The 113,285-nt window shown below is 60.4% G+C and carries 109 protein-coding genes and 1 tRNA gene (2 of these 110 only partly in view); 25 read left to right on the top strand and 85 right to left on the bottom strand.

Annotated features, from left to right (window positions below; all coding sequences use genetic code 11):
• Both J3350_RS03945 and J3350_RS03940 read left to right on the top strand, forming a co-directional pair.
• Positions 1-192, top strand: partial view of a YabP/YqfC family sporulation protein gene (locus J3350_RS03945; RefSeq protein WP_242960672.1) — the 3' portion only. It extends 105 nt beyond the left edge of the window; only the last 192 of its 297 coding nucleotides appear in the window; its start codon lies beyond the left edge, outside the window; its stop codon occupies positions 190-192.
• Positions 193-204: 12 nt separating this feature from the next.
• Complete coding sequence (locus J3350_RS03940; RefSeq protein WP_207685766.1) at positions 205-1,353, top strand: sporulation protein YqfD; 1,149 nt, start codon at positions 205-207, stop codon at positions 1,351-1,353.
• A gap of 41 nt (positions 1,354-1,394) precedes the next feature.
• Here J3350_RS03940 and J3350_RS03935 read toward each other — a convergent pair whose 3' ends face one another.
• From J3350_RS03935 to J3350_RS03875, 13 genes are all read right to left on the bottom strand, one after another.
• A complete protein-coding gene (locus tag J3350_RS03935) occupies positions 1,395-1,763 on the bottom strand; it encodes a tetratricopeptide repeat protein (RefSeq protein ID WP_158577530.1) in 369 nt (122 codons plus the stop codon).
• Positions 1,756-2,673: an Hsp33 family molecular chaperone HslO gene (gene hslO / locus J3350_RS03930; RefSeq protein ID WP_207685765.1), complete on the bottom strand. Its 918-nt coding sequence runs from the start codon at positions 2,671-2,673 to the stop codon at positions 1,756-1,758. Before hslO ends, J3350_RS03935 begins: the two co-directional genes overlap by 8 nt.
• A 1-nt stretch (position 2,674) precedes the next feature.
• Positions 2,675-3,427 carry a class I SAM-dependent methyltransferase gene (locus J3350_RS03925; RefSeq protein WP_207685764.1) on the bottom strand — a complete coding sequence of 251 codons (753 nt, stop codon included), beginning with the start codon at positions 3,425-3,427 and terminating at the stop codon, positions 2,675-2,677.
• A gap of 4 nt (positions 3,428-3,431) precedes the next feature.
• Complete coding sequence (gene yihA, locus J3350_RS03920; RefSeq protein WP_207685763.1) at positions 3,432-4,028, bottom strand: ribosome biogenesis GTP-binding protein YihA/YsxC; 597 nt, start codon at positions 4,026-4,028, stop codon at positions 3,432-3,434.
• A 15-nt stretch (positions 4,029-4,043) separates the two neighbouring features.
• Positions 4,044-6,500, bottom strand: a complete 2,457-nt coding sequence (gene lon / locus J3350_RS03915; RefSeq protein ID WP_207685762.1) for an endopeptidase La — start codon at positions 6,498-6,500, stop codon at positions 4,044-4,046.
• Between the two features lie 12 nt (positions 6,501-6,512).
• Positions 6,513-7,049, bottom strand: a complete 537-nt coding sequence (locus J3350_RS03910) for a Gx transporter family protein (protein ID WP_207685761.1) — start codon at positions 7,047-7,049, stop codon at positions 6,513-6,515.
• Between the two features lie 21 nt (positions 7,050-7,070).
• Positions 7,071-8,966, bottom strand: coding sequence for an ABC-F family ATP-binding cassette domain-containing protein (locus J3350_RS03905; protein WP_207685760.1), 1,896 nt, complete (start codon positions 8,964-8,966; stop codon positions 7,071-7,073).
• Between the two features lie 49 nt (positions 8,967-9,015).
• The gene (locus J3350_RS03900; protein ID WP_207685759.1) at positions 9,016-9,756 is read right to left on the bottom strand and encodes a YjjG family noncanonical pyrimidine nucleotidase; all 741 of its coding nucleotides are present in this window, start codon (positions 9,754-9,756) and stop codon (positions 9,016-9,018) included.
• Positions 9,757-9,896: 140 nt separating this feature from the next.
• A complete protein-coding gene (locus J3350_RS03895) occupies positions 9,897-10,118 on the bottom strand; it encodes a hypothetical protein (RefSeq protein WP_207685758.1) in 222 nt (73 codons plus the stop codon).
• Between the two features lie 48 nt (positions 10,119-10,166).
• Entirely contained in the window at positions 10,167-12,029 is a 1,863-nt protein-coding gene (locus J3350_RS03890; RefSeq protein WP_207685757.1) for an SGNH/GDSL hydrolase family protein, read from the bottom strand.
• Between the two features lie 70 nt (positions 12,030-12,099).
• Complete coding sequence (locus tag J3350_RS03885) at positions 12,100-12,747, bottom strand: HAD-IA family hydrolase (RefSeq protein WP_207685756.1); 648 nt, start codon at positions 12,745-12,747, stop codon at positions 12,100-12,102.
• Positions 12,748-12,918: 171 nt separating this feature from the next.
• Complete coding sequence (locus J3350_RS03880; RefSeq protein WP_097792278.1) at positions 12,919-13,245, bottom strand: hypothetical protein; 327 nt, start codon at positions 13,243-13,245, stop codon at positions 12,919-12,921.
• A 62-nt stretch (positions 13,246-13,307) separates the two neighbouring features.
• The gene (locus J3350_RS03875; RefSeq protein WP_097792279.1) at positions 13,308-13,625 is read right to left on the bottom strand and encodes a YerC/YecD family TrpR-related protein; all 318 of its coding nucleotides are present in this window, start codon (positions 13,623-13,625) and stop codon (positions 13,308-13,310) included.
• 689 nt (positions 13,626-14,314) lie between these two features.
• On the opposite strand from J3350_RS03875, the gene J3350_RS03870 reads away from it, so the two are divergent.
• On the top strand, positions 14,315-16,042 hold the full coding sequence (locus J3350_RS03870; RefSeq protein WP_207685755.1) for a carbon starvation protein A: 1,728 nt from the start codon (positions 14,315-14,317) through the stop codon (positions 16,040-16,042).
• Between the two features lie 97 nt (positions 16,043-16,139).
• Here J3350_RS03870 and J3350_RS03865 read toward each other — a convergent pair whose 3' ends face one another.
• From J3350_RS03865 to J3350_RS03840, 6 genes are all read right to left on the bottom strand, one after another.
• Entirely contained in the window at positions 16,140-16,832 is a 693-nt protein-coding gene (locus tag J3350_RS03865; protein WP_207685754.1) for a carboxylesterase, read from the bottom strand.
• Positions 16,829-17,374 (bottom strand): GNAT family N-acetyltransferase, encoded by a 546-nt coding sequence (locus tag J3350_RS03860; RefSeq protein WP_207685753.1) that lies wholly within the window; start codon positions 17,372-17,374, stop codon positions 16,829-16,831. The genes J3350_RS03865 and J3350_RS03860 overlap by 4 nt, the downstream gene beginning before the upstream one ends.
• Before the next feature lie 137 nt (positions 17,375-17,511).
• Complete coding sequence (tsf, locus tag J3350_RS03855) at positions 17,512-18,435, bottom strand: translation elongation factor Ts (RefSeq protein WP_207685752.1); 924 nt, start codon at positions 18,433-18,435, stop codon at positions 17,512-17,514.
• 52 nt (positions 18,436-18,487) lie between these two features.
• Positions 18,488-19,204 carry a 30S ribosomal protein S2 gene (gene rpsB, locus J3350_RS03850; protein WP_097792282.1) on the bottom strand — a complete coding sequence of 239 codons (717 nt, stop codon included), beginning with the start codon at positions 19,202-19,204 and terminating at the stop codon, positions 18,488-18,490.
• A gap of 201 nt (positions 19,205-19,405) precedes the next feature.
• A complete protein-coding gene (locus tag J3350_RS03845; RefSeq protein WP_207685751.1) occupies positions 19,406-21,358 on the bottom strand; it encodes an LTA synthase family protein in 1,953 nt (650 codons plus the stop codon).
• A 148-nt stretch (positions 21,359-21,506) separates the two neighbouring features.
• Positions 21,507-21,800 carry a PRC-barrel domain-containing protein gene (locus J3350_RS03840; protein WP_097792284.1) on the bottom strand — a complete coding sequence of 98 codons (294 nt, stop codon included), beginning with the start codon at positions 21,798-21,800 and terminating at the stop codon, positions 21,507-21,509.
• A gap of 135 nt (positions 21,801-21,935) precedes the next feature.
• Here J3350_RS03840 and J3350_RS03835 point away from each other — a divergent pair, with 135 nt between their 5' ends.
• Positions 21,936-22,550: an HAD family phosphatase gene (locus tag J3350_RS03835; protein WP_097792285.1), complete on the top strand. Its 615-nt coding sequence runs from the start codon at positions 21,936-21,938 to the stop codon at positions 22,548-22,550.
• A gap of 83 nt (positions 22,551-22,633) precedes the next feature.
• On the opposite strand, the gene J3350_RS03830 is transcribed toward J3350_RS03835, so the two are convergent.
• The 6 genes from J3350_RS03830 to J3350_RS03805 all read right to left on the bottom strand — a co-directional run bounded on the left by J3350_RS03830 (position 22,634) and on the right by J3350_RS03805 (position 26,836).
• On the bottom strand, positions 22,634-22,792 hold the full coding sequence (locus J3350_RS03830; protein ID WP_097792286.1) for a DUF1540 domain-containing protein: 159 nt from the start codon (positions 22,790-22,792) through the stop codon (positions 22,634-22,636).
• 67 nt (positions 22,793-22,859) lie between these two features.
• A complete protein-coding gene (locus J3350_RS03825; protein ID WP_207685750.1) occupies positions 22,860-23,219 on the bottom strand; it encodes a nitrous oxide-stimulated promoter family protein in 360 nt (119 codons plus the stop codon).
• A 102-nt stretch (positions 23,220-23,321) separates the two neighbouring features.
• Entirely contained in the window at positions 23,322-23,744 is a 423-nt protein-coding gene (locus J3350_RS03820; RefSeq protein WP_097792288.1) for a flavodoxin, read from the bottom strand.
• A 174-nt stretch (positions 23,745-23,918) separates the two neighbouring features.
• Positions 23,919-24,671, bottom strand: coding sequence for a heparan-alpha-glucosaminide N-acetyltransferase (locus tag J3350_RS03815; protein ID WP_207685749.1), 753 nt, complete (start codon positions 24,669-24,671; stop codon positions 23,919-23,921).
• Between the two features lie 112 nt (positions 24,672-24,783).
• A complete protein-coding gene (locus J3350_RS03810) occupies positions 24,784-25,335 on the bottom strand; it encodes a ferritin family protein (protein WP_097792290.1) in 552 nt (183 codons plus the stop codon).
• A gap of 139 nt (positions 25,336-25,474) precedes the next feature.
• Positions 25,475-26,836, bottom strand: a complete 1,362-nt coding sequence (locus J3350_RS03805; protein ID WP_207685748.1) for a uracil-xanthine permease family protein — start codon at positions 26,834-26,836, stop codon at positions 25,475-25,477.
• A gap of 351 nt (positions 26,837-27,187) precedes the next feature.
• On the opposite strand from J3350_RS03805, the gene J3350_RS03800 reads away from it, so the two are divergent.
• Together J3350_RS03800 and J3350_RS03795 are read left to right on the top strand one after the other, a co-directional pair.
• Positions 27,188-28,324, top strand: a complete 1,137-nt coding sequence (locus J3350_RS03800) for a cysteine desulfurase family protein (protein WP_207685747.1) — start codon at positions 27,188-27,190, stop codon at positions 28,322-28,324.
• Positions 28,325-28,333: 9 nt separating this feature from the next.
• Positions 28,334-29,203: an ATP-binding protein gene (locus tag J3350_RS03795; protein WP_207685746.1), complete on the top strand. Its 870-nt coding sequence runs from the start codon at positions 28,334-28,336 to the stop codon at positions 29,201-29,203.
• Positions 29,204-29,377: 174 nt separating this feature from the next.
• Here J3350_RS03795 and pfkA read toward each other — a convergent pair whose 3' ends face one another.
• The 6 genes from pfkA to hprK all read right to left on the bottom strand — a co-directional run bounded on the left by pfkA (position 29,378) and on the right by hprK (position 37,844).
• The gene (pfkA, locus tag J3350_RS03790; RefSeq protein WP_118552891.1) at positions 29,378-30,352 is read right to left on the bottom strand and encodes a 6-phosphofructokinase; all 975 of its coding nucleotides are present in this window, start codon (positions 30,350-30,352) and stop codon (positions 29,378-29,380) included.
• A 239-nt stretch (positions 30,353-30,591) separates the two neighbouring features.
• Positions 30,592-34,107 carry a DNA polymerase III subunit alpha gene (locus tag J3350_RS03785; protein ID WP_207685745.1) on the bottom strand — a complete coding sequence of 1,172 codons (3,516 nt, stop codon included), beginning with the start codon at positions 34,105-34,107 and terminating at the stop codon, positions 30,592-30,594.
• Positions 34,104-35,036: a DNA-binding protein WhiA gene (gene whiA, locus J3350_RS03780; protein ID WP_207685744.1), complete on the bottom strand. Its 933-nt coding sequence runs from the start codon at positions 35,034-35,036 to the stop codon at positions 34,104-34,106. The genes J3350_RS03785 and whiA overlap by 4 nt, the downstream gene beginning before the upstream one ends.
• Positions 35,037-35,063: 27 nt before the next feature.
• Positions 35,064-35,927 (bottom strand): RNase adapter RapZ, encoded by an 864-nt coding sequence (gene rapZ / locus J3350_RS03775; RefSeq protein WP_097792296.1) that lies wholly within the window; start codon positions 35,925-35,927, stop codon positions 35,064-35,066.
• Positions 35,928-35,939: 12 nt separating this feature from the next.
• Positions 35,940-36,878 carry a UDP-N-acetylmuramate dehydrogenase gene (murB, locus tag J3350_RS03770; protein ID WP_097792297.1) on the bottom strand — a complete coding sequence of 313 codons (939 nt, stop codon included), beginning with the start codon at positions 36,876-36,878 and terminating at the stop codon, positions 35,940-35,942.
• A 30-nt stretch (positions 36,879-36,908) separates the two neighbouring features.
• The gene (hprK, locus tag J3350_RS03765) at positions 36,909-37,844 is read right to left on the bottom strand and encodes an HPr(Ser) kinase/phosphatase (protein WP_207685743.1); all 936 of its coding nucleotides are present in this window, start codon (positions 37,842-37,844) and stop codon (positions 36,909-36,911) included.
• Between the two features lie 293 nt (positions 37,845-38,137).
• On the opposite strand from hprK, the gene J3350_RS03760 reads away from it, so the two are divergent.
• The 3 genes from J3350_RS03760 to J3350_RS03750 are packed head-to-tail and all read left to right on the top strand — an operon-like array spanning position 38,138 to position 41,972.
• Positions 38,138-39,940 (top strand): Na/Pi cotransporter family protein, encoded by a 1,803-nt coding sequence (locus tag J3350_RS03760; protein WP_097792299.1) that lies wholly within the window; start codon positions 38,138-38,140, stop codon positions 39,938-39,940.
• Entirely contained in the window at positions 39,937-40,626 is a 690-nt protein-coding gene (locus J3350_RS03755) for a response regulator (RefSeq protein ID WP_097792300.1), read from the top strand. The genes J3350_RS03760 and J3350_RS03755 overlap by 4 nt, the downstream gene beginning before the upstream one ends.
• Entirely contained in the window at positions 40,623-41,972 is a 1,350-nt protein-coding gene (locus tag J3350_RS03750) for a cell wall metabolism sensor histidine kinase WalK (RefSeq protein ID WP_207685742.1), read from the top strand. Before J3350_RS03755 ends, J3350_RS03750 begins: the two co-directional genes overlap by 4 nt.
• Here J3350_RS03750 and J3350_RS03745 read toward each other — a convergent pair.
• Genes J3350_RS03745 through J3350_RS03735 form a run of 3 tightly spaced genes read right to left on the bottom strand, consistent with a single transcriptional unit; the run spans position 41,969 to position 45,262 of the window.
• Positions 41,969-42,985 (bottom strand): hypothetical protein, encoded by a 1,017-nt coding sequence (locus J3350_RS03745; RefSeq protein ID WP_207685741.1) that lies wholly within the window; start codon positions 42,983-42,985, stop codon positions 41,969-41,971. The two genes, J3350_RS03750 and J3350_RS03745, sit on opposite strands and share 4 nt — an antisense overlap.
• On the bottom strand, positions 42,982-43,806 hold the full coding sequence (locus tag J3350_RS03740; RefSeq protein WP_207685740.1) for a hypothetical protein: 825 nt from the start codon (positions 43,804-43,806) through the stop codon (positions 42,982-42,984). The genes J3350_RS03745 and J3350_RS03740 overlap by 4 nt, the downstream gene beginning before the upstream one ends.
• A gap of 4 nt (positions 43,807-43,810) precedes the next feature.
• Positions 43,811-45,262, bottom strand: a complete 1,452-nt coding sequence (locus J3350_RS03735; protein ID WP_207685739.1) for a spore germination protein — start codon at positions 45,260-45,262, stop codon at positions 43,811-43,813.
• 69 nt (positions 45,263-45,331) lie between these two features.
• On the opposite strand from J3350_RS03735, the gene J3350_RS03730 reads away from it, so the two are divergent.
• Positions 45,332-46,039, top strand: coding sequence for a DUF421 domain-containing protein (locus J3350_RS03730; RefSeq protein ID WP_207685738.1), 708 nt, complete (start codon positions 45,332-45,334; stop codon positions 46,037-46,039).
• The gene (locus J3350_RS03725) at positions 46,036-46,404 is read left to right on the top strand and encodes a DUF4363 family protein (protein ID WP_097792306.1); all 369 of its coding nucleotides are present in this window, start codon (positions 46,036-46,038) and stop codon (positions 46,402-46,404) included. The genes J3350_RS03730 and J3350_RS03725 overlap by 4 nt, the downstream gene beginning before the upstream one ends.
• 116 nt (positions 46,405-46,520) lie before the next feature.
• Here the strand turns inward: J3350_RS03725 and nrdR are convergent, their stop codons facing one another.
• The 34 genes from nrdR to J3350_RS03555 all read right to left on the bottom strand — a co-directional run bounded on the left by nrdR (position 46,521) and on the right by J3350_RS03555 (position 84,821).
• Positions 46,521-46,982 (bottom strand): transcriptional regulator NrdR, encoded by a 462-nt coding sequence (gene nrdR / locus J3350_RS03720; RefSeq protein WP_097792307.1) that lies wholly within the window; start codon positions 46,980-46,982, stop codon positions 46,521-46,523.
• Between the two features lie 44 nt (positions 46,983-47,026).
• The gene (secF, locus tag J3350_RS03715) at positions 47,027-49,363 is read right to left on the bottom strand and encodes a protein translocase subunit SecF (RefSeq protein WP_207685737.1); all 2,337 of its coding nucleotides are present in this window, start codon (positions 49,361-49,363) and stop codon (positions 47,027-47,029) included.
• 87 nt (positions 49,364-49,450) lie between these two features.
• On the bottom strand, positions 49,451-50,734 hold the full coding sequence (locus tag J3350_RS03710) for a PLP-dependent aminotransferase family protein (protein ID WP_207685736.1): 1,284 nt from the start codon (positions 50,732-50,734) through the stop codon (positions 49,451-49,453).
• A gap of 218 nt (positions 50,735-50,952) precedes the next feature.
• Complete coding sequence (gene clpX / locus J3350_RS03705; protein ID WP_207685735.1) at positions 50,953-52,278, bottom strand: ATP-dependent Clp protease ATP-binding subunit ClpX; 1,326 nt, start codon at positions 52,276-52,278, stop codon at positions 50,953-50,955.
• A 76-nt stretch (positions 52,279-52,354) separates the two neighbouring features.
• Positions 52,355-52,954 (bottom strand): ATP-dependent Clp protease proteolytic subunit, encoded by a 600-nt coding sequence (locus J3350_RS03700; protein WP_097792311.1) that lies wholly within the window; start codon positions 52,952-52,954, stop codon positions 52,355-52,357.
• Between the two features lie 150 nt (positions 52,955-53,104).
• Positions 53,105-54,421, bottom strand: a complete 1,317-nt coding sequence (tig, locus tag J3350_RS03695; RefSeq protein ID WP_207685734.1) for a trigger factor — start codon at positions 54,419-54,421, stop codon at positions 53,105-53,107.
• Between the two features lie 215 nt (positions 54,422-54,636).
• A complete protein-coding gene (locus tag J3350_RS03690) occupies positions 54,637-55,320 on the bottom strand; it encodes a metallophosphoesterase (RefSeq protein WP_097792313.1) in 684 nt (227 codons plus the stop codon).
• 25 nt (positions 55,321-55,345) lie between these two features.
• Complete coding sequence (thrC, locus tag J3350_RS03685) at positions 55,346-56,806, bottom strand: threonine synthase (protein ID WP_207685733.1); 1,461 nt, start codon at positions 56,804-56,806, stop codon at positions 55,346-55,348.
• A gap of 98 nt (positions 56,807-56,904) precedes the next feature.
• The gene (locus J3350_RS03680; protein WP_207685732.1) at positions 56,905-57,267 is read right to left on the bottom strand and encodes a YraN family protein; all 363 of its coding nucleotides are present in this window, start codon (positions 57,265-57,267) and stop codon (positions 56,905-56,907) included.
• Positions 57,267-57,911: a ribonuclease HII gene (locus tag J3350_RS03675; RefSeq protein WP_118552873.1), complete on the bottom strand. Its 645-nt coding sequence runs from the start codon at positions 57,909-57,911 to the stop codon at positions 57,267-57,269. The genes J3350_RS03680 and J3350_RS03675 overlap by 1 nt, the downstream gene beginning before the upstream one ends.
• Positions 57,908-58,831: a ribosome biogenesis GTPase YlqF gene (gene ylqF / locus J3350_RS03670; RefSeq protein ID WP_207685731.1), complete on the bottom strand. Its 924-nt coding sequence runs from the start codon at positions 58,829-58,831 to the stop codon at positions 57,908-57,910. Before ylqF ends, J3350_RS03675 begins: the two co-directional genes overlap by 4 nt.
• Positions 58,828-59,382 (bottom strand): signal peptidase I, encoded by a 555-nt coding sequence (lepB, locus tag J3350_RS03665; RefSeq protein ID WP_207685730.1) that lies wholly within the window; start codon positions 59,380-59,382, stop codon positions 58,828-58,830. The genes ylqF and lepB overlap by 4 nt, the downstream gene beginning before the upstream one ends.
• Positions 59,383-59,484: 102 nt before the next feature.
• Entirely contained in the window at positions 59,485-59,826 is a 342-nt protein-coding gene (gene rplS / locus J3350_RS03660; protein ID WP_055188169.1) for a 50S ribosomal protein L19, read from the bottom strand.
• A 207-nt stretch (positions 59,827-60,033) separates the two neighbouring features.
• On the bottom strand, positions 60,034-60,678 hold the full coding sequence (locus J3350_RS03655; protein WP_207685729.1) for a TIGR03936 family radical SAM-associated protein: 645 nt from the start codon (positions 60,676-60,678) through the stop codon (positions 60,034-60,036).
• Positions 60,653-62,518: a TIGR03960 family B12-binding radical SAM protein gene (locus tag J3350_RS03650; RefSeq protein ID WP_097792320.1), complete on the bottom strand. Its 1,866-nt coding sequence runs from the start codon at positions 62,516-62,518 to the stop codon at positions 60,653-60,655. Before J3350_RS03650 ends, J3350_RS03655 begins: the two co-directional genes overlap by 26 nt.
• On the bottom strand, positions 62,518-63,045 hold the full coding sequence (locus tag J3350_RS03645; RefSeq protein ID WP_242700116.1) for a metalloprotease: 528 nt from the start codon (positions 63,043-63,045) through the stop codon (positions 62,518-62,520). Before J3350_RS03645 ends, J3350_RS03650 begins: the two co-directional genes overlap by 1 nt.
• On the bottom strand, positions 63,042-63,617 hold the full coding sequence (locus J3350_RS03640; RefSeq protein WP_207685728.1) for a M23 family metallopeptidase: 576 nt from the start codon (positions 63,615-63,617) through the stop codon (positions 63,042-63,044). The genes J3350_RS03645 and J3350_RS03640 overlap by 4 nt, the downstream gene beginning before the upstream one ends.
• A 94-nt stretch (positions 63,618-63,711) precedes the next feature.
• The gene (gene ppk1 / locus J3350_RS03635) at positions 63,712-66,075 is read right to left on the bottom strand and encodes a polyphosphate kinase 1 (RefSeq protein WP_207685727.1); all 2,364 of its coding nucleotides are present in this window, start codon (positions 66,073-66,075) and stop codon (positions 63,712-63,714) included.
• 25 nt (positions 66,076-66,100) lie between these two features.
• On the bottom strand, positions 66,101-66,454 hold the full coding sequence (locus J3350_RS03630) for a helix-hairpin-helix domain-containing protein (protein WP_207685726.1): 354 nt from the start codon (positions 66,452-66,454) through the stop codon (positions 66,101-66,103).
• A 66-nt stretch (positions 66,455-66,520) separates the two neighbouring features.
• Positions 66,521-67,354, bottom strand: a complete 834-nt coding sequence (locus J3350_RS03625) for an HAD hydrolase family protein (RefSeq protein WP_097792323.1) — start codon at positions 67,352-67,354, stop codon at positions 66,521-66,523.
• Positions 67,351-68,295: an RluA family pseudouridine synthase gene (locus tag J3350_RS03620; RefSeq protein ID WP_207685725.1), complete on the bottom strand. Its 945-nt coding sequence runs from the start codon at positions 68,293-68,295 to the stop codon at positions 67,351-67,353. Before J3350_RS03620 ends, J3350_RS03625 begins: the two co-directional genes overlap by 4 nt.
• Before the next feature lie 3 nt (positions 68,296-68,298).
• On the bottom strand, positions 68,299-68,775 hold the full coding sequence (gene lspA, locus J3350_RS03615) for a signal peptidase II (protein WP_207685724.1): 477 nt from the start codon (positions 68,773-68,775) through the stop codon (positions 68,299-68,301).
• A 105-nt stretch (positions 68,776-68,880) separates the two neighbouring features.
• Positions 68,881-71,676 carry an isoleucine--tRNA ligase gene (ileS, locus tag J3350_RS03610; protein ID WP_207685723.1) on the bottom strand — a complete coding sequence of 932 codons (2,796 nt, stop codon included), beginning with the start codon at positions 71,674-71,676 and terminating at the stop codon, positions 68,881-68,883.
• A gap of 37 nt (positions 71,677-71,713) precedes the next feature.
• Positions 71,714-72,520: a DivIVA domain-containing protein gene (locus tag J3350_RS03605; RefSeq protein WP_207685722.1), complete on the bottom strand. Its 807-nt coding sequence runs from the start codon at positions 72,518-72,520 to the stop codon at positions 71,714-71,716.
• A gap of 22 nt (positions 72,521-72,542) precedes the next feature.
• The gene (locus tag J3350_RS03600; protein ID WP_207685721.1) at positions 72,543-73,364 is read right to left on the bottom strand and encodes an RNA-binding protein; all 822 of its coding nucleotides are present in this window, start codon (positions 73,362-73,364) and stop codon (positions 72,543-72,545) included.
• The gene (locus tag J3350_RS03595; RefSeq protein ID WP_097792329.1) at positions 73,348-73,812 is read right to left on the bottom strand and encodes a cell division protein SepF; all 465 of its coding nucleotides are present in this window, start codon (positions 73,810-73,812) and stop codon (positions 73,348-73,350) included. Before J3350_RS03595 ends, J3350_RS03600 begins: the two co-directional genes overlap by 17 nt.
• 106 nt (positions 73,813-73,918) lie before the next feature.
• On the bottom strand, positions 73,919-75,229 hold the full coding sequence (locus J3350_RS03590) for an HlyD family efflux transporter periplasmic adaptor subunit (protein ID WP_242700115.1): 1,311 nt from the start codon (positions 75,227-75,229) through the stop codon (positions 73,919-73,921).
• Positions 75,230-75,234: 5 nt separating this feature from the next.
• Positions 75,235-76,185 (bottom strand): tRNA (adenosine(37)-N6)-dimethylallyltransferase MiaA, encoded by a 951-nt coding sequence (miaA, locus tag J3350_RS03585; RefSeq protein WP_207685719.1) that lies wholly within the window; start codon positions 76,183-76,185, stop codon positions 75,235-75,237.
• Positions 76,169-78,358 (bottom strand): DNA mismatch repair endonuclease MutL, encoded by a 2,190-nt coding sequence (gene mutL, locus J3350_RS03580; RefSeq protein ID WP_207685718.1) that lies wholly within the window; start codon positions 78,356-78,358, stop codon positions 76,169-76,171. Before mutL ends, miaA begins: the two co-directional genes overlap by 17 nt.
• A gap of 36 nt (positions 78,359-78,394) precedes the next feature.
• Complete coding sequence (gene mutS, locus J3350_RS03575) at positions 78,395-81,010, bottom strand: DNA mismatch repair protein MutS (RefSeq protein WP_207685717.1); 2,616 nt, start codon at positions 81,008-81,010, stop codon at positions 78,395-78,397.
• Positions 81,011-81,183: 173 nt separating this feature from the next.
• Positions 81,184-81,591: a YlbF family regulator gene (locus J3350_RS03570; protein ID WP_097792333.1), complete on the bottom strand. Its 408-nt coding sequence runs from the start codon at positions 81,589-81,591 to the stop codon at positions 81,184-81,186.
• 63 nt (positions 81,592-81,654) lie between these two features.
• The gene (gene miaB / locus J3350_RS03565) at positions 81,655-83,037 is read right to left on the bottom strand and encodes a tRNA (N6-isopentenyl adenosine(37)-C2)-methylthiotransferase MiaB (protein WP_207685716.1); all 1,383 of its coding nucleotides are present in this window, start codon (positions 83,035-83,037) and stop codon (positions 81,655-81,657) included.
• A gap of 97 nt (positions 83,038-83,134) precedes the next feature.
• Positions 83,135-83,524, bottom strand: a complete 390-nt coding sequence (locus J3350_RS03560) for a transcriptional repressor (RefSeq protein WP_097792335.1) — start codon at positions 83,522-83,524, stop codon at positions 83,135-83,137.
• A gap of 22 nt (positions 83,525-83,546) precedes the next feature.
• Positions 83,547-84,821 (bottom strand): replication-associated recombination protein A, encoded by a 1,275-nt coding sequence (locus J3350_RS03555; protein ID WP_207685715.1) that lies wholly within the window; start codon positions 84,819-84,821, stop codon positions 83,547-83,549.
• Between the two features lie 180 nt (positions 84,822-85,001).
• Here J3350_RS03555 and nth point away from each other — a divergent pair, with 180 nt between their 5' ends.
• From nth to J3350_RS03505, 10 genes are all read left to right on the top strand, one after another.
• Entirely contained in the window at positions 85,002-85,685 is a 684-nt protein-coding gene (gene nth, locus J3350_RS03550) for an endonuclease III (RefSeq protein ID WP_097792337.1), read from the top strand.
• 11 nt (positions 85,686-85,696) lie between these two features.
• On the top strand, positions 85,697-86,026 hold the full coding sequence (locus tag J3350_RS03545; RefSeq protein WP_207685714.1) for a GlsB/YeaQ/YmgE family stress response membrane protein: 330 nt from the start codon (positions 85,697-85,699) through the stop codon (positions 86,024-86,026).
• 457 nt (positions 86,027-86,483) lie between these two features.
• Entirely contained in the window at positions 86,484-86,801 is a 318-nt protein-coding gene (locus J3350_RS03540) for a PadR family transcriptional regulator (protein WP_097792339.1), read from the top strand.
• Complete coding sequence (locus tag J3350_RS03535; RefSeq protein ID WP_207685713.1) at positions 86,798-87,310, top strand: DUF2812 domain-containing protein; 513 nt, start codon at positions 86,798-86,800, stop codon at positions 87,308-87,310. Before J3350_RS03540 ends, J3350_RS03535 begins: the two co-directional genes overlap by 4 nt.
• Before the next feature lie 153 nt (positions 87,311-87,463).
• A complete protein-coding gene (locus tag J3350_RS03530; protein ID WP_242700114.1) occupies positions 87,464-87,964 on the top strand; it encodes a MarR family winged helix-turn-helix transcriptional regulator in 501 nt (166 codons plus the stop codon).
• Positions 87,957-90,290 carry an ABC transporter ATP-binding protein gene (locus J3350_RS03525; RefSeq protein WP_207685712.1) on the top strand — a complete coding sequence of 778 codons (2,334 nt, stop codon included), beginning with the start codon at positions 87,957-87,959 and terminating at the stop codon, positions 90,288-90,290. The genes J3350_RS03530 and J3350_RS03525 overlap by 8 nt, the downstream gene beginning before the upstream one ends.
• A gap of 1 nt (position 90,291) precedes the next feature.
• Positions 90,292-92,103: an ABC transporter ATP-binding protein gene (locus tag J3350_RS03520; protein ID WP_207685711.1), complete on the top strand. Its 1,812-nt coding sequence runs from the start codon at positions 90,292-90,294 to the stop codon at positions 92,101-92,103.
• A 132-nt stretch (positions 92,104-92,235) separates the two neighbouring features.
• A complete protein-coding gene (locus J3350_RS03515) occupies positions 92,236-92,979 on the top strand; it encodes an AzlC family ABC transporter permease (RefSeq protein ID WP_207685710.1) in 744 nt (247 codons plus the stop codon).
• On the top strand, positions 92,976-93,287 hold the full coding sequence (locus J3350_RS03510; protein WP_207685709.1) for an AzlD domain-containing protein: 312 nt from the start codon (positions 92,976-92,978) through the stop codon (positions 93,285-93,287). Before J3350_RS03515 ends, J3350_RS03510 begins: the two co-directional genes overlap by 4 nt.
• A gap of 5 nt (positions 93,288-93,292) precedes the next feature.
• The gene (locus J3350_RS03505) at positions 93,293-94,141 is read left to right on the top strand and encodes a sugar nucleotide-binding protein (protein WP_207685708.1); all 849 of its coding nucleotides are present in this window, start codon (positions 93,293-93,295) and stop codon (positions 94,139-94,141) included.
• 101 nt (positions 94,142-94,242) lie between these two features.
• Here J3350_RS03505 and J3350_RS03500 read toward each other — a convergent pair whose 3' ends face one another.
• The gene (locus J3350_RS03500) at positions 94,243-94,527 is read right to left on the bottom strand and encodes a DUF2508 family protein (protein WP_118552849.1); all 285 of its coding nucleotides are present in this window, start codon (positions 94,525-94,527) and stop codon (positions 94,243-94,245) included.
• A gap of 276 nt (positions 94,528-94,803) precedes the next feature.
• Between J3350_RS03500 and J3350_RS03495 the strand changes: the two genes are divergently transcribed.
• A tRNA-Gln gene (locus J3350_RS03495) sits at positions 94,804-94,877 on the top strand.
• Between the two features lie 310 nt (positions 94,878-95,187).
• On the opposite strand, the gene J3350_RS03490 is transcribed toward J3350_RS03495, so the two are convergent.
• Positions 95,188-95,775, bottom strand: coding sequence for a pentapeptide repeat-containing protein (locus J3350_RS03490; RefSeq protein WP_207685707.1), 588 nt, complete (start codon positions 95,773-95,775; stop codon positions 95,188-95,190).
• A gap of 263 nt (positions 95,776-96,038) precedes the next feature.
• On the opposite strand from J3350_RS03490, the gene J3350_RS03485 reads away from it, so the two are divergent.
• Both J3350_RS03485 and J3350_RS03480 read left to right on the top strand, forming a co-directional pair.
• Positions 96,039-97,028 carry a nucleoid-associated protein gene (locus tag J3350_RS03485; protein WP_207685706.1) on the top strand — a complete coding sequence of 330 codons (990 nt, stop codon included), beginning with the start codon at positions 96,039-96,041 and terminating at the stop codon, positions 97,026-97,028.
• A gap of 170 nt (positions 97,029-97,198) precedes the next feature.
• Positions 97,199-98,131, top strand: coding sequence for an AEC family transporter (locus J3350_RS03480; RefSeq protein ID WP_207685705.1), 933 nt, complete (start codon positions 97,199-97,201; stop codon positions 98,129-98,131).
• 62 nt (positions 98,132-98,193) lie between these two features.
• On the opposite strand, the gene J3350_RS03475 is transcribed toward J3350_RS03480, so the two are convergent.
• From J3350_RS03475 to J3350_RS03405, 15 genes are all read right to left on the bottom strand, one after another.
• The gene (locus J3350_RS03475) at positions 98,194-99,240 is read right to left on the bottom strand and encodes a sulfate/molybdate ABC transporter ATP-binding protein (RefSeq protein ID WP_207685704.1); all 1,047 of its coding nucleotides are present in this window, start codon (positions 99,238-99,240) and stop codon (positions 98,194-98,196) included.
• The gene (modB, locus tag J3350_RS03470) at positions 99,237-99,911 is read right to left on the bottom strand and encodes a molybdate ABC transporter permease subunit (protein ID WP_207685703.1); all 675 of its coding nucleotides are present in this window, start codon (positions 99,909-99,911) and stop codon (positions 99,237-99,239) included. The genes J3350_RS03475 and modB overlap by 4 nt, the downstream gene beginning before the upstream one ends.
• Before the next feature lie 144 nt (positions 99,912-100,055).
• The gene (gene modA / locus J3350_RS03465) at positions 100,056-100,940 is read right to left on the bottom strand and encodes a molybdate ABC transporter substrate-binding protein (protein WP_207685702.1); all 885 of its coding nucleotides are present in this window, start codon (positions 100,938-100,940) and stop codon (positions 100,056-100,058) included.
• Positions 100,941-101,018: 78 nt separating this feature from the next.
• Positions 101,019-101,951, bottom strand: coding sequence for an MOSC domain-containing protein (locus J3350_RS03460; protein WP_097792352.1), 933 nt, complete (start codon positions 101,949-101,951; stop codon positions 101,019-101,021).
• A gap of 1 nt (position 101,952) precedes the next feature.
• Entirely contained in the window at positions 101,953-102,933 is a 981-nt protein-coding gene (gene moaA, locus J3350_RS03455) for a GTP 3',8-cyclase MoaA (protein ID WP_207685701.1), read from the bottom strand.
• Entirely contained in the window at positions 102,926-103,429 is a 504-nt protein-coding gene (moaC, locus tag J3350_RS03450) for a cyclic pyranopterin monophosphate synthase MoaC (RefSeq protein ID WP_097792354.1), read from the bottom strand. The genes moaA and moaC overlap by 8 nt, the downstream gene beginning before the upstream one ends.
• 45 nt (positions 103,430-103,474) lie before the next feature.
• Positions 103,475-104,494 (bottom strand): molybdopterin-binding protein, encoded by a 1,020-nt coding sequence (locus tag J3350_RS03445; protein ID WP_207685700.1) that lies wholly within the window; start codon positions 104,492-104,494, stop codon positions 103,475-103,477.
• Positions 104,495-104,513: 19 nt separating this feature from the next.
• On the bottom strand, positions 104,514-105,032 hold the full coding sequence (gene mobB / locus J3350_RS03440; protein WP_207685699.1) for a molybdopterin-guanine dinucleotide biosynthesis protein B: 519 nt from the start codon (positions 105,030-105,032) through the stop codon (positions 104,514-104,516).
• Positions 105,022-106,260: a gephyrin-like molybdotransferase Glp gene (gene glp, locus J3350_RS03435; protein ID WP_207685698.1), complete on the bottom strand. Its 1,239-nt coding sequence runs from the start codon at positions 106,258-106,260 to the stop codon at positions 105,022-105,024. The genes mobB and glp overlap by 11 nt, the downstream gene beginning before the upstream one ends.
• 447 nt (positions 106,261-106,707) lie before the next feature.
• Positions 106,708-107,646 carry a hypothetical protein gene (locus J3350_RS03430; RefSeq protein WP_207685697.1) on the bottom strand — a complete coding sequence of 313 codons (939 nt, stop codon included), beginning with the start codon at positions 107,644-107,646 and terminating at the stop codon, positions 106,708-106,710.
• 27 nt (positions 107,647-107,673) lie between these two features.
• Positions 107,674-109,830: an aldehyde ferredoxin oxidoreductase N-terminal domain-containing protein gene (locus J3350_RS03425; RefSeq protein WP_207685696.1), complete on the bottom strand. Its 2,157-nt coding sequence runs from the start codon at positions 109,828-109,830 to the stop codon at positions 107,674-107,676.
• A gap of 12 nt (positions 109,831-109,842) precedes the next feature.
• Positions 109,843-110,487: a ferredoxin-like protein gene (locus J3350_RS03420; RefSeq protein ID WP_207685695.1), complete on the bottom strand. Its 645-nt coding sequence runs from the start codon at positions 110,485-110,487 to the stop codon at positions 109,843-109,845.
• A gap of 21 nt (positions 110,488-110,508) precedes the next feature.
• Complete coding sequence (locus J3350_RS03415; protein ID WP_207685694.1) at positions 110,509-111,417, bottom strand: FMN-binding protein; 909 nt, start codon at positions 111,415-111,417, stop codon at positions 110,509-110,511.
• 170 nt (positions 111,418-111,587) lie between these two features.
• Positions 111,588-112,346 (bottom strand): formate dehydrogenase accessory sulfurtransferase FdhD, encoded by a 759-nt coding sequence (locus tag J3350_RS03410; protein WP_207685693.1) that lies wholly within the window; start codon positions 112,344-112,346, stop codon positions 111,588-111,590.
• 4 nt (positions 112,347-112,350) lie between these two features.
• On the bottom strand, positions 112,351-112,575 hold the full coding sequence (locus tag J3350_RS03405; protein WP_207685692.1) for a DUF1653 domain-containing protein: 225 nt from the start codon (positions 112,573-112,575) through the stop codon (positions 112,351-112,353).
• A gap of 196 nt (positions 112,576-112,771) precedes the next feature.
• Here J3350_RS03405 and J3350_RS03400 point away from each other — a divergent pair, with 196 nt between their 5' ends.
• A protein-coding gene (locus J3350_RS03400; protein ID WP_242700113.1) for a glycerophosphoryl diester phosphodiesterase membrane domain-containing protein crosses the window boundary here: on the top strand, positions 112,772-113,285 show its 5' portion. It continues 1,439 nt past the right edge of the window; 514 of the gene's 1,953 nt are visible here — the first part of the coding sequence; the start codon lies at positions 112,772-112,774; its stop codon lies off the right edge, out of view.

The raw sequence follows: 113,285 nt of genomic DNA, 5'->3' as shown, positions 1-113,285 counted from the left end.
GGCGACCGGATGGAGATCGAGCAGTTCCGGCGCATCCTGACCTACGACGAAGAAAAGCTCTGTCTGGAATTCCGGCGGGGGCGGTTCACGGTCTATGGAGACGAACTGCACATCGAAACGCTGGCCGCGCACCGCATCACTTTGCGGGGGCGCGTTCTGCGCACCGAATTTGACGGCGACGGCGGGCATTAGGAGGAAGAGACGATGGATGTACGGCTGCTCTGGGCGGGGGTGTGGTTCACAGCGCAAAACGGCGATGCCGAAAGCCTGCTCTCCGAAGCGGCGCGGGCGGGCCTGCATCTCTCAGCGGTCTCCCCTGCACCCGGCGGCTTTTCGGGCCGGTGCGCGGCCTGGCAGTACCGAAACCTTGCGGCACTGGCCCGAAAGCGGCGGGTACGGCTGCGCATTCAGACCCGCACCGGGTTGTACTTCCGGCTGCGGCCCTTTCTGCGGCGGCGCGGGCTGTGGGTGGGTGTTTTACTGTTCGTTCCCCTGCTGGTCTGGTCACAGGATCTTGTCTGGGCCGTGGATGCAGGCAGCCTGACCACCGGGCAGCGAGCGCGGGCCGAGGCAATCCTGCGGGAGCAGGTGCAGCTGATGCCCGGAAGCGCTGTCACGCAGGAAAAACTGACCGCAGGCGAATACGCTCTTTTGCAGAGCAGCGAGTTTTCCTGGGCAAGCCTGAACTTTCTGGACGGGCGGCTCGTGGTAGAAGCAGCCGCCGCAAAACCGGTGCCCGACATCGCCGTCGGGAAGGCCGACGGCGTCTTTGCCAAAGCGGCCGGAACGGTGATCCGCACCAATCTTATCAGCGGGACGATGCTTGCTGCACCAGGACAGGCTGTGGAGGTCGGGCAATTGCTCATTGGTACCTCCCGCACCGAGCGGGACGGAACGTTGATCTATGAGCCTGCTTCCGGTGCGGTCTTTGCGCAATTCGACTGGGAAAGCACACAGGAAGAACCGCTGAAAATTACTGCAAAGCGGCTGACAGGAAAGCGCTTTTCAAAACGGGTGATCTCAACAAATGGGCAGCGCATTTCACTTCCATCATGGAAGCCTTTTTCAGAAGAAACTGCACTTGTGACGACACGGCATATCCAACCGGATATTCTTGGGTTTGGCCTTCCCTTTTCGGTGGAAGAGACGACGTATTCCGAACAAACAGAGCAGGAAATTCCATACACCGAAGAGCAGGCGCTCGCACTTGCGAAACTGCACAGTTTGCAGGCACTTTTCAACGTCTATCCGGACGCCGCGTTTGTGGCACAGAAAGAGGACATCTCCATCGAAAACAACATTCTCTATTACCGGGTCGTTTATACCATCGTTGCCAATATCTGCGCAGAGTAAACAGCGGCAGAGAGCAAGAAACTCTCTGCCGCCGTTTCATACTATTTTAATTTTTCCAACGCATCCGTCTGTTGTTGCGCTGCCGCTTTATGATACCACACATTTGCAATTTCCAAATCTTTTGGAACAATGATTCCATTTTCATAGAACCACCCCAGATTGAATTGTGCATCGCGGTCACCATGCTGCGCGGCACGTTCCGTCCAATAAAATGCCTGTGTGAGATTTTTTTGAACCCCATAACCTTCCAGATAGAAATATCCCACTTGACATTCCGCCAGAGGATATCCCTTTTCTGCAAGTTTCAAATGTCCTGCAAAACACAATTCATATCGCTTTGTGTTCCAATACTGTTCAATCAACGCATTACATTCGTCAAGTTCTTTACAAGGAGCATAGTAATCAGACACTTTCATTTTCCTCAGTCGGCACGGGCGTTTTGTGCTTATCTACAGCCTTTTGGACCAGCTCGTTCAGGTCGAACTGATACTTGGTGTGGCAGAAGTGACAGACGACCTCGCAGTTGGGGTCCTCGTCACGGAGTTTTTCCAGCTCCTTTTTGCCGAGGCTGAGCAGCATCTCTTCGGTGCGCTCGTGGCTGCAATCGCACTGGTATGCGACATCCCGCTCGTCGAGGACGTTGGGCTCAAAGCCCTTCAGAGCCAGCTGCATCATATCCTCCGGCGTCTTGCCCGCGCGGAGCATTTCAGTGACGGAGGGCATGGCGGCAATGTTCTGTTCCAGCTGGGTGATCTCGGCATCGGTGGCACCGGGCAGCAGCTGGATGAGATAGCCACCTGCGCAGGCGATGGTCAGGTCTTTATCGACCAGAACGCCCAGTGCACAGACGGTGGGCACCTGCTCGCTGTAGGCATAGTAGCTGGTCAGGTCTTCAGCGATTTCACCGGAGACAAGGGGCACCTGGCCGACGGTCGGTTCTTTTTGCAGGCGGTTATCCCGGATGACGGTCAGCACACCGTCCCTGCCGACGGCACCGCCGACATCCAGATGGCCGTTTTCTTTGAGCGGAAGCTCCACCAGCGGGTTGTCGATGCAGCCCTTCACGTTGCCGGTGCCGTCGGTGCAGGCGATGAGGACACCCGCCGGGCCGCTGCCCGAAACGCGCAGGGTGATGGTGTCCCGGTCATCCTTGAGCATGGAGCCCATCAGGGCGGCTCCCGTCAGCAGACGGCCAAGGGCGGCGCTGCAGGTCGCACTGGTTTTGTGGAGCTGCTCGGCCTTGCGGACGATCGCGGTAGAGTCCACACCGCAGAAGACGACACCGCCGTTTTCCGACAGGCCGCGGATCAGATTCGACATATTATTGTTCCTCCAATTGGGTATACTGCTTGACAGCGCAGAAGAAATAGCGCTCGCTTTCCTCGGTCAGCGGGCCGAACGTCTCGCCGTCGCAGACGCTTTCCAGCACAAAGCCGTGCCGTTCCAGCGCCGCACGGATGGCAGCGAGGTCGTAGGTGTATTCGTAGAACTGCTCATGGAAATGCTCCCCGGTCTCCCGGTAGTCGATGTCCACGGTGATCTCCACCCGGCGGTCCTCGGCGCTGTAATGGTTGCGCCAGACACAGCTTGCGTCCTCTTCCTCAAAGGTGAAGGCGTTCTCCCCCAGCACCTGCTGGTGCTTGTACGGGGTGTTCATATCAAACAGGAAGACGCCGCCCTCTTCCATAAAAAACCCGGCGTTGGCAATGGCTGTGTCGAGGTCCGGGATATGGTTGAAGGTATCGAAGGTGGACACAGCACCCCGGATGGTGCCGTAGAGGTCGAGCTTGAGCAGGTCCTGCTGCAACAGCAGCAGCCTGCCCGAAAGGCCCAGCTGTTCGGCTTTGTCCCGCACGACGCAGAGCATCTCCTCCGACTGGTCAATGCCGATCATATCATAGCCCGCCTGGGTCAGCATCAGGGTCAGCTCGCCCGTGCCGCAGCCCAGGTCTGCCAGGATGCCGTCTGCAATGCCGTGGGCGGTCAGCTCCTTGTGGATGTGGGCATAGAGGGCATCGTAGTCGGCTTCCCCGTTGAATTCATCGTAGAAGTAGGCAAATTCATTGTAAGCCATGGCGTTACTCCGCATCCTCTTCGGCGACGGCCTCGTTCAGAACGGCCTGCAGCTCCGGGATGCCGTAGCCATTTTCGCCGCTGGTCAGCACGACCTTCCGGCAGCCGTATGGCAGGCAGAGCGTTTCGAACTCCGCCTGCGTCTTGGCCAGCTGGCTCTTTTTGAGCTTGTCCGCCTTGGTCAGCGCCACGATGAACGGGATCTCATGGTAGTGCAGATACTTCAGCATCTGCAGATCGTCTGCACTGGGGGCGTGGCGGCAGTCGATGAGCTGCACCAGCAGGGTGTGGTGGCGGGGCGCCTCGAAGTAGCTGTTGATGAGGTCGTCCCAGCGCTCGCGGTCGGCGTTGCTGACCTTGGCGTAGCCATAGCCGGGCAGATCCACAAAATAGCAGTCGTCCACCGAATAGAAATTGATGGTGGCCGTTTTGCCCGGTGTGCTGGACACACGGGCCAAGTTTTTGCGGTTGCACAGCTTGTTGATGAGGCTGGACTTGCCCACGTTGGAGCGGCCGGAGAAGCTCAGCTCCGGGCGGTCACTGTCCGGCAGCTGGCTGGAAATGCCATAGCTGGCGATAAAATCCGCATTGTTGTAGTTCATAGCTGCACTCCTTTTTCAGCAGACGGCACCCGGCTTGGGCTGCTCGGTCGTCTGCGGGATGGCCGCAGCGTCCGCAGGCTTCTTGGCTTTTTTGCCGGGGTGCGAGTGGCGGGCGGAAACAGTCTTGGGTTTGAGCAACGCGGCGTTGAGCACCTGCGCCAGGTTGGACATGGGCAGGAACTGGATGTTCTTCTTGACCTCGTCGTCCACCTCGTACAGGTCGGAGACATTGTCCTTCGGGATGAGGACGGTCTTCATCCCCTCGCGGTATGCGGCCATGCTCTTCTCGCGCAGGCCGCCGATGGGCAGCACATTGCCGTGCAGGGTGATCTCGCCGGTCATGGCGACATCGCCGCGCACCGGAATGCCGGACAGGCAGGACACCAGCGCCGTGGTCAGGGTGACACCGGCAGAGGGGCCGTCCTTGGGCACGGCCCCTTCGGGGGCGTGGATGTGCAGGTCACACTTCTTCAGCCGCTCCGGGTCGATGCCGTATTCATTGGCGTGGACGCGGACGTAGGTCACAGCCAGCTGCGCGCTCTCCTTCATCACGTCACCGAGCGAACCGGTGACTGTGATCTTGCCGCTGCCGTTGTCCATGACCTGCACCTCGATGGGCAGGGTCTCGCCGCCGATGCTGGTCCAGGCCAGACCGTTGGCGATGCCGATGGCGTTGGTGCGGTTGAGGAAATCGGGCTTGACCATTTTGGGGCCCAGCAGCTCTTCCAGATTGGAGCCGGTCACGGAGAAGCTCTCCACCTCACCGGATGCGATCTTGCGGGCGCATTTGCGCAGCACACTGGTGATGGTGCGCTCCAGATTGCGGACGCCGGCCTCGCGGACATAGCCGTCGATGATGCCGTACAGGGCGCTCTGGGAGAAGGTGACTTTGCCGGCCAGCCCGCAGGCCTTGAGCTGCTTGGGCACCAGATGCTTGCGGGCGATGTTGTACTTTTCCACGCGGGTATAGCTGGGCAGCTCGATGACGTCCATCCGGTCGCGCAGCGGGCCGGGGATGGCGCTCAGGTCGTTGGCTGTGGTGATAAAGAGCACATGGCTCAGATCGAACGGCATATCGATGAAGTGATCGTTGAAGGTGGCGTTCTGCTCCGGGTCCAGAGCTTCGAGCAGAGCGGCCGCCGGGTCGCCCCGGAAATCGCCCGCCAGCTTGTCGATCTCGTCGAGGAGCATCAGGGGGTTGGAGCTTTTTGCGGTGATCATCGCGCTGATGATCTTGCCGGGCATGGCTCCGATATAGGTGCGGCGGTGGCCGCGGATCTCGGCCTCATCCCGCACACCGCCCAGGCTCAGGCGGACATACTTGCGGCCCAGGCTCTCGGCGATGGAACGCGCGATGCTGGTCTTGCCGACACCCGGAGGGCCGACCAGGCAGATGATCTGGCCCTTGACGTCCGGGGCCAGCTTGCGGACCGCCAGCACTTCGAGGATGCGGTCTTTGACCTTTTTCAGGCCGTAGTGGTCGCGGTCCAGGATGTGCTGTGCCTTGGCGATGTCGAGATCGTCCTCGGTGAAGGTGTTCCATGGCAGTTCCAGGCAGGTATCCAGATAGGTGCGGATGACCGTCCCCTCCTGGTTGCTGCTCTGCATTTTGGCCAGACGGTCCACTTCCTTGAGGAGCTTCTTCTCCCGCTCGGCGTCGAGGTGCAGGGCCGTGATCTTGCGGCGGTATTCCTCGGCCTCGGCGGTGGTGTCATCGTCCTCGCCCAGTTCCTCGCTGATCATGTGCATCTGCTCGTGCAGGTAGTAGTCGCGCTGGTTCTTGTCCATGGCTTCATCGACCTTCTGCGCGATCTCCTTGTCGATCTCCAGCATCCGGCGCTCGCGGTGCATCCGCTCCACGAGCAGGCGCAGACGGCCCAGAAGCGTTCCCTCTTCCAGCACAGCCTGCTTATCCTCAAAGCGGAACAGGAGGTTGGCCGGGATATACTCGCAGAGAAACGCCGGGTCGTTGTTGGAGTTGACCGCGAACACCACATCCTTGCCGATGCGGGGGTTCAGGCTCAACAGCTCATCAAAGCTCTTCTTCACGTTGCGGAGCAGCGCGTCGGCCTCGGCCTCTTCATCAGGGTTGACGGGGCGCACCGGCGTGGGCCGGACCGAAGCCAGCAGGAAGCTGCCGTCGGTGTCCATCTCGGTGAGCCGGGCGCGGTATTTGCCCTCCACCAAGATGCGGACGAGGTCGTCCGACACCCGCATGACCTGCTTGATCTCGGCCACGACGCCGTAATTGTACAGGCCGTCGGCACCGGGGTCGTCGGCCTTCATATCCTTTTGTGCGATCAGGAAAACGTTGGAGTGATTGCTGACCGCCCACTCCACAGCGGCAATGCTCTTTTCGCGGCCTACCTCAAAATGAAGCAGGTTGTTGGGAAAGACGACAAGCCCCCGCAGAGCGATGGCGGGCAGATGGAGGATGTTCCGCTCCACCCGGACCGTGACTTTTTCAGACATATGCAAAACCTCTTATTTTTCTTTTATATTGTAGCCCAAGCGGCCCAGAGCCGGCAGCAGCGCCCGGAGTGTGATGGACGTCAGTGCGCCCATCACGAGGCCGAGCACCAGCATCACCGGCGTATAATAGAGGGAGACCGCCGAGGATAAGATCACACTGGCACCCAGAAGCTGACCGATGTTGTGGAACAGCGCACCGCATACCGAGAGGATGTACCAGGTGGGGCGCACCGGTGCGTGATAATACAGCAGCCACATCACCAGCAGCGAGAGCAGACCGCCGCACAGCGAGAGGAATCCCGCCGTCCAGCCGGAGACCAGAAAGACGAACAGCGCTTTCAGGAGATCCAGCACGAGCGCCTGCTTCGGCCCCATAAAGAACAATGCGTACATCACCACAATATTCGCCAGCCCCAGCTTCATGCCCGGCAAAAGGCCGGGAAGCACCAGTGTGCCCTCAACGAATGAGAGCGCCATGGCCAGCGCAAACAGCAGCCCCGAAAGGGCGATGCTGTGGGTCTTGGAATCGTTGCGGCGGTGGTTCGGCATGAAAGGGCCTCCTTCGGATGGTCATTCTTCGGTGCTGCTCTGCTCGTACTGCTCCTGTTCCTCCATGGCCTTTTCCCAGGCGGCGAACAGTTCTTCCTGATGGAAGCGCAGATCGGCAAGCTCATCGCTTTTTTCCCGCAGCAGCTGCGGGTCGTTGTAGACTTCCGGCGAGTTGATCTCGTTGTCAAGCTCGACTTCGCGGGCACCGCAGGCTTCCATCTCGTCCTCGCAGGCCTTGATCTTAGCCCGCAGCTCGGCGCGGCGGCGGCGCTGCTCCTTGCCGTAACCGGCCCTGGCAGGCTCGGCGGCTTTGGCCGGCTGCGCGGCGGCGGGCGCACTACGGCCCATCAGGGCATCGTAGCTGGGGTAGAGCGTCGCCTTGCCGTCCTCCAGATAGAGGATGGGGCATCCGAGGCTGTTCATCAGGTGCCGGTCGTGGGTGACCATGAGCAGGGTCCCGGTGTAGGCCATCAGCGCCTCGGTCAGGTTCTCGCGGGTGTAGATATCCAGATGGTTCGTCGGCTCGTCCAGGAAGAGCAGGTTCGGGCGTTCCAGCACGATCTCGGCAAAGCGCAGGCGGGCCAGCTCGCCGCCGGACAGCGCCTCGCAGGGTTTGAAGACCGTCTCGCCCCGGAAGCCCAGCTTGGCCAGATGGCTGCGGACTTCCAGCTCCGTCATCCGGGGGTATTTGTTCCAGATGACGTCGATGACCCTGCCCTGCCCCAGGCGGTTCTGCTGCTGGGCAAAGATGCTGGGCCGGGCACCGGTGCCCAGCCGGACCATGCCGCCGGAGGGGCGGCGCTTGCCGTCCAGCACCTGCATCAGGGTCGATTTGCCGGCACCGTTGGGGCCTGCGATGACGAGCCGCTGCCCGCGGCAGACTGTGTAGGTGAACGGCTCCAGCAGGGTGCGCTCCCCGATGCGGATGGTCAGATTCTTCATCAGCACCAGCTCATTCCACGGTTCTACGTCGTATTCGAAGCGGAATTTAAGCTGGTTCGTCTCATCTTTTGGGGCCTCGGTGATCTCCAGCTTTTCCAGCTGCCTGCGGCGGCTCTGGGCCATTTTGGTCGTGGAAGCGCGGACCAGATTGCGGTCCACGTAGTCCTGCAATTTTTCGGCCAGTGCCACATCGGCGTCGTGCTGCTTCTGGCGCAGGGCATCGGCGGCTTCCTTCTGGGGCAGATAGGCCGAGAAATTGCCCTTGTAGGTCGTCATGGTCTGGAACGAAACTTCCCAGATCTTCGTACAGACGTTATCGAGGAAGTAGCGGTCATGGCTGACGACGAGGACCGCGCCGGAATAGCCCTTGAGGTAGGTTTCCAGCCATTCCATCGTCGCAAAATCGAGGTGGTTGGTGGGCTCGTCCAGAATGAGGACGTCCGGCTTTTGCAGCAGCAGCTTTGCCAGACGCAGACGGGTCAGCTCGCCGCCGGACAGGACTGCGATGTTCTTGGTCCAGGTATCCTGTGCAAAGCCCATGCCGGACAACACCTTTTTGATGTTGACGTCCATATTGTATCCATCGGCTGCGTCGATGATGTTCTGCAGTGCATCGTGCTGCTCCAGCAGAGAGGCATTCTCCGGCGAAGCCGCCATCCGGCGCTCCAGGATCTGCATCTGTGCCATGGCATCCAGCACATGGGCGAAGCAGGAGCGCATCTCGCCGTAGATGTCCAGCGTGGGGTCCAGCTTCGCGTTCTGTTCCAGATACCCAAGGGTGACGCCATGGGTCACACTGAACTCGCCCTCATAGTCGGTATATTCCCCGGTCAGGATCTTCAGAAGGGTGGTCTTGCCTGCACCGTTCTGGCCCACGATGCCGATGCGGTCCTCCCGCTCGACGCTGGCCGTGACATCATGCAGGACGATCTTCTCGCCGAAGGTCTTGCCCAGTTTTTCCAAATGTATCAGCATTGTTGTTCATCCAATCTTTTTGTTCCCACTTGCCGCACAGCACAGGAGCTTAGAGCTGATGGCGGCGGTTCTTCAGCCCGACATTGGCCAGCTCTTCCGGCTCCATGACCAGCTGATACAGCTCTTCGAGATTCGAGATCTCGTAGGTCGGGCAGACCTTGCCCGGATTTTCGGCGTGGTTCGGGTTGTACCAGCAGGTATCCAGCCCGGCGTTGATGCCGCCCTGGATGTCGCTGGTGAGGCTGTCGCCCACCATCAGGACACGCTCGCGGTTCTCCACCCCCAGCGAACGGAGCGCCGTGTCAAAGATCTTGCGGTTCGGCTTTTCGCTGTCGAGTTTCTCGGAGACGAAGACCTCCTCGACGAACTCCTTCAGGCCGGACTCGGCCACACGGCGGGACTGCACCCGGTCGAAGCCGTTTGTCACAACGGCCAGCGTTGCCACCTCGGCCAGCTCCTTCATCACGTCCAGCACATTGGGCGCGGCGAGGTCCGGGTGGGTGGAGAGCTGGTCGAGATAATATTGATTCATCTCGGCACCGCTGCCTGCGGCATTCACGGCCTTCAGGAAGCGGGTGAAGCGCTCCGCCATCAGCTTGTCGCGGCGGATCTGGCCTTTTTCCAGCTGACGCCACAGCTCCCCATTGATGGTGCGGTAAGTCTGCAACGTCTCGGCGTCCGGCTCGATGCCGTAGTTGCGGAGCGTATCGGCCAGCGCCTTACTTTCGGCTGCATCAAAATCCAGCAGCGTATTGTCTGCATCGAACAGGATGCAATAGTATTTTGCCATGGTTCAGTTTCCCCTCTCTTGTTGCATGTTCCGGGGAGCTTGTCCTCCCCAGCCGGAGCCGGTCTATTCCGGATCGCCGGATTTGCCGGATCGTAAGAACAGCGAGAAGCCAGCCCCGCCCCGGCAGAGCTGGCTTCGCCTTATTCCTCGACTACTTCATACGTTTCATCGTCGGTTTGTTCCGGGGTGTTGTCCTCGCAGCGGGAAGCGGCGGAACAGGGTGTTTCCGGGCATTTGGGCATCTCGGATTCCAAAACGCCATTGTCCACATTCTCCCAGTCCATCTCGTACCAGTCCACACTGCCGTCGGTCACATCTTCCTCACCGGGAAGCCCCGGAACACGGATCTTCTCGAAGAACATCCACTCACGCTCCCTTCGGAACAGCCTATGCAGCGGAGTGGAAAAGTGTCAGCGGCTTGCTGCGGCCTCGGTGTTCTCTGCGCTCGTCTCGCTGGAAGCGTGCAGATCGTTCTCTGCCTTGCTTTCCGAAGCTTCGGTCTTCGATTCGGTTTTTGATTCTGCCTTCGACTCGCTGTGGGAAGAAGCGCTTTCCTCTTTGGATTCACTCTTTGATTCGCTCTTCGACTCACTCTGAGAAGCGCTGGCCGACTCTGCCTTGGACTCGGCTTTCGACTCGCTCGTGGACGCCGATGCACTGGAAGCAGAGCTGGAGGAGTGCTCCGAGCTGCTGCCGGAGGTGCTGTGGGACGAGCTGGAACTGCCGGAAGAAGCGGCTTCTTCTTTGGACGAAGCGGAGGAACCGGATGTACTGCCGGAGGAAGCTCCGGACGAAGACGAGCTGCTGCTCGACGTGCTCGAACTGGACGATTCGCTGTTGACAGTCAAGGTCAGCGTGTTGCTCTTCACGGTGCAGTCGTTGTAGGTGACGACGGCGTAGATCTTATAGCTGCCGACGGTCACGGAGGAGACCGGAACGGTCACGGTCGTCTGGCCTGCAGCGGCCTTGACCTCTTCCCCGTTGGCGTACCAGCGGAGATTGTCGCTGTTGGCATACTTGCCGCCGAGCTTTGCCTTGAAGATATAGGAGCTGCCGAACAGGCCCTTGCCCTCGTTGGAGATCTCGACGGACACTGCGGCAAACACGGCCGTGACGTCAATGTTCTGCTGGAACTTGTCATCGGTGCGGGTGCGGGTGGTGACACCGTCGCTCCACTTGACGAAGACATAGCCCTCGGCAGGAACTGCCGTCACGCTGATGGTTTGAGACGCATCGGTCACGGTGTAGCTCAGGGAGGTCTTGTCGGACTCACCGCCGGAGGTCAGCGTACCGCCGCCCTTCTTTTCGACCCGATAGTGCGCTTCATAGTGAACAGGCTCAGCGGTGGAACTGCTGGCGCTCTCGCTGGCAGACTCCGAGCTGGGAGCCTGGACCGCAGAACTGGGGTTGGAAATATACTCCAGTGTGCGGGTCGGGATGTTGGCGGTATCCGGGCGGCGGTCATCGGTGGTGTAGGCGTGGGTGCGCAGATAGCTCAGCGCTGCCTTGAGGCCCGCACTTTTCAGGTGGATGTCGCCGTTTGTGTAGTAGTCCGGCTTGCCGTAGCCATCCTCCCCCTTGAGGATCTCGGCGGTGTTCAGAAACTTGAGGCCCAGCTGCTCGCACAGGTTGAGCAGTGCCATGTTCATATCGTCGATCCTGGCCTGATCCATGTGAGGGTAGGTCGAGTGATCCGCCGGGATGGGCGGGATGGTGTTGACGATGATATCGGTATAGGGATAGCTGGCCTGGATGGCCTGGACCAGAGCGGTATAATTCGCGATAAAGTCGGCCACTTCCATGCCGTTGTCGTTGGTGCCGAGGGTGATGACCACGCGGCGGGGCTTCATCATGGCGACAGCCTGGGCAATGGGATAGGCATTGCTGTCCTTCTTAAAGGTGACGATGCCCTCATTCAGGGCCACCTGTGTGCCGATGCCCTCCTTGGCGCAGAACTGCTGCAGGGAGATCAGGCCGTTGTTGTACAGGCGCACCGTGTTGGAGTCGCCGATGAAGAGGATCTCGTCCTGGTAGGACTGCCCCGCATCGGCCGTTTCTGCCAGCAGAGAAGCCGATGAATTGTCGATCTGATAGTGCTCTGCCAGATCTTCGCCACCCGCGGGTGTTTCCGAGGAGACGGAGTCTGCATCGGGTACATTCGGGGCGTCCACTTTGCCCCGCCTGAGCAGGGTCAGGGTGATGCCGATGGTCAGCAGCGCCGCCAGCGCACACACAACGCAGACCAGAACAGCCTGCCGCTGCAAAGGAGTCATAGATTGCTTGTCCGATTGTGTCCTACGATTCATAATGATTCACCATTTTTATTCTCAATCAGCGGTCCGGTCAGGCGTTCACAAGGGCGTCCGCAAGGGCGGCACAGCTCTCGGCCAGAAAGACCGGGTGGAACGGTTCCAGCTCATCCCGGCTGCCATAGCCGTACAGCGCACCGGCAGCATCCAGACCGCAGTCTGCCGCACCGCGCATATCGTCGTTGCGGTCCCCGACCATCAGGACCCGTTTGCCCTTGACGCAGGGCTGCTCCAGCACGTAGCGGACGACCTCGGTCTTGGTGTCGCGGCTCTCATCCATGGAGGCCCCGCCGATGAAATCGAAGTATGGGGCAAGGCCCTGCTCTTTGAGAATGGGCGTCACCACCTGGGTGGGCTTGGAGGTCGCCGTGCAGAGCACAAAGCCCGCTTCCTTCAGGCGGTGGAGCATCTCAGCCGCACCGGGGAACACGCGGCACTCGTGGCTGCCCTTGACGGCATAGCTGGCACGGTAGAGCCCGGCGGCTTCCTCGACCCTGGCCGAGTCGGTAAAGTGCTCTGCGAACGTCTTGCGCAGCGGCGGGCCAAGATAGCGGCGCAGGTCCACACCGGTGATATCTACGTTCATCTTGCGGAAGACCTCTTCCAGTGTATTCAGGATGCCGGGTGCGGAATCAATGAGCGTTCCGTCCACGTCGAATAAGATCACGTCATAGTGCTGCAAGGTTCATTTCCTCTCTTTCACACATATACAGTGTATAGTATAGCACAGTTTTCTGTATTCAGCAATTCCGCACAAAACGTTTTTTCATCTTTTGGCTAGATTGTTCATAGAATAGCCACAAACACAAAAAGCCTGCCCGGCAAAGTGCGGGCAGGCAGGGGCAACCGCCGGTTATTGCGCGGTGGTGGTGTTTTCCGTCGAGGGGTAATAGAGGTTGTTGGAGATAAATTCCAGCTTATCCTTGAGCGCCAGCTCCAGATTGGCCACGGCATGGACCATGTTGGTGGCCGAGTCGTTGATCTCCAGCAGCTTGCACAGGTCGACTTCCTTCATGGCCATCGCGGTCTTCATCTTCTGGCTCTCCGCGCAGAGGATGTGGCTGAGGGCAGACTCCTGCAGCGCAATGCTCTCCAGCAGGTCGATGACGGCCTGGTCGAGGGTGACACGGGGCAGTGCGGGGCATTCCAGCGTAGGCGTGCAGTTGGTTTCCGTGATCATAAATCGGGTCATCCTTTCTTATATAAGGTATGCCCCATTGTATGTCCGGGCCGCTGCCTGTGTCACTCGGCGGAATCGGCCGCTTCCTTCGCAGAGACTTTTTCGATGACGTCGCGGTAGCCGCCGGAGCCGTACTGGATGCAGCGGTTGATCCGGCTGATGGTGGCCGTGCTGATCTCCACAGCTTTGACGATCTGGTCATAGGTGCTGCCACCCAAAAGCAGCTTGGCCGCTTCCAGGCGCTGCGCCATATCGGAGATCTCCTTTACGGTGCACAGATCCTCAAAGAAATTGTAGCACTCTTCCCGTGTTTCAAGGCTCAGGATCGCATCGAACAGTGCGTCCGTGGTCGGGTTCTTTCTGGGGTTTTTCTCAGCCATAGCGGCCTCCTTTGCGGCAAGCGCCGGGTATTTGGAAGATTTTATGATTTTGTATTATCACTTTAGCACACGAAAGCGCGAAAGTCAAGTCTTTTTACAACATGAGTGATTTTCACATCTCAATGTGCATAGTTTTCTTCTCTTCACACATGAACAAAAATCACCTAAAAATTTTTACCAGCATTTTTCCCGAATTGGCACATCCTCCTAACTTGCCCAAAATATATTGACAAATTATGAAATCGGGACTAAAGTATACACAATCATTCGGCAAATGCAGTGAACAGGACACGACCTTTTCCCACACCTGCTCCCAGAGAGCTGTTGGTTTTGGTGTAAGACGGCAGCAAAGAGAGAGAGGTTATCCCCTGCGAGCAGCCGGTGCGAACCGAACAGTAGCACCTGGCCGATCCGCCCCCGTTACAGGGCGTCCCGCTCCGGTGAGGTTCTCCCGGAGCGGGCAGAAAGTGGCTGCCCTCAAAAGCAGCAAGCGAAGTGGTACCGCGGAGAATTGCAGCCGGGAGACCGGTTGTCAGGCCTTCGTCTTCGGGTGGATGCGGTCTGCATCCAGAACGAAGATGGGGGCTTTTTTCATCCCCTGCCGCCCGGCGCTTGTGGTTTTTGAGTGCAGCCGCCAGATGGACCCTGGCCGCTTTGCCGTTTGGAAAGAAAGGAAAGAGGTAAAAGAAATGAACACGCTGGTCATCGTTTTGATCGCAGCCGTGTGTCTGTTAGGAGCTTACACCTTCTACGGACGCTGGCTGGCAAACAAGTGGGGCATCGACCCCAAGGCCAAGACCCCCGCAGTCGTCCACGAGGACGGCCGCGACTACGTCCCCACCAACGGCTGGACCGTTTTTGCCCATCAGTTCAGCTCCATCGCAGGTGCCGGCCCTGTCACCGGTGCCATCCAGGCTGCCGCATTCGGCTGGCTGCCCGTTCTGCTGTGGGTCCTGATCGGCGGCATCTTCTTTGGTGCTGTGACCGACTTCGGCGCGCTGTATGCTTCCGTCAAGAACGACGGCAAGTCCATGGGTATGCTGATCGAGAAGTACATCGGCAAGACCGGCCGCAAGCTGTTCCTGCTGTTCTGCTGGCTGTTCTGCGGCATCGTCATCGCAGCGTTTGCTGACATGGTCGCCGGCACCTTCAATGCCTTTGGCACCGACGGTGCTCTGGTCGAGGCCGCACAGACCAACGGTGCTGCCGGCATGGTCTCCATCATGTTCATGGTGTTCGCCGTCGTCTTCGGCCTGATCCAGAAGAAGTTCAACTTCTCCGGCTGGAAGGAGAGCGTCATCAGCATCGTCTTCATCGTTCTGTCTTTCGTGATCGGTGCAAACTTCCCCATCATCCTGGGCAAGGCTGCATGGAGCTACATCACCTTCATCTACATCTTCTTTGCAGCCGTCCTGCCCATGTGGCTGCTGAAGCAGCCCCGTGACCACATGACCACCTTCATGTTCGTGGCCATGATCGCAGGTGCTGTGGTCGGCCTGCTGGTCGCACACCCCACCATGAATCTGCCCGTTTTCACCGGTTTCACCAATGAGAAGCTGGGCACCATGTTCCCCATCCTGTTCGTTACCGTGGCCTGCGGTGCCGTTTCCGGTTTCCACAGCCTGGTCTCTTCCGGCACTTCTTCCAAGACCGTGGAGAACGAAAAGGATATGCTGAAAGTCGGCTATGGTGCCATGATCCTCGAAAGCCTGCTGGCTGTTCTGGCCCTGTGCGTTGCAGGCGCTGCTGCCGCTGCGGACGGCACCCCCGCTGCAGGCACCCCGTTCCAGATCTTCAGCCGCGGCGTTGCCGGTTTCTTTGAGATGTTCGGCATCCCCGCCTACGCTGCTACCGTCTTCATGACCATGTGCGTTTCTGCTCTGGCTCTGACCAGCCTGGATGCCGTTGCACGTATCGGCCGCATGAGCTTCCAGGAGCTGTTCAGCGTCGATGACATGGAGCATGCAGAGGGCTGGCGCAAGCTGTTCTGCAACGTCTACTTCTCTACTTTCATCACACTGGTGTTCGGCTTCATCCTGACCAAGATCGGCTACGCCAACATTTGGCCGCTGTTCGGTTCCGCCAACCAGCTGCTGAGCGCTCTGGTTCTGGCCACCCTGTGCGTCTTCCTGAAGGTCACCGGCCGCAACAACAAGATGCTCTTCCCCCCGCTGGTCATCATGCTGTGCGTCACCTTCACCGCGCTGGTTCAGCGTCTGATCGCGATGGTCAAGGCCATCAGCGCTGCCGCTTCGGTGGGCATCCCTGCGGGTGAGACCACCTGGGGCGCTGTGTTCATCGCCAACGGCCTGCAGCTGATTTTGGCTGTCCTGCTGATTGTTCTGGGCCTGAACATCGTCTTCCACTCCTTCAAGGCTTACTCCAACGCCGAGCACAACAGCGAAGCAAAGGTCTAAAAACAACTACGGTTTTCACGATTCGTTCGTAAAAACAGAAAGAGATCCCCGCTGACGTCATCGAACCCGTCAGCGGGGATCTCTGTTTTTCTGCGCTTCAGAGATGCGCACCTTCCCAGGCCTGCAGCACGGCCAGCTGCGTCTCGGTGTGGAACCAGTGCTCCCCATCGGCCAGAAGGGTCAGCTGTGCCCCGGTCACGCGCTTGAAGCGGTCAAGCACAGCATAGGAAGTCAGCGCGTCAGCTTCGCCATAGAGCACCTGCGTGGGGATGCGCCAGCGAAACGGATGCTCCCGCACCCAGCAGAGATACGGCCATGAAAGCGTCTCTCCGAAAGTTGTGGGGATTTCCCCTGCCGCCTTCAGCTGCTCTTCGGTCACGTTGGCCTGCTGCATCATCCTGCCGATGAGGTCTGCCATATCCACGATGGGCGAAACGAAGAGCGCACGGCGCAGTGCCTTCTCCTGTAACGCCAGCATGGAAAACCACGCGCCGATGCTCGTGGCCCGCAGCGAGACCTGCCGCCAGTGCACTCTTGCATACTGATCCATAAATTGCAGCTCCGGAACGACCACCCATGGCAGGAGCCGTTCCGGGCCGTTCTTTCGCTCGCCATGTTCGGGCAGGTCAATGGCCAGCACCTGGTAACCTGCCGGGCAGGCCTGCTCTGCAAATGCAAGGGCTTCCTCTTTGCTGCCCATTTTTCCGTGGACGTAGAGATACACCTTGTGGGAAGGCTCGCCGATGAGGAGTGCGGGGATGCCCTTCAGGGTAATGCGTTCTGTTTTCATAGCATCTTCACCATCATGATCTCGTCGCGGTAGGTTCCATCCTTGAGTTTGAAGGCACGGGGCTGGATGCCGCAGCGCGCAAAGCCAAATTTCTCATAGAGATGGATAGCACGGGTGTTATCGCTGTACACCCCCAGTTCCAGCTGTTCGAAACCGTTGGTGCGGGTCTGGTCAATGGCCAGATGCATCAGATAACTGCCCAGACCGCAGCCCCAATACTCTTTCCGGACAGAGATGCCCATTATGGCACGATGGCGATACTTGATGTGCGGCCGCACCTGTGCAACGCCAAACTCCCCCACCAGCTTTTCTCCGGAAAAAGCACCGACCTCAAAATTCAGCGCGCTGGCTTCAGAGCCTGCCAGCCCCTTTTGCAGCGTTTCCAGATTCGCGCCTTCTTCCGGGTAGCGGGCCATAAAGTGTGTTTCGCGGTAGGTTGCAAGGCGGAATGCGTTGAGCGCTTCGGCGTCGTCTGCGCACAGACTGCGCACCGTCAGCATTTCCCCGTTGGGCAGTTGGAACGCACACGGGACGATCTTCATGGTCAGCACTTCTTTCTGTTTGGAATGGGTCTATCATAACATCTTCGGTCAGGTTTTACAACCCCGGAACGCAAAAAAGGAGCCGCAGCACCCTATGACAGGCACTGCGGCTCCCATTTTCAGCCTGGAAGCTTGAATTACTTCACCATGCTTGCGACTTCAGCAGCGAAGTCGTCAGCGCGCTTCTCCAGGCCCTCGCCCTTCTGGAAGCGGGTAAACTTGACGATCTTGATGTCGCCGCCCAGGTCCTTAGCGACCTTAGCGGTGTACTGAGCAACAGACAGGTCGCCGTCCTTGACGAACTCCTGATCGACCAGGCAGTTCTCCTTGAAGAACTTCTTGATCTTGCCCTCGATCATCTTCTGCTTGACTGCATCCGGCTTGTTGGCGGTCTTCGGATCGCCAGCCATCTGAGCGAGCATGATCTCCTTCTCCTTGGCCACGACCTCAGCAGGGACAGAAGCCTCGTCCACATAGCTGGGGTTTGCAGCAGCGACCTGCATAGCGATGTCCTTGCCGTAAGCAACGAACTCGTCCTTTGCGTCGATGTCGTTGGTGGTCTCGAAGTTGACCAGGATGCCGTGGGTGCCGCCGCCGTGGACGTAAGCAGAGCAGACGCCCTCGTAACGGACGAAACGACGAACCTTGATGTTCTCCTTGATGACCAAGATCAGGTTCTTCAGAGCCTCGTCCACGGTCTCGCCGGACTCGGTCTTGCAAGCCATCAGAGCCTCAACGTCAGCAGGGTTCTGCTTCATGATGACCTGAGTTGCCTCCTTGACGAAAGCAACAAACTTGTCGTTCTTGGCAACGAAGTCGGTCTCAGCATTGACTTCGATGACAACGCCGACCTTGCACTGCGGGCAGTAATCCGCGTAGACCATGCCCTCAGCAGCGGTACGGCTTGCCTTCTTTGCAGCGGTAGCCAGACCACGCTCACGCAGGATCTCGATTGCCTTCTCGAAGTTGCCGTCAGCCTCAGTCAGAGCCTTCTTGCACTCCATCATGCCGCAGTCGGTCTGCTTGCGCAGCTCCATAACGTCTTTTGCAGTAATAGCCATTTTTATTCTCCCTTACACGTTACTAAACGGGTTTGTTCGGAATACGGAAAAATCAGGCGTTTGCTTCCTCAGCGGGAGCTTCCTGGTTGCCCTGCTTGCCTTCCAGAACAGCGTCGGCCATTGCACCGGCGATCAGCTTGACAGCGCGGATCGCGTCGTCGTTGCCGGGGATCACGTAATCGATCTCATCGGGGTTGCAGTTGGTATCGACGATTGCAACGATGGGGATGTTCAGCTTGCGGGCCTCAGCAACAGCGATGCGCTCCTTGTGAGGATCGACGATGAACATGGCCTTCGGCAGGGTCTTCATGTTCTTGACGCCGCCCAGGTACTTGTCCAGCTTCTCCATCTCCAGCTCCAGCTTTGCCACTTCCTTCTTGGGCAGCAGCTCGAAGGTGCCGTTCTCCTGCATCTTAGCCAGCTGATCCATGCGGTCGATACGCTTGCGGATGGTGCGGAAGTTGGTCAGCATACCGCCCAGCCAGCGAGCGTTGACATAGTGCATGCCGCAGCGCAGAGCCTCGTCACGGATGGACTCCTGAGCCTGCTTCTTGGTGCCGACGAACAGGATGTCGCCGCCCTCAGCTGCAACTTCCTTCACGTAGTTGTAAGCCTCATCCAGCTTCTTCACGGTCTTCTGCAGATCGATGATATAAATGCCGTTGCGCTCGGTGAAGATATACTTCGCCATCTTGGGGTTCCAGCGACGGGTCTGGTGACCGAAGTGCACACCTGCTTCGAGAAGCTGCTTCATAGAAACGACTGCCATAGTAAAAATACCTCCAGATATTGTTTTGCCTCCGCACACCGTGATCAGGGCACCGTATCGGACGGGCCTGACTGCCCTCCACCCGGATGGGCACAAAAGGGCATAGTGATGCGTGTGTAATGCTGAATTATAATAGCACAAAAAGGACGCGGATTCAAGAGCTTTTCGCTGTTTTTTACAAAAAGATTTTGCGATCTTCTCTTATTTGCCGGTCGGTGCCGCTTCCAGGCCCTCCATCCCCATCCGGCTGAGAGCATAGCCCTTGCCGAACATCAGGTCGTATTGGAGTAGCCAGTGGTTGGCGCTCCACTGCTGCTGCAATGCAGTAGGCTCCTGGGTGGTGGTGCCGTCCCGGTTCATGACGGTGCCGCGGGTGTTCGTGCGGTACGCCACCTGCAGCTGGCGGTTCAGATACTGGAAATAGAGCGGCTGCTTCAGGCCGTAGATGTTCATCATGACCGGCGAAATGTCGTAGGCGGCGATGGTGCCAAGGTCCACAGGCTGCTGCGAATAGTTCGACCACATGAGCAGGGTCGTCTGGTGGAGACGGGGGTCAGCGCTGGAATCGCTGGCATAGCCGCTCTTGGTGAAGACGTCGTAGTTGGAATCAATGGGGTTGTAATGGTCGCCCCAGAACACGAGGATGACCGGCTCGTCCACCTGAGAGAAGTAGTCGGTCAGGCGGCCCAGCATGGCGTCGGCATCCCGGATGCCGGTGGCAAAGTCTTCGAGCGCCCCCAGTGTGCTCCGGCTGATGCCAGACGGAGCGCTCAGCACCTTGACGCGCTGGTCGTCGGGGTAGTTGTCCTTATTATAATTGGTGTGGTTCTGCATCGTGACGGCATGGAGGAAGACCGGCGCATCGGACGAGGCCTTCATGCTCTCGTACTGCTGGATGATCTGGTCGGCCATGGAGTCGTCCGTGACAAGGCCGGAAGTCCAGTAGTGCCTGCGCACCTTGTTGACGTGGGTCATCTTTTCCAGACTGAGGAAGGTGTCCAGACCCAGATTCGGATAGGCCGTGTCGCGGCTCCAGTATTTGGCCCAGAAGCAGTGGACGGCGGCGGTCTGATAGCCCTGCGTCTTGAGGTAATTCGGCAGAGAGAACATGGGCCGGGTCACATGCTGCTGATAGGGCTTGCTGCCGTTGGGCAGATAGGAGACGGAATAGCCGGTCAGCGCCTCAAACTCCACGTCGCAGGTGCCGCCGCCGAAGCTGGGGCTGTAGGCCCGGCCGGAAGCGCTGGTCTCCTGCAGCCGATGGAGGTTGGCGGAGACATCCGTGTCGAATGCAAAGCCATACTGCTCCAGCTCCGAGACATCCCAGTAGGACTCGTCCATCACATAGATGATGGTGGGGCTCTGTTCGGTCTCCCCGGCAGGCGTGACCGCCCCATAGGACGCCGGGTAGAGCGGTGCCGTCTGGTAGTTCCCGGCTGCGGCGGTGTCGTCCAAAATCTCGTTCACGGCATCTTCCGAGTAGTCGTCCGGTTTCGAGATTTCCAAATTGGTGAGGTTGGTCAGAAAACTGGTAGTGACACCGTAGTAGCGATAATAGCGGTCCTGCATCCAGGCGTCGGGCAGAATGCCGATGGCCTTGGTGACTGCGGGCTGCAGGAAAACGCCGAAGAGCAGGCCGCAGACGGCCGCAGCGCTGGCCACAACGCCCAGCACACGAGGCTTCCAGTTCAGCTTTTTCCTCCCGCGGTAGAGGAAGAAGCTGGCCACAAGCAGCAGCAGAATGATAACGATGGAGACCACCATGCTGGTCTGGATATGGATCCCGGCAGCGGAAGCAACGCCCGCCGCTTCCGAGACCTGCGCCAGATCCCACGGGAGAAACGGCTCACCGCGCAGCTGCAGCGTGTAGAAATCCACCGCCGCCGGGACACAGCCGAGAATGGCCGCGATCAGGGTCGCCAGCGGCGCGAACCGGGTCAGCCAGTCCACCGTCAGCCAGATGAGGAAAAGCAACGCCCATGCCAGAAGATACGCTTCAGCGTGGGGAAAAATGTATTGGGTCAGAGTGTCCACGGTCAGACTGCCGCGGGCGATCCACTCCGTGAGCACCACAAGCACCAGCGTGACGACCGGCGGGAAAGCCAGCCGCAGCGCATGGAGCCAGGCCGGAGTGCGGGATGCGCGTTTATTCATACAAGAACCGTTCCTTTCACTTCCTGAGCGCCCCAATGGGGCGATGATCTTTGAGTTTGCGAGCACAAATCATGGCCCACGGTTCCCTATTATAATCCTGTTTTCTGTAAAATCAAACCCTAATTCCGGAAAAACAGATGAAAAACTTTCATCCATCCAACCAGCGGCGCAGCTTTTGCCAGAACGAAGCACTTTTTTGCTCCGGCAAAGGCAGTTCTGTGCGCACCAGAACGGCATCCAGCCCGATCTTGTCGATCTCCTCCCAGGGGATGGTCAGCGTCTCGTCCCGCCCCAGCAGCCCGAACAGATGCGGCCTGCCCAGCAAAAGCAGGCTCCGGACCTGCGCGGTCTGCGGGTCAAGTTCCAGATCATCGGCCCTGCCCAGGCAGGCCCCATTGGACAGCTGCACGACCTCTTTGGCGCAAAGCTCCCGGAATGTCATCGGCTCCCCTCCCCGCTGTGTGTTCTCTTTTACTGTATGCGGCAGGGCGGCGCTTGATGCAGACCGGTCCCTTGTGTTATACTGAGTGCAGCGACCAATTGGAAAACTCACCCATTCAGATCGAGGTATGTGTCGATGTATAAAAATATCGTGTTTGATTTCGGCGGCGTCATGGTCGATTTTGACCCCAAGGAGTATCTGGTGGACCGTTTCTGCAACGCCGATGTGGAGGAGCAGGTCAGCGCCCTGACCTTTGACAGCGAAGAGTGGAAGCTACTGGACGCCGGGCTCATCACCCGGTTCGAGGCCAACCAGCGGATGCTGGCCAAGGCCAGAGAACAGGGCTGCGCCTTTGAGGTGCAGGGCGTTCTGGATGACTGGATGCACATCCTGCGCCCCCGCCGCCGGATGCAGGAGCTGGTGCAGAAACTGAAAGCCCACGGCTACTGCGTTTATTACCTGAGCAATATTCCGGAAGATGTGCTCGACCTGCTGATGAACCGGGACATGAAGGGCCTGTTCGACGGCGGCGTGGCCTCCTGCGAGGTCCACATCAACAAGCCGGACCCCCGCATCTACAAGGCGCTGCTGGAAAAATACCACCTCAAGGCACAGGAGAGCGTCTTCATCGACGACCGGCTGGACAATGTGCAGGCGGCCTTCCGGCTGGGCTTTGCCGGCATCCAGATGAAGGAGAGCGTCGGCACACTGGTGCGCAGCCTTGCCACCTGCGGCGTGGCCCTGCGCTGAGCCGCACCAAAACACAAACCGCCCGGTTCCATGCTGTTTTCGGCACGGAACCGGGCGGTTTTCTGCGCGTAGGAGTTACGAAGTTACTTGGCTTCGTAATTCTGGCAGAAGTGCGGGGTCTCGATCTGCTGAGTGGTGCAGGAGCAGTGCTCCGTCACCTTGATCTGCGGCAGGTCACACTTGCAGCTCTCCACATTGTGGCGGCACTTGCAGACGTCGCAGACAACACCGGTATTTTCCATTCGTTCTCACCTCTTTGAATCTGGGATGCTTCTAGGATGCCCCCATTCCGTGAGATTTATACACCGGTCACTTTTCTGCCCCGGCCTCGCGTTTGGCCCGGATGGTCACGACCACATGCCGGATGGAAAGGATGGGGTGCACCGGCAGCATCCGCGGCCCGGCCCAGCGCATGACCGTGCGGATCTTCTCCTGCATGGCAGGCTTGTAGCAGTGGACTTTGCAGGCCGAACAGAAGGTCTTCGTCTCCATGAACGGGCAATGGTCGATGCGGGCCAGCGCATAATCGCGAAGCTCCTGACATTCCGGGCAGAGCGAGCCTTTGGGGGTGTGGTGCTGCCTGCGGCAGTAGAGCGCGATCATCTCACTCACCAGAAGTTGTTCATCCGCGCGCTTTTTCACAAGGTCTTTCGGGGTGGTCTGTTTCATGCGTTCCTCCAGATACAACAAAAAACCGGCAGAAAGCCGGTATCGTTCGGTTCTCTGTCGGTTAGTTTATCAAGACAAACTCATTTTGTCAAGAGAAAAGGCTTACCATGCAGCCAGGTCAGCGCCCAGCTTGCGGCAGGCAGCCTGGACATCATCATCGGGCGTCTCGTTGCAGATGAGGCCCTCTTCGCTGAACAGGACCGCGCCGTCCTCCTTGACACGCTCGCACCAATCGCGCATCCACTGGCCGTCGCCCCAGCCGTAGGAGCCGAACAGAGCGACCTTCTTGCCGTTCAGGGAACCTTCCAGAGACGCGAACATCGGCTCGAACTCGCTCTCCTCCAGCTGCTCAGCGCCCATTGCGGGGCAGCCGAATGCCACAACGTCATATTCGCCCAGCTTGGCAGCATTCATCTCGCCGCAGGGAACGATGGTGGCGGCAGCACCTGCCCCCTCAGCGATGCAGTTTGCCATGGTCTCGGTGTTGCCGGTCGCGCTCCAGAATACGATTGCTACTTTGCTCATAAAGAAGAACCTCTCTTTCAATTGCGGTTAGTATGTTCTAACTTTTATCGCCAGGAAAATGCGTCATCCGAAACGGACGCGCATTTTCACGGTTAGATTTCTCTAACCACAGACAGGATACCACAATGCAGCAGGGTTGTCAAGGTTCTTTTGCAGTTTTTTCCACTCCCCTGCTCAAAGCAGCTGCGGAACGGTGAACACCAGCGTCAGCACACCGAAAATGACCGGCTGATGGAGCAGATACAGCACCAGCGAGTGCCGCCCCAGCCAGCCCAGCGGCGGGCAGACCGACCGGCGCAGCGGCTCCATCCGTTTGCGGCCGACAAGAGGATGCAGATAGTACCCCGCCCAGAATAAAAACAGCCACGGCAGCAGTGGGAAGTAATCGGAGGAGTAAAAAGAGACCGGATAAAAGCCGAAGTATGCCGTGAGGTAGTTGGCATACAGCCCCTGCGGCAGCGCCCAGCGCAGCGGGCCAAGCCCCCAATAGCCGTCCATCGTGTGATAGGTCAGCGCGAACAGGATCAAACTGACCGCCAGCCCCACCGCCGACGGGATCTTTTGCAGCCACTTCTGCACAAGGCCCGTCAGGAGCATGGCTGAGCCTAGCAGGGTCAGCACCCCAAACCAGACCACATCTTCCGGCATGAACAGCAGCGTCACCGCTGTGACCAGCGCTCCGGCACCAAAGACCGCCGCGCCACGTTTGAGCGGATGATGCCCCAGCGGCAGACAGAAACCGGACAGCAGGATGAACACCCAGCAGATGGATTGCTGCCACAGCCGCCCCTGCCCGGCGGAATACCACGGCACCACGACCCCGAACAGATACACGGCATCCCACATGCCATGGTAGAGCATCATGCTGATGAGGTCAAGCCCGCGCAGCTCGTCCAGCAGCGCGTAACGGGATGAAGACGATTTCATGAGGAAACTTCCTTTTTTGTTTTTGTCTCATTGTACGCTTTGCCGCCTGGCGCGTCAAGCAAAAAAGCTGCTGTGCAGCTTGAGCCACACAGCAGCTTTTGAAAAAACGGGATCAGACCTCAGTGTTGAAGTAGCGCTTCAGCAGGCCCTCGAAGCCACGGCCATGACGGGCTTCGTCCTTCGCCATCTCATGGACGGTGTCGTGGATGGCATCCAGGTTCAGAGCCTTTGCCTTCTTGGCCAGGTCCATCTTGCCAGCGCAGGCACCGCACTCGGCCTCAGCGCGCATCATCAGGTTCTTCTTGGTGCTGTCGGTGACGACCTCACCCAGCAGCTCGGCGAAGCGGGATGCGTGGTCAGCTTCCTCGTAAGCGTAGCGCTTGTAAGCCTCAGCGATCTCCGGGTAGCCCTCGCGCTCTGCGACGCGGGCCATGGCCAGATACATGCCGACCTCGCTGCACTCACCCTCGAAGTTTGCGCGCAGACCGTCCACGATCTCCTGAGGGACACCCTCAGCCTTGCCGATGCCGACGACATGCTCGGTCACATAGGTGTTGCCGGTCTTCTCTACGAATGCAGAAGCGGGAGCCTTGCAGACGGGGCACTGCTCCGGGATGGAGCCTTCAGCGATATAACCACAAACGGTGCAGACATACTTTTTCATAAGATAGACCTCCATAATTTCTCAGTTATTCTTTTGGCCTTCCCTGGTACGGTCGGCCTTGGTTTCTGAGCCTATTATAGCAATGATTCCTAGGTTAGTCAAGGATAATTTTAAGAATTATTCCTATTTAACAGTTTGTTTACACCTGGAGATTGCCGCTGGTGGCAGCGTCAGAACCGTCGGCTGCGTCGAACTCATAATCGTTGCCGGGCAGGATGGCGTTGAGCAGGATGCCGACGATGGCAGCGATGGCCAGACCGGACAGATTGATGGAGACGCTGCCCACCATGAAGGTCAGGCCGCCCACCGAGTTGAAGCCCAGCGCAGACACCAGAATGACAGCAGCAACGATCAGGTTGCGGCTGTTGGTGAAGTCCACCCGGTTCTCGACCACGTTGCGGACACCGATGGCAGAGATCATGCCGTACAGCACGAAGCTGATACCGCCGATGATGCCGGTAGGGATGGTGTTGATGACAGCCTCAAACTTGGGGCTGAAGCTCAGGATGATGGCCAGCACCGCAGCGATGCGGATGACCAGCGGGTCGTAGATGCGGCTCAGCGCGAGAACGCCGGTGTTCTCGCCGTAGGTGGTGTTGGCCGGGCCGCCCAGCAGGCCGGCCATGGCGGTCGCAAGGCCGTCGCCCATCAGGGTGCGGTTCAGGCCGGGGTCGTTGATATAGTTGTGGCCGACGGTGGCGCTGATGGCGGCAATATCACCGACGTGCTCCATCATGGTCGCCAGTGCGATGGGCAGGATGGTGAAGAGGGCGCTGATGAACTCCGGGCTGCCGTCGATGGCGAACAGGCCCATGGCGTTCTGATGCAGCGGGATGCCGAACCAGTCGGCGGCAGCGATGGCCTGGAAATCCACGGCGCCGGTCACGAGAGCGACCGCATAGGAGACCAGAACACCGATGAGGATGGGCAGGATCTTGACCATGCCCTTGCCCCAGATGTTGCAGACGATGACCGTGCCCAGCGCCACAAAGGCCAGCAGCCAGTTCGACTCACAGTTGGTGATGGCAGAGGGTGCCAGGATCAGACCGATGGAGATGATGATGGGGCCCGTGACCACCGGCGGGAAGAACTTCATGATGCGGCGGATGCCGAAGGTGGAGATGAGCAGGCTGACCACCAGATACAGGATGCCGGAAAAGGCAACGCCTGCGCAGGCATAAGGCAGCATCTTCGTGTTGGCAACGGTCAGGTTGCCGTTGGCATCTGCCAGCATGGGGGCTACGATGGAAAAGCCGCCCAGATAGGCAAACGACGAGCCAAGAAAAGCCGGGACCTTGCCTCTGGTGACCAGATGGAACAGCAGCGTACCAAGACCTGCGCAGAGCAGCGTGGTGGAGACGCTCAGGCCCGTCAGCAGCGGCACCAGCACCGTGGCACCGAACATGGCGAACATGTGCTGTACGCCGAGGATCAGCATCCGACCCGTGCCCAGCTGGCGCGCGTCGTAAATGCCTTTGGAGTAGTCGATTTTTTCACTCATAAAAGAGTTCTCCTTTCGCGTTTTACTTCCAAAAAAAGAGGCATTGCCGCAAAAAAGCGACAGTGCCTCAACTTTCGGGAAGAAAAAACATTCGGGACGGGAGAACAGCCTCCGTGCTCCGCAAAGTTGAACCGTGCATTCTGCTCTCCCCTTCCCTTCGTACGCTGTAAAGTATATCAGAAACCACCCCGTTCTGCAATGGATTTCCGGTTTTTTGGTGTTCTTTCTGCGATTGCTTTCTTTTTCAGGTTTTATTCCCCTGCGGCAGCATTTTGCACCTGCATCTTGCAATCCGGCCCCCTGCGCACTATAATAATACCGATTAAATGGATTGAGATTTAAGGAGACCCAATGATCTATCTGGATTATTCCGCCAATACCCCGGCCGACCCGCAGGTGCTCGACCGGTTCTGCTCCGTAGAGCGGCGCTGCATCGGCAACGCCAACTCCCATCATCAGGCAGGCACCGCCGCCAGAGCCGAGATCGACGCTGCCACGATGAAGATCGCCGCTTTGCTGGGCGTACAGCCTGCCGAGATCATCTATACCTCCGGTGCCAGCGAATCCAACAACTTCGCGCTCAAGGGGCTGGCCCGGCTCTCCCGCCATGCGGGCAGGCACATCATCTCCACCCCGCTGGAGCATTCGTCCGTCAGCGGCACTCTGACCGCGCTGCAGGAGCAGGGCTATGAGATCGACCTGCTGGACATCCGGCGGGACGGAACCGTAGACCTCGACCATCTGAAAGAGCTGCTGCGGCCGGACACCATCGCCGTGGCGGTCACGCTGGTAGACAGCGAACTCGGCGTCGTGCAGCCGGTGGAGGAGATCGCCGCCATCCTGAAGGACTACCCCAACTGCCACCTGCATGTCGATGCCACCCAGGCTGTTGGAAAGATTCCCGTCTCGTTTGAAGGGGTGGACACCATGAGCCTGACAGCTCACAAATTCTATGGCCTGAACGGCATCGGCCTGCTGCTCAAGCGGCGGAATCTGGCACTGGAGCCGCTCATCCACGGCGGCGAGAGCACCACCATCTACCGCAGCGGCACCCCTACGGTGGCGCTGGCGTCTTCCCTGGCCTGTGCACTGGAACTTGCCGTGGAAAATCTACCGGAACGCTCTGCCTCTGTCCAAAAGTGGAACGCGGAACTCCGCGCGGCCCTGTGCCAGCACCCGGAGGTGCGCATCAACAGCCCGGAAAACGCCATCCCGCACATCCTGAACCTCAGTGTCCGGGACGTGAAGGGCACGGTCTTTCAGCGGGAACTGGACGCCCACGGCGTCTGCGTCTCGGTCAAATCAGCCTGCTCGTCGGATGGCCTGCCCTCCCGCGCAGTGTTTGCCGTCAGCCGAGACCGCCGCAATGCCCTCTCGTCCTGGCGCATCAGTCTAAGCCATCTGACCACCGAGGCAGAGATCCAGGAATTTTTACGGGTGTTCGACGTCTGCTGCCAGCAGCTGACCGCCGCACACGGAGATCGATAAGGAGAAATCATGAAACGCGAACTCGAACCCTATCAGATGATCGAACGCAGCATCATCAAAAAATACCGCAAAGAGCTTTGGACCCCCTTCATCGTAGCCGTCAAACGGTATGAGCTTATCCAGGCAGGCGACAAAATCGCCGTCTGCATCTCCGGCGGCAAGGACTCCATGCTGATGGCAAAGCTTATGCAGGAACTGCAAAAGCACAGCGATGTCCCCTTTGAGCTGGTCTTCCTCGTGATGGACCCCGGCTACAATGAGCTCAACCGCCAGAAGATCGAATCCAACGCGGCGCTGCTGCACATCCCGGTGACCATCTTTGAGAGCAACATCTTCTCGGTGGCCAACAACACCGACAAGAACCCCTGCTACCTGTGCGCCCGGATGCGCCGCGGTCACCTGTACAGCAAGGCCAAGGAGCTTGGCTGCAACAAGATCGCGCTGGGCCACCACTTCAACGATGTCATCGAGACGACCGTCATGAGCATGTTCTACGGCTCCCAGCTGCAGGCTATGCCGCCCAAGCTTCACAGCACCAGCTTCCCCGGCATGACCCTCATCCGCCCGATGTACTGCATCCGCGAGGAGGACATTCTGGCCTGGAAGCGGTACAACGACCTGGAATTCATCCAGTGCGCCTGCCGCTTCACCGAGAACTGCACCATGTGCGACAATGGCGGCGGCGGTTCCAAGCGGCAGGAGACCAAGCTCTTGCTCCGCCGCCTCAAGCGCGACAACCCCAACATCGAAAACAGCATTTTCCGCAGCATCCATGCCGTTGCGCTGGACACCATGCCGGGCTATAAATCCGAGGGCGTAGAGCACAGCTTTCTGGAACGGTTTCATGCGATGGAAGCAGCAGCTGACGTTGAGCTGTGAGGTTCTGCGAAAAATCATGCAGCATCGGTGGTATCATAAACAAGCTGTTTCACTAAAAAAGCGGGAATGGACCGGACGATTCCGATCCATTCCCGCTTTTCAGCTTTGTGAAACCAGTTGGAGTCAAACGCTTACAGCAAGTTCACGTACACTCAACAGGGGCTTCCTCTTTTATTAGATAGAGATCGTGTTACAAACGTCGATCAGCACCGGGTCGAGGGTCTTGGTCATTTCAAGAGCCTCATCGACGGGGTAATCCACGAGGTGCTCTCCCTTCATGCCGACGATGCGGTTGTACTTTCCCTCTTCCAGCAGGCAGACAGCGTGGTAGCCCATGGCGGAAGCGTTTACGCGGTCGCGCAGAGTGGGCGAGCCGCCGCGCTGGACGTGGCCCAGAATGGTGGCACGGGTATCAATGCCGGTGCGGGCCTGGATCTCGTTGGCGATCTCCTGCGAGTGGCCAATGCCCTCGGCAACGATGACGATGAAGTGGCGCTTGCCGGTGCGCTGCGTCTCGGTGATCTTATCGAGGATGTCGTGCTGCATGTCGAATTCCTTCTCCGGCAGCAGGACCGCCATTGCACCAGAGGCGATGGCGACGTTCAGAGCGATGTAACCCGCATTGCGGCCCATGACCTCGACAACGCTGCAGCGGTCGTGGCTCTGGGTGGTGTCGCGCAGTTTGTCGATCATTTCCAGAGCGGTGTTCATCGCGGTATCGTAGCCGATGGTGTAATCGGTGCAGGCAATATCATTGTCGATGGTGCCGGGCAGGCCGATCATCGGGATGCCGCGGTGTGCCAGCTCACGGGCGCCACGGTAGGAGCCGTCGCCGCCGATGACGACCAGCGCATCAATGCCGAGTTCGCGGCACTTGGCAGCGCCCTTGTCCTGGCCCTCTTTGGTCTTGAACTCCAGGCAGCGGGCGGTGTACAGGATGGTGCCGCCGGCCTGGATGATGTTGGAAACACTGCGCAGGTTCATTTCAAAGCACTCGCCGTTCAGCAGGCCGTTGTAGCCGCGCTGAATGCCGATCATCCGAAATCCCTTGTGCAGGCCGGTACGAACCACAGCGCGCACTGCAGCATTCATGCCGGGGGCGTCGCCGCCGCTGGTCAAGACACCAATCGTTTTGATTTGCTTTTCCATAAGAGAGATTCCCTCCAATTGTTTCTTCATTCACCTCGGAGCAGTGCCCCTTCTTCCTGACACTGCTCCATTGCTTTGCTCATTTCTGATACGACTTGCCTTGAATTATTATAGCACAGTTTTCCTGTGAATCCAATACCTTTTTGAAACTCCGTTAAAATTTTGCTAAAGTCTGCTTTGCCGCGAAGCTGCGATAATTTTTATGAAAGTTGCATCTGCACGATTCGTTCCGCGGCATGTTATTTTGTTGCAACGTTCTTTTCGCCGACCAGACGCCGCAGCTCCTGGAAGAAGAGCGGATGGCCGGAAGTATACAGTCTGCGGGGGGCCGCAAGCTTCTGTTTGGTGTCCTCCAGATAGAAGATGACCGGCATATCACCGTCAAAAATCTCCAGCAGGTTGACGACTTTTGCATACTGCGGGCAGCTGCGCGACGGCAGACGGATATAGAGCCGCTGGGCCGCATCCCGCATCCGGTCCGGACGGTTTGCCTGCGGGTGTTTGGGGTCGTAGCCTTCAATGGGCGAGATGCTTTCGGCCATCAGCTTGGACGGCTCGTCCTCGCGGACCGACAGACGCCCCTCAATGACCACAACGGCATTTTCTCGGATGGCATCCCGGAAGACCTCCAGCACCTTCGGGAAGACGATGACCTCCATTGTGCCGGTCAGGTCTTCCACGCTGGTAAAGGCCATCAGGCTGTTCGACTTGGTGGTCATCATCCGGCTCTTGACAATGGTGCAGACGATACGGACATGGGCGTTGTCCAGCCCATGCGCTTCCTCGCCGGTCAGGGCCTTGATGGAATGGGTCGCAAACTTTGCCGACTGCTCCCGGTACGCATCCAGCGGGTGGCCGGACAGATATAGGCCGCTGACCTCTTTTTCCTGCTGCAACAGTTCGGTGTGGGAGTATTCTTCGAGGTGCCGGATCTCATACACATCCTTCGACGTGCTCTGTGCTCCCCCGCTCATCAGCGAGAACAGGTCGAGCTGCCCGTCCAGATTCCGCCGGGAGTCGCTCTCCACGCTCTTGATGATGCCATCCACGGCCTCCACGAGGCTGTGGCGGTTCTCGCCCATGCTGTCGAATGCGCCCGCCTTGACGAGGCTTTCCACGGCCCGGCGGTTCATTTCGTTGCCGTACAGCCGCTTGCAGAAATCATACAGGCTGGCATAGGGCTTTTCCCCACGCTCTTCCACGATGCGTTCCACAAGGTTGCGGCCCACGCTCTTGACCGCGTTCAGGCCGAACCGGATCTGCCCCCTGGCATCCGCCGTAAAGCCGCCGTTCGAGATGTTGATATCCGGCGGGAGCACCCGGATGCCCAGGCGGGCACATTCGCCCGAATACTCGATGACCTTGTCGGTATTATCGAGCACGCTGGTCAGCAAGGCCGCCATGAACTCGCTGGGGTAATGGCACTTGAGATAGGCTGTCTGGAATGCGACATACGCATAGCAGGCCGCATGGCTCTTGTTGAACGCATAGGACGCAAAGCTCGACATTTCGTCATAGATCTCGTTGGCGACCTTTTCCGAGATGCCGTTGGCCACGCAGCCGGGACACTCGTGGCCGGGCTCGGTGCAACCGTGGACAAAGTGTTCCCGCTCTGCCTCCATGACCGCATGTTTCTTCTTGCTCATGGCGCGGCGGACATTGTCTGCCTGCCCGAACGAAAAGCCTGCCAGCTCACGGAAGATCTGCATGACCTGCTCCTGATAGACAATGCAGCCGTTGGTCACATCCAGAATGTGGGCCAGCTGCGGGGTCTTGTAGCTGATCTTTTCCGGCTCGTGGCGGTTGCGCAGATAGGTCGGGATGGAATCCATCGGGCCGGGGCGGTACAGACTGATGAGTGCGATGACATCTTCCAGGTTCTGCGGCTGCAGCCCTACGAGGACCTGCTTCATGCCCGAAGATTCGAGCTGGAACACGCCCTCCGTCTCGCCTTGACCCAGCATTTTGTAGGTCTCCGGGTCATCGTAATCGAGCGCTGCAACGGAGAAATCCGGCTCTTTTTTCTGGATGGCCGTTTCCGCATCCCGAATGACCGTCAGTGTGCGCAGGCCGAGGAAGTCCATCTTCAGCAGGCCAAGCTCCTCGATCTCGGTCATGTTGAACTGGGTCACAGGCAAACCGTCGTTGGTGGCGAGGGGCAGATAGTAGTCGGTCGGTTCCGGGGTGATGACGACGCCCGCCGCGTGGGTGGACGCATGGCGCGGCATTCCCTCCACCTTGAGGGCCGTGTCGATCAGTTCCTGGACCTTCGGGTCGGTGTCGTACATCCGCTTCAGCTCGGCCGAGACTTCCAATGCGCGCTTCAGCGTCATCTTCAGTTCCATCGGGACCTGCTTTGCGACCACATCCACGTCCTGATAGGGCATCCCCATCACACGGCCCACGTCACGGATGGCGTTGCGGGCGGCCATGGTGCCAAAGGTGACGATCTGCGCCACATGGTCAGCACCATATTTCCGGTTGACGTAGTCGATGACTTCCTGACGGCGCTCATAGCAGAAGTCCACGTCGAAGTCGGGCATACTGACACGTTCGGGGTTCAGGAAACGCTCGAAGATGAGGTTGTAGCGGATGGGGTCGATGTCGGTGATGCCGACGCTGTAGGCGGCAATGCTGCCTGCACCGGAACCACGGCCCGGCCCCACCGGGATGCCCTGGCTCTTGGCGTAGTTGATATAATCCCAGACGATCAGATAGTAGTTCGTGTAGCCCATCGTCTTGACCACGCCGATCTCGTAGGTCAGGCGGTCTTTGTTGGCCTGCGGGACATCGGGGCCGTAGCGGCGCTCCAGACCCTCCCAGCAGAGCTTTTCAAAAAAGGCCTGGTTGTCCATCCCGTTGGGCGCTTTGTAGTAGGGGATCTTGGTGTGGCCGAAGTCAAAATCAAAGTTACACTGGTCCGCGATCTTCTGGGTGTTCTCGCAGGCCTCCGGCACCATGGCGAACAGATCGTACATTTCATCCGTCGTCTTGACGTAAAACTCATCGGTCTGGAACTCCATCTTATCGGCGTCCTGCATGGTCTTGCCGGTCTGGATGCAGAGAAGGATGCTCTGCATTTTGGCGTCTTCCCTGCGCAGATAGTGGGAGTCGTTGGTGGCGGCCATGGGGATGCCCGTCTCCCGCGCCAGCTTGATGAGCTGGGGCAGAACGATGGTGTCCTCTTCCAGGCCGTGGTCCTGCAGCTCAATGTAGTAATTGCCTTCGCCAAACAGGTCCCGATACCACAGCGCTGAGCTTTTAGCCCGCTCGTAGTCCCCCGCCAGAATGGCCTGCGGGATCTCACCCGCCAGACAGGCTGAAAGGCAGATAAGTCCTTCGTGGTATTGTTCGAGCAGCTGCTTATCAACGCGGGGCTTGGAGTAAAACCCCTCGGTGAAGGCCGCGGAGACCATCTTGATGAGGTTCTTGTAGCCGGTCTCATTTTTGCACAGCAGGATCAAATGGTTGTTGCCGTCGATCTTGTTGACCTTATCGAACCGGGTACGGGTGGCAACGTAGACTTCGCAGCCGATGATGGGCTTGATGCCCGCTTTTTTGGCCGCTTTGTAAAACTGCACACAGCCGTACATGACACCGTGGTCGGTGCAGGCGATGGCCGTCTGCCCGCACTCCTTCACGCGGTCCATCAGCTGGTCGATGCGGCAGGCACCGTCCAGCAGGCTGTATTCCGTATGGATATGGAGGTGGACGAAATCCCGCCCCAGATGATTGTTTTCGCTGATCTCGCTCACTTCGTTTCCTCCTGTTCCATCCGTTCCCGCATGGTCTGCGCCAGCAGTTCCAGCTTTTTCATCCGATGCGACAGCCCTGATTTGCTGACCGGCGGGTCAAAGCAGGCACAGAGCGCCGTCAACGAGAGGTCCGGATTTTCCAGCCGCTTTGCCGCTGCCTGCTGCAGCACCTCTGGCAGGGTCTCCAGCGCATTCTGCTCCTGCAAAAAGCGGATGGCTTTCAGCGTCTGCGCATTGGCGCGGGCTGTTTTGCCGAGGTTGGCGGTATCGCAGTTGGTGTGGCGGTTGATCTGGTTCCGCATCTGCTTCACGGCTTTCTGCGCATTGATCTGCGCTGCCGCCTGGGCCGCACCCATAAACGCCAGAATGCGCTCCACGTTGGCGCAGCTCTTGACGTAAACCAGGTTCACGCCGTTGCGGCGGGTGCGGTGGGGCGCAAACTCGTGCTCGGCCAGCAACGCTTCAAAGTCTCTGGCGAGATTGGTGCGGCTCGTTAAAAATTCGATGTTGTATTCTTTTTTTGGGTCCGTGACGGTTCCGCCGCAGAGAAACGCCATACCGATGTAGGCGCTGACGCAGGTCTGGCAGCGGATCATCCGGGGGTCGATCTGCAAGCTCGTCTCGCTACCGGTGGTGCCGAACAGTTCATGCAGCCGCGCCACCTGTTCAGGCTCCCGGATGCCAAACTCGTACACCACCCCGCTGGGGCGGCTCTTTTCCAGAATGGTGCCCCGGACGCCGCAACGGGCAAACAGCTGCTCAGCCACGCGGGCGGTCAGCTCCTGCTCCGTCTGGAGCACAAGGCCCTTGGCGTCGAAATATTTGGCAAAGCAGGCGATGCCGTAGGCCGCCGCGCGGACGCAGCAGTCTTTCTGCAATTGCAGGCTGTGCTGCGCGATCTCTTCCCGTGCCTGGGATGCAAAACTCATTTTGTCGTTCCTTCTTCGATCTGCCGTTCAGCGGGAGGCATCGCGGTGCTGGACGCCGGGCTGGTAGCCCAGGCCCTCGCAGTATTCCGCGATCTTCCGCGCAAAGGTGATGGAGCGGTGTTTGCCGCCCGTGCACCCCACGGCAATGGTCAGCTGGCTCTTACCCTCCTTGACGTAGAGCGGCAGGGCATATTCCAGAAATGCTTCGTACCGGCGCAGCAGTTCCTGCGCCTCCGGTTTGCCCATGACGAAATCCACGACCTCCTGATCCAGGCCGGTCTTGAACTTCAGATCCGGGACATAGAACGGATTGGGCAGGCAGCGCACATCCAGCACCAGGTCTGCGTCCGCCGGGACGCCGAACTTGAAGCCGAACGACATCACCGTCAGCCGCATCGCGCTTTTCGCCCCGCCGTTCTGCACAAAGAGTTCGCAGATGCGCTCCTTGTTCTGCGCGGTGGAGAGCAGCGCCGTATCCACGATATAATTCGCACGTTCCTTAAAGGGGCGGAGGATCTGGTGTTCTTTCTGGAAAGCTTCCCGCGTGGAGATGCCCTCCGCAATGCTGATCGGGTGGCGGCGGCGGGTCTCGCTGTAACGGCGCATCAGCACATCGTCCGGTGCGTCGAGGAAGAGGATCTCGTAGGCGATCCCCTGCTGGTCCAGCAGGTCGAGCGCCTTTTCGATTTCCTCGCTGGAACGGCAGCCGCGCACGTCCATGGACAGCGCCACCCGCTTCAGCTTGTTGTCACCGGCTTTGGAGAATGCGGTGATGCTCGGCAGCAGTTCCGCCGGGACATTGTCGATGCAGAAAAAGCCGATATCTTCCAGCGCATTCATAGCCACAGACTTTCCTGCGCCGGAAAGCCCGCTTACGATCAGCAGATCCATTTTTCTTCCCTCTTATGCTTTCACGACACGAATCTCTTTTTCCAGGTCGAACCCGGTCTTTTCCTTTACGATGGCCCGCACCTCGTCGCACAGGGCCAGCACATCGGCGCAGGTCGCGCCGCCCAGGTTCACCACGAAGCCGCAGTGCTTCTCGCTGACGGCCGCGCCACCGTGGCGGAAGCCACGCAAGCCGCACTGGTCGATGAGGGCCGCCGCAAACGCGCCAGCCGGGCGCTTGAAGGTGCTGCCGGCGCTGGGCTTGTCGAGCGGTTGCTTTTCCACCCGCTTTGCCATCAGCTCGTTCATCCGGGCTTTGATGGCGTCCGGGTCGCCCCGCTTCAGATGGAACGTTGCGCTCAGGATGCAGCCGCCGTTTTCCTCAAAGATGCTGTGCCGGTAGGAAAGGTCGAGCGCGGCAGTCTCTGCCTCCACAATGTCGCCGTCCTGCGTCAGATACCGCACCGACTGCAGCACATCCTTCATCTCGCCGCCGTAGGCTCCAGCGTTCATATAGACCGCACCGCCCACCGTGCCGGGGATGCCGTAGGCAAATTCCAGCCCGGTCAGGCTGTCTTCCAGTGCGGCGGTGCACAGGCTCGAAAGCTTCAGGCCCGCACCGGCAACCACAGCATCATAGACCTCGCCCGGCGCTGCCCCCGGATGCGCGACCTGTTCCAGAAAGCCGATGCCCATTTTCAGGGCCATGGTATCAATGACCACGCCCCGGTAACCGGCATCCTCAAACAGAATGTTGCTGCCGTTGCCCAGCAGGTAGTACTTCACGCCCTGCTCTTTGCAGAGTGCGATCACGCGGCAGAGCTGCTCTTCGGTCTCCGGCAGGGCGAACACATCCGCCGGGCCGCCGATCTTAAAGGTGCAGTGGGCTGCCAGCGGCTCGTCTGCCCGGTAGGCAATGCCTTCGGCCTGCAGCTGTTGTTTCAATCGTTCCATAAACGCTTCGTTCCTTTTCGTATGAGAATCTTATTCGATGGTGCCTTCGAGGCCCAGACGGATGAGCAGCTCCTTGGCGGCGTTGTAGCCCATCTTCTTCTGGCGGTTGTTGATGGCTGCCGTTTCCAGCACAACGGCGAGGTTGCGTCCCGGCGAGACCGGGATGCTGGTGCTGGGGATGTTGACGCCCAGGATCTCGTAATACTCGCTTTCGAGACCGGTGCGCTGATAGTTTTTGGTGGGGTCCCAGGCTTCCAGCTGGACCACGAGATCCAGACTCTCGCTCACCTTGACCGCGCCCACACCGAACACGCGGGCCACATTGACGATGCCGATGCCGCGCAGTTCAATGAAGTGGCGGATGTTCTCCGGGGCCGTGCCCATGATCTGGCGGTTCGAGACCTTGCGCAGCTCCACAGCATCGTCGGCCACAAGGCGGTGGCCGCGCTTGACCAGCTCGATCGCCAGCTCGCTCTTGCCGATGCCGCTGTCACCCAGAATGAGGATGCCCTCGCCGTACACCTCCACCAGCACACCGTGGCGGGTGATGCGGGGGGCCAGCTCCAGGTTCAGCACACTGATGAGGCTGCCCATCAGGGTGCAGGTCGTTTCGTTGGAGCGCAGCAGCGCCACGCCGTGCTTTTTGGCCAGCTCCTGCATCTCCGGGAACGGTTTCAGCTCCTCGCTGCGGCCCACGATAACAGCCGGCGGCTGCTGACGGAACAGCTGGTCCAGCGCTTCGTAGCGCTTTTCCGGCGAAAGGCCGGACAGGAAGTTCATCTCGGCCAGCCCCATGATCTGCAGCCGCAGTTTATCAAAGTAATCGTAATAGCCCGCCAGGAACAGACCCGGACGGTTGACTTCCGCGATCTCGACGCTGATGTTTTCGAGGTCCTGCGGAGCGTAGACCACATCCATGCTGACCTTTTCGGTCAGCTTCTTGAGCGAAACGGTAAAATTCGCCATCGTTCTTCCTCCTGCGTGTATTCCTCAACTGCGGGCAGACCCTCCCGCAGGCATTCCTTCTCTTATTATAAACGAGATGGTTTCGGATTACAATGATTCTTTTGGGAAAAGTTCCTGCGTTTCACGGTTGCATCCACCCGATTTTCCTTTATAATAGGAAGTAAGCCCTGAAGAGCGGAAAAAGTCTGTCGCTTTACATGAATTTTACACTCTGCCGATTTCCGATTTTACATTGCGTGTCTATACTCAGAATCAGGAGAATTTCACGTCAATTAAAAGTGAGGAACGCATATATGACAATCTTCAACGTTTTTTCGCTCCTGGGAGGCCTGGCCCTGTTCCTGTTCGGCATGGACATCATGGGCAAGGCTCTGGAAAAGCAGGCGGGCGGCCAGCTGCAAAAGATCCTGAGCAAGCTGACCGATAACCCGCTCAAGGGCTTTTTCCTGGGCCTCGGCGTCACTGCCGTGATCCAGTCTTCCAGCGCCACCACCGTTATGGTGGTCGGCTTCGTCAACAGCGGCATCATGGAGCTGCACCAGGCCATCGGCATCATCATGGGCAGCAACGTGGGCACCACCGTCACCAGCTGGATCCTGAGCCTTTCCGGCCTGCAGGGCGACAGCTTCTTTATCCAGCTGCTCAAGCCAACCTCGTTCAGCCCCCTGCTGGCTTTCATCGGCATCCTGCTCTACATGGGCAAGAACGAAAAGCGGAAGGGCATCGGCACCATCCTCATCGGCTTTGCCGTTCTGATGACCGGCATGACCGCCATGTCCAATGCGGTCACCCCGCTGCAGGATGAAGTCTGGTTCACCAACCTCTTCATCCGCTTCTCCAACCCGCTGCTGGGTGTTCTGGTCGGCGCACTCGTCACCGGCATCATCCAGAGCTCCAGCGCCAGCGTCGGCATCCTGCAGGCGCTCAGCTCCACCGGCGTCATCACCTACGGCAGCGCCATCCCCATCATCATGGGCCAGAACATCGGCACCTGCGTCACCGCGCTGATCTCCTCTGTGGGTGCCAACAAAAATGCCCGCCGCGCCGCCATGGTGCATCTGTACTTCAACATCATCGGTGTGACCCTCTTTCTGGCAATGTACTATGGCCTGAATCTGGTCCTGCACTTCACCTTTGTCAACGATACCGTCACGGCGTGGGGCATCGCTGTCATCCACTCTGTGTTCAACATTGCGGCCACGGCGGTCCTGCTGCCGTTCGCCAACGTTCTGGAAAAGCTGGCCATCCTCACCATCCCGGACGATGCCAAGAAAGAGAGCTTCGCCCTGCTGGATGAGCGTCTGCTCAAGACGCCCGCCGTTGCTGTGGAGCGCGCCCGCGCCGCCACTGCAGATATGGCCGAGCTGGCCCGCGTGGGTGTGGTGCAGGCCATGAGCCTGACCCACCAGTGGGACGACACACTGGCCCAGAAAGTCCGGGACGAAGAGGCCAAGGTAGACCAGTACGAAGATGCCCTCGGCACCTATCTGGTCAAGCTGTCCAGCCGGGAGCTGAGCCACGCCGACAGCCAGAGCGTGAACACCCTGCTCCACACCATCAGCGATTTCGAGCGCATCAGCGACCACTCTGTGAATCTGCTCAGCTCTGCCGAAGAGATCCACGCCAAGAACATCGCGTTCTCCCAGGATGCGCACGAGGAGCTGCAGGTTCTGGAAGGCGCGGTGCAGGATGTGCTGAGCCGCACGACCGATGCGTTCCGCAAGGCCGACCTGCATCTGGCCAGCAAGGTCGAACCCATGGAGACCGTTGTGGACGAACTGGTCCGCGCCATCAAGGCACGGCATGTGGCCCGCCTGCAGGCTGGCAGCTGCTCCATCGAATACGGCTTCGTGCTGGAAGACCTGCTGACCAACTATGAGCGTGTCTGCGACCACTGCAGCAACGTTGCCGTTGCCCAGATCGAAGTCGCACAGGACAGCTTTGATACCCACGCCTATCTGAACGATCTCCGCTACGGCAACGACACCAAGGAGAGCGAACAGTTCCGCCGCCGCCTGGACCGTTACCGCGAGCGGTATCTCTTCCCAGACGGTGAACCCGCCGTGGCAAGCGAAAAGGAGGACCCCAAGGCATGATCTATATCGTAGAAGACGACGCCGCCATCCGGGAGCTGGAGCAGTATGCACTTCAGTCCAGCGGATATGACGTGCAGAGCTTTGAATCGTCCGAGAGCTTCTGGCAGGCCATGAATGCCGCCGTGCCGGAGCTGGTCATCCTGGACGTCATGCTTCCCGGTGAGGATGGCTTCTCCATCCTGAAAAAGCTGCGCAATACCCCTTCCCTGCGGCGCCTGCCCATCATCATGGTCACGGCCAAATCCAGCGAGCTGGACACCGTGCGCGGGCTGGACTGCGGCGCAGACGATTACATCACTAAGCCGTTTGGCATCATGGAGTTTTTGAGCCGGGTGCGAGCTGCGCTGCGCCGCTCGGCCCCGGAGGAAAAGACGAATGTCTACGCCTTCCATGAGATCCTGCTGGACAACGCCCGCCACATCGTGACGGTGAACGACGCCCACATCGACCTGACCTACAAGGAATACAGCCTGCTCCGCCTGCTGCTGGAAAACACCAACCTTGTTGTGACCCGCGAGACCATCTTGCAGGTGGTGTGGGGCACCGACATCTCGGTGGAGAGCCGCACCGTGGATATGCACATCCGCACCCTGCGCAAAAAGCTGGGCGATGCCGGAAAGTACATCTGCACCGTGCGGAAGGTCGGCTACAAGCTGGCCGACAACGAGGAGGAAAACGAAGAATGAAACCACGGAGCATGGAAGAAAAAATCAGTTATCGGCTGTTCTGGATGGGCTTTGTCGGGCTGATCTGCACCGCCGTGCTCTGCATCTTCGTATTCCACAGAGCCTTCCGGGAGCAGGCATGGGCGGCGCTGGAAAACGAGGCCAGCCTCGTTGCCGCCGGGTGTGAACAGATCGACGACCCGGCCCAGCTCTCTGCCTATGTCAACGGCGATCTGCGCATCACGCTCATCGCCTCGGACGGCAGTGTCCTGTTCGAATCCGCGACCAGCCAGCAGATGGAGAACCACCTGGGCCGCCCGGAGATCCAGCAGGCCAAGCAGGAGGGAATCGGCCGCAACCGCCGCGACTCCCAGACGCTGGGGTATGAGACGTATTACTACGCCATGCTCCTGCCGGATGGTGACATCCTCCGTGTGGCGCAGGATTCCGAGACCATCTGGTCCATCTACGATGCGGCCCTGCCGGCCATCGTGCTGAGCTGCATCGTGATGATGGGCGCAGCTGCCATGATGGCCGGTCTGCTGACCCGGAGCCTCGTCCAGCCCATTCTGAAGATGACGGACGATCTGGAACACATCCAGGAAAATGTGCCGTACAAGGAGCTGATCCCCTTTGCCGAGAGCATCCACTCGGACCGGTTGCTCCGCGAAAACAACGAGAAGATGCGGCAGGAGTTTACGGCCAATGTCAGCCACGAGCTGAAAACACCCCTGACCAGCATTTCCGGTTATGCCGAACTCATTGAGACCGGCATCGCCAAGTCTGCGGATGTGCCGGAGTTCGGCCGGAAGATCCATGTAGAAGCCAGCCGGATGATCCAGCTGGTCAACGATATCTTGCAGCTGTCCCATCTGGACAACGTTTCGGAGACCAACGACACTCCCCAGATGGAGACGGTCGATCTGCTGGATGTGGCCAAGGAGTGCGTCGAGCGCCAGAAGGTGAACGCGCAGAAGTCGTTCATCTCCCTGACCTACCTCGGCGAGAGCTCCCCTGTGCTGGGCAGCCGGAGCCTGCTGGATGAGCTGTGCCAGAACCTTTGCGACAACGCCATCCGGTACAACCGCCCCGGCGGAAAGGTCCAGCTCATCACCGCCTGCACACGGGATGGGCACTGCACCCTGACCGTCAAGGACAATGGCATCGGCATCCCGAAAGAAGCCCAGTCCAGCGTGTTCGAGCGCTTCTACCGGGTCGATAAGAGCCGGAGCAAGGCCACCGGCGGCACCGGGCTGGGGCTGGCCATCGTCAAGCACATTGCCCGCATCCACAACGCCCGTATCCGGCTGGAAAGCGAGATCAATGTCGGCACGACCATCACCGTCGTCTTTGAGACTGCCCATTAAAGATCCAGCATTTTCACGCTTGCCCGCACTTCCGGGCAGGCGTTTTTTGTTGTAAAAAAGGCACCCGGCCCTTCCTTCAGCGCACGGACTGCGCCCAGCCGGAGAAGGTCTGCGCCTGACTGCCAGGTCCGGACGATGGTTCCTTCGCAGAGAGCCTCCAGCTGGCGGCACACGCTTTCCGCCACCGGCGGTGTGCCCGCCCTGCGCTGGCCGGTCAGCATGACCGCAAACCCGTTTCCTTCCGCTTCCACCGAAACGACACAGCGCCGGAGGATGACAGTCTCCCCTTCCAGTGCGAACTCCACCGGCATCGTCCGTTCCTGCAAGAGCTGCGCCATGGCCGTCTCGTTCGGGGAAAGTCGGGTGCTTTCCTGCGCAGTCAAAAGGCGGCTCTCCTTCTGCCATGTCACCCCGTTCTCCTCAATTTCTAAGATGGGGATCACGGCCCCCGCTGCGCACTCGTACAAATGCGGAGCCCGTGCGGCGGTATCCTCGGCGGCCTGTAAAAGCGCTCCCGGAAGCGTTTCCGAGGCTGCATCGGTCTCTTCCGATTCCGCCCCGCTGCCCGGCAGACCATCCGGCGGAGTTTCTTCCGTCAGTTTCCCGATGCCAGCGACAAAGAGCACCCGCGCCGACAGGCGGCTGACGGGTTCCGTTTGCAGAAACTCCTCCAGCTCCAAGACATCTGTTTGTGACGCTGTTTCGTCAAAGAGAAGATATTCACACAGCCGGTAATTTGCAGTTTTGGGCAGTTCCAGTTCGGCTTTGTGCAGCGCGAGCGGCAGCGTGGCATCCTCGGCCGAACAGCTTCGAATTTCTGCCACGGCGTCGGAGGCATCCGCAGCTGCTTCCGGGAACTGATAGAGCAGCTGCACCGCCCAGCCGCTGCGGTTCGGCTGGACGATGAGTGCCCGCACCATACTTTTCTCGGTGGTCTCCATCCGCAGAAAGACGCCGCACCAGAGCACCAGAACGCCCCCTGCCAGCCAGCGCAGTGCATGAGAAGCTCTCATTCCGGCACCCCCTTTTCCGGTTCCTCCGGGCGGCAGAGCAGTTCCCGCAGGACCCGCACCAGAAAGCAGCCCCGGAACAGTGCCGCTGCCAGCCAGACGAGCAGGAAGGCTGCATCCAGCCGGGAGACACGTCCCAGCGTCCCGGTGTGTAGCAGCTCATTTCCCGGAAGCGGACGGCCAGGCCCGAACAGAAGTTCCCGCCCCAGCGCAAAACCGAACAGCCCCGCCAGCGTCAGAAACGGCAGCAGGAAGCAGCGCCTTCCGGTGCATCCGCGTTTTCCAAATAGAAGCGGCCACGCGATGGATTCCGCATAAAGCGGGAAACGGAGATTCCCTGTGGGTTCCGCTGCGGGGAAAAGATTCTCCCAGTGAAGCTGGCCGTGCAGGCTTCCAACGCAGGCAAGGCCCGCCAGCGCCAGTGCCCACCACAAGACCCCCGCACTGCGGGAAAAGACGTCCGGCTTCAGCTGCCAGCCCGCCCACAGCAGCAGCGGCAGAACGCCGAGGACTGCCATGGACGAAAACTGCTCCCGGCACACCTGCTGTGACTGCCAAAGCGTCTCCCACAGCTCTGCGCCAAACCACACGGACAAAAGCAGACAGAGCAGCCGGGGGCGGATGCCGGTTTCGGAACGAAGCCCCTCTTCCCCTTCGGCGGGCATCAAGCAGGACGAAAGCAGGCCGATGCCCAGCGCCATGGGGAACCCCTGCAGCAGCAACAGCCGGGCTGGCATGGCGCTGCCGGAAGTGATGCACTGCCCCAGCACCGCGGTCAGAACGCTGAGCGGCACGGCGGCACGGAACGATCCGGTTTGCTCCATTGGCTCACCTCCGTTTCTGCCAGATGGAAAAAGGATGTGCGGACAGGGTGCGGTAGGTCCGGCGGGTCACACCGTCCGGAGAAAGTGCGGTTTGCGGGAAACGCACCGGTGCACAATAGGGCACCCCCAGCGCTGACACCTGCGCCAGAGCGAGCAGAACGACCAACGCCGCGCACACAAGCCCCACAGGTCCTGCCACTCCCGCCGCCAGCAGGACCAGAAAGCGGAAGGCCGTGGCCATTTCGTAGAGGGACGGCACCACGAAGACAGCGATGGATGCAACCGCTGCAATGAGAATGACGGGTGTGCTCAGCAGACCGGTGGCGATGGCTGCGTCCCCGATGATGAGCGCTGCGACCAGACTGACCGAGTGCCCCAGCGTCTGCGGCATCCGAAGCCCTGCCTCCCGGATGATCTCCAGCAGCAGGATGACCAGCACCATCTCCCCAAACAGCGGGAACGGAGTGGCCCGCTCAGCAGCTTCGATCTTGAAGAGCAGCTGCGGCGGGAGCAGTTCCGGCAGGTAGACCGCCAGGCAGACGAACACCCCCGGCAGAAAGATGCTCAGGTAGAAGGAACCATATTTCAGAAAGCGCAGGAAGGACGCAAAAAACGCAGGCTGGGCGTAGTCGTCCAGACACTCGAAGTTTTCGCCGAAAAGGGTCGGCAGGACCATCGCGGATGGGCTCCCGTTGACGAGAACGACGATCTTCCCCTCACAGAGCTTCGCGGAGGCCACGGCGGGGCGCTCGGTGTAGCTCACCGGAGACGCTGTGCGCACCCGGCAGGGGAACAGCCAGGGCAGAAAGTAGCTCGAATCCAACAGCAGCTGCGGCTTTGCGCGGCGCAGCGTCTCTTTCACCTGCTCCACTGCGGCGGGCGAGGCCTTATCTTTGCAGTAGCAGACGGCATATTCCGTTTTCATCGCGCAGTCTGCCTGCTGCACTTCCATCACCAGCGCTTCGGTGCGGATGAGCCGCCGCAGCAGGCTCAGATTGATCCGCAGCAGGTCGGAAAATCCCTCGCGGGAGCCGCGGAGATCTCCTTCACCGGATGGCTCCTCCACCGAGCGGAATTTCAGGCTCTGCACCGAAAACGCCAGCCCTTTCGCACTGCCGTCCAGCAGTAAGACCGCCATTCCGGCGGTCAGGCGCTGCATCAGATCCTCCCAGTTCTCCACGGGGCTGCTCTCGGCGGGCAATGCCGAGTGGCGGCTGAGCAGCTCATAGACCTGTTCCCCACTCGGCAGCGCGCCCAGCCGCAGCGGCGGCGTCTGGCGGCTGGCTGCGTCCAGCAGAAGTTCCCACAGGGATTCGAGGCTGGCCATCCCGTCAAAGAGCAGAATAGCACCCCGAATGTGGTAAAGCTCGATGCGCTTCGCATAAAAATCGGCGGAGCTGCCCAACCTAGCGTTGAGCGCCGCGAGGTTCGTTTCCAGATGTTCGGAAAGCTGCATGGTCCCATCCCCCTTTTGCAGTAGGATACCCGCCGCCGCGCCGGTTATTCCCGCAGGAGGTGTTCCACCTTGAAGCTCTTGATCGTTCGCACCGTTTTGATCTATCTCTGCGTCCTGTTTGCCATGCGGCTGATGGGCAAGCGCCAGCTGGGTGAGCTGCAGCCGGAAGAGCTGGTCTCGACCATCCTCATCTCCAATCTGGCGTCCATCTCCATCGAATCGGAGGAAGTCCCCGTGACCGCCAGCCTCATCCCGCTCTTCCTCATTGCAGCGCTGGAGCTTCTGGGGTCCATTCTCAGCTTCCAGAGCCAGAAATTTTTCAATCTGATGTCCGGCCGGCCCAAAACGGTCATTCTGGATGGGCAGATCGACCAGAATGCCCTGCGCACCCTGCGGCTGACGACGGCCGACCTGATGGAGGCCCTGCGCGGCAAGGACGTCTTTGACCCACGGGATGTCTCCTACGCCGTTGTGGAGACGAACGGCAGCCTTTCGGTGGCGCTGCGCCCCGAAAAAGAGCCTGCCACCCTCTCCGACCTGGCACTCAAGGTCCAGCACGGTCAGGCGACCATCCCCTTTGTGCTGGATGGGCAGGTGCTGGACGACAACCTCCACTGGTGCGGCAAGGACCACGCCTGGCTGGAACGGACGGCACAGGCCAATACCCTGCTGGTGGAGGAGATCCTTCTTCTGATCGGCAACGACACCGAAGATTACTTTCTGCTGAAGAAAGAGCCTCGCCGCACGGCCCGCCCGCTCAGAAAGGAGGACGCATGAAACGCATCTACGCCTGCCTCGGCATCGTGGCCACCCTGCTCGCGGTGGCCTTTTACAGCAGCTTCCGGGTGCAGATGTTCGCCGAAGACATCTCCGGCGACATCGACCATGCGATGGAAGCCATCCGGGAGGATGACCTGACCGGTGCCCGTCAGGCCCTTGCCGAAGGAGCCGACCTCTGCGACCGGATGCGCGAAGGGATGAACCACCTGCTCAAAACGGAAGACTTCACCGAACTGGAAGCGGCCCTCCGCGCCGCCGACGGCCATCTGGAATGGAACGCCCCCGAAGAAGCGTTCGGGGAGCTGCGCCGCGCTCAGGTCCAGGTCGAAACGCTGGCCTGGCTCGCCCGGCGCATCCTCTGAGGCAATTCAACATTTCGCATAATCGAAATTATGCGAAGGATCTGCTGCAACGAAAAAGCGTACAGCCCTGCCGCCCAAATCCAGGCGGAGGCTGTGCGCTTTTTTGAAGGATTCTCTTACTTTTTCCGGTCGCCCATCAGCTTTTGCAGCTCGGTGAAAAAGCTCTCGACGTCGGCAAACTGCTGGTAGACCGACGCAAAGCGGACATAGGCCACTTCGTCGATCTTTTTCAGCTCCTGCATGGTCAGCTCACCGATGCGGACGCTGGTCACTTCCCGGTCGTAGGAGCTCATCAGCGTCTGCTCAATGCTGCTGACGGCACGTTCCAGCGACTCATAGCTGACCGGGCGCTTGGCGCAGGCGCGCAGCATGGCGTTGAGCACCTTCTGCCGGTCAAAGGGTTCGCGGGAATTATCCTTTTTGATGACGATCAGCGGGACCGTCTCCACCACCTCATAGGTCGTGAACCGCATGTGGCAGCGCAGGCACTCCCGGCGGCGGCGGATGCGCTCGCCATCTTCGGTCGGGCGGGAATCGATGACCTTGGATTCTTCATCGCCGCAATAGGGACATTTCATGGTTTGTTCCTCCTGATTTGGTCATGTTCACGTTCGGGCGAAGCTCACGCTTTCTTTTTGCCGGTCTTGCGCTCGCTCCACAGCACCCACGCAGAAGTGGACACGCACAGCGAGGTGTAAACACCACTGATCATGCCCATCATCAGCGGGAACGCAAAGGTGAAGATGCTGTCCAGGCCGTAGAGTTTGGAGATGATGCACATCACGCCCAGCGCCATCACGGTGGTGACGGTGGTGATGATGGTGCGGCGGGCCGACTGATTGACCGAGTGGTTGACCAATTCTTCGAAGGAGGTCTTCTTCTCCATCAGGGTGCGGTTCTCGCGGATGCGGTCGTACACAACGACGGTATCGTTGATGGAGTAGCCCAGAATGGTCAGCATGGCGGCGATGAAGTTGCCGTCCAGCGGGGTGCGCAGCAGCACGAAGGTGCCAAACACGACCATCAGGTCGTTCAGCAGGGCCAGAACGGCCATCATGCCGCCGGTCAGGCCGCCGATCTTCTGGAAACGGAAGCCGATATACAGCAGGATGAGCACCAGCGCAAAGAGAACGGCGACCAGACTCTTCTGCAGGAACTTGGTACCCATGGCCGCGCTGACGTTGCTCAGCGACAACTGAACGAAGCCGTTGTCCGGGTAGGTCTCGTTCAGGGAACCCAGCAGGTTCTCCACCTGATCGGTGGTCACGGTCTCGTTGCCGGGCATGGAGATCTTCAGGGTCTGCTCCCCGGTGGCGACGTTCTCGCCGGTCTGGAGGGTCAGGTCCTTGCTGCCCAGTGCGGCAGAAGCAGTCTTCTGCACATCGGCCGTGGTGAACTCGCCCTCATAGCTCAGGGTGATCATCGCACCGCCGGTGAACTCGGTATCCAGCCGGACGCCAAACACCACCGCGCAGAGCAGGATGACTGCCATCAGACAGGAGGAAATGGTCAGGAAGCGCTTGCGCAGGCTCACAAAGTCGATGGGCTTCTTCTCCGCAGGCTCCTTGCCGGGGCGGTCTGCGCCGTAGAGCCAGGGGTCGCGCAGGGCCTTGATGGCCGCTGCCCCGCGGATCATCACGCGGGTGGCGAAGACGCCGAATACGAAGTTGAGCAGCACACCGGTGAGCAGCGTGTAGCCGAAGGCATAGATGGTGCCCGCAGTGGACGGGCCAAAGGCAAAGAAGACGAAGTGGAGCATCTTTGCAAAGAAACCGTCCGAGGGGCCGAAGGCACCCATCAGCACGACCGCCACGATGACGATGGTCACGTTGCCGTCGATGATGGGCGTCAGGCCGCGGGCAAAGCCGCTCTTGAGGGCACCATCCAGAGACTTGCCGCTGCGCAGTTCTTCCTTGATGCGCTCGGCGGTGATGACGTTGGCGTCCACACCCATGCCGATGGCCAGGATGATGCCGGCAATGCCGGGCAGCGTCAGGGTAAAGCTCTCAAACACCGAGAAATAACCGGAGACGAAGGCCAGCGTAGCCGCCACCTGACCGGCCAGTGCGATGCAGGCCAGGAAACCGGGCAGACGGTACAGCGCCGTCATCAGGACCACGATGAGGGCAAAAGCGATGAGACCGGCCAGCACCATAGCGCTCAGGCTGTTCTCGCCCAGACTGGGGCTGATGGTGGAGTAGCTGTCCACGGTCAGCGCAAAGGGCAGCGAGCCGGAATTGATCTGGCGGGCCATCTTGACGACATCGTCCTGCGTAAAGGGGTTGGATGCCGAGCTTGTGATGATGGCAGCGCCATCGGTAATGGCCGCATGGACCGTGGCCGTGCTGACATTCTCGTCATCCAGCCAGATGCTGATGGTGCCGCTGCTCTGGTAGAGCCGGGTGGTGGCATCGCCAAAGGCTTTGGCACCCGCATCGGTGAACTTGAGGGCCACATAATACTCCGAAGAGCTGCCGCTCACCGGGCCGTACTGTGCCGCTGCGCTCTCGACCATGGAGCCGTCCAGGATCAGCTCACCGTCTGCACTGCTCCCCTCCCGGAAGGTCAGGTAGGCGGTGGTACCGATCTCTTCGATGGCAGCTTCGGGGTCGAAATCCGTCTCGCCGGACTGCCACGGAAATTCGAGGATCAGACGGTCGGAATCGTAGTCCACATACAGCTCGTAGTCGGTCACGTTCAGACCGACCAGACGGTTCTCAATGACGAGCTGCGCGGCGTCCAGCTGCTCATCGGTGGCATCGTAGCCGTCCGAGGGTGCAAACGTCACGTTGACGCCGCCCTTGATATCCACGCCGAAGCGGATATCCTGCGCGCCCTTGATATAGGTCCGGGTCACATCGCCATATTTGACCGCAACGCCGAAGAATGCCGTGTAGACAAACGCCGCGATCAGAAGCACTGTGACAACAAGCTGCCATGCTTTGCCTTTCGTCTTCATAAAAATTGGGAAACCTCCAAAATATAATAAACCTCCGCCGTGCGGCAGGATTCCGCCGCGCGGGGAGATCTTCAACAACGGGGACGCTTACGCTTCCTGATCCGCAAGCAGCTTTTCCACGGTGGCCAGCTTTACGCAGACGCACAGCAGGTCCGAAGCGGTCTCCACCTCGTCCAGGCTGGGATAGGTGGGCGCAATGCGCAGATGGGAATCTTCCGGGTCTTTGTGGTAAGGGTAAGCGGAACCGGCACCCGTCAGGGTCAGGCCGCACTCCTTGCACAGGGCTGCCACACGCTTGGCACAGCCGGGCATCACGTACAGGCTGATGAAGTAACCGCCCTTGGGGTTGGTCCAGTGGGCAATGTCGCCGCAGGGGGTCAGCTCCTCGGAGAAGGCCGTCTTCACTGCATCGAAGCAGGGGATCAGGCGGCGGCGGTGCTTGGCCATGTGGGCCAGGACGCCTTCCTTGTTCTTCAGGAAGCGGACGTGGCGCAGCTGGTTCATCTTATCGTAGCTGATGATCATGACCGAGAAGCGCTTGCAGATGTACTTCATGGAGTTCTCGCTGCAGGCGATCGCGGAGACGCCTGCACCGGGGAAGGTGATCTTGCTGGTGGAGGTGAACATGAAGACGCGGTCCTGCGTACCGTACTTCTTGCACTCGTTCAGCAGAACGGGGGTCTCGATGATCTCATCGGTCAGATGGTGGACGATGTAGGCCTCATCCCAGAAGATCTTGAAATCGGGAGCGGCCGTCTTCATCTTAGCAAAACGCTCGATCGTTTCGTCACTGTAGGTGTAGCCGTCGGGGTTGGAATACTGCGGCACACACCAGATGCCCTTGATGGTGTCATCCTCGGCCACCAGCTTCTCGACCACATCCATATCGGGGCCGTTCGGGGTCATGGGCACACTGATGAGTTCAAAGCCGAACTCCTCGGTGATGGCAAAGTGGCGGTCATAGCCGGGCACCGGGCAGAGGAACTTGCGCTTTTCCACCTGAGACCAGGGGCAGGGAGACTCCGGGAAGCCGAACACATAGCCGATGTTGATGAGGTTGTACATCAGCTGCAGGCTGGAGTTGCCGCCCACGAAGACTTCTGCGGGCTTGACGCCGAAGACATCCGCAAACAGGACGCGGGCCTCGTGCAGACCCTCCAGGTCGCCGTAGTTGCGGGCGTCGGTGCCGGCATCGGTGGTATAATCGGTCATCTGCAGCAGGCCCATGGCCAGATCCATCTGGTGAGGGCCGGGCTTGCCGCGGGCCATATTCAGCTTCAGGTCCATTGCCTGAAATGCTTTGTACTGCTCTTCCAGTTTTGCCTTTTCGGCTACGAGTTCGTCGCGGTTCATCTCAAAATAAGTTGCCATTGAAAACACACTCCTTTATCGTACTTCCTGTTCCCACAGTGTCCGCGCCGGGCTTTGAAAAGAAGCTTCCTGCCAGAGAGAGCCGCAGCCCAGCCGTCCAGACTTTAATATTATAGCTCATATCTGCTCTTAAAACAAGCATATCTCAAAAAAAGCCCCGCCAAAAGTCATAGCTTTCAGCGGGGCAGCGGCCCGGAGCAGCCTGCCGGGTGGGCAGATCAGCTCAGGGACGTCTGATTCTTATAGCGCTTGCGGACCGCGCCGTATTCCAGCTTCGGTTCGCCGCCCTCAACGGTGTCCGCATCGATGGTCACGCGGATGATGGTGGCATCGCTGGGCACCTTGTACATGATGGGCATCAGGATGCTTTCCATCACGCTGCGCAGGCCGCGCGCACCGGTCTTGCGCTCGATGGTCTTGCGGGCGATCGCATGGAGGGCCTCATCGGTGATCTCCAGCTCCACACTGTCCATGTTGAGTAGCTCTTTGTACTGCTTGACCAGGCTGTTGCGGGGCTCCTTGAGCACACGGACCAGAGCGTCCTCGTCCAGATCATCCAGCACGGTGATGACCGGCAGACGACCGATCAGCTCCGGGATGAGGCCGAACTTGACCAGATCGTGCGGCTCCACCTTGCGCAGCAGCGCCTTCTGGGCATCGTCGGAGTTGTCCTTCAGGGAGCTGCCGAAGCCCAGTGCGGACTTATCGGTGCGGCGCTGGATGTACTTGTCCAGGCCGTCAAAGGCACCGCCGCAGATGAAGAGGATATTGGTGGTGTCGATCTGGATGAACTCCTGCTGGGGGTGCTTGCGGCCGCCCTGGGGCGGGACATTGCTGACCGTGCCTTCCAGGATCTTCAGCAGGGCCTGCTGCACACCCTCGCCGCCCACATCGCGGGTGATGGAGGGATTCTCGCTCTTGCGGGTGATCTTGTCGATCTCATCAATGTAGATGATGCCGATCTGTGCCTTCTGCACATCAAAATCGGCCGCCTGGATGAGCTTGAGCAGGATGTTCTCGACGTCCTCGCCGACATAGCCTGCCTCGGTGAGGGTGGTGGCATCCGCAATAGCGAAGGGCACCCCCAGCATCTTGGCCAGCGTCTGGGCCAGCAGGGTCTTGCCGACACCGGAGGGGCCAAGGAGCAGGACGTTGGACTTTTGCAGCTCCACGTCCGAGCCCTTGCCGCTCAGGATACGCTTGTAGTGGTTGTAGACAGAGACCGCCAGCACACGCTTGGCCTCGTCCTGCCCGATGACATACTGGTCCAGGCCGTTTTTGATCTCCTCCGGGGTCAGGATGTTGACCGAGAGGTCCTCCGCAGCCTGCACACGGGCGCGGCTTGCATTGCCGCGGCTGGGGCGGTTCGAGCCCGGATGCTCCGGCTTGTCCGCGAGCAGGTCGTAACACAGGCCGATGCACTCGCTGCAGATGTTGACGCCGGGGCCGATGATCATCCGCTCCACTTCGTCCTGATGCTTACCGCAGAAGCTGCAAACCAGATCTTTTTCGTTTTTGTCTCTGCCGGAATTGTTGTTTGCCATAGCCGTTTTTCCTTATTCTGGGTCGTCAGACGCAGCGGGGTTCTCCCCTGCTGCGCCGATTGGTTTCAGCGATCCCTCAGCGGTGGGTGATGACCTCATCGATCAGGCCGTATTCCTTTGCTTGCTGCGCAGACATATAGTTGTCGCGCTCGGTATCCAGCTGGAGCTTTTCCAGCGGCTGGCCGGTGTACTCGCTCAGCATCCGGTTCATCTTATCGCGGATATAGACCATGTGCTCGGCATGGATCTTGATATCCGTGGTCTGGCCGGAAAGGCCGCCGCCCTGACCGCCTGCGATGAGGGGCTGGTGGATCATGATCTCAGCGTTGGGCAGCGCAAAGCGCTTGCCCTTGGTGCCGCTGGCCAGCAGGAACGCGCCCATGGAGGCTGCCATGCCCATGCAGATGGTGGAGACATCGCACTTGATATACCGCATGGTATCGTGGATGGCCATGCCCGCACTGATGGAGCCGCCGGGGCTGTTGATATACAGGCTGATATCCTTATCCGGGTCCTGGCCTTCCAGATACAGCAGCTGTGCCACAACAAGGCTGGCCGTGGTATCGTTGACATCCTCGCTCAGCACGATGATGCGGTCATTCAGCAGACGGGAGAAGATATCGTAGGAACGCTCGCCGTGTGCCGACTGTTCTACAACATAAGGAACAAAACTCATAAAGTTCGCCTCCTGGATTGAAAATGTTTGGTATTTGCAAAATTGACCGATACGGCAAAAGAAACAGGGCCGTATCGGTCAATTTTAACAACCTTTGCTCACAAAAGCGGCGAAACACCGTTTTTGCGATGGCGGCCTTGGAAGCTGAACTTACTCAGCGTCCTCGGTCTTCTCGGCTTCCGCAGCCTTCTCCACGACGTTGGCGTGGCTCTTGATGAAGTCGATGGCCTTGTTGACGGCCAGATCCTTCTTCAGGTCATCGACGTTGACCAGCTCACGGACCTTGTCCTCTTCCATCTTGTACTGGTCTGCGATGCGCTTGATCTCAGCAGAGACCTCTTCCTCAGAAGCCTCGATGTTCTCAGCGGCAGCAACAGCCTCCAGAGCCAGACGGATCTTGACCTGCTTCTCAGCCTGGGGCATGAAGGAAGCGCGGAACTGCTCCACGGTCTGGCCCATATACTTCAGGTAGTCTTCCAGGCGCAGGCCCTGCTGCTCCACACGGAAAGCGAAGTCGTTGACCATCTCGTCCATACGGGTGTCATACATGGCCTGGGGGATCTCAGCCTCCATGCTCTCGATGACCTGATCGACCAGAGCATTCTCGACAGCCAGGTCGTCCTGCTTGTCCAGCTGCTCCTGGTTGTTCTTGCGGATGGACTCCTTGAAGGCCTCCAGCGTGTCATACTCAGAGCAATCCTTTGCCAGCTCGTCGTCCAGAGCGGGCAGTTCCTTGTACTTGACCTCGTGCAGCTTGATCTTGAAGACAGCTTCCTTGCCAGCCAGCTCAGCAGCCTGATACTCGGTGGGGAAGGTGACGTTGACGTCGAACTCTTCGCCAGCAGAGTGGCCGACGATCTGATCCTCGAAGCCGGGGATGAAGGAGCCGCTGCCCAGGGTCAGGCTGTAGTGCTCAGCCTTGCCGCCCTCGAATGCAACGCCATCGACGAAGCCTTCGAAGTCGATATCAACGATGTCGCCGTTCTCAGCAGCGCCCTCACGGGTCAGCTCACGGGCGTTGCGCTCCTGCACACGCTTCAGCTCGGCATCGACGGTCTCATCGGTAACAGTATGGACCGTCTTCTCAACGGTCAGACCGTTGTAGTTGCCGACCTTGACTTCGGGCTTGACGGCGACCTTGACAGTCAGGGTCACGCCCTCGGTCTCGTTTGCGGAATCCACGCTGACCTCCGGGCGGCCAACGGGCTCGATGCCAGCTTCCTTGACGGCTGCCTCGTATGCGTCGGGGAACAGCTCGTTGATGGCATCGTAGGTAAAGACATCAGCGCCGTACATCTTCTCGATCAGAGCGCGGGGAGCCTTGCCCTTGCGGAAGCCGGGAACTGCGTACTTCTTGCCCTCCTTCTTGAAGACATCGGCAACTGCGGCCTTGAAGGCCTCAGCGTCGATGGAGAACTGCAGCTCTGCCATGCTCTTTTCGAGCTTTTCGCACTTGATGAAATTCATTTGTGTATCCTCCACTCAAAAATTCTATTGCGTTGGGAGCGGGGTGTTCCCCCTCCCCTGCAACCGCGCACCGCGTCCTTGCTGTTTGCGAAATGCGGGGACGCGCGCGCTCAATTGGGTGCAACAATCGCGTCAAAACTTATTATAGCACGTTCCAGACACAATTGCCAGACCAAATTTTGACTTTTTGTTCTTTTTGCCCACTCTGTCCGCCTTTAATTGATGCGGTACGGGCAGAAACGCAGGCCGTCGGCACTGACGAGCTTGTAACGGATGCCGTCCACATCGCCCTGCACGGCATAGCGGATGGCATTTCCGTGCAGATGGCCATAGAAGCAGCGCCGGATGCCATAGTCCTTCAGCGTCGCCACGATCTCCGGGGCGCTGGTACCGGTGTAGACCGGTGGATAATGCAGGAACACGAGCTTTTCCAGCCCCGGTTCCGCAGCGTCCAGGCTCATTTTCAGCCGCCCGATCTCGCGGTTCATGACCTTTTCGTCATGCGGCTCCCCCACATCGAACAGCCAGCCCCGTGTGCCGCACAGGGCGTAGCCCTCCACCGTGTAGGAGTTGTTGTGCAGGATGTGCAGGGTATCGAAGCCCTCCGCTTTCAGGTAGGCGTTCATTTTGTTGGCCGTACTCCACCAGTAATCGTGGTTGCCCTTCATGATGAGCTTCTGGCCCGGAAGCTGCTGCAAAAACGCGAAATCCCTGCGGGTATCGGTCAGGCGCATGGCCCAGCTGATATCCCCCGCCAGCACGATGGTGTCCTGCGGGGTGATGAGTTTGCGCCAGCTGCGCTCCAGCCGCTCTACGTAATTGTCCCACCCCGGAAAAATATCCATGGGCTTGGATGCGCCGAGGGAAAGATGGGTATCGCCAAGCACATAAAGTGCCATTCTGTTACTCCTGTTCTAGGTCGGATCACGCCTGATAGCGCAGCGCCACCTGTGCGATCTGCTCCGGGTCGATGACGGTGTGGAAGCGCTCCGCTTTCTGGCGCAGTGCTGACAGGCTGGCCGGAGCGGTGCAGCCGGTGGCCTCTTCCAGCTGCTGCATGGCCTCGAAATCGTTGGCCGGGGCAGCATGGCCCAGTGCTTCCAGCACACTGCGCGGGAACTTGAAGGGCGATGCGGTGGAGAGCACCACCATCGGCACCCCATCCCGCTTATGCTGGGCCGCCACATGGAACGCCACGGCGGTGTGGGTATCGCAGAGGTAGTGGTCCTGCTCGTAGCGGGCGCGGATCTCCTCTGCCACCTGCGCTTCGCTGCTCCACCCGCAGGCGAAGCTCTCCTGGATGGCGGCCAGCGTTTCGGGGCGGACGGTGTAGCTGCCCGTCTCGTTCAGCTGCTTCATCAGAGAAGCCACTTCGGTGTCGCTGCCGGTGACATGGTACAGCAGGCGTTCCAGGTTCGACGAGACCAAAATGTCCATGCTGGGCGAGGTGGTTTTGTAGAACGCGCGCCGGGCCGTGTAAGTGCCGGTGGTGAGGAAGTCGGTGAGGACATTGTTTTCGTTGGAAGCGCAGACCAGTTTGCCCACGGGCAGACCCATCTGCTTGGCGTAATAGCCCGCCAGAATGTCACCAAAGTTGCCGGTGGGAACGCAGAAATCCACTGCGTCGCCCAGCGCGATCTGCCCCGCCTTAAGAAGCTGAGCGTACGCAGCAAAATAATAGACGATCTGCGGGACCAGACGGCCCCAGTTGATGGAGTTGGCGCTGGACAGGCGGATGTTCCGCTTTGCCAGCTCGGCAGCAATATCCGTGTCGCCGAAGACCCGCTTCACGCCGGTCTGGGCGTCGTCAAAGTTGCCGTGCACTGCATAGACGGCGACATTATCGCCCTCCTGCGTGGCCATCTGCAGGCGCTGGATCTCGCTGGTGCCGCCCGTGGGGAAGAACACGGCGATCTCGACACCGGGGATGTCGTGGTAGCCATCCAGCGCGGCCTTGCCGGTATCGCCGCTGGTCGCCACCAGGATCAGCGTCTTCTCAGTGCGGCCCAGATTCTTCTTGGCCTCCACCAGGAGCTTCGGCATCAGCTGAAGGGCATAGTCCTTGAATGCACAGGTCGGGCCGTGCCACAGTTCCAGCGAATAGACCTCGTCCGACACAGGGGCCAGATAGCCCGCCTTGCCGTCAAATGCTTCGCCATAGGTGGTCTTTGCCGCCTCTGTGAGGAACGGCTGGGAATAATCGGTCAGGTACTGGCCCACGATGGCCGCAGCCATTTCGGGGTAATCGAGTGCACAAATCGATGCAACGTCCACTTTCGGAAAGCTCTGCGGAACAAACAGACCGCCCTCGTCCGACAGGCCCTGTGCAATGGCCTGCGAAGCATTTACCACACGGTTTCGGTCTCTCGTACTGAAAAACTGCATTGTCGTCGCTCCTTTTCGTCCGCGGGTCCACAATGACCCTTTTTTGTCGGCAGCGGCAAACGCCGATTTCTGCCTTTTTCCCACCGGTGCATCCCCGCTCACGCGGTAAATGCGCCCTTTATAATATGTACCATCCAGCGCCCGCTGTCAAGAGGGGTCACCTCGGCAACGTCAAATCGGGCGGGCGCATCGCTCTGCCCGGTCTGCTGAAGATACTGCTTTGCGGCGCGGATGAGTCTGCGCTGCTTGGCTAGTGTAACGGCGGAGGCGGGGCTTGCCAGCGGGTCCGGGCTGCGGGTCTTGACCTCACACAGCACGATGGTCCCGTCCGGCTCCCGCAGGATGAGGTCGATCTCCCCCATCCGGGTGCGGTAATCGTGGGCCAGCAGCAGGCAGCCCCGCTGCTGGTAATAGCGCGCGGCGACGGCCTCGCCTTTCCGGCCGGTCTCGGCGGCATCCATCACTTGCCCTCCGGCCAATAGCCCTGTTTTTTGAGGAAGCTGCGGCGGTAGAATGGCTGGATGCCGTATTGTGCGATCAGCTCATAGTGGAGCTTTGTCGGGTAGCCCTTGTGTTTGGCCAGCTGGTACTGCGGGTACTGGCGGTCCAGTTCCAGCATGTAGCGGTCCCGGCTGACTTTGGCCAGCACCGAGGCCGCGCCGATGCTGGCGCTGGTCGCATCGCCCTTGACCACCGGCTGTGCGGGCATGGTCAGCCCGGCCGGGGTGCGGTTGCCGTCGATGAGGACAAGGTTCGGCACGATGTCCAATTCTTCCACGGCCTGCCGCATCCCGCCCATGGTGGCGTTGAGGATGTTATCGCGGTCGATGATCTCCGGCCCCACGAAAACGATCTTGTAAGCCAGCGCTTTTTCGATGATCTCGTCAAACAGGGCTTCCCGCTTTTTCTCGGTCAGCTTTTTGGAGTCGTTGATGCCGTAGACCGGGTGTTCCGGGTCCAGGATGCAGGCAGCCACGCAGACGGGGCCGCAGAGCGGGCCGCGCCCGGCTTCGTCCACCCCGGCAAAGCAGCCGTATTCTGCCCGAATAGCTGCGTCATACGCATACAGCGGTGCGGAGATCTCTTCGTCGGAACGCCGTTTCATTCGTCGTCCTCCTGTGCAAAGTCCGCGAGGTCGTCCCTCTGGGGCGGGCACTCCAGCGAGATCCGGCCCCACTTGCAGGCGCGGAACTCGTCCACCAGCATGATGGCACAGCGCTCGGTGTTGACCTCGCCGCCGCGCACCAGCAGGCCGCGCTTGCGGCCGATGGCTTCCATCAGCTCATAGGGCGGCAGCGCCATCGTCTCGGCGTCCAGCTTGTAGCGCTGGGCCACGAGGTCGGGGTAATTGCGGCGCACCTCGTCCAGCAGGTTCATCGCCAGCTCCTCCACATCCAGAATGTCGTCCTTGATGGAGCCGATGAAGGCCAGATTAGAGGCGATGGTCTTGGAATCAAACTTTTTCCAGAGCACACCGGGCATGTCCAGCAGGTCAAACTTCTCGGTGCTGACCCACTGCTTGCCCTTGGTCACGCCGGGGCGGTCGGCGGCTTTGGCGCGGGCTGAACCCGCAAACGTGTTGATAAAGGTCGATTTGCCCACATTGGGGATGCCGCAGAGCATCACCTGCGTCTTGGCACCGCCCATGCCGCGCACCTGACGGCGCGCCAGCAGACCGGCCAGTTCTTTTTCGATGGCGGCCTGGACCGCCTTGGCCCCGCCCTTCTGCTTGGCGCTGATGGCCACACAGCCGGCATCGGCGGCGCGGAAGTACCGGATCCATGCCTCTGTCACAACGGGGTCGGCCAGGTCGGCCTTGTTCAGCACATAGAGCTTGGGCTTCCGGGCCGTGATCCGCTCGATTTCCGGGTTCAGGCTGGAGAGCGGGATGCGGGCATCCAGCAGCACGAGGCTTGCATCCACATGCTGGATCTCCTGCTCCATCATCCGCAGCGTCTTGGTCATATGGCCGGGGAACCACTGGATGTTATATTGGTTTGCGAACCGGGTATCCTGATTGTTCATTTTACCACTCCAAAATCCGAAACGGGCAAAAAGCAGAGCAGCACCTTGCCCAGAATATCACGTTCATCAATGCAGCCTACGTAGGACGAGCGGCTGTCCAGCGAATTGTTGCGGTTGTCGCCCATGACGAAGACGGTGCCTTCCGGCACGGTGTACGGGAACTCCACATCATAGCCGAGATAGGTCGGCTCAGCGATGTAATCCTCCCGCAGCACTTCGCCGTTCACAGTAACGGTGCCGGTCTCGTAGTCGATGCAGATGGTGTCGCCGCCTTTGGCGATGACCCGTTTGACCAGCGGCTTGCCGTAGGGCGTGTAGCTGTCCACGATGACCACATCTCCGCGCTGAGGCTCGTACCCGGCACCCCAGACGATGAGCTTTTCACCGTTCTGCAAGGTAGGCACCATGGACTCGCCATCCACCTGAATGATCCGGAAAAAGAACGAAAAGATGAGCACCAGCACCAGAGCCGCCGAGATCAGCGCCTCGTACCATTCAAATGCGCCCTGGCCTTTTGCAGCTTTTGGCTGCTGTGTCGTCTGTTTTTCCATTTCCCGATGCACCTCTCAATCCAGTTTGCCGGGCAATACCCGACAAATAAAGAAAAAAGGGACAACAAGTTGTCCCTTTTTTCCCGTTTTACGCGGGGATCATCAAATATCGCTCTTGACCTTGGCAGCCTTGCCAGTACGGCCACGCAGGTAGAACAGCTTTGCGCGGCGGACCTTGCCCTTGCGGACAACCGTGACCTTCTCAACGAAGGGGCTGTTGATGGGGAAGACACGCTCAACACCAACGCCGTAGGAAACGCGGCGAACGGTGAAGGTCTCAGCAACACCACCGTGCTTCTTTGCGATGACAGTGCCCTCGAAAGCCTGGATACGCTCACGATCGCCGTCCTTGATACGAACATCAACGCGGACGGTGTCGCCAACGTTGAACTGAGGCTTTTCAGCCTTGATGCTGCCTTCAGAAATAATCTTCAGTGCGTCCATTTTTGAATCCTCCATTTGTTTTTAGACGTTCATGCACGGCTTGCCGCCGCCAGAGGACCGCCCGTTTAATGATATCGTGTCATTAACCCCGCTGTGGTTTCAGCGGACACTAACGCCTTAATAGGATAGCACAAATCGTCCGCAAATGCAAGCGATTTGTCCAAAATAATCCCAAAAATTTTCTGTTCTGCCCAAAAGACATTCTTCTCAGGCGAACAACGTCTTTTCTGCCGTCAGGAAATGGGTGCGCAGGATGCTGGCCTCCGCCGCCGGGACGCCGAAGGTCTCTTCCAGCGCCGCCGTGAGCAGGGCAGGGTTCAGGGTAAGCTCCTGCGAAGCGGGCAGGCAGATGGAAAAACGCACCTGCTCCCCTTCTTCCGTCAAGTCCAGCGAAGGAACGAATTCCTTCAGTTCCACCGTCTTGACCTTGCGCTTGCTCTTTTTTTCTACCGGGACGCTTTCCAGCGCATTGTACGCTTCCAGTGCAGCCTTTCGCGCAGCCGGATAACGGACCTCGTAGCAGGCATAGGCGATGAGGTCAGCCTTCATCTCGACGGGGGCCACCTTCGTGACCACGATACCGGCGGGCATGATGGCATTCAGGGCCGTCTTCCACTGCTCAAAATCCGGGGCTTCGGCCTCGGTCTTGACATCCACGCACTCACACGCGCTCTCCTGCCCCAGCGACAACGGGCAGGCAAAGGTCATGTAGATATGGGGGTTGAAGCCCAGCGTATGCCACACCGGCAGGCTGCTGCGCTTGAGCACCCGCTGCATCACCCGCTGCATGTCCAGCAGCGAGATGTAGGAGGCCTCATTTTTCTTTTCAAACGAGATTCTGACTGTAATCAAAGCAAGGCCCTCCTAACAGATGGTTGGCACCGCAGCCGTGGCAGGCACGGTTGCAGGGCTGGGTGGTCTGGGCCGCAAGGGCCTTCTGGTACTCCCGCACCAGATATTCGTGGGTGACGCCGTAATCCATGTGGCTCCACGGAGTCACCTCGTCCAGGCCGATGGGGCGCTGGCAGTAGAAGAACGGGTCCACGCCGAGGTCGGCGAAGGTCTGCATCCAGGTGTCGTACCGGAAGCACTCGTCCCAGCCGTCAAAGAAGCAGCCGCGCTTGTAGGCTTCCAGGATGACCGGGGCCAGACGGCGGTCGCCCTTGGCGAATACGCCTTCCAGGAAGCTGGTCTTGCTGTCGTGGTAGTTGACCCGGATCTTCCGGCTGCGGGCACGGGCGCACTCCACCAGATGCTTCTGCTTCTCGCGCAGCATCTCCTCCGTATCCATGGGGACGAACTGGAAGGGTGTGTGGGGCTTGGGGACAAAGCAGGAACAGCTGATGGTCACCTGCACCCCGCGGCCCTTGGCATGGGGCGTATTATAGTAGAGGTCCACGACCTTCTGGGCCGTCTCGGCGATGCCCTCGATGTCCTCCATCGTCTCGGTGGGCAGGCCCATCATGAAGTAAAGCTTGACTGAGGAATAGCCGTTGGCAAACGCGATGGAGCAGGTCTTTTCGATCTCGTCCCAGGTGACGTTCTTATTGATGACATCGCGCAGGCGCTGGGTACCGGCCTCGGCCGCAAAGGTCAGGCCGCTCTTGCGCACCTTGGTGGTCTTTTCGATGAGGCTCTGGGAGAAGTTGTCCATGCGCAGAGACGGCAGCGACAGGCTGACGTGCTCCTGCGGTGCCCACTCGTTCAGGTCGTCCAGCAGCTCTTCGAGCTGGCTGTGGTCGGAGGTGGACAGGCTGGACAGGCTCAGCTCCTCGTAGCCGGTGTTGGCGCAGAGGTCCTTTGCCGCCCGGTTCAGCAGGCCCGCGTCGCGCTGACGCATGGGGCGGTACAAAAAGCCCGCCTGACAGAAGCGGCAGCCGCGCACACAGCCGCGCAGCACCTCAATGCTGGCGCGGTCCTGGATGGCACCCACCATGGGCACCACGAAGTTCGTCGGGGGCGCAAACTCGTTCAGGTCCTTGATGATGGCCTTGGTGATGACGGCCGGGATGTCCGGCTCGTTGGGAGTGATGGACTTCACACGGCCGTCTTCCTGATACGCCACGTCGTAGAAAGCCGGAATGTAGATGCCGGGGATCTTGGCAATGCGGCGGAGCAGCTCCTTTTTGGAGACACCGCCCTCTTTTTTGGCCTTTTCGATCTCGGCGCAGATGCCGGGCAGCTGGTTCTCGCCCTCGCCCAGCTGGATGACATCAAAGAAATCCGCGATGGGCTCGGAGTTGCAGGCGCAGGGGCCGCCCGCCACGATGAGCGGCCAGCTCTCGTCGCGGTCCTTGGCATAGAACGGGATGTGCGCCAGGTCCAGCATGGCCAGGATGTTGGTATAGGAAAGCTCATATTGCAGGGTAAAGCCCACGGCATCAAAGGCGGTCAGCGGGTCCTTGCTCTCCATGGTGTAAAGGGGCAGGCCCAGCCGCTCCATCTCCGCCTTCATATCCAGCCAGGGCATGAACGCACGCTCGCACCACCAGTTCGCGTGGCTGTTGAGCAGCTCGTACAAAATCTTCTCGCCGAGGAAGGACATGCCCACCTCATACGTATCCGGGAAGCAGAACGCAAACCGGACATCCATCTTCTCTTTGTCTTTGTATACGCTGCCCGGCTCGCCGCCGGTATAGCGGCCCGGCTTCTGCACCCGGCCCAGCGCTTCTTTCAGTTTCGGGTCAAACATCAAGTTCCTCCATTGACAGAACGTTTTTTCATTCGTTTTATTTTACCCGATTTCCGGGGGAATTGCAATCCTTGATTTCGCTGCCGCAGCGCCTCCCGGAGGGCAAGGCCCATCTGCGCCCCATCCAGCGGCGGGATGGGCAGGAGGTTGAATGCCCCAGTCAGAAGATTGGCCGCCCAGAACGCGCTGCCCCGGATGGTGGCCTCCTGTTCCAGCCGGACGGCCCAGAGAGCCGCCAGCAGAACATTCGTCAGCGGCCCGGCCGCAGCCAGCCAAAACGTCTGCTGCGGCGTCATGCTGCGGCCCCGTGTGCGCATGCAAAAACCGGTCAGGGTCACTTCGATGGTCGGGAATGTGCGGAACATCGCCCAATAGACCAGAATATGCCCCCACTCGTGGAGGAAGGCCGCGCACAGCCCCAGCCGCAGAAAGCCGCTGGCGTCGAACCAGAGCAGCACATAGAGGACCCCGCAGAGCAGGACCGGGTCCCGGAAGATGAGCGGCCCAATGCGCAGCGCCCGCTTCATGGCAGGCCCAGCGCCTTGGCCGGGTCGTACCGGATGCCCTGTGTCAGAAATTCAAAGTGCAGATGGGCACCGGTAGACCGGCCCGTCTGCCCGGCGGTCCCCAGGCACTGGCCCGCAAACACCACCTCCCCTGCCCGGACATAGAGATACTGCATGTGGGCATAGACCGTCTCCTGCCCGCCGGGGTGCGAGATGCACAGGTAGTTGCCGTAGGTCCCGCTGCGGCGGGCGGCGGTCACGGTGCCGCCCAGCGCCGCCAGAACAGGCGTTCCCTCTGCGCAGGCAAGGTCTACCCCACGGTGAAAGGCTTCTGCCCCGGTGAAGGGGTCTGCCCGCCAGCCATAGGCGTCCGAAACGCGGAATGCCGTGGTCCCCAGCGGAAAGCAGAGCGCTTCGCTCGGCTTTGCCGGTTCCAGCGACGCACCCGCCGGGGCCGCCCGTTCTGCACTTTTAGCCCGTGCCGGGAGCACGACGCCTGCCACCAGTCCCAGCAACAGCGCCGCCAGCACCCCGGTCGCCGCTGCCCGCCTGAGGATCTTCTTTCCGCCTGCTCGTCCCATTTCTGCCCGCATCGCACATTCCTCCCTTGGGGTATTTTATGCCGGTCATCCCGTTCGGAGAACAAAAACGCCCCCACAGAGCATCGTTCTCTGTGAGGGCGTGGTCTCAGCGCTTGGGGCGGAGCCAGTGGTGGAACTGTTCAAAAAGGTCCATCAGACCGCCGCAGGGCTTGGCCGGGGTGTGCGGGGCGGGATGTGTGACCGCGACCGGATGGTGCACCGTCTGTTCCGCCTGCGGGGCGGTTTCGGGCGCCACGGCTGGCTTTGCAGGCTCTGCCGTCAGCAGCGGCGTCGGCTCCGAAGGGGCTTTGGGTGCTTCCGCAGCCGGTGCAGGCGTTTCCACCGGGGCAGCGGCACGAACTGGTTCCGGTCGGGCGGGTGTTTCCTCCGGAACGTCATCGCGGGCCGTCCAGTCATTTTTCAGCAGGTCGTACATCCCCATCTGGCCGTTGACGAGTGCTTCGTCCGGGGCGGCTTTGACCTTCTGGTAGCTGCCGTCCGCCTTCATCTCGCGGGCATTGACGTTATCCCGCAGCTGAAGCTGCAGGATCTCGCTGAGCTTCCGGATGAGAACGGGGTCTTCCACCCGGACGCCCACCTCCACGCGGCACTCGGTGTTGCGGGTCAGGAAGTCGCCGGAGGCAATGTAGATGCGGGTGGTGGTGCCATCGTAGAAGCTGTAGATGCGGCCATGCTCCAGATAGCGGCCCACCAGGCTGCGGATGTGCAGGTTCTCGGTCTTGCCCGGCACCTCGGCGCGGACGCAGCAGATGCCGCGGACGATCATATCAATGCGGACCCCGGCGCAGCTGGCTTCTTCCAGCTTGAGGATGATGTCGCGGTCCGAGATGGAGTTGTTTTTCAGGATCATCGACGCCGGGCGGCCCAGGCGGGCGGCATTGATGACGCGGTCCATCTCATCCAGCAGAACGCTCTTGAAGCGCAGCGGAGCCACCAGCATCTTTTCACTGGTCTCCGTCAGCTTCTGGACGGCGAGATTCTGGAAGACGTTGGAAGCCTCCTCGCCGATGCCGAGGTCTGCCGTGATGAAGGAATAATCGGTGTAAAGCTCGCTGGTCTTCTCGTTGTAGTTGCCGGTGCCGATCTGGGTGATATAGCTGTAGCCCTGCGGGCCTTTCTTGGTGATGAGGGTCAGCTTGGAGTGGACCTTGTAATCTTCAAAGCCGTAGAGGACGGTGCACCCGGCTTCTTCCAGCTGCTTGGACCAGTCGATGTTGTTCTGCTCGTCAAAACGGGCGCGCAGCTCCACCAGCGCTACGACTTCCTTGCCGTTTTCGGCGGCCTCCATCAGCGCCTGCACGATCTGGGACTCCCGCGCCATCCGGTAGAGGGTCATCTTGATGGAGATGACCGCCGGGTCCTGCGCGGCCTTTTTCAGCATGGCGATGAAGGGCCGGATGGACTGATACGGATAGCTGAGGAGGACGTCGTGCTTTTCCACCTCGGCCGCGAGGTCATAATCCGGCGGCGGCAGCATGGGCCGGGCTGCGGGGTAGAACAGCTCCGGGTGGCCGTCGGCTTCCATCCTGGAAGTAAGTTTATAGAAGAAGCTCAGGTCCAGCGGGCTTTTCTGCGCAAACACCCGCTTGTGGGTCAGTTCCAGCTTCTCGCAGAGGATGCGGACGATCTCCTGCGGGGCCGTGGGCGTGACCTGCAGGCGGACTGCCGCCAGCTTGCGGCGGCGCTTGAGCAGGTCGGCCATGATCTCGCGGTAGTCGATATCGTGGTCCATCATCCCCTCTTTGACGTCAATGTCGGCGTTGCGGGTGACGCGGAAGAGGCAGGTCTCCTGCACGGCATCCTTGCCGAAGATGAGGGACGCATAGTGCAGCACCAGCTCCTCGGTCAGGGCAAATTCCGTGCGGCCGTCCCGGCGGATGACCTGCATCCGCTCCATCTGGCTGGAAATGGGGACCATGCCGAGGCTCTGCTCCCCTTTTTCCTTGAGCAGGACGCCGAGATAGATCTCCTTGTTCCGCAAAAAGGGGAACGGATGGCGGCTGTCCACGATCTGCGGGCTGAGGATGGGGAACAGCTCGCTCTGGAAGTATTTTTTCCAGAAGTGCTCCTCCTCTTTGGAAAGCGCGTTGAAGTCCACCTTCTTATAACCGCATCCTGCCAGACTTTCCAGCGCCTTCTCGTAATATTTATCACAATCCTCCTGCAAATGCGCCACCTTGGGCATGATGGCGGTCAGCTGCTCTTCGGCGGTCATATTCGTCTTGTTCTCGCGCTTGTCCCGCTCCTTTTTGGCGCGCATCAGGCTGGCCCGCTCCTGCAGCGAACCCACGCGCACCATGAAGAACTCGTCGAGATTGGAGCCGTAAATGGCCAGGAACTTGACCTGCTCGGCCAGCGGGACATTTTTATCCTTGCCCAGCACGAGCACCCGGCGGTTGAAATCCAGCCAGCTCAGTTCGCGGTTGATGAAAATGGTATCCTCTTTCATAATTACTCCCCTTTTCTGGGTTTGTTCAGCTCACATAGGCCAGTCCGTCCCAGGAAGCCACGATGCTCTCGCTGAGGCCGGGCACCTCGGCCGCATCCGCAACATGCCGGAACGGGCCGTGCGTGCCGCGGTATTCCAGGAGCGCCTGCGCTCGCTTTTCGCCGACGTTTGGCAGGATGCAGAGCGTTTCGAGGTCTGCTGTGTTCAGGTCCACCCGGATGAGCTGGACCATGGGCGTTTCGGATGCTGCCTTTGGCGTCAGCCTGGGCGGCGCAAGGGCAGCCGCCAGCAGGATGCAGACCACAGCCGCCGCTGGCGCGCACAGCAAAAACAGCCGCTCGTGCCGCCGGGCAGATGCCTGAGAACCGGTTTCCTTCATTGTACCCGACTTTCCTCCAAAAAGAAAGCCCCCTGCACGAAAAATACAGGAGACTTTACACAACTTTTACGCAGACGTTTCCGCAGAGCGCACCATGCCATAGAGCAGCTCCGCCGCAGCACCGGCATCGTGGTCGGTGAGGGTGGTCTGCCTGGCGGCAAGGCGCAGCTCAGCCGGGGCATCGGCGGGGACAACGCTGTTCCCCGCCAGATGGACCAGCTCTGCCATCTGGGTGCAGTCGGCCAGAACGGTCAGCTGCTCGGCAGAATAGCCTGCCGGGGAGCAGACGGCCTGGACCATCGCACTGCCGGACACACTGCCCGGCAGAAGCGCCAGTACATCCGGACCCATCCGCTCGGCGCGGAGGGTCACGGTGGCCTCGCCCAGCGCCTTTTCCAGCAGCGCCGTCAGGGGGACCTGCTTTTTGTCCTGATAGAACAGGATGCGCAGCACATCCTCTCCCCGGACGTCCGCCGCATTGCTCAGCACAAAGGTGGTCCACTCCTGCCGCAGGTGGGCTTCCAGAGATTCGCTCATCCGCAGCACACGGGTGGAACCGTTCTTCATCTGCAAAGCAATGCCGACGCCCGGCACACCGGGAAGCACCCGGAGGACGGATTCCTCCATCCCGGCAAAACTGCACAGGGCCGTGCCCGTGCCCTCGGCAAAGTTGTAAGCCAGCACACCGCCGCAGACCAGCGCGGGCGCGCTGAGCCGCACCCCGCCCAGCAGAGAACGCACCACCTTGGGCGACCGCTGGGAGTAGATGGTCAGCTTGCCGCCGCGGCTGGCAAACAGCTGCAGCACATCGCGGTGGAGCTGGGGCAGGCTGCCCTCTGCATTCAGAAGAAGGTTGTCGAGATCGCAGAGGACCAGCGTGTTTTCGATGGAATTGCTCATTCGTTGTTTCCTCCTGTGCGCTGACGGAGCGTGGTCAGAAAGCGGGTGAAGTAATCCGGCAGTTCGGAGTCGAACCGCAGATGCTCGCCCGTGATGGGGTGGACGAAGCCCAGTGTTTTGGCATGAAGGCACTGGCCATGGAGGCTGGTGATGCAGTTGTGCGGGCCATAGACCGGGTCCCCTGCCACCGGGTGATGGATGGACGCCATATGAACGCGGATCTGGTGGGTGCGGCCTGTTTTCAGGCGGCATTCCAGCATCGTGAACTTGCCCAGGCGCTCCAGCACCCGGTAGCCGGTGTAGGCATACTTGGTGTGGGGCTCGGTGGACGGATAGACGGCCATCTTCTTGCGGTCGGTCTTCGAGCGGCCCAGATGGGACTCCACAAAGCCCTCGTCCTGTGCAAAGCCGCCGTAGACGATGGTATGGTAAGCCCGCTCCACGCTGTGGACCGCCATCTGCTGGGACAGGCCGATGTGGGTGGCGTCGTCCTTGGCGACGACGAGAAGGCCGCTGGTGTCCTTATCAATACGGTGGACGATGCCGGGGCGGATCTCGCCGCCGATGCCGGAAAGGCTGCCCTTGCAGTGCCACAGCAGCGCATTGACCAATGTGCCGTCCGGGTTGCCGGGGGCCGGGTGCACCACCATGCCCTTGGGCTTGTTGACCACCAACAGGTGCGCATCCTCAAACACGATGTCCAGCGGGATCTCCTGCGGCACGGCCTCAATGGGCCGGGCGTCCGGGATCTCCAGCAGGATGATGTCGCCGGCCTTGAGCTTCAGGCTCTTGACCGGGGCCTTGCCGTTGCACAGCACATGGCCATCTGCCACCAGCGCCTGCAGCGCGCTGCGGGAAAGGCCGGTATCCTCCCCGCTCAAAAAGCGGTCGATGCGCTGGCCTGCGCCCTCCGCTTCCACGATAAATTCACGCTGTTCCATGGGTCACGGCTCCTTTGCGTCACCGGAGTGCAGCTCCTCCAAAAAGATGACCAGCACCCAGAGCGCCACACCCACACAGACGCAGATATCCGCAAAGTTGAAGACGGCGAACCGCATGAACAGCAGGTTGATGTAGTCCACGACCTCGCCGTTCAGCACACGGTCGATGAGGTTGCCGATGCCGCCGCCCAGCACAAGGATCAGCGCCGCCTGCTGCAGGCGATCGTTCCGGCTGCGGAAAAACAGCCAGTATGCGACGAGGATCAGCGCAGCGCTGGTGGCCACGATCAAAAACAGCTGCCTGCCGCTGAGCAGGCTGAACGCCATGCCCTGGTTGAGCACGAACCGCAGCTCCACCACATGGGGGATGAGCGGCAGAGTGCCCACGGGCATCAGCACATGCACCGCCCAGAACTTGATGCCCTGGTCGATGCCGATGAGCACTGCCACACACAGCAGGTTAAAGATCACATAAGCCATAACGAAATACTCCCAACAGCGGGCCGGACCCGCCGGTCTTCTGATATCAAAAAGCGGCGCTCCCCTGCTCGAAAGGAGCGCCGCAGCGTTCAAACGGAAAAAGCCTCAGCCTTCCACCACGCTTGCGCAGCGGGCGCAGAGGGTGGGGTGAGCCGGATGAGTGCCGATGTCTGCGGAATACTTCCAGCAGCGCTCGCACTTGTCGCCGGTGGCGTGAGCCGCAGCCACGCCCAGACCCTCGACCGCAGAGGCAGCGCCGCCCTCGCCCTTGACCAGCTCCACCTGGGAGACGATCATCAGGTCAGCCAGCTCGTCCATGGGGATGCTGTTCAGCAGGTCATAGACGGCATCGTTGCAGTACAGGGTGACGGCAGCTTCCAGCGAAGCACCGATGGTCTTCTCGGCACGAGCCTGCTCCAGCACCTTCTTGACCTCGTCGCGGACAGCGATGAGCTGTGCCCACTTGGCCTTGAAAGCAGCGTCGGCGGCATACTGGCCCGCTTTGGGCATATCCTCGAAGACGACGTACTTGTTCATGCCCTCGGTCTTGGGCATGAAGTCCCAGATCTCCTGGCTGGTGAAGCAGAGGATGGGGGCGATGATCTTATCCAGTGCGACCAGGATCTTGTACATGGTGGTCTGTGCTGCGCGGCGGGCTGCGCCGTTGGTGCAGTAGAGACGATCCTTGGTGACATCCAGATAGAAGTTGGACATGGCCACGACACAGAAGTTGTAGACTGCGTGGTAGACCTTGTTGAAGTCGTAGACCTCATAACCGGCGTGTGCGTTGACGATCAGGTCGTCCAGCGCAGCCAGTGCCCAGCGGTCGATCTCCTGCAGCTGGTCGTCGGTGACGCAGTCGGTGTTGGGGTCGAAGCCGTCCAGGTTGCCCAGGATGAAGCGGGCGGTATTGCGGATCTTGCGGTAAGCCTCGCTCAGCTGCTTGAAGATGTTCTTACCGGCGCGCACATCGACGGTGTAGTCGGAAGAAGCGACCCACAGGCGGATGATATCAGCGCCGTAGTCCTTGATGATCTCGCTGGGCTCCACGCCGTTGCCGGCGCTCTTGTGCATCTGCTTGCCCTGCTCGTCCACGACCCAGCCGTGGCACAGAACGGACTTGTAGGGGGCGCAGCCCTTGCTTGCAACGCTGGTCAGCAGGCTGGACTGGAACCAGCCGCGGAACTGGTCGCCGCCCTCCATATACATGTCAGCCGGGAAGTGCAGCTCCGGGCGCTCTTCCAGAACGGCTGCATGGGTGGAGCCGGAATCGAACCAGACGTCCATGATATCGGTGTCCTTGGTCCACTCGGAAGCGCCGCACTTCTCGCAGACTTCGCCTGCGGGGATGATCTGCTCAGCTTCGTACTTGTACCAGGCATCGGAGCCTTCCTTGCGGAACAGCTCGCTGACAGCCTTGATGGTGGCGTCGGTGATGTGGTAAGCGCCGCACTTCTTGCAGTAGAAGGCCGGGATGGGCACACCCCAGGTGCGCTGACGGCTGATGCACCAGTCGTTGCGGTCGCGGACCATGCCCTTCATGCGGTCGTGGCCCCAGTCGGGCATCCACTGCACGGTGTCGATGGCCTTGTAGACATCCTCACGGAACTTTGCGACCGAGCAGAACCACTGCTCAGTGGCGCGGAAGATGATGGGGTGATGGCAGCGCCAGCAGTGCGGGTACTGATGCTTGATGTGCACCTGACCCATGACGGCACCGGACGCGGTGAGGTCGGCCAGGATGGTCTTATTGGCTGCCCAGACGCGCTGGCCTGCGTACTTGCCGGCCAGGTCGGTCAGATAGCCGCCGTCGTCCACGGGGACGGTGATGGGCACCTGCGGATACTTCTGGCAGACGTTGAAGTCATCGACGCCGTGGCCGCCTGCGGTGTGGACGCAGCCGGAGCCGCTCTCCAGCGTGACGTGGTCGCCCAGGATGACCCAGCCCTCCTTGGGCAGGTAGACATGCTGGTAGCGCATGAGCTCGAACTCTGCACCGCTGACCGGCTCGCCCACGACCTCATAGTCGGTGATGTGGCAGGCATCCATGACGCTCTTGACCAGCTCGGTGGCCATGATGTGGTACTCCTCGCCGATCTTGACGAAGGAATACTCGAACTGGCCGTTCAGGCAGATGGCCTCGTTGGCGGGCAGGGTCCAGGTGGTGGTGGTCCAGATCACGAAGTAGGTCTTATCCATCGGGATGCCATGCTTTGCCAGCACACCGTTGGGGTCCTGAGTGACATGGAAGCGGACGAAGATGGAATCGCAGTCGTCCTCACCGTACTCGATCTCGGCCTCAGCCAGAGCGGTGCGGCAGTCAGGGCACCAGTAAACGGGCTTCAGGCCCTTGTAGATGTAGCCCTTCTTGGCCATCTCACCGAAGATCTCGATCTGGCGGGCCTCAAACTCCGGCTTCAGGGTCAGGTAGGGGTGCTCAAAGTCGCCGATGACACCCAGACGCTTGAACTGGTCGCTCATGATGTCGATGTGCTCGGTGGCGAACTTTTCGCAGATCTGGCGCAGCTCCAGCTTGGAGATGTCCTTCTTCTTCTCGCCGACGGAGGACAGCGCCTTCAGCTCAATGGGCAGGCCGTGGGTATCAAAGCCGGGCACATAGGGAGCCTGGAAGCCCTCCATGTTCTTGTCGCGGATGATGATATCCTTGATGATCTTGTTCAGCGCGGTGCCCATGTGGATGTTGCCGTTTGCATACGGGGGGCCGTCGTGCAGAACGAACTTGGGCTTGCCGTCGTTGTGCTTGATGAGCTGATTGTACAGGTCGTTGTCTTCCCAGTCCTTGAGCATGACAGGCTCCTTTTTGGGCAGGCCTGCGCGCATCTCGAACAGCGTCTTGGGCAGATTCAACGTATTGTCGTACTGAGACTTATTCTTAGCCAATGGTTACACACTCCTCTAATTTATTGAAACGCTCCGGTCACTCGCTGAATTTGACGCCCTTGAAAGCGGCATAATCCGGCTCTGCCGGTTCTTCCTCTTCCTCTGCGCCAACGGGTGCCTGAGACGGGTCCAGCTTGATCTTGAGCTGGCTCTCATCCTTGGACCAGAAATCCTCGCTCTTGTCGTCCTCTGCGGTTTCCTCGTCCGCAGGGGCGGCATCGGTCTCCGGCTGTGCCTGCTCGATCTCCTCGGTCAGAGCCGCAGCAGTGGTCTCCTCTGCTTTTTCCTCCACAGCGGGCTCGGCAGCCTCCGGCTCCTCCTTCTGGAACTCCGGCAGGCGGCTCAGAGACTCGACATGGCTGCGGTACAGGTTGAGCACGTCGGACTTGAAACGGGTGACTTCCAGACGGACGCGGTCATACTCGCGCTCCTCTGCCAGCTTTTTATCGTTTGCTTCGTTGATGATCTCATCCGCGCGGTCACTGGCCTTCTGGAGCAGCTCATTGGCATCGCGGATAATATCATCCCCGCGCAGATTTGCACGGTGCAGGATCTCTTCCGACTTCTGGTTTGCTTCGCGGATGACGTTCTCGCCCATGCGCTGTGCATTGATGAGCGCACTCTTGAGCATGTCGCCGTCCGCCTCGTAGTTCTTCATCTCTTCGTGGAGACGCTGGTTTTCCGCTGTCAGGTCTGCGATCTGCTTGCGCAGCTCCTCGGCCAGGGCATCGTCCTGCCGGAGCTGCTCTTCGACCTTATCCAGGAAACGGTCCACCTCTTCGGTGCGATAGCCGCGGAGGTTTTTTTCAAATTGAACGTTGCGCACGTCCTGCGAGGTCAGCATAGTAGTTTCCTCCCAAATTCATTTAATATTGAAAAAACTCGATGATCGCCCGGTCTTTTCTGCTTTTTCCGGGCAGTGCCGTCAGACCAAAGCGGCCCTTGCCCCGCACGGTGAAGACATCGCCCTCATACACCGGGGCGTGGACGCTCTCCACAGGAAGGTGGTTGATCTCCACCCGGCCTGCCGTGATGAGCTCCGCTGCCATGTTGCGGCTGCAGTGGAGCATGGCTGCCAGCACCGCATCCAGCCGCAGGGAAGAAACGGTCGCCGTTTGCAGCGTCCGCTCCGCCTGCGGGAACTCCGGAAGCTCTTCCAGCTGCAGAAGCCGGGTCGTGACCTCCACCCGGCCCGCCTGCAGCAGTTCCTGACAGATGAGCTGCGCCGCCGGTTCCAGCGCAAAGACATAGGCCGTGCCCGGCGCATCGGAGGGCAGGACGATGTCGCCCAGCGCCTCCCGCCGCAATTCCAGCCCCATCAGGCTGCCGAGGTAATCCTTGTGCGCCGGAAGAGCAGCCCCGGCCTGCACCCGGCAGGTGAGCCGGACGCAGCACAGCGGGCTGTCCGGCCAGCTGCCCTCCGGTTCCAGGCAGAGGAGCCGACGCTCTGCACCGGGCCAGCCGCCCTCGAAGTGATACACATTTTCCGGGACGGCGGCGCGGTTGAGCGCTGCTCTGGCAAGATCCTGCTCCCGGTCACTCAGAAAGGCGGAATAGCGCGGGATGCCGCGGCTCTCCGCCGTGCGGGCCAGGTCCTCGATGTGCCGCATCAGATAGCGCTCTTCATCGCTGCGGGCGGGGACGAAGCCCCGCACGGCTTTGGGGGCAGGATCAATAGAATGCGCCATTGTTCTCCAGCTCGTCCAGCAGATCACCCATGATATCCACGTTGTAGGGGGTGATGATGAAGGTGCTGTTTGCCACGCGCTTGATCTGGCCGTTGTTGGCGTAGGCGACGCCGGAGAGGAAATCGACCAGGCGGCGGGAAACTTCCTTGTTGGTAGACTCCAGGTTCAGGACCACGGTGCGCTTGTTGTTCAGGTGGTCGGCGATGGTGCTGGCATCCTCAAAGCGCTCCGGCTTGACCAAAACGACCTTGAGCTGGGTGGTCGCATGGATGTTGACCACCTTGTTCTTTCTGGGGGTGCCCTCTGCGGGCTCCTCATCCTCTTCGTCTGCCCCGACGCCCAGACCGTTGTTGTTGTTCACCATCTGGGGGCCGTCGTCGATGTACTGATCGTCGTACTCGTCCTCGCTGCCGAAAAGCCCCTTCTTCAGACTATCCACAAAAGACATAGAAACTGCTCCTTTCATTCGGGCAGCTTGCGCTGCCTGGCTGATTTTGCAAAGAGATGCAAATAGCTTCTACTATTATCGGATTTTTTGCCGCAGATGTCAATAACTACAAAAGTTTTCCATCATACAAATTTTGTCCGGAGACGATAATCTCGTCATAAAGGCGAACCTGACTGATCGAACCGGCCGTTCCGCTGGGCAAAACGATGAGATAATCGCCATCCAGCACCTGGGGGTGCTGGTCGTCCACGGGGTCGATCTTGCAGAAGCGGGCCAGGTTGCCGTACTTGACATAGACGCCGGGGATGTAGTTCTCGCCCTGACTCTCGGCCTCGGAGCCGTCCTCTTTGAGGTAGTGGACCGCCGCCTGCGGCACCCGCAGGCCAGTGCTCTGCCCCACGATGACCTGCGCATTGGCCCGGTTCAGCCGCAGCACGTCGCCGTTGATGACCTCGCACGAGAGGACGAAGCGGGTCATGTCGTTCTCGGTGTCGATGTTCACTTCCTGCACAGTGGCCTTGAGGGGCGTTTCCGCCTGACCGGGGAAGCGGATCTCCACCGAGGTCTTCCGCGGTTTTCCGTCCGAGCCCAGCAGCTTTTCGCCCTGTTTGGCCGAGCAGATACCAGCATAGTACCAAGTGAAGCCGGAGACGATCTTGCCCGCGCAGCCGTCCAGTTTGATCTCCGGGGAGGACTCGATATAGGCTTTCAGGTCCGCAGCACCCAGCGCAAGGATATCTTCCATGCCGGCATTGAGCCGCCCGGAACTGGCCGAACGGATGAAATAGCCCGTCTGCGGGGCGGTGATCTGGGTGGGGCTGCCCAGCTGGGCCTGCACATTGGACGCCTGCTGCACCAGCGCGGCGATCTGGTCCGAGAAGGTGGAGACCTCACCGGTGATGATCCAGAGCTTGTTCTGGGCCAGCAGATAGTCCTCCGTCTGGGCGTCGGTATCCTCGTAGTCGGAGGCATCCAGCGCATCCATCAGATCGTACAGCGCCGCCGAGCGGTCTTTGCGCAGGGACTCCATCTGCGCCGAGGTGGTGTTCTGCGATTTTTGCAGCAGGTCGATCTGGTCGTTGATCTGGGTCAGCTGCTGGCGCAGACCAGCCTGGGAAGCATCGCTGTAGACTTCTGCCACCGCAGTGCCCGCCGAGACGCGCTCGCCATCGGCCACAAGGTAGCCCAGTGTACCGTCCCCGGCCACATAGCTTTCGTTGAACAGCAGCACGCCCTCGGCATCCACCGTGTCTTCTACCGTGGCCAGAAGGGCCGTTTCGTAGGTGTTGGGCGGGAACAGCACCTGCATGGCCTGATAGAAGACATACATGGCCGCCAGCAGCAAAAAGACGATGGCAACGCCTGCCAGCGTCTTCAGTGCGCCGGGCAGCTCACGTTTTTCCTTCTCTTCCTGCATTCTGCTCATCCTTTCGTGATAAATTCCTGCGTCAGTGCGGCAGCGCGGGCTTTGAGATCCGGTGCCGCTGCGTCCAGCCAGACCACGCCGTCCATGTGGCGGAACCAGGTCAGCTGACGCTTGGCGTAGTTGCGGGAAGCCTGCTTGAGCTTCTCCACGCAGGGCGTCAGTTCCGACTCCCCCATAAAGTAGGGAAAGAATTCCTTATAGCCAATGGCCTGCGCTGCCGTTTTGAAGCGGGCCCGGTTCGCAAACACGGTTTCGGCTTCGGCCAGAAGGCCCGCGTCCATCATCCGGTCCACCCGCAGGTCGATGCGGCGGTAGAGCTGGGCGCGCTCCGGGAAGTCCAGCCCCAGCACCAGTGCGCGGTAGGGCCGCTCCGGCGGGAGCGATGCCGCCTTCTGTTCACTGAGGCGTCGGCCGGTGGCGCGGTAGTGTTCCAGCGCCCGCAGCACCCGCACCTGATTGTTCGGGTGGATGGCGGCAGCGGCTTCCGGGTCCACCTGTTTCAGCTCTTCGTACAGGGCAGCCGGGCCTTTTTCGGCCAGCTCTGCCGCCAGCTGCTCCCGCAGACCGTCCGGGGCTTTTTCGGCCGTGAAGCGGACGCCGTAGAGGAAGCTCTGGACGTACAGCCCGGTGCCGCCCACCAGAATGGGCAGCTTTCCGCGGGCGGAGAGGTCGGTTTCCAGCGTTCCGGCCAGCGCAGTGAAATCCGCCACGCTGAAGGTTTGGTCCGGCTCCAGAAGATCGACGGCATGGTGCGGGATGCCGCGGGTCTCTTCCGGCGTCACCTTGGCGGTGCCGACATCGAGGCCTTTGTAGATCTGCATCGAATCTGCGCTGATGATCTCACCGCCGAACTGCTCGGCCAGCGCAACGCCCAGCGCGGTCTTGCCGGTCGCGGTCGGGCCGACCACAGCGAGGACCGGGTGCTTTTTCTCAAACGATTCGGCCAAACTGCTTTTCCAGCTCCTTTCGGGTCAATTTGAGGACGCAGGGGCGACCATGCGGGCAGAAGGGCGGCACTTCGCCGGACAGGATCTTCTCGGCCAGCGCCATAAGCTCCTGCGGGGAGGTGTGGTCCCCCGCCTTGATGGCCGCACGGCAGGAGATGGAGTGGAGCACCCACTCGGTCTTTTCGCTCAGGGCGTCGCGGCTGCCGTGGGCCAGCTTCGCTGCCAGCTCCACGAGAAGGTCTTCGGCGCTGCCCTGCTCCACATCGGCAGGGACCGCGCGCAGAAAGACCGAATTTCCACCAAAGTCGTCGATCTCCAGCCCGGCACGTTCCAGCAGGTCGATGTTGGCCAGCAGCGCCGTCTTCTCCTCGGCTGAAAGCTCCACCACCACCGGTTCCAGCAGCAGCTGGCTGGGCACATCGCCGTAGGACGCGGCCAGCTTTTCAAAGAGCTGGCGCTCGTGGGCCGCGTGTTTATCAATGATGCACACCTCGTCCCCCCGCTCTGCGAGGATGTAGGTGCGGAAAAGTTCGCCCACATAGCGGAGCGGCTCCGGCCCCTCCTGAAGATCAAAGCCCATCTGTTCGGGCGTCCCGGCGGGGGCCGACGCTTCTTCCGTTTCAGCGGGTTCAGACGCAGCAGGTTCCGGCTCTGCCGTTTTGGGCTGCGGGGCCGGGTTCCATGCTGCCATGTGGTCCTGCGCTCCAGGCAGGTCGTCTGCGTCCGGCTCGATGTCGAGCTGAGCCTCGCTGGATGCTGCTCGGAAACGCGGCGCAACCGGTTCGGCAAGGTCTGCCTCCTCTTCCGGCCGCTTCGGGCTGTGCAGGCTGACGTCCGGGTTCAGGGGAGCCGAAGGTGCAACCGTTGTCCAGCTGTGCTCATTGGGGGATACCGTGGACGGCCCCGGCAGGATGTCCGCTTCTGCCGCTGTCGAGCGGACGGGCCGGGCGGGCACAGCCGGAGCCAGGGCCGCCGGTGCAGCGGATGCCATGGAAGGGGCCGTTTGGGGGTGCTGTTTCAACGTGCCCGGCTCTGCCTGCCCCGGAATAACGGCAGAAAGCGCTGTAAAGTTGTTTTTCTTTACAGTATTTTCGCTCGGATTTTCGTCTTTTTCTGAGCTATTGGATTTTTCGTTGTTCTTCTCGTTTTTGGATTCCTCGAAAGCGAACAGCCGCTCGCCGGTGCCCGGCTGGGCCAGTGCCAGCTTGGTGGCGTGGTACACGAGGTCGAAAATATCATTCTCGCGGGCGAAGCGGACTTCCGTTTTGGCCGGGTGCACGTTGACATCCACCAAGTCTGACGGCATTTCCAGAAGCAAGATTCCTCCAGGAAACTTGCCCTGCATCGTGGTGCCCTTGAACGCCATTTCCATGCCCGCCATCATGGTGCGGTTGCGGACATAGCGCCCATTGATATAGAAATACTGCATACTCCGGCTGGCACGGCAGCTTCTGGGCTGGGTGATGAGGCCCCACACCCGATAGACGCCCTCGCGGTTGTCCAGCTCGATGAGGTCCCGGCTGAATTCTCGGCCCAACACGGCATATGCTGCACTGCGCAGCTGACCGTCGCCGGGAGTGACGTACTGCAATTCCCCCTCACGGATGAACTTGAAGCTGACCTCCGGGTGGCTCAGGGCCACATGGGCGACGGTATCCGCCACAAAGGTGCCCTCACTGGAATCCTTTTTCAGGAACTTCATCCGGGCGGGCGTGTTGTAGAACAGGTCCTTCACCCGGATGGTGGTTCCCACGCTGCGGGCACCGGGTTCGATGGGATAGGCTTCCCCGCCCTCGATGCGGTAGACCGAGGCGCATTCGTCCGCTTCGGTCCGGGTCAGCACCTCCACCCGCGCCACACTGGCGATGGAGGCCAGTGCTTCGCCTCGGAAGCCGAGGGTGTGGATATGGTTCAGGTCCTCCTCGGTCTGGATCTTGCTGGTGGCATGGCGGATGAACGCCGTGGGGATGTAGGCGGCTTCGATGCCGGTGCCGTTATCGCTGATCTCGATCAACTTGACACCGCCGGACTCGATGCTCACCGTGATCTGGGCGGCACCGGCGTCGATGGCGTTTTCGAGCAGCTCTTTGACCACCGAAGCCGGCCGCTCGACGACCTCACCGGCGGCGATCAGCTCTGCGGTGTGTTTGTCCAAAACATGGATGACTGCCATGGGTTCCCTCCCCTTTTCGTTGGTGTTGCGTCAGTTTCAGCCGTTCAGGCTGCCCTTCAGGGTCTTTTTGAGCTCGTACAGGAAGTTCAGCGCTTCGATGGGCGTCAGCGTCTCCACATCGAGGGCTTCCAGCTTTTCCAGCACTTCGCTGGGAACGGCCGGAGAATTGTACTCCTGCAGGGCGTCGAAATCCATCTGTTCGACGTTGTTCTTGGGGGCGCTGGCTTCCAGTGCCCGCAGCACCTCGTGGGCGCGGCGGGTCACGGTGCCGGGCAGACCGGCCAGCTTTGCCACCTCGATGCCGTAGCTGTCATCGGCCGGGCCGCGGACGATCCGGCGAAGGAACGTGATATCTTCGCCGCGCTTTTTGACCGCGATGTTGTAGTTCTTCACGCCCTCCAGGATGCCTTCGAGGTCGGTCAGCTCGTGGTAGTGGGTGGCGAACAGCGTCTTGCAGCCAAGTCCTTTGGCCGGGTCGGAGATGTGCTCGACCACGGCGCGGGCAATGCTCATGCCGTCAAATGTAGAGGTTCCGCGGCCGATCTCGTCCAGAATGACCAGACTCTTTGTGGTGGCATTCTTCAGGATCTCGGCCACCTCGGTCATCTCCACCATGAAGGTGGACTGCCCGGCCGACAGATCGTCCGATGCACCGATGCGGGTGAAGATGGCATCCACAACGCCCACATGGCATTCTTTGGCCGGGACGAAGGAGCCGATCTGCGCCATCAGCGCGATGAGGGCATTTTGACGCATGTAGGTCGATTTACCGGCCATGTTAGGGCCGGTGATGATGAGGCAGCGGTCGGTGGAGCAGTTGAGGGTGGTATCGTTTGGCACGAACAGGCTGCCCTTGAGCATCTGCTCGACCACCGGATGACGGCCCTCCACAATGGTCAGCTCGTCGCCGTCGTCCACAACGGGGCGGCAGTAGTTGTTCTCGGCCGCCACCTGCGCCAGCGCTGCCAGCACATCCAGCTCGGCGACGGCATTGGCCGTCCGCTGGATGCGGTCCAGCTGGGCGCTGATGGTCTCCAGCAGCTCGGCAAAAAGGCGGTGTTCCAGCGCGATGAGGCGCTCGTGGGCACCGAGGATCTTGCTTTCCAGCTCCTTGAGTTCCTGGGTGATGTAGCGCTCGCCGCTGGTGAGCGTCTGCTTGCGGATGTAGGTCTCCGGCACCAGATTTTTGTAGCTGTTGCTGACCTCGATGAAGTAGCCAAAGACGTGGTTGTAGCCGATCTTCAGCTTGGGGATGCCGGTCTCCTGCCGCAGGCGGGTCTCCAGCTGGGCCAGGATGCCCTTGGTGTTATCGCGGATGGAACGCAGCTCGTCCACCTCGGTGTGGTAGCCCTTGGCGATGACACCGCCGTCCTTTAAGGTAGACGGTGCGTCCGGGCTGACCGCCGCGTAGATCTTTTCCTTGATGTCGGTCAGCGGGTCGATCTGCGCCGCCAGTTCGGCCAGCTCCGGGCAATTGCAGTTTTCGGCCTGCCGACGCAGCCCCGGCAGGCGGTCGCAGGTCTGGGCCATGGCGTAGATCTCCTTCGGCGTGGCCGAGCCGTAGACGGTGCGGGTCATCATCCGCTCCAGATCGGAGATGTAGTGCAGCTCTTCCATGAGGTCACCGCGCTGGACGGTCTGGTTGACCAGACTTTCCACCTCGTTCAGGCGGCGGTTGATGATGCCGCTGGAAACGAGCGGCTGTTCGATCCAGCTGCGGAGCATCCGCTTGCCCATGGCGGTGCTGGTCTTGTCCAGCACCCAGAGCAGGGTACCCCGCTTCTCGCGGCCGCGCAGCGTCTCGGTCAGTTCCAGATTGGCCCGCGTGACCGGCGACAGCCGCATGAACTGCGCCTTGTTGTAGCTGATGACGGTCTTCAGGCGTTCGACGCCCTTGATCTGGGTGTCGTGCAGATATTCCAGCAACGCCGCCATGGCAAAGCGGACATTGCCCTTTTCGTCGATGCCGGTCTTCGCGGGCCAGTCGCGGCCGAACTGATTTTCCAGCGCGATGGCCACAAGGCCCGGCGCATAGCGTTCCTCTTCGACAAGTTCGACGGAGCACTGCATATTTTTCTTCAGGTAGGTGGTCAGCTCCCGGCAGTCGAGGGTGTTGGGGTTCATCAGCACCTCGCTGGGGTGGTAGCGGCACAGCTCGGTGATGACAGCCGGGACGACCTTTTCCTGCCGGAGTTCCGTGATGTGGGCCGTGCCGGTGGAAACGTCGGCAAAGCAGAGGCCCGCCGTGTTCCCCTTGATGAAAATGCTCGCGATGTAGTTGTTTTTATCATCTTGGAGCATGCTGCTCTCGATGATGGTGCCGGGCGTGACCACACGGATGATATCCCGCTTGACGAGGCCCTTGGCCTTGGCGGGGTCTTCCACCTGCTCACAGATGGCGACCTTGTAGCCTTTGGCGATGAGCCGGGCCACATAGCCTTCGTAGCTGTGGAAGGGCACCCCGCACATGGGGGCGCGCTCCTCCTGACCGCACTGCTTTCCGGTCAGCGTCAGGTCCAGCTCCCGCGAGGCCGTCCGGGCATCGTCGAAGAACATCTCGTAAAAGTCGCCGATGCGGTAGAACAGAATCTCGTCCTTGTGTTGTTTTTTGATCTCCAGATATTGCTGCATCATGGGCGACAGTTCCGCCATGGTAGTCCACCTTTCTTGCATTGAATCCCTGTTTGATCGCAGTTTTGAAACATCATGCCGGGAAAACCGGCCTGTGTGCGAGAGGCTGTCTGCTCTGGTTTGCAGGGAGTAACCGCTTTTGCAAGGAAAACGCGGCCTGCAAAGCGCAGCCGCGTTTTCCGTTTCACATGTGCTCAGTGGCAGCCGCCGCAGGTGGAGCAGCTGCCGGTGCAGGACGCGCTGGGTTCCTGCACGGTCATGGGGTCGCCGCCGTTCATCGCGGTGTTGATGATGGCGTCGATGTAGTTGACGAGGTTCTCGCAGTCCTTCTTGGCCTCGTTGTAGGCCACCATGCCCTCATCGGCCATGATCTTGCCGTACAGGTCGTTGACCTTCTCGTTCAGCTCGGAGATGCGCGCATCGCTGCGCTCGCTCTTGCCGATCTCGTTGTTCAGGTCCATGCGGGCAAGGTTGAACTCGCCGATCATGTTCTGCAGCTCCTCATCGTTGTCGTTGAGCTTGCGGGCCTGGTCAAGGGCCAGATAGCGGGGGTCGGTCTGCAGTGCCATGGCGGCACGCTTAAAGAGGTCGATGCAATCCATAAGAATAGTCTCCTTTAATGTTCTTTTTGTTTGATGGAGCCGTTCCGCTCCGGGAAATCCTGGTCAATCTGCCAGCTCGCCCAGTAGGACGGTGGCGCGGGCACCGGTGAGGTGCACATTGGCATACCGACCCATCCAGCCGGGGTCGGCGGCGAACTCGACGGTCAGGTTGTTGTCCAACCGGCCGGAGAGGGTGCCCTCGCTGCGGCCAAAGCTCTCCACGAGGACGCGGACAGTCTGGCCCACCTGTGCTTTGACGAGGCCCATGGCGATCTCGTCCTGGATCTTCAGCAGGCGGCTCATCCGGTCGGTCTTTTCCTTGCGGGGGGTAGGGTCAGGCATTTCTGCCGCCTTGGTCCCGGTGCGCTTGGAGTAGATGAAGGTGAACAGCTGCATGTAACCGACCTTCCGGATCAGGTCGAGGGTGCCCTGGAAATCCTCCTCCGTCTCGCCGGGGAAGCCGATGATGATGTCGCTGGAGAAGGTAATGCCGGGCACAGTCCTGCGGGCGTACTCGATGAGTTCGAGGTACTGCGCAACGGTGTAATGGCGGTTCATCTGGGCCAGCATCCGGTCCGAGCCGCACTGCACCGGCAGATGCAGGTGCTTGCACAGGTGCGGCTGCGCGGCGATGGTGTCAATGAGCTTATGGCTGGCGTCCTTCGGGTGGCTGGTCATGAAGCGGATCTGATAATCGCCGGGCACCGAGCAGAGCAGGTTGAGCAGGTCGGAAAAATCCACCTTCTCTTCCAGACCCTTGCCGTAGCTGTTGACATTCTGGCCCAGCAGGGTGATCTCCTTGTAGCCCGCTTCCACAAGGCCCCGGAATTCGGCCAGGATATCGCCGGGCTTGCGGCTCTTTTCGCGGCCGCGGACATAGGGCACGATGCAGTAGGTGCAGAAGTTGTCGCAGCCGTACATGATGGGCAGCCAGGCGCGGAACTCGCTCTCGCGCCGGATGGGGATGTTCTCCACGATGACGGGGCGCTGGGCAGGCTCCAGAAGGACCCGCTTGTGCTTTTGCAGCTTCTGCGCAATGAGCTGCGGCAGGGTGTCGATGCCGTCCACGCCGAAGACGAGGTCCACATACGGATAGCTCTGGCGCAGCTTTTCCACCACATGCTTCTGGTTGGCCATGCAGCCGCACAGGCCGATCATCAGGCCGGGCTTTTTCTCCTTCAGGCCCTTGAGCGCGCCCACATTGCCGAAAACGCGCTGCTCGGCGTGCTCGCGGACGGCGCAGGTATTAAAGAGGATGAGGTCGGCGTCTTCGGGCTTGTCGCACAGGCCGTAGCCGATATCCACCAGCACACCCTTGATGCGCTCGCCGTCGTTGACGTTCTGCTGGCAGCCGTAGCTGTGGACGAACGCCAGCGGCGGGGTGTCGTATGTCTTGCGCACCAGCTCTGCGGCGGGGGCGTTGTGTTCAAATGCAATGTACTCCAATGATGAAACCATCCTTCGGTTCGATATTTTCAGAAAGCTCCTTTTAGTATACCCTGTTTTGCGCCGCAGGGCAAGTAGGAAGTGCGAATTTTTCGGTTCAGACGGAGGCTTCGGCCTGCTTTTGGGCGCAGGCCTCGCACAGGCCGAACAGGACCACCGCGCAGTCCTGCACGACGCCCTTCTGGCTGCGGACCAGCTTCATCACCTGCTTTTCGTCCACATCGGCGTCCACGACGCTGCCGCAGGCGTTGCAGTAGAGATGGCTGTGCCAGCACAGGGTGTGGTCGAACCGGTCGGCCTTGCCGGGGATGGAGACGCGGCGCACCCGGCCCGCCTCCACCAGACTGTTCAGGTTGCGGTAGACCGTGCCGAGGCTCAGGCCGGGGCACTCCGGTGCAGCTTTGTCAAAAATCTCTTCCGCGGTGGGGTGGTCGCAGAGTTCTTCCACCTTCCGCAAAACCAGCTCACGCTGCTTGGAATAACGCATAAGTTCCTCCTGTTGTGGTTTTTTATACTTTGTCTTCGCCCTTGATGCGGGCCCAGTAGGCGCGGGTCGCCTGTTCGTTTTTGTTTTCCCCAAAGGTGTAGTACCGGACATCCCTGAGCACATCGGGCAGGTATTGCTGCTCGACCCAGTGGTTCGGGTAATCGTGGGCGTATTTGTAGTTCTGCCCCTTGACGAGGGCATCCTCGCCGTCAAAATGCTTGTTCTGCAGCTGGCGCGGGATCGGCCCGGTGCGCCCGGCCTGCACATCCGCGATGGCGGCATTGATTGCATTGTAAGCGCTGTTGGATTTGGGGCTGGTGGCCACCAGAATGACCGCATCCGCCAGTGGGAGCCGGGCTTCCGGCAGGCCCACCATGTTGGCCGCGTCAATGGCCGCCTTGACGATGGGGATGATCTGCGGGTAGGCAAGGCCTACATCCTCGCAGGCACAGACCATCAGGCGGCGGCAGGCCGAGGGCAGGTCCCCTGCTTCCAGCAGGCGGGCCAGATAGTGGAGCGCTGCGTCCGGGTCGGAGCCGCGCATGGATTTCTGGTAGGCGGAGACGATGTCGTAATGGTCATCGCCGTCCCGGTCGTACCGCATGGCGGTGCGGCGGGTGACCTGCCGGATCATTTCCAGGGAAATATGCTTGCCTTGCTCGTCCTGCGGCGCGGCGGTAACGGCAAAATCGAGGCAGCCCAGCGCCTTGCGCAGGTCGCCGCCGGCACTCTCGGCAAGGTACGTGCAGGCGTCTGGGTCCATTGTGACCGGGACGCCCTCCGATGCCGAGAGCTTTTCCAGCGCGTTGTGCAGGCCCTGCTCCACATCCGCCGCCGCCAGTGACCGGAACTCGAACACCGTGCAGCGGGACAGCAGCGCATTATAGATGTAAAAGTAGGGGTTTTCGGTGGTGGATGCGATGAGGGTGACGCTGCCGTCCTCGATGCACTCCAACAGGCTCTGCTGCTGCTTTTTGTTCAGGTACTGGATCTCGTCGAGGTAGAGCAGGATGCCCCCTGCCCCGGCCAGTGTGCCGATGTCCTTGAGGACCGCCTTGATGTCGCCGGTGCCGCAGGAGGTGCCGTTGAGCTTGTGGAGGGTCATCCCGCTGTTTTCGGCAATGATGCGGGCCACGGTGGTCTTGCCGGTGCCGGAGGGGCCGTAGAAGATCATGTTGGGGATCTTTCCGCTCTCGATGGTGCGGCGGAACACCCGCCCCGGTGCCAGCAGATGCTGCTGCCCACAGACCTCGGCCAGTGTTTTGGGGCGCAGACGCTGCGCCAGCGGTTCGTTCATCGGTCGTTCCTCCTCTTTGCTCATCTGAGACAATTTCCTGTTTATCATAGTATACCGCATTTCCCCGCTGAGGACAAGCGCTTCTTTGGCAAGGGCCTGCCCCGATATCGCAAAATTCATTTACAAACTCGTCGAAACATGGTATCATCAGGCTATCCTTATGTGAAACGAGGCGATCTCATGCGCAAAGCTTCCCCGGCGGAAGACCTTTCCGCCAAAAAGGCGCTGGCGCGCACGGTCATTGACCGGTTGAAACAGGAATACCCGGACGCAGGCTGCACACTGGACTACGATCACGCCTGGCAGCTGCTGGTCAGCGTGCGGCTGGCCGCACAGTGCACCGATGCACGGGTGAACATCGTCGTGCAGGACCTGTTTGCAAAGTACCCCGATGTGGCGTCGCTGGCCGCTGCTGAACCGGAGGACATCGAAGCCATCGTCAAGCCGTGCGGGCTGGGCCGCAGCAAGGCGCGGGATATCTCGGCCTGTATGCGGATGCTGCGTGACCGGTACGACTGCAAGGTGCCCACCACCTTTGAAGAGCTGCTGGCGCTGCCCGGCGTAGGCCGGAAGAGCGCGAACCTTATCATGGGCGATGTGTTCGGCAAGCCTGCCATCGTAACAGACACCCACTGCATCCGCCTGTGCAATAAGATCGGTCTGGTGGACGGCATCAAAGAACCGCAGAAGGTGGAAATGGCACTGTGGAAGATCATCCCGCCCGAAGAGGGCAGCGACCTGTGCCATCGGTTCGTCATGCACGGCCGGGCCGTCTGCAATGCCCGCAAACCCGAATGTGAACGCTGCTGCCTGAAGGATGTCTGCCGGTACGCGGCAGAGCAGGCAGCTGCACAAACCAAATAGGAGGTCTCATTATGATCACACTCTCGATCCTGATCGTCATCGCGCTCATCTGCGCTTTAGTCGGCTGCCTGATGGGCCTGTTCTCCCTTGTGGGGCTGCTGGCCTCGCTGGTCATCGGCGTACTGGTGGGCGCACTGGCCGGGTACATCGCAGGCCGCTTTATGGGCACCGAGACATCGTTTGCCCGCAACGTCGTTCTGGGTGTGCTGGGCAGCTTCGTCGGCGAGTTTCTGTTCGGCCTGGTCGGCATCCACGCGACCGGAAGCTTCAGCTCCTTTGTCATCTCCATCCTCGGTGCCTGCGTCTGCATCTGGGTGGACAATAAGTTTTTGAGAAAGTAAGATACCCTCTCAGTCGCTTCGCGCCAGATTCCCCACTCTGTCGCTATCGCGACATCTCTCCCCGGCCGGGGAGAGTCTTTCCTCGAAGAGAGAGCCCTTGGCAAATCGGCCCGGTTTCTGCTGGACTCTGAAAGTATTTTGATATCGTAAACGAAAGTGCTCCGCTGTAAAGATCAGCGGCATCTGTACTGCGCTTTGACAAAGAGCGTTTGGATAGATGCTGTGAATCAAAACAGCGGAGCACTCTATTTTATGGTTTTATTGATTTATGGTTTTATTGAACTTTGTTCCGTCAGCACAACCAAAACCGGCTTGCCAATGGCTCCCCCTTTGGGGGAGCTGTCACGCAAAGCGTGACTGAGAGGGTTTCCTGCCAAAAAGCTCTTGACAATTATATCGCTGTCCGATATAATGCAATTACGATATATCGTGTGTCGATACAAAGTGAGGCGATACAATGGAAAATTTGGCTCTGACGGAATCCACTTACTACATCCTGCTTTCCCTCTACCACCCACAACACGGTTACGGCATCATGCAGCAAACCGAACAGCTCTCCGGCGGGCGAGTGCGGCTGGCCGCCGGGACCTTGTACGGTGCTTTGAACGCGCTGTGCGAGAAAGGCTGGATCTCTCCCCTGCCCATGGAAAGCGGGAGCCGCAAGAAGGAATATCAACTGACGGAAACGGGCCTGGCCGTGCTCAAGCGGGAGCTGGCCCGCCTGGAAGAGCTGGCCGCGAATGGCCGCACCATCCTGAAGGAGGAATTGTCATGAGTGAGACGAAAACCCTGCACAAATGGTTCTGGGTCTGGGAATTTGAAAAAGAAGAACGCTGGCTCAACGAGATGGCACAGGAGGGCTGGGCGCTGACGTGTGGCGGCTTCTGCACCTACACCTTCGAAAAATGCGAGCCGGGCGAATACATCATCCGGGTAGAAACACTGGACAATTCTTCTGATTTTGAAAATTTCATGGAGGAGCTTGGGGCCGAATCCGTTGGCCGCTGCTTCCGCTGGGGCTACTTCCGCCGCAAATCGGAACTGGGCGAGTTCAACATGTTCTCCGACATCGACTCCCGCATCGCCCATCTGGACAAAATCGGCAAAACGCTGTTTCTGCTCTGTATGGCAAATATCGTGATTGGCCTTGCGAATTGTACCGGGGCCACCAGCAGCCGCCTGGGCTGGCTCAACCTGTTGTGCGCCGCCCTGCTGGCTTACGGACTGGGCCGCATTCACGGAATGCGTGACGGGCTGAAACATGACCGTACTCTTCACGAGTGACCATTTTCCCTTTGGAACGTCGTTTTTTCAGAGTTTTCAAAAAGTTCATCTTTACCCGCTTGCATTCCGGTGCAGGCGGGTATATTATTATCACGCGCAAATAGTTATCAAGTGTTAAATATTTGCAGTAGATAACAAACAAGGAGGTTCCCCATGCCGAAGGAAAACGCCCCGGAGCTGTTCGGGCTGTTTCACTACTTCCACCAGCTGAGCGACGAAGCCAAGCGCGGGATGAAGGCATCGCTGGAAGAGTGCCCCAGGTGTCATTTCGTGATGCTGGAAGGTGTTCTGGCGAACATTGAACAGCACGGAACGGATGGAGGCATCTATGTTTCCGACCTGGCCGCTGCCGTCCGGCAGCCGATGCCCGCCGTTTCGCGGTGGCTGCGCCAGCTGGAGCAGGATGGACTGATCGAACGCATCACCGACCCGAACGACCGCCGCAAGACACTGGTTCACGTCACCGAAAAAGGCCTTGCTTCCAGCCGCCAGTGCGAGCTGGCCCTCAGTGGGTATTTCGACCGGGTGGCGCGCCGCCTGACGCCCCAGCAGCTGGCCCAGCTGCGGGAGCTGAAGGATGTCCTGCTGGATGCGGTGATGGCCGAAAATGCGGAATTCCAGACCAAATCGAAGGGAGACAATCAAAATGGGTAAGATCTTCAAGCAGCTGGCCCGCCACTGGGCCGCCTGCCTGGTCGTGATCGGCCTGCTGTTCGTGCAGGCGTACTGCGACCTTTCCCTGCCGGACTACACGAGCAAGATCGTGGATACCGGCATCCAGCAGGGCGGCATCGAAAGCCCCCTGCCCCAGACCCTGCGCTCCTCCACGCGGGATGTGCTGTCGCTTTTGATGAGCGAAGAGGACGCAGAGACCTTCCGGAACGCCTACGGATATTACATTCAGGACGACGGCGTTCTGAAGCTCCGCGCTGACCTGACCGCCGAGGAGCGTGCTTCTCTGGAAGAGATCGTCACCATGCCGGACATCGTGCTGTATATGGCCGCTTCGCAGGCTGCCAATGGCACCGGGTTGCCCGCGCAGGGCATGGCTCCCCTTTCGGAGTATCCGGCTGCTTCCAGCGAGGCCGCTGAGAGCGCAGCCTCCTCGGAAAACACTGAGGATACCGCAGCGGAGACCATCGCCCCCACTGCTGCCGATCTGGACGCCGCGTGCGCCCAGTTTGCGGCCATGGCGCAGATGCCGGGCTTCTCCCGCGAGATGATCCAGCAGCAGCTTGCCAGCGCGATGGCACAGATCGACGAGACGACCCTTTCCAGCATGGCCAGCCAGGCCACCCTGCTGGTCAGCCTGGAATACGAGGCGCAGGGCGTCGCGCACGACGTCCAGATGCAGTATCTGTTCCGGGTGGGCGGGCAGATGCTGGGCCTGACGCTGCTGATGGTGGTGGTCGCCATTCTGGTGGGCCTCATCGCTTCCCGCGTGTCGGCTGCCATCGGCCGTGACCTGCGTCGGCAGACCTTCTCCTCCGTCATCCATTTCTCCAACGCAGAGATCGAGAATTTCTCCACTGCTTCCCTCATCACCCGCACCACCAACGACATCCAGCAGGTGCAGTTCGTCTGCGTCATCCTGCTGCGCATGGTGGCCTATGCGCCCATCCTGGGCATCGGCGGTGTGCTCCATGTCGTGCAGGGCAACACCGGCCTTGCCTGGATCATCGTGCTGGACGTGGTCCTGCTGCTCTGCCTCATCGTGTTCCTGATGAACATCGCGATGCCGAAATTCAAGATCATGCAGACCCTTGTGGACAAACTAAACCTCGTCAGCCGCGAGATTTTGACCGGCGTGATGCCGGTGCGCGCGTTCAGCCGCGAGACCTTCGAGGAAGAGCGCTTTGACAAGGCCAGCAAGGAGCTGATGGGCACCCAGCTGTTCACCAACCGCGCCATGGTTGCCATGATGCCCTTTATGACCCTTATCATGAACGGCACCAGCCTGCTCATCGTCTGGTTCGGCGGCAAGGCCATGGATGCCGGCAACATGCAGGTGGGCGAGATGATCGCCTTCATCACCTACACGATGCAGATCGTCATGTCCTTCCTGATGCTGGCAATGGTGGCCGTGATGCTGCCCCGTGCCGGTGTGGCCGCAGACCGCATCGACGAAGTGTGCCGCACCACCGCTTCCATCCACGACCCCGACGAAGCCGCCGCCCAGCCTGCGCGGGAGCGCAGCCATTGGAACGGTGTGGTGCGATTCGAGGATGTGAGCTTCCGCTTCCCCGGTGCCGACAGCGACGCGCTGGAACACATCAGCTTTACCGCTGAGCCGGGCCAGACGACCGCCATCATCGGTTCCACCGGCTGCGGCAAATCCACCCTGCTGAACCTCATCCCCCGCTTTTACGATGTGACCAGCGGCAAAGTGACCGTGGACGGGATCGACGTCCGCGACATGCCGCAGGAGATACTGCACAGCCTGCTGGGCTATGTGCCCCAGAAGGGTATCCTGTTCAGCGGCAGCATTGCGAGCAACCTAAAGTTCGGCGGCGAACAGATCACCGACGCCGACATGAAGAAAGCAGCTGCCATTGCACAGGCCACAGAGTTCATCGACGCCAAGCCCGAAGGCTACGACAGCCCCATCGCGCAGGGCGGCTCCAACGTCTCCGGCGGGCAGAAGCAGCGCCTTTCCATTGCGCGCGCCATTGCAAAAGCGCCGCGCATCTATCTGTTTGACGACAGCTTCTCCGCCCTGGACTACAAGACCGACGTGACCCTGCGCCGTGCCTTGAAGGCGGAGACCGGCGACGCCACCGTCATCATCGTGGCACAGCGCATCTCCACGGTGCTCCACGCCAACCAGATCCTGGTCCTCGATGAGGGCCGTCTAGTGGGCCGGGGCACCCACGCCCAGCTGATGGCCTCCTGCCCCGAATATCAGGAGATCGCGCGGAGCCAGCTGAGCCAGAAAGAGCTGGACCTGAAAGACCTGAACACCGGAAAGGAGGAGAAGTAACATGCCGAGACCCGGACGCCAGACGACGGAACGCGCCAAGGATTTCAAGGGCACGCTGCTGCAGCTGCTCAAGACCATGGGCGCGTATAAGATCTCCCTCATCGTCGTCATCGTTTTCGCCATCCTCTCCACCATCTTTAACATCGCAGGCCCGAAGATCCTGGCCAAGGCCACCACGGCCCTTGCCACCGGCTGGATCGCCAGACTGCGCGGCGTTGGCAGCATCGACTTTGGCTACATCGGCAAAATTCTGCTGATCCTGCTGGCCATGTACCTCTGCTCGGCCGCATTCAGCTTCATTCAGGGCTGGCTGATGACCGGCCTTTCGCAGAAGGTGTGCTACGACTTCCGCCGCCAGATCAGCGAGAAGATCGACCGCCTGCCCCTCGCCTACTTTGAAAAGCGCACCGTCGGTGAGGTGCTCTCCCGCATCACCAACGACGTCGATACTCTGGGCCAGAGCCTGAACCAGAGCGTCACCCAGCTCATCACCAGTGTGACCACCATGATCGGTGTACTCCTCATGATGCTCTCCATCAGCCCCAGAATGACCCTCATCGCCCTGCTCATCCTGCCCGTTTCGCTGGCGCTGGTGCTGCTGGTGGTCAAATTCAGCCAGAAATACTTCAAGGCCCAGCAGGCCACTCTGGGCGTCGTGAACGGCCAGGTGGAGGAAGTCTACTCCGGCCACAATGTCATCAAGGCATTCAACCGCGAAGCCGCTGTGCTGGCCGACTTCAACACCGCAAACGACAAGCTGTTCGAATCCGCCTGGAAGAGCCAGTTCCTCTCCGGCCTGATGCAGCCCATCATGAACTTTGTGGGCAATCTGGGCTATGTAGCCGTGGCCATCGTCGGCAGCGTGTTTGCCGCCAACGGCGTCATCACCATCGGCGACATTCAGGCGTTCATCCAATATGTCAAGAACTTCACCCAGCCCATCCAGCAGCTCGCGCAGGTGTCGAACATGCTGCAGACCATGGCCGCGGCGGCGGCGCGCGTCTTTGAGTCCCTGAACGAGCCGGAAGAAGCCCAGCTCGCCGACCCGGCCCGCCGGGCAGACCCCGCCTGCATCGACGGTCAGGTCACCTTTGACCACGTCCGGTTCGGCTATGTGCCCGAAAAGACCATCATCCACGATTTCAGCTGCACCGTGAACCCCGGCGAGAAGGTCGCCATCGTAGGCCCCACCGGCGCAGGCAAGACCACCATGGTCAAGCTGCTGATGCGGTTCTACGATGTGGATTCCGGTTCCATCACCCTGAACGGCCACGATGTGCGCGACTTTGACCGCAGCGCTCTGCGCGAGGGCTTCGGCATGGTGCTGCAGGACACCTGGCTGTTCAAGGGCACCATCATGGAGAATATCCGGTACGGCCGCCTCGACGCCACCGACGAAGAAGTCATCGCCGCAGCCAAGGCCGCCAACGCAGACCACTTCATCCGCACCCTGCCCGGCGGTTACCAGATGGAGCTGAACGAGGACGCCTCCAACGTCAGCCAGGGCCAGAAGCAGCTGCTCACCATTGCCCGCGCTATCCTGGCCGACAACCGCATCCTGATCCTGGATGAAGCCACCAGCAGCGTGGATACCCGCACCGAACAGCGCATCCAGACCGCAATGGACAACCTGATGCGCGGCCGCACCAGCTTCGTCATCGCCCACCGCCTGTCCACCATCCGGGACGCAGACCTCATCCTTGTGATGCGGGACGGCGACATCGTCGAGCAGGGCACCCATGACCAGCTCATCGAAAAGGGCGGCTTCTACGCAGACCTGTACAACAGCCAGTTCGAAGACGTTGTGGAATAAGCCACAGCTCCCTTCTCTGTGAAAATGCCTCAGCTTTCCTTCCAAAAGCTGAGGCATTTTCTTTTGTCTTTGCCGGGCGGATGTGCTATAATTGTTTTCGTTTCTTGAAGTAGGAAAGGAGTCTGGAACTCAATGGAAACTACAGTCAAGCCCTACGCATTCAGCCGGAAGGTGTTCTGCGAAGGGATGCGGGACGGTGTGCCCATCGCACTGGGGTATTTTGCCGTCTCTTTTTCGCTGGGCATTGCGGCCCGCAACGCAGGCCTGACCCCCATCCAGGGATTTGTCGCCAGCCTGTTCAACAATGCTTCCGCCGGAGAATATGCGGCGTTCTCGCTCATTGCCGCCGGGGCCACCTATGTGGAAGTGGCCATCATCACCCTCATTGCCAACGCGCGGTATCTGCTGATGAGCTGCGCGCTGGCCCAGCGGTTTGCCCCCGGCACACCCTTCTTCCATCGGCTCATCATCGGCTACGATGTTACCGATGAGCTGTTCGGCATCACCATCGCACGGCCCGGCTACCTGAACCCGTTCTACACCTACGGTGCCATCGCACTGGCGGCACCGGCCTGGGCCATGGGCACCGCGCTGGGCATCGTGGCGGGCAACCTGCTGCCCCTGCGGGCCGTCAGCGCTCTGAGTGTCGCGCTCTACGGCATGTTCCTTGCCATCATCATCCCCCCGGCCCGCAAGAACAAGGTCGTGGCTGTTCTGGTGGCGCTGAGCTTCGCCCTCAGCTTTGTCTGCAATTACCTGCCGGGCATCGCATCGCTCTCCGACGGCACCCGCACCATCCTGCTCACGGTGCTCATCTCCTGCGGGGCGGCGGTGCTGTTCCCGGTTCCAACGCAAGCTGAGGAGGCCGAACAATGACATACAACAATTGGGTCTACATCGCCGTGATGGCGGCGGTCTCCTACGCCATCCGCATTCTGCCGCTGACGCTCATCCGCAAGCCCATCCAGAACCGGTTCATCCAGTCGTTCCTATTTTATGTGCCCTATGTGACGCTGGCTGTAATGACCTTTCCGGCCATCGTCAACGCCACCCAGAGCCCTCTGGCCGGTGCGGCGGCGCTGGTGGTGGGCATCGCCGCCGCCTGGTTCGGGGCCAGCCTGTTCCAGGTGTCGGTCGCCTGCTGCGCCGTGGTGTTTGTTCTGGAATTGTTTTTGGTACGGTGATGAAGATGCAGAAGATCCTTGTTTCCGGTGCGGGCGGCTTTGTCGGGGCCCGCGTGATGCAGCAATGGCGTGATAAAGCAGAGCTTCTTGCGTTTCCGCGCGGGTTTCTGGCGGCAGCCACGCAGGAAGACCTCTGCCGTTTTGCCGCACAGGTGCAGCCGGACGTCGTGCTGCATCTGGCCGCGCTCTCTGACACCGGCTACTGCCAGCAGCACCCGGAGGACTCCCGCCGCGCCAATGTGGACGTGCCGCTCTGGATGGCGCGGGCCGCGGCCGAGACCGGCGCGAAATTCGTGGCGTTCAGCTCCGATCAGGTGTATTCCGGGGCAGCGCAGGAAGGCCCCCTGCCCGAAACGCTGTCCCTTTCCCCCTCCAACATCTATGGGCAGCACAAGCTGGAAGCCGAGCAGCGGGTGCTGGAAGTCCTGCCGGACGCCGTGTTTCTGCGGGTGCCCTGGATGTACGACCTGCCCGGCTATCAGCTGCCCATCCGGGGCAATCTGCCGCTGAACCTGCTGCGGGCCGCTCTGCGTGGGACGCCGGTGCAGTTTTCCGCCCACGACTGGCGGGGCATCAGCTTTGTGCGGGAGGTCATTGAAAATCTATATCCGGCGCTCTCCCTGCCCGGCGGTGTGTACAACTTTGGCAGCAGCAACGACCGCAGCATGGTCGAGACCGCACGGCAGTTCGCGGAATTGCTGGGCATTTCCGTTGCCATCGAGATCACCGACTGGCACCGCAACCTGCGGATGGATGGCTGCAAAGCCGCCGCGCATGGCATCACCTTCTGCTCCACGCAGGAGGGGTTTGCGCGGTGCCTGAGGGAGTATAACCTCTCAGGCGGGCCACGATAACAGCGCTTTTCTCGGTACAACCTCTCCGTCACCTTCGGTGACACCTCTCCTTGTAGGAGAGGCTTTGGCATTCCGCAGACTTCGCCTCTTCGGGAGAGGGGTCATCCTCCCATCGGCTGATATTTCTGCAAAATGGTATGCAGGCCAAGCTCCCGCGCCTGAGCCAGCAGATAGCGGTAGCGGCACAGCAGAGCCTGCCGCTCGTAGATGTGCTGTTCGATGAGGTCGGTGTCCACCTCTAGGTCGAACATCATCTCGTTCTGGCGCAGGCAGAACAGGCACTCTTTCAGCTCCTCTTCCAGTTCCGGGTGGTAGCGTTCATGTTCCGTATCCCGCGGGATGCGGTCGGACAACAAGGTTTTTTCTTTTTGCGCAGACTGGGCCATCGTGGTTCCTCCTCTTTGTGCATCTTTGCTTCTACTGATTTCCAGTATATGCAAAGAAAGTGAGAAGGATGACGGTTGATGGAGTCCCGTCATAAGAAATCGTCTACCTCCCCGATGACTCTGCCCCATTGCTCTGACGTTTCAAAATGTTCCGCGAAAGACCGTCTTTTTTCAAGATTTTGCAAAAAAATTTGAAAAAGTGCTTGACAACTCCGGGTTTTTCCCGTATAATAGCACACGTTGAGCGGCTCATGAGCCAAACAACAAAGCAGATCTTGGGGATTTGCATAGTGGTAGTGCGGTAGACTCTGACTCTACTTGTGGGAGTTCGATTCTCTCATCCCCAACCAAAAAAGAACCAGTCGAACATGTTCGGCTGGTTCTTTTTTCTCTTTGTTTCCCCTATGAACAGAAGCGCTCCGCTTTCAAGATTTACAACATCTGTACAGAAGCCGCAAATCGAGACAGCGGAGCACTTTATTTTATGGTTTTGTGAAACGTTATTCAAACAGCAGAATCAAGACCGTCCTGCCAATGCCTCTCCCTTTGGGAGAGGTGGCATTGCGAAGCAATGACGGAGAGGGTCAGTCGTTCAACCCAAACCCGCTGCGGTAATAGTTGCCGTCGGCGTCGCGGTAATTGCCCCTTGCCCGCCCCTGTTCAGGACAGCTTGATCTTCAGGTCAGCCAGCAGATTCACGGCTTCCGGCAGTGAAAATCTTGCATCTTTCAGGCGGCTGCCAAGAATATCCACCTTATATCCGATGGCATCCCGGAAATCCGCCTTGCGCAGGTCGCACTGGTAAAACTCCGTTTCGTGCAGCTCTATGCCCTTGAACTTGACCAGCTGCATCTCACATTTGGCAAACATCGAGCCGACAATCTCGTTCCCGTCCGAAAAGTCGAAGCGGTTGAAATTCATCTCCGTAAAGGTGTTATATTTCAGGCTGCATCCTTTCAGCGTATGAATGGGGTCCGGGAACGCGCCATTGGACATCAGGGGTGCCCACTCGATCTCATTCAGGCGGCAATCCTCAAAATCCAGCGACTGCACTGAGGAATGGGTGCTGCGCAGCCCCGTGATCTCACACCGCACGAATTTGCACTCGTTCAGTGTGGTGTGGTCCAGTTCGCACTTTGCAAACGAGCAGTCCACAAATACGCAGTCGGTAAAATCGCAGTCCTCAAAAGTCTCCTCGACAAACGACAGGTCGGCAAACCGCTCCCCCTCACAATAACGTTCTTTCATGAAATTCTCCTATCCGCGCAGTTCTTCCAGCAAGGATGTACAGCCCTCCAGCACATCCCGCCCGGTAGCTTCAAGATTCCCGGTGTAGCATGGGGCTGCCCCATCGCCGTGGCGGCGGGTGTGATTTATTTATAATACCACTTACGGCTCTTTTTGTAAAATTGATTTCCATGAGACAAGCGGGTTTTCCTCTCGCAATCCGGGGTGGGTTGTGGTATACTGGAGCAGAATCCGGAAATCATCCTTTGAAACGAGGTATCCCCATGGAGATCATCATTCATCAGGCCATCCTGCATGTGCTGGACACCACCCTCGACGCCCCGGTGCTCAGCGGCAGCTGCATGGAGCCCACCGCCGAAAAAACGGCCTATTTGCAGAACCACATCGAAAAGCTGCTGGCCAGTGACGACATCCGCCAGTGCCGCCCCCTGCCGGACTCGGCCTTCAAAAACGAGCTAGAGCACAACCAGGACTTCGTGGACCTGTCCTGCCGCATCGCGGGGGTGCTGTTCGATTACATGCACGCCCATACCACCATCCCCGGTGCCGACCTGGCTGTGGTGGATTTCACCCGCGATGGTGCCCCGTGGCTGGGCATCCTCAAGCTGAACTACAAGAACGGTTACACCCACTACACCGAGACTGTGGAGGGTGCCCCGGTCAACTCCATCATCCAGCAACGGGCCTGCCTGCCGACCCAGAGCGGCAAGGTGGAAGAAGGTGCGCTCGTCAACCTGCAGGACTACTCCATGCGCCTGTTGGAAAAGAAGTACGACATCGACGGCCACAAGGAGTTCTACCTTTCTACGGTCGTGTTCCAGTACACTCAGGCCGAACCGGAAAAGAAAAAGCTGAAGGCTATTCAAGAAGCCGCTGCACAGGCCGTGATGGACGCCTACCAGGACGAGCCCCACGCCGAGGCACAGGTCGCCATGCTCATTGCGAACCAGGCCGCCGACAACGACAACCAGGTCTCGGTGGAGCAGGTGCGCCGCCAGCTGGCCGAGGAATACCCGCTGGCCGCTGTCCCCTTTGACGACTACGTGGAGAAGAGCGATGTCATTGAGCAGTTCGAGCAGCCTGTCACCGTGACGCCCGCCCGCATCCGCCGGATGGAGAGCCGCAGCATCCACACCGCCAGCGGCATCGAGGTGAAGATCCCCACCGAGATCCTGTCCTCCGAGTCGGAAGTGGAGTTCCTCCATGACCCCGACGGCAGCGTCTCGCTGCTCATCAAGAATGTAATCCTGTAAAAAAGACCCTCTCCGTCATTGCTTTGCAATGCCACCTCTCCCAAAGGGCGAGGCCGCGAACAAAAGTGAACCGGCGAGGGTTTCATTTTTTCTCTTGCCAAATCCCCTGTTTTGTGCTATACCTTTCTTGCATTCATGCTTGTATTTATGGAGCCGGGAGGAATTTGAAAATGGAACTGGCACTTATCTGCGCACAGCAGGTCATCGTGTTGTTTTTGCTCATCGGGGCGGGCGCGGCCGCCATCAAGACCGGTGTGCTGAAGCCGGAAGGGCGGCAGACTCTCTCGAACCTGCTGGTCTATCTGGTCGTTCCGGCCATGATCGTCCACTCCTATATGATGGACTTCAGCGCGGAGATCCTGCACAACCTGCTGGCCGCGTTCGGGCTGAGTGTTCTGGCCATCCTCATCGGCACTGTGCTGACGCTGGCCCTGACTGCCCGGCAGAAAGACCGCCGGGCCCCCATCTTCCGGTTCGCATCGGTCTTCTCCAACGCAGCCTATATGGGCTTCCCGCTCATTTCGGCGCTGTTTGGGTCGGAGGGGCTGCTCTACGCCAGCGCCTACGTGACCGTGTTCAATATCCTGCTCTGGACTATGGGCTACGGCATGGTCAGCGGCAGTTCCAGCCCGAAGGAAGTGGCCCGCAGCCTGCTGCGCACCCCGGTGCTGTATGCGATGGTGGTGGGCCTCGCCGTCTACCTGCTACAGATCCCGGTGCCCGCCCTCATCGCCCAGCCGCTGGAACTGCTGAGCAACATGAACACCCCGCTTTCCATGCTCATCACCGGCATCCTCATCGCCACGGGCGACCTGAAGCAGATCGTCTGCGACCGGCACATCTGGAAACTGGCCGGGCTGCGGATGCTGGTCATCCCGGCGGTGTGTCTGGCGGCCTTTGCGGCGCTGGGTCTGCTGCGCTTCGGCATGAGCGCACAGGTGGTGCTGCTGTTGGAGTGCTGCCCTGCCGCTGCGATCACCTCGGTGTTCGCCGTTCAGTTCGGCCACGATGAGCAGTTCGCGGCCGGATGCGTGGTCCTCACCACCCTGCTCAGCATCGTCACCCTGCCCCTGTGCGCACTGGTGCTGACGGCGCTGATGTAACACGCGACGCAAAAAGGAACCGCTGCGTTTTGAACGCACAACGGTTCCTTTTTTGTTTTCCATTATACCAGCGGCATGATGTTTTCCGGCGCGGCCCGGAGGAAGGCCGGGGTCTCCGGCGGGGGTGAAGAAAGGGTCGTTTTGGAGACCTTCCACCACAGCTTTGCGCTGCCATCCACCGAGGTGCAGATGACGTTCCAGTCGAACGGATTCTCGCTCGAAGCGCCCACACGCACCGGCAGCCGGTTGTCGCTGTCCGCTGCGGCGGGCACGAGGTCATGGGCACGGATGCCCACGGCGGTGCAGTTTTCCCGCACCGGGAGCGCCACGGCAAGCTCCTGCTCCCAGCCGGGGAGATGCACCCGGGGCGCGTCCACCCGGACGCAGGGCAGGATATTCTTGCAGCCGGTCAGGCGGGCGGCGGTCAGGCGGCGAGGGTCTGCAAAGACCTCTCTGGTCGTGCCGGCCCGCAGCACCTCGCCGCCGTCCATGACGATCATCTCGCGGCAGAGGCGGTAGGCCTCGTCGCGGTTGTGAGTCACGAGCAGAGCCGTGCCGTCAAACCCGGCCAGCAGGCTGCCCACTTCGCCTTCCACTTCCTCGCGGAGGTAGCTGTCCAGTGCGCTGAACGGCTCGTCCAGCATCAGGATACGGGGCTTGCCCGCCAGAATGCGGGCCAGTGCAGCGCGCTGCTGCTGCCCGCCCGAAAGCTCACTGGGCAGGCGGTGGGCCAGTTCCTCCAGCCGCATGGCGCGCAGGGCCTCCGCGCAGGCCGCTTTGCGGGCGGCGGGGTCCTTCTCCTTTTTCAGCGCGCAGAGGATGTTCTGCTCCACCGTCATATTCGGGAACAGCGCGTAGTTCTGGAACAGCAGGCCCACGTTCCTCTGCTGCGGGGGCAAATCGATGCCCTGCTCGCTGTCGAACAGGACACGGCCATCCAGCACGATGCGGCCGCTGTCGGGTCTGACGATGCCCGCAATGCAGCGCAGGGTCATGCTTTTGCCGCAGCCGGATGCGCCGAGGATGGCGGCGGTGGTATTGCCCGCTGTGAACTCCGTGCGAAGGGTGAAGCCGTCGAACCGTTTGGTGATCTTGACGTCCAGGCTCATGTGTGCTTCCCTCCCTGCTTCTGTTTGCGTTCCAGCAGGTTGCCCGCCAGCAGCACCACCGCCGAGATGACGATGTCCACCAGCACCCACTGCATCGCCCCCCTCTCATCGTTGGTGCGCCAGAGCTGATACACCGTGGTGGCGATGGTGGCCGTTTTGCCGGGGGTGTAGCCTGCGATCATGCTGGTCGCGCCGTGCTCGCCCAGCGCGCGGGCAAAGGCCAGCACCGTCCCGGCCAGGAGGCCCGGACGGCAATAGGGCATCCGCACCCGCCAGAAGATCCAGGTGTTGGAAAGCCCCAGCGTCTGCGCGGACCAGGCCAGCGTCTCGTCGAAGCTCTCGAACGCGCCGCGGGCCGTGCGGTACATCAGCGGGAAGGCCACCACGACGGAGGCAAAGATGGCGCTGTACCAGTTCATGACCAGTTTGACGCCGAAATGCTCCAGAAAGAAGAGGCCCAGCGGCCGCTTGGCACCGAACAGCAGCAGCAGGAAATAACCTACGACCGTGGGCGGCAGGACCATGGGCAGGGTGAGCACCACGTCCAGCACACCTTTGAGCACACGGGGCAGCTTTGCGATAGAATAGGCGGCAAAAATGCCGAGGAAGAACACCGCTGCGCAGCTGATGAGCGCAATGCGCAGGCTGTTCCATAAAGGATACCAGTCCACTTGCTTTCACCTCCCTATTTCGTCTCACAGCAGGGCCCTGCTGTTTCCGGCGTCCGGGACCTCCTTCGGCCAGTCACAGCCTGCCCGGCCTGCCAAGGGCTCCCCTATCAGGGGAGCCGGCGAGCAAATGCAAGACTGAGCGGTTTACAGTGCGGTGAAGCCGACGCTCTCAAAAACTTCGCCTGCCGCAGAGGTCTGCAGATACTCCAGGAACTTCCGGGCAGCAACGGCGTTGGGGGCAGCCTTCAGGACGGCAGCCGGGTAGATGACCTGACCGCACATCTCCTTCGTGGCCTCATCCACGACCTTCAGACTGGCGCTGAAGGCATCGGTGCAGTAGACGACACCGGCATCCACGCTGGCCTCGCTGACCTGAGTGGTGACTTCCTTGACGTTGGAGCCGTAGGTGATGACACCGGCCGCAGCCAGAGCGGCTTCGTCCAGCTCGTAGTAGGCCAGGATCTTCTGGGTGTACTGGCCCACCGGCACATCGCTGTTGCCCATACAGAACAGAATGTCCTCAGCCTTCAGGTGCTCGGCCAGAGAATCGAAGCTGTCGATGCCCTTGTCGGCATTTTCGGGGACGCACAGGACGACCTTATTTTCCAGCAGATCCACGCGGGAATCGCTGTCCACGAAATCCAGACCCTCGGTGTTCACCTCAGCGGAAGCGGTGCTGTCCAGCTGGTTCATCTGCTTCTGACCTGCCGAAAGGAACAGGTCGCAGTCTGCGCCCTCCTGGATCTGGGTCTTCAGGGTGCCGGAAGAGTCGAAGTTGAAGCGGAAGGTCACGCCGGGGTTCTCCGCCGAATAGGTCTCGGCGATGGCGTTCAGCGTCTCGGTCAGGGACGCTGCAGCGAAGACGATCAGCTCGACGGACTCGCCCGAAGCAGCCTCCGAAGAGGCGGCGGCAGAGCCTGCCACGGAGGAAACGGAGCTGCTGGAGCCGCCGCAGGCGGTCAAGGCAGCAGATGCAGACGCGATGCCGGCAGCGCACAGGAAGCCGCGGCGGGAGATCTGGGTATTCATGGTCATTTCTCCTTCTGTTGTTCCCATAGAGTTATCGTTTACAGCGTCTCCCGCAGGGCGGGGGCTGTAAGGGCAATATTACTTCCGGGCACACTCGCCGTCCAGCCCGGCGGCGATGCGGATGCCGTGTTCGAGGCTGGGCAGGATGTACTCCAGATTCTCCTGCACGGCCTTGGGGCTGCCCGGCAGATTGACGATGAGGGTCTTGCCGCGCAGGACGCTGGCTGCGCGGCTGAGCATCCCACGCGGGGTGATGCTCAGGCTGTGGTACCGCATGGCCTCGGCGATGCCGGGGGCGCTGCGGGTGGCCACGGCATAGGTTGCCTCCGGGGTGATATCGCGCGGGGAGAAGCCGGTGCCGCCGGTGGTCAAGATCAGGTTCACCTGTCGGCCGTCGGCCAGCCGGATGAGCTGGGCCTTCAGCGCCTTGGCCTCATCGGGCAGGATCATGGTCTCCTCCACTTTGTACCCGGCGGCGGTCAGCATCTCCACGATGAGCGGGCCGCTCTTGTCCTCCCGCTCGCCGCGGGCGCCTTTGTCCGACAGGGTGATGACGGCTGCACGCAGCGGCGGGTCTTCTTCCGGGGGCAGCAGGATCATCTCATCGCCCACATGGAGCGTGCCGCCGTGGAGCACACGGGCGAACACGCCCTCGTGGGGCATGATGCACTCGCCGGTCTGCTGTTTGATGACGCAGTCGTTGTGGCATTCCTTGCCGATCTGGGTCATCTCCAGCACGACCTCACCGACCTGAAAGCGGCTGGTGACGGGCAGATTGCGGAAATCGAACCCCTCCACAACAAGGTTTTCGCCAAAGGCACCGTAATCGACCCAGATCTTCTTGCGGAAGTTCTCGATCTTTTCGGCGCTGAGCAGGCTGACCTGACGATGCCAGTTTCCGCCGTGGGCGTCGGTCTCAATGCCCCATTCCGGGGTCAGGGTGGCTTCGGGCACCTCGGTCTTGACGGTGCCGCGCTTCGGGCTGGTGCAAATGGCCAGGATCTTTCCCATATTATCCTCCGATCCGATACATCCCGCGCGTAGCCGGGACATCCTGTTTCAATTCAAAGTGGTGCTCCTGGGGCTTTTCCCAGATCGTGGTGCGGATGGCGCTGAGCAGCTCTTCGTCCGACGCGCCGCTGCGCAGGAGCGTTTTCAGGTCGCAGCCCGCCTCGCTGGCAAGGCAGGGGCGCAGAAAGCCCTGGCTCGTAAGCCGGACCCGGTTGCAGGAAGCGCAGAACTTGCCGTGCACGGCTGCAATGAAGCCCACGCTCCCCTGCCAGCCCGGCGCGGTGTAGTAGACTGCCGGGCCGTCGCCGATGCCTGCCGTTTCCTGACGGGAAAGAGGAGCCAGCTCCGGCCAGCGCTTCCGGAAGCGGGCCAGCAGGTCCGGCCCGGAGATGCAGGGCATCGCAGCCCCATAGCCAATGGGCATCATCTCGATGAAGCGCACCTGCAAAAACTTTGTCTCCGCCAGAGCAGCCAGCGCTTCCAGCTCTCCCTCGTTGACGCCCACCTGCGGCACACAGTTCAGTTTGACAGGCAGGCCGCTTTCCAGCGCGGCCCGGATGCCCACCATCACGTCCGCAAAGGCGTCCCGCGCGGTGATGCGGGCGAACACTTCCGGTGAAAGGGTGTCCAGGCTGATGTTCACGCTGTCCAGCCCGGCGGCAAGCAGGGCGGGCAACTGCTGCGCCAGCAGCACCCCATTGGTGGTCATGGTGACACGGCGGATGCCGGGGATGGCTTTCAGCTGCGCTACCAGATGGTCCACGCCTTTGCGGACCAGCGGCTCGCCGCCGGTGACGCGGATCGTATCCACCCCGCATTGCGCAAACAGTGCGGCAAGGCGGAGAAATTCTTCGTACGTCAGGATATCTTCCCGTTCCAGTTTCTCCACACCGTCCGGCATACAGTAGCGGCAGCGCAGGTTGCACAGGTCGGTGACCGAGAGGCGCAGATAGTGGATCGTGCGGCCTTTTGCATCAAACATAGCCGCCCTCCGCCCGGATGTACAGGCCGCTCTTGCCGCCGCTCTTCTTTTCCAGATGGATCTCGCCCAGCTCCATCCCCTTATCCACGGCCTTGCACATATCGTAGATGGTCAGCAGCGCGGTGGAAACACCGGTCAGGGCCTCCATCTCCACGCCGGTGACGCCGCTGGTCTTGACGGTGCAGCGGGCCTCCACAGCCCGGCGCTCCGGCAGCAGTTCGAACTCGATCTGCACCTTGGTCAGCGGCAGCGGATGGCACAGCGGGATCAGCTCGCTGGTGCGCTTGGTGGCCATGATGCCAGCCACGCGGGCCACGCCCAGCACATCGCCTTTCTTCACCGTGCCGTTCTGCACGGCGGCAAAGGCGTCTTCGTTCATGGTAATGATGCCGTGGGCCGTGGCCTCGCGGGAGGTGACAGGCTTGCCGCTCACGTCCACCATCACCGCATTGCCCTCGGCATCGAAATGGGTCAGTTTATTTTCTGTTGTATTCATAAAATTCACGTTATCCTTCGTGTAGCCTTTCACAACGGAGCTGGTTCAGCAGTGCCCGAACCCGCAGTTGGGCCAGGTGCAGGTGCCGCAGCCCAGGCAGAGGCCGCCCTCCCCCAGACGGGCGATATCCTCGGCGGTGATGGGGTCATCGGCCAGCAGACGGGGCAGCAGCAGATCGAAAATGGTCCGCTTGGCGTACATCACGCAGCCCGGCAGGCCGCAGACGGGCACACCGTCCAGATAGCTGACCAGGAACATGGCACCGGGCAGCACCGGCGCACCGTAGCTGATGATGTCAGCCCCGGTGTTTCGGATGGCCAGCGGGGTGCGGTCGTCGGGGTCCACGCTCATGCCGCCGGTGGTGAAGATCAGCTCGCAGCCCGCCGCCTTTGCTTCCAGAATGGCCGCCGTAATGCCCGCCGGGTCGTCATCGCAGACCTTGTGGAAGACCATCTCACAGCCGTATTCCGCCAGCTTGCGTTCCAGGATGGGGGTGAATTTATCCTCGATGCGGCCCTTGAAGACCTCACTGCCTGTGGTGATGACCGCAAACTTCTTCTGGTGGAAGGGCAGGACGTTCAGGATGGGCTTGTCCCCCGCTGCTTTCTGCATGGCGTCCATCTTTTCCTGCTCGATGACCAGCGGGATGATGCGGGTACCGGCCAGTTTGGCTCCTTTTTTCACCGGCATATCGCCGTGGATGGTGGCGATCATCATCTGCGGGGTGCGGTTGACCGCCAGCAGGGCGGCACGGTCGATCTTGAGCAGGCCGTCGCAGTCGGCGATCAGCTCGATCTTGCCCTCCTTCGGCTCGGTGCCGTGGATGTTCCTGCCCGCAGCGGCCCGATAGAGCAGCGCGGCGGCTTCGTCCTCGTGGAGGATGCCGGGCGTCTTTTCCCAGACGTACAGGTTCTCCTTGCCGATGCTCAGCAGCACCGGGATATCCTCCGGCTGGACGATGTGGCCCTTGCGGAAGCGGGGGCCTTTGAACTCGCCCGGAAGGATCTGGGTGATATCGTGGCAGAGCACCTGCCCTGCGGCGTCTTCGGTACGGATCAGTTTCATAATCGCTTTCCTCTCTTCCTCACAGCGCGGGCATCTGGGCTGCGATCCAGTCGGCCAGTGCCTCCGGCTCGTCCAGTGCAAAATCCGCGCCCGGCACATCGCCCACGATGGCCAGCGGCTCAAAGGAGGCCGGTTCGTTGGAGATGGCGCTGCGCACGACTTCGATCTTGGGCCAGCCGCTCTCCTTGAAGCCCTCCATCAGCACCAGATCATAGCCATGGCGCTCGAACAGAGCCAGCAGATCCTGTTCGGTGAGGCGGAACGCTTCCGTGAGCAGATAGCGCTGCCCGGAAAAGACAGCCACGCCCTCGGCTCCGGCTTCGCGCAGGCGGAAGCTGTCGGTGCCGGGGACATCGGGGGTGAAATCGTGGCCGTCGTGTTTGATGACGCCCACCTTCAGCCCCCGCGCCCGCAGCAGCGGGATGAGCTTTTCCAAAAGGGTGGTCTTGCCGCTGTTGTGCACCCCGCTGACGGCAAGCACCGCCGGGTGTTTCAGGCTCAGCTCTGCGGCCAGAGCCTCTTTGCGTTCAGTATACAAAGGAAAGCACCTCCACTTCCTCGCCCGGCTCCACCGGGCCGCTGCCAGCAGGCAGCTCCACCAAAGAATTGCAGCCGATCATGGCCGACAGGCTGCCGGACGAATGGGCCTCGGTGTTGCCCTCGCCGGGGATGGCAACGGTGCCGCCCGACGCTCTGGCCCGCAGGTAGCGGTTCCCCTTGCTGGGCTTGGAAAAGCCGGTGGTCAGGGTGCGGCGGGTGCGGGGCAGGATGCAGGCTTCCTCCTGCCGCCCGGCGGCCCGCAGCAGGGCCGGGACGACGTATTGTTCCAGAGTGGCTGCGGCGGCAAAGGGATTGCCCGACAGGCAGAACACGAGTTTTCCCTCGACCTCTGCGGCCAGCATCGGGCTGCCGGGCTTCTGGGCGACCCCCGCAAAAATGCTTCGGGTGCCCAGCATTTCCAGCACTACGGGCAGATAATCCTTCTGCCCGACCGACACGCCGCCGCTGGTGATGACGGCATCACACCCGGTGAGCAGTTCTTCCAGCTCGGCGGCGATGCGGGCCGGGTCGTCCGAGCAGTGGCGGCGGCGGACGGCGAATCCCAGCTGGCGCAGGCGGGCCGCATTCTGGATGCCGTTGGCGTCGTAGATCTTGCCGGGCACCCAAGACTCTCCGGGGGCCAGAAGCTCGCTGCCGGTGGCCAGCACACCGATGGTGAGCGGCTTGTACACCGGCACTTCGGCATAACCCTGCCCGGCCAGCACGCCGAGGTGGGCAGGCGTGAGCACCGTGCCTGCTTCGGCAACCAGCGCTCCGGCGGCGATGTCCTCGCCCCGGAAGACCACGTTCGCGTTGTGGGAAAGTTCGGCGTAGATGCGCACGGTCTCTTCCCCACCGTCGGTCTTCTCCTGCATCAGGACGCAGTCGGCCCCGGCGGGCAGCGGCGCACCGGTCATGATGCGGGCCGCGCAGCCGACAGGCAGCTCTGCCGTGGGGGCATCCCCGGCATAGAGCTTCATCACCACCGGCAGGGCTTTGGGGGTCATCTCTCCGGCCCCGGCAGTGTCGGCGCTGTGCAGCGCGTAGCCGTCCAGCGGGCTCCGGTCAAAGGGGGGCTGGTCCATCCGGGCGCAGAGCGGCGCAGCGGCGATCCGTCCGCAGGCCTCGTCCAGCCCGACATTCTCGACCGCAGGCCGGGGCAGTGCCGCCGCGGCATCCAGCACACGGCGCAGCGCCTCGGCAGGCGCACAAAAAGGCTGTTTCATCGAAAAATATCCTCCATTTTATCCCGCAGAGAGCCGCCGTCCGCTATGGCCCGGACAGTATGCCCCTCGGCGGGTTCCATCGTTTTCAAACGGCAGGTAAAAAATGCGGGGACGTCTTGACCGGAAATCAAAACGCCCCCGCAGAAAACACGACGCACACCCCGCGCGGCTGTTTGCAGACAGCTGTGCCGGGCGGGACTCGCTCCGCGCGGGCTGTTGCAGCAGCCGTGCGCAGGGTGGCCCCGATGTCGGGTCGATGGGAGGAGTTCTTTTTTTCAAATTGCAGCGTTTCTTCTGCGGGAAGGCGGCCGGGTTTCCCCTGCCACCCTTGAATGCCGGTCTGCGATGCAGGCCCTTAGCATTGCGGCGCGGCGTCAGTGCCCTGCGGGTTTAGACGCCTTTGCTCAAAGAAGCTCTTATACCCTATTCAGTTTTGATCTGGAATGTTTAATCGCAGAACTCATCCACATCGCTGATGGCTTTGGCGTAGCGGCGGGTGAGATACTGGGTGGAAAAGAGGAACCGCTCGTTCTGGTTGTTGGTCAGCTCCTCGATGTCCGCAAACTCCGGCCTGCCCTGCATGGTCTTCCAGGTCTGCTCGATCTCGTCCGGCGCAAGGCCGTAGGGGGAGCGCTGGAAGTAGCGCAGCGGGGTGGCGCTGGGGTAGATGCGGGCATTGAACCGCACCATCTCCGCGAACATCACACACAGGTCTCGGTCCTCAATGAGCTGCGCGATCATCGCGTAGTTATCGCTCATGTTGGCGCTGGAATAGTAGTAGGTGTCCTTGGCACCGGTGCGGGAGACGATGTCCTCACACTGGGGGTCCTGCGGCATCTGGGCCAGCAGCTCGTCGGCGTTTTCCACCTCCGAGGCCAGCTGGGCATGTGCCGTGACCAGAGCGGCCGCCGAGCGGGAGCGGATGAACCCTGCCAGCTGCTGCGCCGGGGTCAGCTCCGGCAGTTCCGGAGCCGTTTTGGTGGGCTGGTCTGCGTAGGGGTCGTTCTCCGCATCAGGGGCAGCGGCCAGAAAGTCCAGCAGCTCCGGCTTGGCGTCGGCCGCGTCGATGCCTTCCGGCACAGCGGGGGCCTCAGCGGCTTCGGGCGCGGCCTCGGCGGCCTGCTGCTTTGCAGCCAGCTCGCTGGTCTCGCGCTCCACCACAGCCATCACGTCCTCGCCCGCCTTGGCGGCGCTGCCATCGAAGGTGCTGCCCGTCTCTTTCAGGCGGCGGGCGGTCTCGCTGGCGGCGTCGATGCTGAACACCTCCGCCTTGGGCTTTTTCTTTGCGGCCATCTCCGCCTTCTGCAGATCCAGCACGACCTGTTCGGGGTCGGCTGCGCCATCCACAGTGGTGGTATAGCCGGGTTTGCGTCTGCCAAACAACATGGCAAATTTCCTCGTTTCTGTGGGATTTTACTCAGCGGCCTCGGTGGTCTGGGCATAAATGCCGCGCTTTTCGAGGTCGTCGGCCATATCGGCCAGGTCGAACTTCTCCAGAGTCTCGCGGGTGGGCACACCGGTGGTCAGATCCCAGCCAAAGATATTGTAGAACAGATCCTTGGCCTTTTCCATATCCGCGCGGTCCAGCTTGGTGGTGCCGGCCTCGAATGCCTTGAAATCCGGCTCCTTGTCGAAGACCCAGTCGCAGATAGCGTCGTGCTCCTGGCGCAGGTTTGCACTGCCGCAGTTGTTCTGGAAGCTGATGGCGGTCATGGCGCGGAGCATCTGGGTGATGCGCTCGCCGGCCTCCTGCAGGCCTGCCTGGGTGTAGGTCTCGCCGGTAACAGCAGTCATAAAGTCTGCCTGCAGATCCAGGTCGCCGTGGTACTCACGCTCCTTGGAGGGAGACTGGGTCATGGGCCACATCCAGTTGCAGAGGGTGGCAGAGTCGTGGAAGTTCTTATCGTTGACGCAGTAAGCCGCCAGCTTTGCCTTGTTCTCGTTGATGGGGGTGTAGCTCTTGGCCTTGTCGTAGCAGCCCTCGCCGAAGAAGTCTTCCATGACCTTCTTGGTCACTTCATACGGAGCGCCGGAACCGGTCTCGCAGACGATCTCGTGGATCATGCAGTCACGGTTGTAAACGAGGTTGTACAGCATACCAACCTGCCATGCCTCAGCAGGGCCGTGGTGGTTGGGGAAGCCGTTGTAGATCAGGTTGGAGTTGGTTGCACCATCGTCGCGATCCAACCAGCTCTTGGGCAGGCCGAACTTTTCCATCATAGCCAGCGTACCCTTGGCGATGACCGACAGGTCGCCCTCGCCGTAGGCCATGCGGCGGATGAGCTCGACCTCCCAGCGGGGGTCACCGGCCTTCTCCCAGGACCAGGGCAGCGAATCGTACTCTTCCTCGCTGATGTACTGGGTGGCCTCCTCGCGGGGCATCCGCAGGATCCACAGCAGATCGCGGTTCAGGTTGCCGTAGTTGTCCCACAGGCCCATATCGTCCACAGCGTGAGCCCAGGCCAGATTGATGACCATGGTGCCGTCGCCCTCGTACTTGAAGTCATGGACGCCGTCCGGGTACACGCGGGTGCCGTACAGCACGGGCATGCAGGTGTTGGAGTTGTGGGTAGGCAGGTCGTAATCGGCCAGCGGGTCCACATCGTACTCGGTGTAGCAGCGGATGGGGCAGGAAGAGCAGCCGCCGTTCTTCACGGTGTACTCTGCAGCCGGTGCGCCGAAGTCAAAGTAGCCCTTGAAGCAGCGCAGCGCCACCTTGTTGATATCATTGTAGGGCTGCTCGCCGGTATCCACGGGGCCGCCGGGGGCCTTTTTCCACATGCGGCCGGGTGCGCCGGACCAGCGGTTCTTGCCGGAGGTGGCGCTGTACTCCGCCCAGCTCTGGGGCTGTGCGGGCACGTTGTGGTTGTTGTTGCCGCCGATCAGGTTGCCCATCATGTAGTTGGACAGCTCCAGCACCTTCTTGGGGTCAGCCACCTTGACGCTGCCGGTACCGCGGATGGCCAGGCCCTTGAGCTTCTTGTTGCCCATGGCAGCGCCCAGACCGGCACCGCCGGAGTTGCCGAAGCTGGTGTTCAGGGTGGAGTAATCCACCAGATTCTCACCGGCGGGGCCGATGGAAGCAGTCTCGAACTCACGGCCGTTCTGCTCCACCATCCACTTGTTGGCAGCAAAGGTACCCTTGCCCCAGATCGCGCTGGCATCTTCCAGAGAGACGTCGCCGTCCTCGATGCGCAGGTAGACGGGCTTTTCGGAGATGCCGCTGATGATGATGCCGTCGTAGCCGGCATACTTCAGCATGGGGCCGATGTGGCCGCCCATGTGTGCATCGATGATGGACTTGCCCTTGGACCAGGTAGAACGGAAGGTCACGTTCATGCGGCCAGAGCAGGGCACACCGGAACCGGTCAGAGGGCCGACACCGAAGATGACCAGTGCCTTTTCGTCATAGGGGTCGAGGTCCATGGGAGCCTCGTCGTACATGATGCGGTAGGCCATGCCCATACCGCCGATGTATTTATGGTATTGGGTGTCATCCTCCGTCGTGATCTCGCCGGTGGTCAGATTGACACGCAGGAGCTTGCCTGCCCAGCCATAAGATTCAGCCATTGTTTTTCCTCCTTACAGGTCCATGTAGGCAGCCTGTGCTGCGCTGGTGACGGCGTCCCAATCCACGATGGACAGAGCGCCGGACGGGCAGCCTGCGACGCAGGCACCGCAGGCGATGCACTTGGACGACTTGCCGGTCTCCGGGTTGACGGTGGGCATGTGCCAGGGGCAGGCCTCGTGGCAGGCACCACAGCCGATGCACTTGTCGGTATCCACGACGCGGATGCCCTGATCGTTGGTGGTGATGGCCTTCTGCGGGCAGGCGTTGCCGCAGGCAGGGTCCTCACACTGGCGGCAGGTGTCCGGGAAGTAGACAAAGCAGTTGTCGGTGCCGGACAGCAGACCGTTGCCGTCGCCGTCCAGATTCAGGCGGCGCTGGATCTTGACGCGGCTGATGTAGGAAGAGCAGACGCCGTCGTTGGTCAGGGTGCAGTTGATCTCGCAGCGCTGGCAGCCGGTGCACAGGTCTGCGTTGACGACCAGCAGGCCCTGGGGCAGCGCCCAGGTCGCCACTGCGCCGGCATCGACCTGCTGCTGCGAGCAGCCGAACAGCGACAGCATGGATGCGGAAAGGCTCAGCCCTGCAAGGCTTTTGCCCGAAATTTTCATGAATTGACGGCGGGTCATATCCGCTGTCAGGAAATCGGTTTTTGCCATAGGTTCCATTCCTCCGTGAAGTTACTCTGCGCTGAGCACTTCGGTCACATAGAAATAACTGTTGTTGACGATGTTCGTCACGGCGGTCGAGGTGATCGTTGCCCCCGTCAGTGCATCCACTTCGGTCAGGTCGGCGCTGGCGGCACCGGCGTCCTCACCGGAAGTCGTCAGTTCGGCCTGTTCCAGACGGTAGGCCGCCTGTTTTTCTGCCGACCAGTCTGCAAAGGGCGATGCCTGGTCCTCGCCGTCCTGTGCGCTCTTGCTCAGGCCTGCCGCATAGAGCTTGCGGCGTGCCACAGCCTCAGCGCTGGAATCCAGCGGAGGTGCCAGCTCGTCGTCCAGCGGCTGGCCGTTCAGAGCCGAGAGCGTGAGGCCCGCCTCGTACATCTTACGGGTGGCCTCGGCCTCCGGGGAAGCATCGCTGACCCGCCAGTTGGCCGGGTCAAAATCCTCTGCGGGGGCTTCTGTTTCGCTGCTGCCTGCGGCGGCATAGCTCGTGCCGGTGGCCGGGTCGGTCACCGTGTAAGCCTTGCCTGCCAGCGCGAAGGGAGCTGCGCCCTGGTACTGGGACGTGAACTCCGGGTCTACGCACTGGGCACCGAGGTTGTCGGTCTCGCCCTGCGCCAGGATGGCAACACTCTGCACATTGCCCGTGCTGTCAAGGGTCACGCCTGCCTCTACGTCGCTCTGGAAGCCCTTCTGGGCGCCCACCACATAATAGGTGTTCTCGTCCAGCTGGTACACCGCGCGGATGCCATAGGTAGCGGCGTCGGCATCTGCCAGGGGCAGAAGGGTGCCTGCCACCGTGGTGCGGGCACTCATCAACCCATGCAGACCCAGCGCCATTGCCAGTGTGGCCGCGCCCATGGCGGCATAGCCCGGCAGCCGTCTGCGCCACAACGGCTGCGGCGCATGATTTGCCTGCTTCATTGTTTCACCTGCCTATTCTTATCGTCATGCACGGAGAGCTTCCATGCACGAAAAACAGCCGCTCAGCCTGCTGCAACAGTGCCGAACGGTATCTTCGTTATAAGAATAACATCATCCGCACAGGTTAGTCAACGTATACCCGCTTGATTTTCCAGATTTTTATGGAACCTTCACGAAATTCTTGCGTGAAATTCGTTCTTCTTTTGGATGAGCAGCCTCAATCCGTATTCTTCCGCCAGCTCCACCGACTGAACGGTGGGCATCGTCTTGCTGACGAGGGCGGGAACACCGGCGCGGATGGCCTTGCGTACCATATCCACCGGCACCCGGCCGCTGGTGTAAAGGACGCACTCCCCCAGCGGCACTCCGTCCGCCAGTGCGCAGCCGACGGCTTTGTCGAGCGCATTGTGGCGGCCCAGATCCTCGCACTGGTACAGGATGCGGCCCGCCCGCAGCAGAAAACAGCTGTGCACGGCGCGGGTGGCGCGGTAGAGCGGCAGTTCCCCGCCCATGGCTGCGGCCAGCGTCCCGACCCAGGCCTCCGGCACTTCCAACTGCGGCACCGGGGCCAGCGGGCGGAGTACCACCGGAGAGGCCACGGTCAGGTTGTCGGTGCAGCAGCTCGGCACCTCCTGCCCGACGGCGGGGGCCGCGGCCAGCGGGTGGGTCAGGTGGACGCTGACCTTGAGCCCCTCAGCGCAGACGGCCACCTGCTCGACCTCGTCGGCGGAGGCGATCCACCCTTCGGTCAGCAGGCGGCCCAGCGCCAGCTGCGGCAGAAGCTCCGGGGTGCACACCACCCGGAACGCCGTCTGCTCGTTGACGAGGAGGGCTGCGGCGTGTTCAACGGCCAGCAGCCGTTCCCCGCCCTGCGGCAGGCGGACCAGCTCGGCCCCCGGCCGGCTCCCAAAACGGTCTACGATCTTCATCCGCTCACTCCCCGATGTAGGCAAAGCGGGGTTGAACTCTTCCGTCCCGCTCCACGGTCTCGCACCACATGGCCACCGGGCGCACCCAGAGGTCGTGGTCTCCATAGAGGGTGCGGTAGACCACCAGTTCTTCTTCGGTCTCGCTGTGGTGTGCCATGCCCAGCACTTCGTATTCCCGGCCCTTGAAATGCCGGTAGCGGCCGGGCCTGATCTCATAATGGAATTCCATCCCGTTTTCCTCCTGCTGATGTTTTTCTTATTGTATCATGATTCCGCTCCGCTGAAAAGATGCCAGAAAAATCGCCTCAAATTTTGGGCAAAACGGTCGGGAAGAGTCGTTTTCTTTTGCCGTTTTTTGTGGTATACTACTTATTAAATATATAACGTTCTGAAAAAACGGATCTTTCAACCGAGGTGAGATCTTATTGAGCCGTTCCAACCGCACCCTGCGGCAGGCAAATGCCGCTTACCGGGCGCTTCGGCAGGAAACACAGGCCCTCGTCCGGCGGGCCGAAACTGCCCTCATCACCGCCATCATACTGTATAAGCTCCTCACCGAGCTTGTGTTCCTCCCCGCCATGCGGGGCATCTGGAGCCTGACGCTCCGCGTTTCGCCGGTGAACTACCTGACGAACACCAACGCGCACCAGATCTTTACGGCCCCCAGCATTCTGGGCGGCATCGCGCTCATCGCCATTCTGGTGGCGCTCTGGAATCTGTATGAATTTTCCATCGTGCTGCACGGGCTGGACCGGGCCCGCCGGGGGGAGTCTTCCGGTCTGCCCGCCCTGTTCCGGGTCTCCCTCGCGGACATCCGCCACGTGCTGCACCCGAAAAACTGGCCCATCCTGCTCTACTGTGTGCTCCTCATCCCGTTCACGGACATGTACGTCACCGCCAGCTACATCACCCAGCTGGCCGTACCCGAATATATCCTGG

The sequence above is a fragment of the Faecalibacterium sp. Marseille-Q3530 genome (assembly GCF_017377625.1).
GTDB lineage: Bacteria > Bacillota > Clostridia > Oscillospirales > Ruminococcaceae > Faecalibacterium > Faecalibacterium prausnitzii_E.
The sequence above is the reverse complement of the archived record's forward strand: the minus strand, read 5'-3'. Positions and strand labels throughout refer to the sequence as shown.

Excerpts from the sequence above, each read along its gene's own strand:
- J3350_RS03650 (WP_097792320.1), bottom strand. The coding sequence starts at position 62,518 with ATGTTTGACCCGAAACTGAAAGAAGCGCTGGGCCGGGTGCAGAAGCCG.
- mutL (WP_207685718.1), bottom strand. The coding sequence starts at position 78,358 with ATGGCAGTCATCCATGTTTTGGACAAACACACCGCAGAGCTGATCGCC.
- J3350_RS03600 (WP_207685721.1), bottom strand. The coding sequence starts at position 73,364 with ATGGCGCATTCTATTGATCCTGCCCCCAAAGCCGTGCGGGGCTTCGTC.
- nth (WP_097792337.1), top strand. The coding sequence starts at position 85,002 with ATGCGCAAAGCTTCCCCGGCGGAAGACCTTTCCGCCAAAAAGGCGCTG.
- J3350_RS03560 (WP_097792335.1), bottom strand. The coding sequence starts at position 83,524 with ATGCGTTATTCCAAGCAGCGTGAGCTGGTTTTGCGGAAGGTGGAAGAA.
- J3350_RS03825 (WP_207685750.1), bottom strand. The coding sequence starts at position 23,219 with ATGAAACAGACCACCCCGAAAGACCTTGTGAAAAAGCGCGCGGATGAA.
- J3350_RS03630 (WP_207685726.1), bottom strand. The coding sequence starts at position 66,454 with ATGAAGGAAACCGGTTCTCAGGCATCTGCCCGGCGGCACGAGCGGCTG.
- J3350_RS03925 (WP_207685764.1), bottom strand. The coding sequence starts at position 3,427 with ATGGCTTACAATGAATTTGCCTACTTCTACGATGAATTCAACGGGGAA.
- J3350_RS03710 (WP_207685736.1), bottom strand. The coding sequence starts at position 50,734 with ATGGCAACTTATTTTGAGATGAACCGCGACGAACTCGTAGCCGAAAAG.
- mutS (WP_207685717.1), bottom strand. The coding sequence starts at position 81,010 with ATGGCGGAACTGTCGCCCATGATGCAGCAATATCTGGAGATCAAAAAA.
- J3350_RS03595 (WP_097792329.1), bottom strand. The coding sequence starts at position 73,812 with ATGTCTTTTGTGGATAGTCTGAAGAAGGGGCTTTTCGGCAGCGAGGAC.
- J3350_RS03805 (WP_207685748.1), bottom strand. The coding sequence starts at position 26,836 with ATGAGTGAAAAAATCGACTACTCCAAAGGCATTTACGACGCGCGCCAG.
- J3350_RS03810 (WP_097792290.1), bottom strand. The coding sequence starts at position 25,335 with ATGAAAAAGTATGTCTGCACCGTTTGTGGTTATATCGCTGAAGGCTCC.
- pfkA (WP_118552891.1), bottom strand. The coding sequence starts at position 30,352 with ATGGAAAAGCAAATCAAAACGATTGGTGTCTTGACCAGCGGCGGCGAC.
- J3350_RS03475 (WP_207685704.1), bottom strand. The coding sequence starts at position 99,240 with ATGAGCCTGGACGTCAAGATCACCAAACGGTTCGACGGCTTCACCCTT.
- lon (WP_207685762.1), bottom strand. The coding sequence starts at position 6,500 with ATGTCTGAAAAAGTCACGGTCCGGGTGGAGCGGAACATCCTCCATCTG.
- J3350_RS03445 (WP_207685700.1), bottom strand. The coding sequence starts at position 104,494 with ATGAAACTGATCCGTACCGAAGACGCCGCAGGGCAGGTGCTCTGCCAC.
- J3350_RS03910 (WP_207685761.1), bottom strand. The coding sequence starts at position 7,049 with ATGCCGAACCACCGCCGCAACGATTCCAAGACCCACAGCATCGCCCTT.
- ylqF (WP_207685731.1), bottom strand. The coding sequence starts at position 58,831 with ATGAACAATCAGGATACCCGGTTCGCAAACCAATATAACATCCAGTGG.
- J3350_RS03490 (WP_207685707.1), bottom strand. The coding sequence starts at position 95,775 with ATGAAAGAACGTTATTGTGAGGGGGAGCGGTTTGCCGACCTGTCGTTT.
- J3350_RS03795 (WP_207685746.1), top strand. The coding sequence starts at position 28,334 with ATGAAACGCGAACTCGAACCCTATCAGATGATCGAACGCAGCATCATC.
- J3350_RS03510 (WP_207685709.1), top strand. The coding sequence starts at position 92,976 with ATGACATACAACAATTGGGTCTACATCGCCGTGATGGCGGCGGTCTCC.
- J3350_RS03745 (WP_207685741.1), bottom strand. The coding sequence starts at position 42,985 with ATGAGAGCTTCTCATGCACTGCGCTGGCTGGCAGGGGGCGTTCTGGTG.
- J3350_RS03820 (WP_097792288.1), bottom strand. The coding sequence starts at position 23,744 with ATGAGCAAAGTAGCAATCGTATTCTGGAGCGCGACCGGCAACACCGAG.
- J3350_RS03545 (WP_207685714.1), top strand. The coding sequence starts at position 85,697 with ATGATCACACTCTCGATCCTGATCGTCATCGCGCTCATCTGCGCTTTA.
- tig (WP_207685734.1), bottom strand. The coding sequence starts at position 54,421 with ATGAATTTCATCAAGTGCGAAAAGCTCGAAAAGAGCATGGCAGAGCTG.
- J3350_RS03830 (WP_097792286.1), bottom strand. The coding sequence starts at position 22,792 with ATGGAAAATACCGGTGTTGTCTGCGACGTCTGCAAGTGCCGCCACAAT.
- J3350_RS03875 (WP_097792279.1), bottom strand. The coding sequence starts at position 13,625 with ATGGCTGAGAAAAACCCCAGAAAGAACCCGACCACGGACGCACTGTTC.
- nrdR (WP_097792307.1), bottom strand. The coding sequence starts at position 46,982 with ATGAAATGTCCCTATTGCGGCGATGAAGAATCCAAGGTCATCGATTCC.
- clpX (WP_207685735.1), bottom strand. The coding sequence starts at position 52,278 with ATGGCAAACAACAATTCCGGCAGAGACAAAAACGAAAAAGATCTGGTT.
- J3350_RS03680 (WP_207685732.1), bottom strand. The coding sequence starts at position 57,267 with ATGGATGCCGCCGAGACCGGCCGGAAAGGCGAGGCCGTCGCCGCGCGC.
- J3350_RS03500 (WP_118552849.1), bottom strand. The coding sequence starts at position 94,527 with ATGGCCCAGTCTGCGCAAAAAGAAAAAACCTTGTTGTCCGACCGCATC.
- J3350_RS03880 (WP_097792278.1), bottom strand. The coding sequence starts at position 13,245 with ATGATCACGGAAACCAACTGCACGCCTACGCTGGAATGCCCCGCACTG.
- J3350_RS03460 (WP_097792352.1), bottom strand. The coding sequence starts at position 101,951 with ATGGGAAAGATCCTGGCCATTTGCACCAGCCCGAAGCGCGGCACCGTC.
- J3350_RS03890 (WP_207685757.1), bottom strand. The coding sequence starts at position 12,029 with ATGACTCCTTTGCAGCGGCAGGCTGTTCTGGTCTGCGTTGTGTGTGCG.
- J3350_RS03530 (WP_242700114.1), top strand. The coding sequence starts at position 87,464 with ATGCCGAAGGAAAACGCCCCGGAGCTGTTCGGGCTGTTTCACTACTTC.
- J3350_RS03425 (WP_207685696.1), bottom strand. The coding sequence starts at position 109,830 with ATGGCTGAATCTTATGGCTGGGCAGGCAAGCTCCTGCGTGTCAATCTG.
- J3350_RS03480 (WP_207685705.1), top strand. The coding sequence starts at position 97,199 with ATGGAACTGGCACTTATCTGCGCACAGCAGGTCATCGTGTTGTTTTTG.
- J3350_RS03645 (WP_242700116.1), bottom strand. The coding sequence starts at position 63,045 with ATGAAGCGGGCGCTGCGCATTGGGCCGCTCATCTTCCGGGACCCGGTC.
- J3350_RS03725 (WP_097792306.1), top strand. The coding sequence starts at position 46,036 with ATGAAACGCATCTACGCCTGCCTCGGCATCGTGGCCACCCTGCTCGCG.
- J3350_RS03540 (WP_097792339.1), top strand. The coding sequence starts at position 86,484 with ATGGAAAATTTGGCTCTGACGGAATCCACTTACTACATCCTGCTTTCC.
- glp (WP_207685698.1), bottom strand. The coding sequence starts at position 106,260 with ATGAAACAGCCTTTTTGTGCGCCTGCCGAGGCGCTGCGCCGTGTGCTG.
- rapZ (WP_097792296.1), bottom strand. The coding sequence starts at position 35,927 with ATGGATCTGCTGATCGTAAGCGGGCTTTCCGGCGCAGGAAAGTCTGTG.
- J3350_RS03700 (WP_097792311.1), bottom strand. The coding sequence starts at position 52,954 with ATGAGTTTTGTTCCTTATGTTGTAGAACAGTCGGCACACGGCGAGCGT.
- J3350_RS03640 (WP_207685728.1), bottom strand. The coding sequence starts at position 63,617 with ATGCGGGCAGAAATGGGACGAGCAGGCGGAAAGAAGATCCTCAGGCGG.
- J3350_RS03505 (WP_207685708.1), top strand. The coding sequence starts at position 93,293 with ATGCAGAAGATCCTTGTTTCCGGTGCGGGCGGCTTTGTCGGGGCCCGC.
- rpsB (WP_097792282.1), bottom strand. The coding sequence starts at position 19,204 with ATGGCAGTCGTTTCTATGAAGCAGCTTCTCGAAGCAGGTGTGCACTTC.
- secF (WP_207685737.1), bottom strand. The coding sequence starts at position 49,363 with ATGAAGACGAAAGGCAAAGCATGGCAGCTTGTTGTCACAGTGCTTCTG.
- thrC (WP_207685733.1), bottom strand. The coding sequence starts at position 56,806 with ATGCAGTTTTTCAGTACGAGAGACCGAAACCGTGTGGTAAATGCTTCG.
- moaA (WP_207685701.1), bottom strand. The coding sequence starts at position 102,933 with ATGTTTGATGCAAAAGGCCGCACGATCCACTATCTGCGCCTCTCGGTC.
- modA (WP_207685702.1), bottom strand. The coding sequence starts at position 100,940 with ATGAATACCCAGATCTCCCGCCGCGGCTTCCTGTGCGCTGCCGGCATC.
- J3350_RS03835 (WP_097792285.1), top strand. The coding sequence starts at position 21,936 with ATGTATAAAAATATCGTGTTTGATTTCGGCGGCGTCATGGTCGATTTT.
- J3350_RS03555 (WP_207685715.1), bottom strand. The coding sequence starts at position 84,821 with ATGAACGAACCGCTGGCGCAGCGTCTGCGCCCCAAAACACTGGCCGAG.
- moaC (WP_097792354.1), bottom strand. The coding sequence starts at position 103,429 with ATGAATACAACAGAAAATAAACTGACCCATTTCGATGCCGAGGGCAAT.
- J3350_RS03675 (WP_118552873.1), bottom strand. The coding sequence starts at position 57,911 with ATGAAACGGCGTTCCGACGAAGAGATCTCCGCACCGCTGTATGCGTAT.
- J3350_RS03605 (WP_207685722.1), bottom strand. The coding sequence starts at position 72,520 with ATGCTGACCTCGCAGGACGTGCGCAACGTTCAATTTGAAAAAAACCTC.
- J3350_RS03740 (WP_207685740.1), bottom strand. The coding sequence starts at position 43,806 with ATGGAGCAAACCGGATCGTTCCGTGCCGCCGTGCCGCTCAGCGTTCTG.
- whiA (WP_207685744.1), bottom strand. The coding sequence starts at position 35,036 with ATGAGTTTTGCATCCCAGGCACGGGAAGAGATCGCGCAGCACAGCCTG.
- J3350_RS03405 (WP_207685692.1), bottom strand. The coding sequence starts at position 112,575 with ATGGAATTCCATTATGAGATCAGGCCCGGCCGCTACCGGCATTTCAAG.
- J3350_RS03900 (WP_207685759.1), bottom strand. The coding sequence starts at position 9,756 with ATGGCAAAATACTATTGCATCCTGTTCGATGCAGACAATACGCTGCTG.
- J3350_RS03620 (WP_207685725.1), bottom strand. The coding sequence starts at position 68,295 with ATGGAACAGCGTGAATTTATCGTGGAAGCGGAGGGCGCAGGCCAGCGC.
- J3350_RS03535 (WP_207685713.1), top strand. The coding sequence starts at position 86,798 with ATGAGTGAGACGAAAACCCTGCACAAATGGTTCTGGGTCTGGGAATTT.
- J3350_RS03750 (WP_207685742.1), top strand. The coding sequence starts at position 40,623 with ATGAAACCACGGAGCATGGAAGAAAAAATCAGTTATCGGCTGTTCTGG.
- J3350_RS03845 (WP_207685751.1), bottom strand. The coding sequence starts at position 21,358 with ATGAATAAACGCGCATCCCGCACTCCGGCCTGGCTCCATGCGCTGCGG.
- J3350_RS03515 (WP_207685710.1), top strand. The coding sequence starts at position 92,236 with ATGGAAACTACAGTCAAGCCCTACGCATTCAGCCGGAAGGTGTTCTGC.
- J3350_RS03520 (WP_207685711.1), top strand. The coding sequence starts at position 90,292 with ATGCCGAGACCCGGACGCCAGACGACGGAACGCGCCAAGGATTTCAAG.
- J3350_RS03735 (WP_207685739.1), bottom strand. The coding sequence starts at position 45,262 with ATGCAGCTTTCCGAACATCTGGAAACGAACCTCGCGGCGCTCAACGCT.
- lspA (WP_207685724.1), bottom strand. The coding sequence starts at position 68,775 with ATGGCTTATGTGATCTTTAACCTGCTGTGTGTGGCAGTGCTCATCGGC.
- J3350_RS03940 (WP_207685766.1), top strand. The coding sequence starts at position 205 with ATGGATGTACGGCTGCTCTGGGCGGGGGTGTGGTTCACAGCGCAAAAC.
- J3350_RS03690 (WP_097792313.1), bottom strand. The coding sequence starts at position 55,320 with ATGGCACTTTATGTGCTTGGCGATACCCATCTTTCCCTCGGCGCATCC.
- hprK (WP_207685743.1), bottom strand. The coding sequence starts at position 37,844 with ATGGCGAATTTTACCGTTTCGCTCAAGAAGCTGACCGAAAAGGTCAGC.
- yihA (WP_207685763.1), bottom strand. The coding sequence starts at position 4,028 with ATGAACTACAACAATGCGGATTTTATCGCCAGCTATGGCATTTCCAGC.
- J3350_RS03525 (WP_207685712.1), top strand. The coding sequence starts at position 87,957 with ATGGGTAAGATCTTCAAGCAGCTGGCCCGCCACTGGGCCGCCTGCCTG.
- J3350_RS03870 (WP_207685755.1), top strand. The coding sequence starts at position 14,315 with ATGAACACGCTGGTCATCGTTTTGATCGCAGCCGTGTGTCTGTTAGGA.
- J3350_RS03590 (WP_242700115.1), bottom strand. The coding sequence starts at position 75,229 with ATGCAGGAAGAGAAGGAAAAACGTGAGCTGCCCGGCGCACTGAAGACG.
- J3350_RS03865 (WP_207685754.1), bottom strand. The coding sequence starts at position 16,832 with ATGAAAACAGAACGCATTACCCTGAAGGGCATCCCCGCACTCCTCATC.
- J3350_RS03420 (WP_207685695.1), bottom strand. The coding sequence starts at position 110,487 with ATGGCAAAAACCGATTTCCTGACAGCGGATATGACCCGCCGTCAATTC.
- J3350_RS03840 (WP_097792284.1), bottom strand. The coding sequence starts at position 21,800 with ATGACATTCCGGGAGCTTTGCGCCAAAGAGGTCGTGCAGCTGTCCAAT.
- J3350_RS03895 (WP_207685758.1), bottom strand. The coding sequence starts at position 10,118 with ATGTTCTTCGAGAAGATCCGTGTTCCGGGGCTTCCCGGTGAGGAAGAT.
- J3350_RS03625 (WP_097792323.1), bottom strand. The coding sequence starts at position 67,354 with ATGAGCAATTCCATCGAAAACACGCTGGTCCTCTGCGATCTCGACAAC.
- J3350_RS03485 (WP_207685706.1), top strand. The coding sequence starts at position 96,039 with ATGGAGATCATCATTCATCAGGCCATCCTGCATGTGCTGGACACCACC.
- rplS (WP_055188169.1), bottom strand. The coding sequence starts at position 59,826 with ATGGACGCACTGAAGATTATTTCTGAAGGCAGCATCAAGGCTGAAAAG.
- J3350_RS03760 (WP_097792299.1), top strand. The coding sequence starts at position 38,138 with ATGACAATCTTCAACGTTTTTTCGCTCCTGGGAGGCCTGGCCCTGTTC.
- J3350_RS03860 (WP_207685753.1), bottom strand. The coding sequence starts at position 17,374 with ATGAAGATCGTCCCGTGTGCGTTCCAACTGCCCAACGGGGAAATGCTG.
- tsf (WP_207685752.1), bottom strand. The coding sequence starts at position 18,435 with ATGGCTATTACTGCAAAAGACGTTATGGAGCTGCGCAAGCAGACCGAC.
- J3350_RS03410 (WP_207685693.1), bottom strand. The coding sequence starts at position 112,346 with ATGAAGATCGTAGACCGTTTTGGGAGCCGGCCGGGGGCCGAGCTGGTC.
- hslO (WP_207685765.1), bottom strand. The coding sequence starts at position 2,673 with ATGTCGAATCTGATCCGCGGCCTGTCGGAAAACGGCGGTGTCGTCTTC.
- J3350_RS03415 (WP_207685694.1), bottom strand. The coding sequence starts at position 111,417 with ATGAAGCAGGCAAATCATGCGCCGCAGCCGTTGTGGCGCAGACGGCTG.
- ppk1 (WP_207685727.1), bottom strand. The coding sequence starts at position 66,075 with ATGAAAGAGGATACCATTTTCATCAACCGCGAACTGAGCTGGCTGGAT.
- murB (WP_097792297.1), bottom strand. The coding sequence starts at position 36,878 with ATGGAACGATTGAAACAACAGCTGCAGGCCGAAGGCATTGCCTACCGG.
- J3350_RS03815 (WP_207685749.1), bottom strand. The coding sequence starts at position 24,671 with ATGAAATCGTCTTCATCCCGTTACGCGCTGCTGGACGAGCTGCGCGGG.
- J3350_RS03430 (WP_207685697.1), bottom strand. The coding sequence starts at position 107,646 with ATGTTGTTTGGCAGACGCAAACCCGGCTATACCACCACTGTGGATGGC.
- J3350_RS03570 (WP_097792333.1), bottom strand. The coding sequence starts at position 81,591 with ATGGATTGCATCGACCTCTTTAAGCGTGCCGCCATGGCACTGCAGACC.
- J3350_RS03905 (WP_207685760.1), bottom strand. The coding sequence starts at position 8,966 with ATGCTGATACATTTGGAAAAACTGGGCAAGACCTTCGGCGAGAAGATC.
- J3350_RS03800 (WP_207685747.1), top strand. The coding sequence starts at position 27,188 with ATGATCTATCTGGATTATTCCGCCAATACCCCGGCCGACCCGCAGGTG.
- lepB (WP_207685730.1), bottom strand. The coding sequence starts at position 59,382 with ATGGAAAAACAGACGACACAGCAGCCAAAAGCTGCAAAAGGCCAGGGC.
- J3350_RS03755 (WP_097792300.1), top strand. The coding sequence starts at position 39,937 with ATGATCTATATCGTAGAAGACGACGCCGCCATCCGGGAGCTGGAGCAG.